This is a genomic window from Rodentibacter ratti (genome assembly GCF_002000485.1).
GTDB lineage: Bacteria > Pseudomonadota > Gammaproteobacteria > Enterobacterales > Pasteurellaceae > Rodentibacter > Rodentibacter ratti.
Genome location: NZ_MLAJ01000005.1, coordinates 1 through 115,343, shown reverse-complemented (window position 1 = coordinate 115,343; position 115,343 = coordinate 1). Strand labels below are relative to the sequence as shown.

Genomic DNA, 115,343 nt, shown 5'->3' with positions numbered 1-115,343 from the left:
TGCGTGAGGTCTATCACATTCCGGATAACTACCGTGTATTATTTTTACAAGGTGGCGCACGTGGTCAATTTGCTGCATTACCGATGAATTTGATTGGCAAAAAAGGGAAAGCACTTTATTTAAACAGCGGGCATTGGTCTGCCACGGCGGCGAAAGAAGCCCGTAATTTTGCAGAAATTGATGAAATTACCATTGTTGAAAATGGTGATAATACACATATTACCCGATTAGATTTTAGCGATATTGCCGATCAATATGATTATGTGCACTACTGCCCTAACGAAACCATTAGCGGTGTAGAAATTTTTGAGATCCCAAAAGTCGGAAATGCCGTCCTCGTAGCGGATATGTCCTCTAATATTCTGTCTCGTGAAATTGATATTAGTAAATTTGGTGTCATTTATGCCGGGGCGCAAAAAAATCTCGGCCCTGCCGGTATCACACTTGTCATTATTCGTGATGATTTAATCGGTCATGCCCGTAAAGAAACCCCTTCTATTTGGAACTATGCGACGCAATCCGATGCAGACTCGATGATCAATACGCCACCAACTTTCGCTTGGTATCTGTGTTCTTTAGTATTTAAACATATCAAAGCAATGGGCGGCTTAAAAACAATTGCCGAACGAAATCAATTAAAGGCTAAAACCCTTTACGATTACATTGATGCCAGCCAGCTTTACCAAAATGTGGTGGCAAAAGAAAATCGTTCGACAATGAATGTCACTTTTGTGACCGGCGATGCGGAATTAGACGCAAAATTCGTTGCACAAGCAACGGCTGCCGGCTTACAAGCTTTAAAAGGTCATAAGGTGCTGGGTGGTATGCGCGCCTCTATCTACAACGCAATGCCTTTAGACGGTGTGGAAGCATTAATCAAATTTATGAAAAAATTTGAAGAGGAAAATCTCCCACAAGCACAATAAATTCAACCCTCAATATGGGCGTCATCATACGCCCATTAATCTTAATGAATGTAACACTATGCAATATATTAATATCGCCAATCCCGGGGTTAAATCACTCGCCCCTTATCAAGCAGGCAAACCCATTGAAGAACTAGAACGTGAACTCGGCATTACCAATATCGTCAAACTGGCGTCTAACGAAAATCCGTTCGGTTTTCCTGAAAGTGCAAAACAAGCCATTATCAACCAATTGAATCAACTCACCCGCTACCCTGATGCTAATGGTTTTGAGCTAAAACAAGCCATTGCCAAAAAGTTTGGCGTTCAGCCCAATCAGATCACGCTCGGTAACGGTTCAAATGATTTGCTTGAACTTTTCGCCCATACTTTTGCCGGTGAAGAGGATGAAGTCATTTATTCACAATATGCGTTTATCGTCTATCCCCTTGTAACAAAAGCCATTAATGCCATCGCAAAAGAAATTCCTGCCCAATACTGGGGACATCATTTAGAGGGATTTTTGACCGCACTTTCCGATAAAACCAAGCTCATTTTTATCGCAAATCCGAATAATCCCACCGGTAATTTCTTAACCGAGCAAGAGATTGATGCGTTCTTAGCCAAAGTACCTGAAAATATCATTGTGGTATTAGATGAAGCCTATACGGAATTCACACTTCCTGAAGAACGGGTCGATTCTTTCGGTTTATTGAAAAAATACCCTAACCTCATTATTTCCCGTTCTCTCTCAAAAGCCTATGGGTTAGCGGGGCTACGCATTGGCTATGCGGTGTCTAATCCTGAGATTGCCGATTTATTAAACCGAGTTCGTCAGCCATTTAACTGCAATAGTTTGGCGCTTACCTCTGCAATCGCAGTGATGAATGATGATGCTTTTATTCAAAAAGTAGCGGAAAATAACCGAACTGAAATGACCCGCTATGAACAATTCTGCCACCAATACGGTTTGGATTATATTCCGTCTAAAGGCAATTTTATTACCATAGATTTTAAACAACCTGCCGCCCCGGTTTATGAAGCGTTACTGAGAGAAGGGGTGATTGTGCGCCCGCTTGCGGGCTATGGTATGCCGAACCATTTACGCATTAGTATCGGATTACCGTGCGAAAACGACAAATTTTTTACCGCACTGATTAAAGTGCTAAATTTAACCCAAGCTAATTAGGAGCTTTTATGACTACTGTAACCATGATGGGAAATCCCATTGAAATTAAAGGTAATTTTCCACAAAAAGGTGAAAAGATTGATAATCTTATCCTAACCGATAAAGATCTGAACGATGTCACCTTAGAAAATTTTTCAGGTAAACGTAAAGTATTAAATATTTTCCCAAGTATTGATACCGGCGTTTGTGCCACATCAGTTCGTGTATTTAACCAACGTGCAGCGAATTTGGAAAATACCGTTGTATTATGTATTTCAGCGGATCTCCCTTTTGCTCAATCCCGTTTTTGTGGTGCTGAAGGTATTGAAAATGTACAGGTTCTTTCCACTTTCCGCCATAAAGATGTTCATGAGAAATTAGGAGTGGATATTGCCACAGGCCCAATTGCCGGTTTAACTGCGCGTTCTGTGATCGTGCTAGATGAAAACAACCAAGTATTACACAGCGAATTGGTGTCTGAAATTAAAAATGAACCGAATTATGATTCGGCAGTAGCTGTGTTATAAGCAACAAAAAAGTGCGGTTAAAATTGACCGCACTTTTTTCATCGTTATCCCTGTATTATTTACCGATAACCTCTAAGCCCCCCATATACGGACGCAATACTTCCGGTACGGTAATTGAGCCGTCAGCATTCTGGTAATTCTCAAGCACCGCAACTAAGGTGCGCCCTACTGCTAGCCCCGAGCCATTTAAAGTATGCACTAAACGGGTTTTCTTATCCCCTTTTGCTTTGCAACGAGCCTGCATACGGCGGGCTTGGAAATCCCACATATTAGAACAAGATGAAATCTCACGATATGTATTTTGTGCCGGAATCCAAACCTCTAAATCATAAGTTTTGCAAGAACCAAAGCCCATATCACCGGTGCAAAGCAATACTTTGCGATAAGGTAAATTCAATAATTGCAACACTTTTTCCGCATGACCGGTTAATTCTTCAAGGGCTTCCATTGATTTGTCCGGATCCACAATTTGCACCATTTCCACTTTATCAAATTGGTGCATACGAATTAAACCTCGAGTATCTCGGCCATAAGAGCCGGCTTCAGAACGGAAACAAGGCGTATGTGCGGTCATTTTAATCGGCAATTCGCTATCATCTAAAATCACATCACGCACTAAATTCGTTACCGGGACTTCCGCTGTTGGAATTAAGGCGTAAGGCTGTTCCCCTTCTAAAGCGTTAGTGTGGAATAAATCCTCACCAAATTTTGGTAATTGTCCTGTGCCGTAAAGGGTCGCATGGTTCACCAAATAAGGTACATAGGTTTCTAAATAACCATGTTGTTCTGTGTGAAGATCCAACATAAATTGCGCTAAAGCACGATGCAATTTTGCAATTTGCCCTTTCATCACAGCAAAACGTGCGCCCGCCAATTTTGCCCCCGCGGCAAAATCTAATCCGTCTTTTTGCTCGCCTAATGTCACATGATCTTTCACTTCAAAATCAAAGGTTCTCGGCGTTCCCCAACGTAAAATTTCAAGATTTTCCGTATCATCTTTGCCAAGTGGCACTTCATCTGCCGGGAGATTTGGAATACTTAAAGCAATTTGATTAATTTCAGCCAACACTGCATCAAGCTGAGTTTTTGCTTCATTTAATTGTTCCCCCATATTATCCACTTCTGCAAGTAATGGGGCGATATCTTCACCACGAGCTTTTGCCGCACCGATAGCTTTCGAACGACTATTACGCTCGGCTTGCAAGGTTTCGGTTTTAACCTGAAGGGCTTTACGCTGTTCTTCCAACGCAACAAGTTTTTCGGTATCAAGAATGAAGTTACGTTTAATTTTTAGTTTTTCTGCAACGTCCGCCAAATTATTACGGATTAAATTCGGATCAATCATGGAACTTCCTCAGTGTTTGTGAAATGAAAATGACCGTATTCTAGCGCGGATTGATAAAATAAACCAGTTAAAAGCCAATAGGTAACCAGGATTTTATAAAATTAGAAAAATTTTAAACCGTACTTTTTTGCTTTTAAACAAAAAATTTTATTTTGATCCAGCTCACACTTTTATGATTCCACACTATTAATTTTTTATAAAAAGAGTAAAGTGAAGAAAGTTTTTATCACCTCTACCAATTATAGGAGCTTTATATGTTTCCCGAATTCAGAGACTTAATCACTAAACTTAAAAATAATGATGCCTATTTTGAGCGTCTATTTCACAAACATAATGAGCTGGATCAAGATATTAAAAATAAAGAAGAAAACATTCAGCTTGCAACCCATACGGAAATTGAAATCTTAAAGAAAGAAAAACTAAGAATTAAAGATGAGCTTTATGCTTACTTGAAAAAGAAAGCAATAGAATAGAAAACAAAAGTGCGGTTAAAATTAACCGCACTTTTTTAACGTTTCACTGAACCTAAATAAATCGCAAACAAGGTCAAACCCGCACCACTCCATTGGCATAGGTTAATTTCTTTGTGCAAATAAAAATAATCGATAATTAATGCGGCAACGGGTTCGGAAAGTAATAATAGCCCGGTTAATCCCAAAGAAAGTAATGGGATCGCATAAGCAATCATCCCCCAAGCGACACACTGCATAACAGCGCCATAAATAATGATCAAACCCCAATCTTGCCAATTCGTAGGATAGAGTTTGTCAGCGTTAAAGAGTAGAGCAGGAACAATCAGCACCAATGCCCCACTCAAGCTGATGATTAACATTAAAGGGAATAAGGCTGTCGGTTCTTCTTGATGGACTTTTTTCACCATGACCATGGAACCTGCCAACATGATGGCAGAAACCAAGCCAATGATGATGCCATAAATGCCTGCAACATTGTGCTGTAATTCCTCCCCAGCGATCAACACCACGCCAACCACCGCCAAAACAAGGCTGAATAACTGCAATTTGCTCTGTCTTTCTGCAAAGAAAAGAAATCCAATCACAGCTAAAAAGAAAATTTGTAAACTATTTAACAAAGTCGAAATGCCCGGCCCCACGGCGTAAATACTTTCATGCCAAAAAGCCAGATCAAAGGCGAGAAAAACACCGGATAGCGCGGCACAATACCGTGCTTTTCTATTTGTTGGGAAATGTTGGCGTTTTAATTTCATCAAAAACCAAAAAATTCCCGAAGCGATAAGCAAACGCCAAAATGCAATAGCATAACCACCGACAGGGACAAATTTAACAATGATGCTGCCTAAACCAAATAAAATACATCCGAGCACCAGCATTCCCGAGGCATAATGAGATGGCATTTGCCTCATACAAACACCATCCATAATGGCAAACAGCCCGCTATAAAGAGCAAAATAAATAACATATTCACACTGAATGTCCATTTCTGAATACTATACGTAGCTAAAACTGCCGCCATCACCAAATGACAAATAAAGTAAATTGCATAGGCGAAAATACTTTCAGAATTAACCGCACTTTCCAAGCCATTCAACACTAAGAAAATGAAAATGACCAAGGCATTTAGAATCAACAACATAATCATCACTAAGGGCAATAATGCAATAAACCCTTGCAAGCGGCTTTTCGCAATAACAAGAGATAGATGAGCAAGAATCACCCCAGCCAAAATTGGCGCAATCGGGTTATATTCGGCAAAAGCAGCCCAAGGAAGCAGGCTAAGCGATATCACATAACCCAGTACGCCCAAACCGCCAACTAATGTAGCCATCAACAAGAAACTGTTGCGAAGTTTTTCTTCCTTAGGCTGTTTCCAAATAAAATACACTACGGATAAACCGCACAGGCTCATTATATTGGTAAGGGTATGATGATAATCGGGTAAAATGCTCACAACCATCCATACGCTCCAATATAATGCAAAGGCTAAATTCACTTTAACCAGTCGCCCTCGTTGTCCGGGGCAAATTTCACCTTTATAAAATACCAGTAAAGAAAGTAATTGTGCCACCAACACCGCTAACCCCAAATGAGGAATCCCTTGTGTTTGAGGTTTTAACGCAAAGATAAAAAGATCAACAGCCAGTACCATACAAATAGTAAGTATAGAAAGTAGCGGTAAGGCAGATTTGGAGGATTGTTCTGACATAATTGAAAAATATAGAAAAATAATGCGTCATTATGCTAAAAATCCGCAATGTTTTAAAGTAGAATGAACGGGATTTTGACCGCACTTTAGGAACTCAAATGTTACTTAGCATCTTATATATTATCGGTATTACAGCCGAAGGCATGACCGGTGCATTGGCTGCCGGTAGAGAAAAAATGGATATTTTCGGGGTGATTATTATTGCCTCAGTAACCGCTATTGGAGGCGGTTCTGTGCGTGATGTGTTATTAGGTCATTATCCATTAGGCTGGGTTAAACACCCGGAATATTTTTTAATTGTTGCAACCGCAGCGGTGATAACTGTTTATGTTGCACCTTTTATTAATCATTTTATGCGCTACTTCCGCACGATTTTCTTGGTGTTAGATGCTATGGGATTAGTCGTATTTTCTATCATCGGCGCACAAATCGCTATGGATATGGGGTACAGTCTCACGATTGTCTGTATCGCAGGTTGTATTACCGGTGCATTTGGTGGTGTATTACGTGATTTACTCTGCAATCGCATCCCTCTTGTTTTCCAAAAAGAACTTTATGCCAGTGTCTCGCTTTTTGCTACCCTCACTTACTACGCACTTAGCACTCTCAAAATAGAACACACTATTGCGGTCTTAATCACTTTAATCACGAGTTTTACATTAAGGGTTTTAGCGATTCGTTTTGAATGGGGACTTCCGGTATTTAACTACCAAGAATTGTCGCAAGAAGAACAAGATAAATTACCAAAGAAAACAAAATAATTACAGCATCTGTAAATTATCTTTCGCAAACGCTTGCTATCCCAAAAACGCTTGGACCTATTGAGAAATAGGTCCAATTTTGTCTCCGTAAAACCGACACAATCATTCTTATCAACTCAACCGGAAATTGAAAAATAAGAATTTTATCCAAATCCCGCTTGCCTCTGGAGTTTATGAACAAAAAATAGGTTATTTTTTACCGCACTTGTCTCTTTTCTATTACGCCACAAACAGCAAATTCAAAAAATCTGTAAGAAATGAAAACTTGCCTCGTCTAAAACAATATAACTTGAATATTGAAGGAGGACCCATGATGAAATTTTCAAAAATCTTTCTACTTTTAACCGCACTTTGTGCCTCAAGCCAATCAATTTTGGCAGTAGAAAAAAACATTCCCATGCAAAATACGGAGCAAAAGAGCATGATTAAACCTCAACAAAATCTACGAGAAATTTATTTAGCCGGTGGCTGTTTTTGGGGTGTAGAAGCCTATATGGAACGCATTTACGGCGTGAAAGATGCGGTTTCAGGCTATGCCAATGGCAATACGGATAAAACCAGCTATCCTCTTTTAAGTGTGACTGATCATGCCGAAGCTGTAAAAGTAACTTACGATGCAAACCAGATTTCATTGGATAAATTGCTGCAATATTATTTCAAAGTGATCGATCCAACCAGTGTGAATAAGCAAGGCAATGACCGAGGGCGACAATATCGCACAGGGATTTACTATCAAGATAGCGCAGACAAAAGCGTAATCGACCGTGCGATTGCCACACTTCAAACGAAATACAAAAATAAAATTCAAATTGAAGTAGAACCCCTTAAAAACTACACGGAAGCGGAAGAATATCACCAAGATTATTTGAAAAAAAATCCGAATGGCTATTGCCATATCGACATTACACAGGCAGACGAACCAATGATTAACGAAAAAGATTACCCAAAACCAAGCGATGAAACCCTCAAGGCAACATTAACCCCATTGCAATATTCAGTGACACAGAATAAACACACGGAGCGTTCCTTCAGCAATGAATATTGGGATAACTTCCAGCCGGGCATTTATGTTGATGTCACTACCGGTGAACCGCTGTTTTCATCCAATGATAAATTTGAATCAGGTTGTGGTTGGCCAAGTTTCACTCACCCAATTGCCAAAGAAGTCGTGCATTATCAAACGGACAACAGTTTTAATATGCAACGCACTGAAGTGCTAAGTCGTAGTGGTAATGCGCATTTAGGCCATGTATTTGATGACGGCCCGAAAGATAAAGGCGGTTTGCGTTATTGTATCAACAGTGCCTCCATTAAATTTATTCCTTTGGCCGAAATGGAAAAAGCCGGATATGGGTATTTAGTGAAAACTATTAAAAAATAATGTTGGCAAGGGTGTGTGAGCACCTTTGCACACCCTACAAATATAGGAAATTAAACAATGTTAGATCAACAACTTCTTATCGGTACGGTATTTTTAGCGGGAATTGCCTCTTTTCTTTCCCCCTGTATTTTTCCGATTATCCCGATTTATTTCGGTATTCTCAGCAAAGGAGGAAAAAAAGTCCTCAATACCTTTTTATTTATTTTAGGGCTTTCACTTACCTTTGTGAGCCTCGGTTTTAGCTTTGGTTTTTTAGGCAATATTTTATTCAGTGATACGACCCGTGTGATTGCCGGTATCATCGTGATTATTCTCGGAATTCATCAACTTGGTATCGTTAAAATCGATATGCTTGAACGCACTAAATTAGTGGAAATCAAAACATCGGGAAAATCCACCGCACTTGAAGCATTTGTGCTTGGCTTAACCTTCAGTCTTGGTTGGACACCTTGCATTGGCCCCATTCTCGCCTCTGTCCTCGCGCTGTCCGGTGATGAAGGATCCGCTCTTTACGGGGCTGCGATGATGCTTGTTTATGTCTTTGGTTTGGCTACCCCCTTTATGCTGTTCTCACTATTCTCAGACAGCTTGCTTAAACGGACTAAAAGCTTAAATAAACATTTAAACAAGTTCAAAATCGCTGGCGGAATTTTGATTATTGTGATGGGATTTTTATTAATCACCAATAACTTAGCCTAGCATTCGCTATGCAGCTTCTTAAACCAAGCCATATCGTCAGTTTTAAAAACCATCAATATGGCTTGAATTGAATAACCCCATACCCTTGGTATGACAAAACAAAAAGGAAAAACAAATGAAAAAACTACTCTCAATCTTATTAATGGCATTCAGCCTTCAGGCTTTCGCAACAACCAACTTAGCAGACATTCCCCTTAAGGATTTAAACGATCGACCTGTTACTCTTGAGCAATACAAAGGCAAACCGGTGTATATCAAAATGTGGGCATCATGGTGTCCCATCTGTTTAGCCGGTTTGGCGGAGATTGATGATTTCAGTGCCGAACAACATCAAAATTTTGAAATCATTACCATCGTTTCACCTTCTCATAAAGGTGAAAAAGCAACGGCTGATTTCATTGAATGGTACAAAGGTTTAGACTACAAAAATATTACGGTATTACTGGATGAAAAAGGGGAAATTATTGATCGTGCCCGTGTTCGTGGTTATCCTTTTAATGTATTTTTAGATGCTGATTTAAATATCAAAAAAACCGTACCGGGACATTTAAATACAGAGAAGATTCGCCAATTTGCCGAGCAATAATAAGGTATAAGTGCGGTTAAAAATTTTTAAAATTTAAGCCTCTCACAATGTTATAAATACCTGTTTCTGAAGTAATGCAAGCCAACAGGTATTTTTATTTGTAGTAAAAGTGCGTCGGTATGAATGAATTATCAATAAATCCGAGACAGATTAATTCTTAGAGGAAAAAAATATAAGCTTTATATTTCATAAAATATGGCAGGAAAAATACTCTATTGCCACAGAGATAAGGAAGAGGATAAGTCAAATACCGTTGTATTTTTAACTATCCTGAGAGTAAAACTGATTTATGATTGATTTTGGTGATCGACTCAGCGATCACCATTAAACCAGAATAGTTGTTTACTACATATTATTTTTCATGTTGCTCTTCATCATATTATCGGATTTCATTTTCATGTCATCTTTCATCATATTGTCGGGCTTCATTTTCATGTCATCTTTCATCATATTGTCGGACTTCATTTTCATGTCATCTTTCATCATATTATCAGATTTCATTTGCATAGATTTTTCACAACCCATTTTGTCTTTTGAACAGTCAGTATGCATTGATGAGGCATAAACACTTGTTGCACCCAATAAAACCGCTATACTGATGATTGTGCTTTTTAATGTGATATTTTTCATTGTTAGTTTCCTTCTATAAGTGATACATTATTTTTTGAATGAACTTTATTCATTCATTGATGTTAGACGAAGAAGCTTTTCATTTCTTACAAAATTTTTTAAAGGAATAGCAAAATGCCTAATCAAATTTCTGAAAAGGAATTGAATGATATTCGACAACAGATGTTGAAATTTGCCGAATTACAGTTACACCACCATGAGCTTGCAGAAGATCTTGTGCAAGAAGCCTTTTTAAGTGCGTTTAAAAATATCGAGCATTTTAAACGTAAGGCGGCATTTAAAACCTGGATGTTTGCCATTCTAAAAAATAAAATTATTGATTATTTGCGCCAAAAAGGACGGTTTGTTTTAGAAAGTGAAATAGAAGAGGAAGATTCGCCGAATACGTTCTTTGATGAAGCCGGTCACTGGAATTTGGCATGTACACCAAGTAATTTAAAAGAACATGAAGAAAAAGTTTATACCGAAGAATTTTGGCTAATTTTTGAAACCTGCCTGACTTGTCTGCCGGCTCAACAAGCACGAATTTTTATGATGCGTGAATTTTTAGAATTATCGTCAGATGAAATTTGTCAGGAAACGCAGCTAAGCACATCGAATTTGCACACCACACTTTATCGTGCACGCTTACAACTGCAACATTGTCTTTCTCGAAAATTATAAGGAGCCTCTATGCGTTGCCGTCAAGCTACAAGAATCATCTCAGATTCCCACGAACGTCCATTAACTTTACAAGAAAAAGTCGGTTTACGTCTTCACTTAGTGACCTGCCCTCATTGCCGTAATTTTAAACAAAACTGTGACGAGCTAAGTCAATTAATGAAAAAATTTGCAAAAAGCTCCCAAAAATAAAAATGCGGAAGTTTTAAGCTTCCGCACAAATATTACTTAGTCAATTCTGTTATCAAAGAAATCACTGCCTGAATATCTGTCTGAGACAATTTTCCTTCTTTCACAAATTTCACTTTACCTTTTTTATCCAAAACAATTATCGCACTGTCTTTGGCATTCAAATGCCAAGCCTTTTTCACCGCACTTTTATCATCCAGCACCACTTGACTATGTGGGTTTTCTATTTTTCCTTTTTCCGCACTGCTTTTCACAAACATACCGGTGCCGACAATGGCATCATCAGCATTGATAATAGTCGTAGTCTGGTAATGGATTGGCGCAAAACGAGCAGCTTTAATAGCATCAATCATCCCTTGATTTTTTTCTTTTGCCGCCGTTCTTCCTGCAAGATGATGAATCACCCGTACTTTCCCCACTAATGAGGAAGATGTCCAAGTTTGGAATTTGGTTTCTTTCCCTGCAAGTATAATTTCGCCATATTCCGCAACTTTTACTGACGGCAATGATTGTTCAAGTTGTAAATTATGTGCAAACGCAAAATGGCTTAGCATTAGTGAACCTAATGCAAAAATTAACATTTGTTTTTTCATTTGTTTTCCTTTAAAAATCATTAAAAAAACGACCGCTCTTTTGGCGAATGCCTCATTCTTTCTAGTTCCAGAAATATAGGTTTTCTCCAAATCCTACGATTAAGCATTTAATCTTCTTAATTTTTCAGATAAGCTACGCATCATTATTTCTACCTTTAGAGAGACATACTATGTTAGAACAAATGGGAAAACAAGCCAAAGCGGCGGCTTTTGTGTTGGCACAATTAAGTACTGTGGAAAAAAACCGTGCTTTAACGATTATTGCCGAGCAGTTGGAACAACAAGCAGCTCGTATTTTAGCCGAGAATGCCAAGGATATTGAACGGGCAAAACAAAACGGGCTGTCGGAAGCCTTGATTGATCGCCTTTTGCTTACCCCTGAGCGTTTACAAAGCATTGCCAATGACGTTCGCCATGTGATTTCCCTTGCTGATCCAGTGGGTAAAATCATTGATGGGGGCACACTGGATAGCGGTTTAAAAATTGAACGTATCCGTACACCAATTGGGGTGATCGGTACGATTTATGAAGCACGCCCGAATGTTACCATTGATGTAGCAAGCCTTTGTTTAAAAACCGGCAATGCGGTGATTCTCCGGGGGGGAAAGGAAACCCAATTCTCTAATAATATCTTAGTGGAAGTGGTGCAAAATGCCCTTGAGCAAGCCGGATTACCTAAATTCGCGGTACAAGCTATTACTGATCCAAATCGGGATCTTGTGATGCAATTATTAAAATTGGATCGCTATGTGGATATGATTATTCCTCGTGGTGGTGCCGGTTTACACGAACTTTGTAAACAGCATTCCACCATTCCTGTGATTGTAGGCGGTGTCGGCGTTTGTCATACCTTTGTGGAAGAAAGTGCAGATCAAAATCAAGCCATTTTGGTCATCGACAATGCGAAAACCCAGCGTCCAAGCACCTGTAATACGCTAGAAACCCTGCTTGTACAAGAGTCCATTGCCGCTGAATTCTTACCTAAACTCGTGGCACAGCTTGCATCGAAAAACGTAAAATATCACGCAAAATCAACCGCACTTGATATCTTAAAACAAGCGGCTGCTGAAGTGAGCGAAGTCACAGAACAGCAACTACGTGAAGAATGGGGCTCTCTTGATCTCAATGTGGTGATCGTCAAGGATATCCAAGCCGCAATCTCTCATATTCAGGAATATGGTACGCAACATTCTGAAAGTATTTTAACCGCCTCCCAATCTCTAGCACGCCAATTTGTAAAGCAAGTGGATGCGTCTGCAGTTTATGTGAATGCCAGTACGCGCTTTACTGATGGTGGACAATTTGGATTAGGGGCGGAAGTTGCCGTCAGCACACAAAAACTCCACGCCCGAGGCCCTATGGGATTAGAAGCCCTCACCACCTATAAATGGGTGTGTGAAGGAAATTACACCACAAGAAAATAATCGTTATTTCAACCGCACTTGCTTTCTCTCCACCAATAAAGTGCGGTGATTTTTAGGAGCATTTTATGAAAAAATTACTTTCATTACTTATTATCATTGTCGCCTTAATCGGCATCGCTGCTGTACAACCTTCTGCAACCGCTGACAATGCTGACGACGGAAAACGAAATTTTGTGGTTTCGCTCGTTGCAAAATATTTTCCTTTTGAAGCGGAAGATCTTGTCGCATGGTACGATAAGAACATTGTTTATGCAGATAATCCAACAAACACAGCCATTACGTTCAAGTTAGATGAAAAAGAGATCACCCTTGCCGCTCATCAAACCCAAAAACTTATTTTAGAACCGGGACAACATCGCCTTGTTCTAGCTGATGGAAAAGTGGTTGAATTGACACAGAAAGAAGGCACCAACCGTTCTATTTTAAACCCGACCGCCTCGCCTTATTTCTTTTGGAAAACCGTTTATGGTTCGGTGAATTTACCCATTGAATACAAAACCGTGGCGATTGCAGGAAAACCTTATGAAGGACCTTTTGAAGTGAGCAATGACTATTTGATTATACGTATAGGCAATCAACCTTGGCGTTTTGGCTTGGACGAGCCAATTCCTGACACCGTCGCCGTCAATAATGATCGGAATACTTACACCTTGATTTTTAGTAAAGCCTATCGCTTACCGGATTTTATCAACGCTTACCCAATGCTGTCGGCGCAATAAATAAAAAAGGTTGATGTCATTTTGACATCAACCTTTTTGCTCATTTTGCTTATTCAGCGCATTATAATAAGCCACCTTGACCTAATGCAGGGTCTGTATCACGAGCTTTCAACGCATCTTCTACGGTTAAACCTAATGCTTTTGCCACACCTTCACCGTATGCAGGATCACACCAGTGACAGTTACGGATATGGCGGTATTTGATGAAATCAGGTGCATCGCCCATTGCCGCTGCGGTATTGTTGAATAACGCTTGTTTTTGCTCTGCGTTCATTAAGTTAAACAATGCACGCGGTTGGCTGAAGTAGTCGTTGTCATCTTGACGATAATCCCAGAATGCTGCATCACCGTTAATGCGAAGTGGTGGTTCAGCAAAGTCCGGTTGTTGTTGCCATTGATTAAAGCTGTTTGGCTCATAATGCGGTAAGCTGCCATAGTTACCATCTACACGACCTAGACCATCACGTTGGTTACTGTGAACCGGGCAACGAGGACGATTTACCGGAATTTGGCGGAAATTCACACCTAAACGGTAACGTTGTGCATCAGCATAGTTGAATAAACGAGCTTGTAACATTCTATCTGGGCTTGCACCGATTCCCGGCACTAAATTGCTTGGTGCGAAGGCAGATTGCTCGACATCTGCAAAGAAGTTTTCAGGGTTACGGTTAAGTTCAAACTCACCCACTTCAATTAATGGATAGTCTTTTTTCGGCCATACTTTAGTTAGATCGAACGGATGGTAAGGCACTTTTTCTGCATCGGCTTCCGGCATCACTTGGATAAACATTGTCCATTTCGGGAAATCACCACGCTCAATCGCTTCATATAAATCACGTTGATGAGTTTCACGATCATTTGCGATTAACTCTGCCGCTTCTTCATTTGTGAAGTTTTTAATACCTTGTTGAGTATGGAAGTGGAATTTAACCCAGAAACGTTCGCCCGCTTCATTCCAGAAGCTATAAGTATGCGAACCGTAACCGTGCATATGACGATAGCTTGCAGGGATACCACGATCACTCATTACGATAGTCACTTGGTGTAATGCTTCAGGTAATAATGTCCAGAAATCCCAGTTATTGGTCGCTGAACGCATATTGGTTCGTGGGTCGCGTTTTACTGCTTTGTTGAGATCCGGGAATTTGCGTGGGTCACGTAAGAAGAACACCGGTGTATTGTTACCCACCATATCCCAGTTACCTTCTTCGGTATAGAATTTTAATGCAAAACCACGAATATCACGCTCTGCATCTGCCGCACCACGTTCACCAGCTACGGTAGTGAAACGTGCGAACATTTCAGTTTTTTTACCCACTTCGCTAAAGATTTTTGCACGGGTATATTTGGTGATGTCGTGTGTTACGGTAAAGGTACCAAATGCACCTGAACCTTTTGCGTGCATGCGACGCTCAGGAATCACTTCACGGACGAAATCCGCTAATTTTTCGTTAAGCCATAAATCTTGTGCAAGCAATGGACCACGAGGACCTGCGGTTAAGCTGTTTTGGTTATCAGCGACAGGTGCGCCATTTCCCATTGTTAAAGGTGTTGAATGAGAAAAAGGACATTTTGAAGTCATAGGATGCTCCTCTATTGTGTAGTTGAAGTAAATTTCCTGCGCATTATATAGAAAGGTTTCAACGATTGAAAACTATTAAATTAATCAAAAAAACCAATTCAAAAAAACTTTTCCATAAAAAACCGCACTTTTAGATTGACTAAATCTATAAAGTGCGGTCTGTTTTCTCGCTATTTTATAATGACGCTTAAACCTGCTCTAAACGGGACGAATACTCTCAACATCCAATTTAGCATCAAATTCTTTTTGTAAGAGAAGAAGTTTTTGATCTTGTTGAAGCTGATCTCGGGCTTGTTCCCTTAAATCTTGGTAAATCTTTTTACGATAAACCATTGGGGTTGTACTATCACGATCATCTAACTGAATATCAACGCTAATCGATTTTTCATAAAATTGGCTAAGCGCTTCAGTCAATAAATGAACGCTACGTTCTTGGCGTAAATGGGCTTTCGAGGAATGAAGCCCTAAATAAATTTTATTTTCAGTTTTCTCAAGTAAAAAGCAATTTAGTGCCAATTCTTTTGAAAAACCGCTTACTCCGGAACTTTCAACAATATTAGCCCATTCATCCTGCTTCTGTGTTATTTCAATAATACGGGCATTTAGCTCCGGTGTAATATCTTTCAGAATAGCTTGTTTAATATCAGAAGGTGCAATGCCCACCGTCTCTTTTGCCAATTCCGGATTACGCCATTCCCAACGATAATTTTCCGCCTCAATAATTTCTTGCTCTTCCTGTTCCAAGTCTGAATTATCTTCCACTGCATTCATCATGGTTTGAACATTTTGGGGAATTTCTTCTACATTTTTTGAAGCTGTCGGCACTACCTGCTTGGGAGGCGTCATTTCACGCACAGGAAGTGCGGTCATTTTTCGTGGTGTTTTTTGTTCATCAAGTATTTGCACTTGATGTATTGCTTCATTCACCGCCTCATTCACTTCCTTTTGGCGGGCTTGTCTTTCACTGGTTTCAATTTGATCAAGTTGTTTTAATGCTTCTAACGCGGCTAATCCGGCAAGATTTGCATCATTGTTCTTTGAAAGGGAAGAAATAGGTTGAGCTGATTTCGTTTTCTTATAATTAGATTTAATATTTTGCGACAACACCGGCATATCAATATAACTGCCTTGATTTTTAACCGCACTTTCCTTCTCGGAAAGTGTCGCGTTGGCAGATAAATTCGCCTTAGGTGTTGCCGTAAGAAACTTTGGGTGAAATGCTAATGCCCTCAACAATATCATTTCTACGCCTGTACGATAATTCGGCGCAGCATTCAATTCTTTTCTGCCTGAAACAATCACTTGGTAGAAAAATTGTACGTCTTCCGGCGAAATATGTTTCGCAAGGAAAGCAAGATGCTCATTTTCATGCAATGAATTTTGCGGTAACAACTGCATTAATGCGATTTGATGCAAATTTTCTGCCACTTCCGCCAATAACTGATTCCAATCACCGGCTTTTTCAGAAACGTTTTGAAGCACTTTCATCAAACGTTCGCCGTTCCCCTGATGTAGAGCATAAATAATATCAATTGCTTGGATATCATCTAACAAGCCCAACATTGCATTTACCACGCTTACTGTAACATTGCGGTCGCCCATTGCAATGGCTTGATCCGTTAAGCTTAAACTATCCCGAATCCCACCTTGTGCTGCTTTCGCCAGCTTGTCTAAAGCTAATGGTTCAAAAGGAATATTTTCTTGGGTGAGAATATTCGCAAGATGCTGCGAAATTTGCTGTTCATCCAAGGCTTTTAGATGAAATTGCATACAGCGGGATAAAATCGTTACCGGGAGTTTTTGCGGATCCGTTGTAGCCAGCAAAAATTTTACATACTCCGGCGGTTCTTCCAACGTTTTAAGTAGAGCATTAAAGGAATGGCGAGACAGCATATGCACTTCATCGATTAAATATACTTTAAAACGCCCAATGACGGGTTTATATTGTACGTTATCGAGTAATTCTCTTGTATCCTCTACTTTTGTCCGTGAAGCTGCATCGATCTCAATCAGATCAATAAATGTTCCCTGCTCAATAGCTTGACAATTTTCACATTCGCCACAAGGGTGATCTGTAATGCCGTTCTTAATGCAGTTCAGACCCTTAGCAAAAAGACGCGCAATAGAAGTCTTTCCTACACCACGCGTACCCGAAAACAGATATGCATGGTGAAGTCGCTGCTCTTTTAATCCATTAGAAAGAGCGGTAATAATATGCCCTTGTCCGACTACTTCCTCGAAAGTTTGAGGTCGCCATTTTCGGGCTAAAACTTGATAACTCATTCGCTTGTTTTGTTAATGACCTTCAAAATTAACTAAAGTATAGCAATCCACGCCTAAATCATTTAAACGTTTCTCACCGCCAAGTTCCGGTAAATTAATCACAAATGCCGCATGATTAACTTTTCCACCTAAACGTTCGACAAGTTTGACTGTCGCTTCTACCGTACCGCCTGTCGCAAGTAAATCATCTATAATCAATACATTATCACCCGCAGAAACCGCATCAGTATGTATTTCTAAGGTATCTTGCCCATATTCCAATTGATAAGATTGAGAAATTGTCTCACGGGGTAATTTCTTAGGTTTTCTCACTAATTCAAAAGGTAAACCTAATGCAATTGCAACCGGCGCACCAAAAATAAAACCGCGAGATTCCGTCCCCAACACTTTAGTAATATTTTTATTACGGTAGTGTTCAGCGATCAATTCAATACTCGCTTTGAATGCAGCCGGAACTTCTAACAACGAGGTGATATCACGAAAGATAATACCCTCTTTTGGATAATTAGGAATGGATTTGATAGACGATTTAATAAGTTCAAGTTGTTTATTCATAAAAAAGCTCAATGATAAAGTGAGATAATGCCAATACTTTTGGACTCAAATTCTATCATAAAATGCTAGAAAAAAATGGAAATTTCAGGATACAAAGCGAGATAAAAATCACCATGAAAAAGAAAGGCTAAATGGAAATTGTCATTCCATTTAGCCTAAAAAATACTTTCAAAAACGACCGCACTTTAACTTTACATAATGCGGCGTGATTGAGTATAAGTTCTTGCCCAATAATTTTCATCTAAGGAGCTGATTGTAACCCCTTGGCTGGAACCGGCATGCATAAATTGGTTGTTACCAATATAAACACCGACATGATTGTTACCACGGAAGAATACGAGATCACCTTTTTGTAATTCATGTTTACTGATTTTACGGCCTAAATGACGTTGTTCCGCTGTGGAACGAGGAAGTTTAATACCATAAGCATTCAAAAAGGTTGTTTGCATAAATGCCGAACAATCAATACCACGTTTGCTGGTACCACCCATTCTATAACGTGTTCCCGCCCACTCATTATAAACACCAGCAAGCGCTTTATCGCCAACTAAACCTGAACGAGGACGGTTCGTTCTTAATGTGTGGTGAATACTACGATCAGCCTTTTCTAATTTACTTATTAATCCGGTGAGTTGAGCATCATCACTTTCTGAAATTTTACTATGATAGGCATTATTATTGCCGCTTGAACATGCGGTGGCGAGTGTAACAAGCCCGCTAATCATTAAAAATCGCTTTAACATACTAGAAAATTTAAAAGAATTAAAAATATATAAAAATAAAATCTTTCTGAGGGTATCAAATATAAAGGTAAATAGCCAGTTAAAATTGAATTTTTATATTAATTTAGTATGTAATTTCTAAAAAAATAAAGGCAATTCATAGGAATTGCCTTTTAATCATTAAGAATTAACTATTTTTTCTTCGCTTTTGCGTTAGGGAGATCGGTAATCGATCCTTCAAAAACTTCAGCGGCTAATCCAACAGACTCGTGTAATGTTGGGTGAGCATGAATAGTTAATGCGATATCTTCCGCATCACATCCCATTTCGATCGCAAGACCGATTTCACCTAACAACTCACCACCGTTTGAACCAACGATAGCTCCACCAAGAATACGATGCGTATCTTTATCAAAGATAAGTTTTGTCATCCCCTCTGAACATTCAGATGCAATCGCACGACCGGATGCAGCCCACGGGAATTTCGCAACTTCGTAATTTAAGCCTTCTTGCTTACATTCTTTCTCTGTTTTACCCACCCAAGCTACTTCCGGCTCAGTATAGGCAATTGATGGAATGACTTTCGGATCAAAATAGTGTTTTTGTCCCGCAATCACTTCCGCTGCAACATGACCTTCGTGAACACCTTTATGCGCTAACATCGGTTGTCCAACAATATCACCGATCGCAAAAATATGCGGTACATTCGTACGCATTTGTTTATCCACATGAATGAAACCACGTTCATCAACTTCAACACCGGCTTTACCTGCATCAATCAATTTACCGTTTGGTACACGACCGATGGCGACCAATACTGCATCATAACGTTTCGTATCGTTGCAGGCTTTACCTTCCATTGAAACATAAATACCATCATCTTTCGCTTCAACTGCCGTGACTTTGGTTTCAAGCATTAGTTTAAATTTCTTCTCAATTTGTTTGGTGTAGATCGCTACCACATCTTTATCCGCAGCAGGGATAACTTGGTCAAACATTTCTACCACTTCAATTTCTGAACCTAATGCGTGGTAAACCGTTCCCATCTCTAAACCGATGATACCACCACCCATGATAAGCAATTTTTTTGGTACTTCTTTTAATTTAAGGGCATCTGTTGAATTCCAAATACGCGGATCTTCGTGTGGAATGAAAGGTAATTCAATTGGGCGAGAACCTGCCGCAATGATTGCGTTATCGAATTTAATCGTGGTTGGATTACCATCACGATCGCGCGCGACAAGCGTGTTCGGATCAGCAAATGTAGCTAACCCCTCAACCACCGTGACTTTACGCTGTTTTGCCATACCCGCAAGACCGCCTGTTAATTTTGCTACAACGGCATCCTTACCGGCACGAACTTGGTCTAGATCAATTTTAGGTTCACTAAAATAAACCCCATTTTTTTCCGCATGTTTTGCTTCTTCAATCACTTTAGCAACGTGTAATAATGCTTTAGACGGGATACAACCTACATTTAAACACACACCACCAAGCGTAGAATAACGTTCAACAAGCACTGTTTCTAAGCCAAGATCCGCACAACGGAATGCTGCGGAATAACCTGCCGGTCCGGCACCAAGTACAACAACTTGGGTTTTAATTTCTTTACTCATTTTTACCTCGTAAAAACGTTGAAATTATTGACCGCTCTTTTGAGCAATCAAGCATAGTTAAAAAAACGCCCCTCAAACTCGAGAGGCGTAATTGATTACATAATCAAGCGACGTAAATCCGCTAATACAGAACCAATATAGCTGATGAAACGTGCACCGTCAGCACCATCAATCACACGGTGATCGAAAGATAATGACATTGGAAGAATTAAGCGAGGCGCAAATTCTTTACCGTTCCATACCGGCTCCATAGAAGATTTAGAAACACCTAAAATTGCCACTTCCGGTGCATTCACAATTGGTGCAAAATGCGTTGTACCGATACCACCAAGGCTTGAAATAGTGAAACAACCGCCTTGCATATCTGATGCTGAAAGTTTACCTTCACGGGCTTTTTTCGATACTTCCATTAACTCACGAGAAAGCTCGATAATACCTTTTTTGTTCACATTTTTGAACACAGGTACCACTAAACCGTTTGGTGTATCCACCGCAACACCGATGTTGATATATTTTTTCAAGATCAAGCGTTGTGCATCTTCAGTAATTGAACTGTTGAAACGCGGATAGGTTTCCAATGCTTTCGCAACGGCTTTCATGATAAATACAACAGGGGTAATTTTCACGCCTAATTTTTGTTTTTCAGCAAGTACGTTTTGTTCCTTGCGGAAAGCTTCTAAATCTGTGATATCCGCTTTGTCAAAATGGGTTACATGTGGAATCATCACCCAGTTACGATGTAAGTTTGCACCAGAAATTTTATTGATACGACTTAATTCCACTTCTTCGATTTCACCAAATTTGCTGAAATCTACTTTCGGCCATGGTAATAAACCAAGACCTGCGCCATTTGCTACACCATTACCGGCCGCAGAAGAAGCAGTTGTTCCGCTTTCATAAGCTTTAACTGCTGTCTTCACATAAGCCTGAATATCTTCTTTAACAATACGTCCTTTACGTCCCGTACCTTTTACTTTGTCTAAGTTTACGCCGAATTCACGAGCTAAACGACGAATTACCGGGGTCGCATGCGCATAACCTGTACTTGCTACAACTTGCTCTTGGCTTAAACCTGATACATTGCTGCTTTCTGTTGTGGAAGATGGAGCCGGAGCCGCAGTTGTTTGTGCTGTAGGCGCAGCCTGTGCGACAGGAGCTGCTACCGGTGCAGCACCTGCAACCTCAAAGCGCATGATTAACGAGCCAGTTGATACTTTGTCACCTGATTTCACTAAAATTTCTTTTACCACACCCGCAAATGGTGCCGGCACTTCCATTGAAGCTTTATCGCCTTCAACCGTAATTAAAGATTGTTCTTCTGAAACAGTATCACCCACAGCAACCATAATTTCGGTAACATTCACTTCATCGCCACCAATATCCGGTACATTTACATCTTTAATTGCAGATGTTGCCGGAGCAGCTGCTGGAGCTGATTCTTGAACCGGTGCAGAAACAGACGATGCGGCGCCCGCTACTTCGAATTTCATAATTAATTTACCGGTGGAAACCTTGTCACCTACATTGATCAAAATTTCTTTTACGACACCGGCAATTGGTGCAGGCACTTCCATTGAAGCTTTGTCACCTTCTACATTGATGATAGATTGATCAACTTCAACTGAATCCCCTACTTTCACCATAATTTCGGTAACATTGACTTCATCAGAACCGATATCCGGCACATTGACTTCCACAATGCTTGCTGCTACAGGTGCTTCAACCGCTTTAACTTCTTGTGCAGGAGCTGATGCCAGAGCTGTCGCCTCTGCGGAATCCAATACTAACATTGGTGTGCCGGTCGTGACTTTATCACCCACTTTCACTAACACTTCTTTTACTACACCTGCTTCCGGTGCAGGCACTTCCATTGAAGCCTTGTCACCTTCTACATTAATAACACTTTGATCTACTGTAATGCTGTCACCAACTTTTACCATTACTTCCGTTACAGTAACTTCATCACTACCAATATCAGGAATTTGAATTTGTTTTGACATTTTTTGTTCCTTATAAAGTGCGGTCAAATTTACAAAGATTTTTGACCGCAGTTCCTATTGATTACGCATAAAGCGGATTGATACGTTCAACATTCAAACCGAATTTCTCAATAGCATCCGCAACAACTTGATTTGTTACAGTACCTTCTTTCGCTAATTGAGAAAGGGCGGCAACAACGATATAACGTTCATCTACTTCAAAATGTTCACGTAAGTTTGCACGGCTGTCCGAACGACCAAAACCATCCGTACCCAATACGTGATAATGTTTAGTTGGTACAAATGCACGAATTTGATCCGCATAACCTTTAACATAGTCTGTTGATGCCACTGTTGGTAAATCAGCCAACACTTGGGCAACATAAGGTACGCGTTGCTCTGCTGTCGGATGTAATAAATTCCAACGAGCCGCATCATTACCTTCACGAGCTAATTCATTGAATGATGGTGCAGAGAACACGTCGGAAGTCACACCATAATCATTTGCAAGGATTTGTGCTGCTTCACGAACATGACGCATAATCGCACCTGAACCTAGCAATTGAACGTGTCCTTTGCCTTTACCTTTCACTGTTTCAAATTTATATAAACCTTTACGGATGCCTTCTTCAGCACCTTCAGGCATGCCCGGTTGTTCTGTCACTTCATTCAATGTGGTGATGTAGTAGAATACATCTTCTTGTTTTTCACCGTACATACGTTGAATACCATCTTGAATGATTACCGCAACTTCGAAAGCAAATGATGGATCATAAGTCACACAATTAGGGATCACACCTGCTTGAACATGGCTATGACCATCTTCGTGCTGTAAACCTTCTCCATTGAGTGTCGTACGACCTGATGTACCACCAATCATAAAACCACGTGCAAGTTGGTCACCTGCCAACCACATCATATCGCCCACACGTTGGAAACCAAACATTGAGTAGTAGATGAAGAAAGGAATCATTGGTTGGTTATTCACTGAGTATGAATTTGCAACAGCCAACCAAGATGCCGTCGCACCTAATTCATTGATACCTTCTTGTAATACTTGACCATCAGTAGCTTCACGATAATAAGCAACCAAATCACGGTCTGAAGGCACATATTTTTGACCATACGGATTATAAATACCAACTTGGCGGAACAACCCTTCCATACCGAAAGTACGTGCTTCATCAGCAATAATCGGAACAATAGTTTTACCAATGTTTTTATCTTTCAATAAAGTATTTAATACACGGGTAAACGCCATAGTGGTTGAGATACCACGAGGTTGTGCATCTAGTAACGCTTTGAAATCATCTAATGCTGGAACTTTATATTCAACATCAAACTTAGGTTTACGTGCAGGCACATATCCATTTAATGCTTTACGATGACCGTGTAAATAGTTGTATTCTTCAGAACCTTCAGGGAATTTAATGTACTCAAGTTTTTCAACTTGTTCATCGGTTAATGGTAATTGGAAGTAGTCACGGAAACCTTTAAGGCTTTCATAAGACATTTTTTTAGATTGGTGGGCAGTATTTTTACTTTCTGCTTCAGGGATTTTATAGCCTTTAACCTGTTGCGCTAAAATAACAACCGGTTTTGTTGCATTTTGCGCTTTTGCATAAGCCGCATACAGTTTTTCTGCATCATGCGCACCACGGCGTAATGCCCAAATTTCATCATCGGTCATATCGGCAACTAATGCTGCAGTTTCCGGATAACGACCAAAGAAATGTTCACGTACGTAAGCACCATCTTTTGATTTGAATGTTAAGTAGTCACCATCTACTACTTCCATCATTAATTGGGTTAATTTACCGGAAGTATCTTTCTCAAACAATTTATCCCAGTTACTACCCCATAAAACTTTAATCACTTCCCAGCCAGCACCGGTGAATAAACCTTCTAACTCTTGAACAATTTTACCGTTACCATTTACCGGTCCGTCTAAGCGTTGAAGGTTACAGCTGATTGTGAAAATTAAATTATCTAAGCCTTCACGTGCGGCAAATGTTAATGCACCTTTAGACTCAATTTCATCCATCTCACCATCACCTAAGAAGGCATAAACTTTTTGATCCTTCGTATCTTTTAAACCACGGTTATCTAAGTATTTTAAGAAACGTGCTTGATAAATCGCATTGACCGGGCCTAATCCCATTGAAACCGTTGAGAATTGCCAGAATTCAGGCATTAATTTCGGATGAGGATATGAAGATAAGCCATCAACAAAGGCTTCTTGGCGGAAATTATCTAATTGCTCTTCCGTTAAACGACCTTCTAAGAAAGCACGCGCATACATACCCGGAGCAGCGTGGCCTTGGAAGAAAATTAAGTCCCCACCATTTTTCTCTGTTGCTGCTTTAAAGAAATGGTTATAGCAAACTTCATACATGGTTGCCGCAGATTGGAAAGTAGAAATATGACCACCTAAGTCGAGATCTTTTTTCTGACTACGTAAAACCATTGCAATCGCATTCCAACGTACTGCAGAACGAATTCGACGTTCAACTTCATGGTTACCCGGGTAAGCCGGTTGCTCGGACACAGGGATAGTATTCACATAATCTGTGGTTACACCTGTTGGTAATGAAACACCGTTAGTACGCGCCTGACCTATTACTTGTTCAATAATATATTGCGCGCGCTCAACACCTTCTTCACGAATCAAAGAATCTAATGATTGTAGCCAATCTTGGGTTTCGATTGGATCTACGTCATTTTTTAAAATCTCAGACATAGGTTTTCCTTATCTGTTAATTAAGTGAAAATTAGTTCAGCTAAAAGCCAAACACGAATATAAGAAATGCTTGCCTCAGCTTTTACAAGCATTTAACAAATTTCATAAATTTTAGAAGATTTTTTGAAATAAAGATAGTAAATTTTCATTGAACTTACTTTTCTCTTCTTCTGTTTTACTCTATTTACCTAAAGTGTGGTACTTTTTCGACTCATTTTAATTCGCTCATCAAAACTATAAGTAAAATCATTGCATCCATATAATCTTTGCGCTAGAGTTTCCTTTACTTTCAAAACAAGGACTTTCTTTATGAAATCAACAACCAGAACACTCCAACAACATAAACGCATCGCCCTCGTAGCCCATGATAATTGTAAACAACATCTTATTCAGTGGGTGAAAAAACACAGTGTCTCATTAAGTGCTCATCAACTTTATGCGACCGGCACAACGGGACATTTACTGGCTCGGGAAACCGGTTTAACCATTAAACCGCTATTGAGCGGCCCGATGGGGGGAGATCAACAATTAGGCGGACTTATTGCTGAAAAGAAAATTGATATGATGATTTTTTTCTGGGACCCAATGAATGCAGCCCCTCACGATCCCGATGTGAAAGCCCTTATGCGCATAGCAACGGTTTGGAATATTCCGGTTGCGATTAATCAAACTACTGCAGATTTTTTACTCACCTCTCCACTTTTTGAGCAAAATATAGAGATTGGAATCCCAGACTACGAAAGTTATTTAAAAGAACGTTTAATATAAAACTCAGAAAAAATTAACCGCACTTAAGATACAAAAAAGGTGATAAAGCATCGGTTAAATCAAAAAGGAAATTATCATGGAAAAAGTGAACAATATCAGACAAGCTGTACAAAAATTAGATAACCCTATTTTATTAAAAGGTATCTATAATAAACCGCAACCTAAAATAGAAAAATGTTTGCAAGTTGCTGAACAAATGTTAAATAAAAGAGACACCTCGCACAAGGATTTATTTTTTAATGAAATGATAGAATCATTCTTTTTATTAGGAAATAAACTATTCTGCAATCGTAAAGATGAACATCAATTTACTCGATTAAAGTCAGGTAATAGCAATAAGGATACGATTGCTACTATGCTTTATACTCTTGCTGTTAAAGCAAGATACACAAATATCATAGGTGTTAATTTAATTGTTCCAGCTTATGCAACATCTTGTGCTCATGTAGCAACTCAACCTGGATTTATCATTAACATTAAAGAAGATTTATGTTAACAAACATAGGTGGGGAGATTTCTCCTCACCCAATCTTCATTTTTATGTTTTACCCTAACATTTCAACCTTCTTAATTCGTTCCGCTTTATGCCAATCTTCTATGTCACTATCGTAAGTAATTCTCACTTTACCCAATGGTTTTATTTTGATATCTGAAGCAACACAGATTTCTTTAGATAAAGAAACCTCTATAGGTGATACTCCAGCTCTGACTAATTCAGGATCTAAAATTCTTGTCTTCCCTTTCTCTGGTAATCCTTCGTAAAGATACAATTCAATAGTTTGAATACCTTTATAATACGTTTTCGGTAAATTAAAAGGAGCACCGAAGCAACAAGCGACTAGATATACAATGCAAACTTAATCTTACCTTAACGCTGCATTGCAGCCCCCATTAACAACATAAAGAGTACGCCTTGCACTTGCTCTTCCGGTACAGACTGACCATTTAGTTTCAATTCCCCATTTTCAAGTAGCAGTTTCATTGTCACGGACTTTTCATTATTTACAGCGATACCTTTGATCGCGGCTTCAGCTGCCATTTCTTCAATTCTAGCCTTAATGCTTGCTTTCTCTTCTTCCGGAGCAAACTTCATCATCAGATTTTCAGCCGTTGCCTTATCTACCTGAATATCGACAGCAAAATCCGTAAATTGTTGATATAAATTACCACGCATAAAATCAAACTTAGGATCTTTGGTTAAGGCAATATTTAAATCCAACGCCACTTTCCCTTGATTATCGGAAATAGAAAGCGGGCTCAATTTAATCTGTGGCTGGTTATTAAAAATCGCCATACCATGTTGTTTTGCCCAATCACCAAAAATTTGATTGACAAATTCATCTAAATTTTCTTGTTCTTCTATTGAATTTACTGCCAATTTAAAAACTGTAACAAAAGATTCAATCAGTGAATTTACCGCATTTGCTTCAATATGATTAAACTCTAAATTATAGGTGATTTTACCCAAATCTTTACCATCAATGATGAGCGAACCGATATCATTTGTGCCTTTAAGACTTAAAAAATCCCCATCCAAGGACACTTCGGATGTTACTTTTACGCCTTTTTCCACAAAAGACATCGCGGTTCCGTTTTGATCCAGATTCGTCATTTCCATACTTTCAATAGAAGACGACCCTTTTCCTGTATAGAGATATGCCCACTTCGTTGGAGCAAAAACCGTACTAGACTTAATGCCTTTCCATTGAAATTTTGCCGATTTAAGATTGTCTTCACCACTAAGATTTTTTGCCTCAAATAACAAGTGCTCAATTGAAGTATCGTAAATGCCCGAAAGATCTTGATTAACATCAAAACCAATAATCATATCCGACCAAGTTAATTTATTTTGGTCTGATTTAGGATCAATAAACTCACCACCTACAACCTTCAATCCCCCTTTTGTGGTTAAGCCATAACTTGTCGAAGATTGATACTGAATAGGCTTGTCCGACTTAATCATATCAAATAATGATTGTGTCGTTTCATTTTTGCCAATGACCCCTTCTAAAGAAAACATTGCCGGCATCAAATTAAATTTAGCCAATTGATTAAGTGGCAATGGCCCATGATACAATGTTGTCGAAAAAGGGATCGTCCATTGCTTTTCCTCTTTCGGCAAAGAAATCACCACTTCATCTTCCACTTGAGAACTGAAAAAGCCTCGTTCAAATTGCTTATTTTTAAACTCAACCTTAAACTCCTCAGACAAACCTAAAGCTTGAAACTTTTGATTTGCCTGATCAATTTGGCGTTGATATTCCGTCTCTGCTTTTTGACCGGTAAACCAACTACCCCCTACCCAAGCAGCCCCAAGTACAGCGATTGCGCCAATAGTAACTTTTGATTTTTTCATAAATATCCTTTTGATAATAAAATACAAAAATTGTGCAAATTCTACCGCACTTTTTCTTCTTATCATATTTTTATCAAAAAATTTATCAATTATCCCTTGAAGTTTTATGCTTCGTTCTTATCTTACAAGGCAAGAACGGGAACGACCGTATTTTGAAATAAGAAAAATAAAATATTTTTAAATTTTCTCTTGAAATACGAAGAAGTATCCACATCTTACAGTTCATAGTGAATTACACTGAATTAAAAAATTTAATTAGGAGAACAAAATGGGAAAAATTATTGGTATTGACTTAGGAACAACCAACTCTTGTGTGGCTGTAATGGATGGCGATAAACCTCGCGTCATTGAAAACGCAGAAGGTGATCGCACTACTCCATCAATTATTGCTTATACAAATGACAACGAAATATTAGTCGGTCAACCGGCAAAACGCCAAGCGGTAACAAATCCAAAAAATACCCTGTTTGCAATTAAACGTTTAATTGGTCGTCGTTTTGAAGATGAAGAAGTAAAACGCGATATTGATATTATGCCGTTTGCTATTACTAAAGCGGATAACGGTGATGCTTGGGTTGAAGTCAAAGGTGAAAAATTAGCCCCTCCGCAAATTTCAGCAGAAGTATTGAAAAAAATGAAAAAAGCGGCCGAAGATTTCTTAGGCGAGTCTGTTACCGAGGCGGTTATCACTGTTCCGGCATACTTTAACGATGCACAGCGTCAAGCGACTAAAGATGCAGGTCGTATTGCCGGATTAGATGTGAAACGTATTATCAACGAACCGACAGCCGCAGCTTTAGCTTACGGCTTAGATAAAGGTCAAGGCAACAAAACTATCGCAGTTTATGACTTAGGTGGTGGTACATTCGACTTATCCATTATTGAAATTGATGAAGTCGGTGGTGAGAAAACTTTCGAAGTATTAGCAACCAACGGTGATACCCACTTAGGTGGTGAAGACTTCGACAACCGTATTATTAACTATTTAGTTGATGAGTTCAAAAAAGAGCAAGGTGTAGATTTACGTAACGACCCGCTTGCAATGCAACGTTTAAAAGAATCGGCTGAAAAAGCAAAAATCGAGCTTTCTTCCGCCCAACAAACTGATGTAAATCTACCTTACATCACAGCGGATGCAACAGGTCCTAAACACTTAAACATTAAATTGACCCGTGCAAAATTAGAATCACTTGTGGAAGATTTAGTGGCTAAATCTCTTGAGCCGGTTCGTATCGCATTAAAAGATGCGGGCAAATCACCGTCTGAAATTGATGATGTGATTTTAGTGGGTGGTCAAACCCGTATGCCGTTGGTTCAACAAGAAGTGGAAAAATTCTTCGGCAAAGCACCACGTAAAGATGTGAACCCTGATGAAGCGGTAGCAGTCGGTGCAGCAGTTCAAGGCGGTGTATTAGCCGGTGATGTGAAAGACGTATTATTGTTAGACGTGACTCCATTATCACTCGGTATCGAAACCATGGGTGGTGTGATGACAACCCTCATTGAGAAAAACACTACGATTCCGACGAAGAAATCACAAGTGTTCTCAACGGCGGAAGATAACCAAAGTGCGGTAACTATTCATGTGTTACAAGGTGAGCGTAAACAAGCATCAGCCAATAAATCTTTAGGTCAATTCAACCTTGAAGGTATTAACCCGGCTCCACGTGGTATGCCACAAATTGAGGTGACTTTCGATATTGATGCGGACGGTATTATCCACGTTTCTGCAAAAGATAAAGGCACAGGTAAAGAACAACAAATTACCATTAAAGCCTCTTCAGGTTTAACTGATGAAGAAATTCAACAAATGGTGCGTGATGCTGAAGCAAATGCGGAATCCGATCGTAAATTTGAAGAATTGGTTCAAGCCCGTAACCAGGCAGATCACCTCATTCACAGTACACGCAAACAACTCGATGAAGCCGGTGATAAAGTCCCGGCAGCAGATCGCGGCGTGATTGAAAGTGCATTAAGTGACTTAGAAACAGCAGCAAAAGGTGAAGATAAAGCGGTGATTGAAGCGAAAATCCAAGCCCTTGCAGAAGTGGCACAAAAACTCGCACAAACCGCCCAACCACAAGGTGAGCAAACTCAAAGCAACAGCAAACCAAACGATGACGTTGTTGATGCTGAGTTTGAAGAAGTGAAAGATAACAAATAATTAATTTGTTAATACTAACAAGGGCGTTGCGAAACGCCCTTTTCGTGTATTTACTTTAGTAAAAAAGTGCGGTTGATTTTCACTACGCTTGAATCTCCCCCTCCCCCCTCTTTATAAAAGGAGGGGGGAACTCGGAGAAAGAATAATAAAATGGGTTCCCTTCTTTTCCGCCTTTGTGGAATTGAATTTGTAGGAAATTTTCGTCTGTTTGAGCCACGAAGTGGCGAGTTCAGAAAATTTCCGTTAAGCAAATTCAATGTAACAAAGGAAACAAGGAAAAGTAGGGTCGCCTTTCTTTTGGTTACTTTTCTTTGGCGAAGCAAAGAAAAGTGACAATAAAATGGAAAAACCTAATGGCAAAACAAGACTATTACGAACTTCTCGGCATCTCAAAAGGTGCAGACGAAAAAGAAATTAAGCGTGCATATAAAAAACTCGCTATGCAATATCATCCTGATAGAACGAAGGGTGATAAAGCCAAAGAAGAAAAATTCAAAGAAATTCAAGAAGCTTATGAAGTTTTAGGTGATAAAGAGAAACGTGCTGCTTACGATCAATACGGCCATGCAGCCTTTGAACAAGGCGGTTTTGGTGGCGGTGGATTCGGTGGCGGTTTTGGCGGTGCCGATTTCGGTGATATGTTTGGCGATATTTTTGGCGATATCTTTGGTGGTGGCGGTCGCAGCCGTCAGCGTGTCGTACGTGGTGAAGATTTACGCTATGATCTTGAAATCAGCTTAGAAGAAGCCGTAAAAGGAACAACCAAAGATATCCAAATTAACACTCTCGTACATTGTGATAATTGTGACGGTACAGGCGCTGAAAAAGGCTCAAAAGTTGAAACCTGTCCAACCTGTCATGGAGCAGGCCGCGTTCGCCGCCAACAAGGTTTCTTTGTATCTGAAAGTATTTGCCCGACCTGTCACGGCTCCGGTAAGAAAATTGAAAAACCTTGTCACGTCTGCCACGGAGACGGTCGCGTTCATAAAAAAGAAAGCCTTTCAGTTAAAATTCCGGCAGGAGTGGATACCGGTAACCAACTTCGCTTAAGCGGTAAAGGGGCAGCCGGTGAAAACGGTGCGCCGGCAGGCGATCTTTATGTTGTTATTCACGTAAAAGAACATCATATCTTTGAACGTGATGGCAACAACCTTTATTGTGAAGTACCAATTAGCTTTGCTACTGCGGCATTAGGCGGTGAGATTGAAGTACCCACTTTAGATGGTCGGGTAAAACTCAAAATCCCTGCTGAAACCCAAACCGGTAAATTATTCCGAATGCGTGGCAAAGGCGTCACTTCTAACCGTAGCAGTTATGCGGGCGATTTAATCTGCCGTATTGTGGTGGAAACGCCAGTGAATTTAAACAGTAAACAAAAAGAATTACTGAAAGAACTTGAAGAAAGTCTGCAAGGCAAAGGATTAAGCAAACATAGTCCTAAATCCTCCGGCTTTTTAGATGGCGTGAAGAAATTCTTTGATAATCTCGGTAAATCCGATAAATAAAAACTTGAGTAAAAAAGCCCGCACTTTGCGGGCTTTTTCATTTTGCTTGTGATAAAAGTGCGGTAGTTTTTGACCGCACTTGATGATTTAAACGGAATGTAAAATCATCTTTGTGTCGTGCTTACCCTATATCGGGCAAATTATTTATTCTTTTAATTTCAACCATTTACTGCTTAATGTTCCTGCTGTCATTGCACCATTTACATTTAATGCGGTACGTCCCATATCAATAAGTGGTTCGATTGAGATCAATAAACCGACTAATTCAAGGGGTAAGCCTAAAGTGGAAAGCACCACGATCGCCGCAAAGGTTGCCCCACCACCGACACCGGCAATACCAAAAGAAGAAATCGCTACCACTAAAACAAGGGTTGCAATATAACTCATGCTAAAAGGATCGATACCGACCGTTGGCGCAATCATCACTGCTAACATCGCAGGATAAATCCCCGCACAACCATTTTGTCCGATTGTCGCACCAAAGGTAGCGGAGAAATTCGCAATAGCCGGATTATTACCCAGTTTGTCTGTTTGCGTTTCGATATTTAATGGGATCGTCGCAGCACTTGAACGAGAGCTAAAGGCGAAAGCGAGGGTTGGCATCACTTTTTTATAATATTGAATCGGGCTGATACCGGACAATAAAAGTAGTACGCCATGCACAATAAACATCAAGAGAATAGCAATATAGGAAGCCACAATGAAACTGCCTAGATTCAGAATATCCGCCCATTTTGAAGTGGCTGCCATTTTTATCATTAAGGCAAACACCCCATAAGGCGTTAAACGAATGACAAAACGCACTAAACGTGCCACTAATTTATTGAGCGTTTCCACACCTTGTGCAATGCGATCACCCAGTTCCTGATTTTCTTTACGCAAACTCAATGCCGCTACGCCTAAAAATGCCGAGAAAATCACCACACTAATAATTGAAGTTGGATTTGCCCCCGTTAATTCGGCAAAAGGATTCTTTGGAATGAAAGAAAGCAGCATTGCCGGCACACTTAATGCATTAATTTGATCTGCACGACCCAATACTCGGGTTTGAGCGGCAAGTTCACGTTCACCGGCAACCAAACCTTCCGCCGTTAAACCGAATAGTTGAACCATAATGATTCCGATAAAAGCGGCAATTGCGGTGGTAACAAGCAATACGGAAAGCACACTGAAGCTGATTTTGCCTAAAGAGCGAGCCTCATTGAGACGCGTAATTGCCGATAAAATTGAAACAAAGACGAGTGGCATCACGATCATTTGTAATAAACGAACATAGCCGCCACCCACAAGATTAATCCAATCTAATGCGGTTTTAATCGTCCCTTCATCACCCACATTTTGGAGCAACGCCCCCAAGCCTAAACCCAGTACTAAACCGACAAAAACCGTTTGACCCAATTTTTGTGTTTTTTTATAAAGATAGCCTAACAGCACAAGAATCAGTGCAAAAATGGCTAAAGTAAGAAATAGCATATTAATCTCCTATAAATTCAGATGGCGATATTAGATAGACTTCCTTATAAAAGATCTAATCGTTTTTTGTTATAGCTTATACTTTTATGGAATATCATTTCAAACAACAGAGACCGCTTTAATTTGTAGATAAACATTCATACCGACCGTAAAGCGTAATTCATTTTGCGCCCATTTGCTGATACTTGCCCAAATTTTATGTCCTTCGATTAATACCGCAATATCCACACGAGAATCCTGTATATCAATTTGTGCAATTTGACCACGTAAAATATTGCGAATACTGGTTTGCTGTGGCTTTTGCAATGCAATTGACACATCCGAACTATAAATACAAATGCGTACAAGCTCCCCTACCGTCGCATTCACTTGATGAATCCAAAGTAATTGTTCTCCCAAGGAAAGTGCGGTCATTTTATAAGGCGGATGATGCAAATGCACGGGTAAGGCTAAAACACTACTCTGCTCACTTTTCTCTTTCCAAGGAGCGAAAATCGTACTGTTCCAAATTCGCTCCAGCGAATCACAGGCTCTGACTTTCCCATTTTCCATTAATACCACCCGATCGGCGAGGCGTAATAATTCATCTAAACTGTGTGTGACATACAAAATAGGAATATTAATTTCTTGAGACAGCCGTTCCAAATAGTGCATTAATTCCCGTTTACGTGGTAAATCTAAGGCTGAAAGGGGTTCATCCATCAATAACATTTCCGGATCGGTGAGTAATGCACGTCCAATGGCAACACGCTGTTTTTCCCCTCCGGAAAGGGTGAGCGAGTAACGTTTCAACAAATGACTAATACCAAGTAATTCGACAATATAATCAAACTCCTCTTTTGCCACATTTTGTGCACCATAACATAAATTGCCTTTCACCGTGTAATGAGGAAATAGTCGGGCATCTTGAAACACATAACCGATTTTACGCAAATGAATAGGGACATTTTGTTGTGTTTCAGTATCAACCAAAGTGCGGTCATTTAATCGGATAAATCCCTCATCAGGTTGAGTGAGTCCGCTCACTAAATTAATTAAAGCGGTTTTCCCCGCACCGGACAACCCGAAAATAGCCGTCACGCCTTGAACGGGAAGCTGCAGATTTGCCTCCAACGCTAATTTTCCTAGTTGTTTTTTTATATTAATTTGCAACATTGCTTTGCCCTAATTGTTTCTGCATACGTTTAGCCAGCCATTCCGAGGCAAGCAATGAAATGAATGAAAGGATAATCGCAAATAGGCATAAACGTGCGGTTTGCGCCTCTGCACCCGGTGTTTGAATGAAAGAGTACATCGCAAGGGGAATAGTTTGGGTTTCTCCGGCAATATTGGAAACAAAAGTAATGGTTGCACCAAACTCCCCTAATGAACGGGCAAAGCCTAATATCAATCCGGCTAATACGCCTGGCAGAGAAAGAGGAAAGGTGATCGTAAAAAACACACGCCATGGCGAAGCACCCAAAGTTTGTGCAGCCTGTTCAAGCCTAATATCAATACTTTCAAGGGAAAGGCGAATCGCCCGCACCACTAAAGGAAAAGCCACCACTGCCGAAGCAAGCACCGCTCCTTTCCAACTAAACCCAAAAGACACGCCAAACCATTGATAGAGATACTCTCCGATAAACCCGTTTCTCCCCATCGCCACCAGCAATAAATAGCCAATCACAACAGGCGGCAATACTAAAGGCAAATGAATAATGCCACTCACCAAGGATTTACCATAAAAATGTTTACGAGCCAAAAGCCACGCCACAAAGATCGCCAAGGGCAAGCTCCAAAGCATGGCATTAAACGCCACACTTAAACTCAGGCGAATGGCATCGCTTTCTAAGGGACTGAGATTAAATAGGGAAAGAAACTGAGTGAGCAAACTGTATTTCCTTATCACATTTTGATATTTTGCTTAAAGATGTATCGGATTTTAACAAAAAGGGCAAAACCTTGCCCTTTCTTTCATTAGATTTATTTCACGGAAAAGCCGTAACTTTCAATCACTTTTTTCGCCTCATCAGAATCAAGATATTTTAAGAAATCACGGGAATCCGCATTATCGTGATCTTTCAAAATCGCTATTGGATAAGCGATAGGTTTATAACTCTCTGCAGGAAATACGCCCACGGTTTTCACTTTTTGGCTCACTTTGGCATCCGTGCTATACACAATACCATAAGGCGTTTCAGCCCGTTCCACCAAAGCTAATGCCCCACGCACATCTTTGGCACGTGCTAAACGATCTTTCACTTTATGCCATAAATTCAGTTTGCTTAAGGCTTCTTCTGCATATTGCCCAGCGGGTACATGAGCCGGATCGCCCACCGATAAATAACCGTCTTTTAAAACATCGATCCACTCACCTTTGGCAATATCCACAGAATCCACCGCACTTTTTACCGGGGCAATTAACACTAATTCATTTCCCGCCAAGGTTTTTTCCGTTTCTTTTACCGTTAAATTTTTCTCAAAAAGATATTTCATCCATTTATTACTGGCTGAAACAAAAATATCCGCCGGTGCGCCCTCTTCCACTTGTTTTGCCAAAGTTGAAGAAGACGCAAAAGAAAACACCACCTTATTTTTAGGATTTTGTTTCGCATAGTCTGTTGCGATCTGCTGTAAAGCATCGGTCATTGAAGCTGCTGCAAACACGGTGACTTTCGCCGAACTCGCCAAAGAGACGCCTAAGCCGACAATAAAAAGTGCGGTTGAAATTTTAGCTAATTTTTTCATCATTTTCTCCTGTGCCGAATAACGTTATTTACTTGATTATATATCGAAATAAAAAATAGCGATACGTCAAAATAGGGTTTTATCATAAAATATATAACGCTCTATTGTGATGAAAGGAATCCCCATGAAAAATACTGAAATTTTACTCAGCATAAAACTTCAACAAATGCTCTTTATTGATCCCAAACGGGTTCGCTTACTCAAAGAAATTGAACAATGCGGTTCGATTAATCAAGCGGCAAAAAATGCCAAAGTTAGCTACAAAAGTGCCTGGGATCACCTCGAAGCGATGAATAAGCTCAGCCCTTGCCCTTTGCTGGAACGCAATACCGGCGGAAAAAATGGGGGCGGTACGATTTTAACCCACTATGCCAAACGCTTACTCCAACTTTATGATCTCTTAGAGAAAACCCAAGATCATGCCTTCAAAATTTTACAAGATGAATCCGTGCCGCTCGATAGCCTGCTTACCGCCACCGCACGCTTTTCGTTACAAAGCAGTGCACGCAATCAATTCTTCGGTAAAGTGGCATGCCAACGAATGATGGATTCCCGTTGTATTGTTGATGTGAACATAGAAGGGTTGCCTATGCCCCTACAAGTCTCCATTACCACAAAAAGTGCCTCACGTTTGAAATTAATGACAGAAAAAGAAGTGATGCTGATGTTTAAAGCACCTTGGGTGAAGATGACGAAACAGCCTTTGGAAAAGCAGACAAATCAATTTCCCGTGAGCATCAAATCAATCAATGAGGAAGAAGCTATTTTAGTTTTTGATGGCACGAAAATAGAATTTTGTGCGGCAATTACCCAACCGGATCAATGGCAAATTAATCAACAAATTTGGTTGCATATCGATCCGGAACAAATTATTTTGGCGACATTAGAATAAATTTTTGATAAGAAAAAACGGCTGAATATCAGCCGTTTGTTTTTTTAGTTTTCTTCATTATCAGGAAGCGAATCAAAATAGGTTCTTAATTCATCCAACGACGTGCCTGCAAGCGAGCTACTCATAATGCCCCCACTTAATTGATAGTATAAATAAAGAAACTTTGGCAAGTTTACAAAGCAAAGCAAAACAAAGCATTTTCAGTGTAATTGAATATTTCTTAAACAATCATTCTTTATTTCGTTTTAATTTCTTACAAAAATAACGCCATAACTTCGGGCAAAGCACATACCATTGAAAATAAAAAGTGATAATGGCGACAATACCCATTAATTCTACTGCAATTGGCTCAAAAAAGTCGGTGAGAAGAAGAGAAAAAATAACAAGGGCGAGATAACCTAATGGAAAAGTCAGCCAAAGAAGTCCGAGAAAATAACCAATATGGGCTTCTGCAGGATTCACTATTTCTTCCGCAAGAATAAAATGAAAATATAAAAATAAAACCGTCAAAGCCATAAGAAAGAGCGGTATAAAAATAAGAAGTTTTTTCCATTTAGCCATTATTACTTTTCCAACTCATTTATCATTGCCGTGAGATCGGGTTAAATATTCCAAAATAAGCTTCGGTAATATGAATAATGTATTATTCACAGATTAATTTTTTCGCATGTGAGACTTTTTATATAATTACCCCAAAAAAAATAGATAAAATGAGGTAAAACATAGCAATAAAGAAAAGAAAATCAAAAATAAAATGATTTTCTTTAAACCATTTTCTTAAAATGATATTTCGTAATTTAGGGTAAAGCACATACCATTGGAAATAAAAAGCACCGATAGCAACAATGCCCATTAGCCCAGCGACAACCGGATTAAAGGAACTGTTGCCACCAAAACCGAAGAGGGAAAAAACAACAAAGACAAAAGAACCAAAGGGAAAAGTCAGGTAAAAAAGCAAAAGAAAATAAGCGATATAGGCTTCCCCGTCATGCTTATCCCCATTTGCAATAACCATATAGAAATATAAAAATAGAACCATTACCGTCCAAAGAAAGAGCGGTATAAAAGCAAAGACTTTTTTCCACTTAGTCATCGTTATTCTTCCAACTCATCCGCCACTGCCGCTAAAATTTCACGGGTTAAATAAGCTAAAGAACGATAAAACGGCAAAGTAGCGTAGGTTTCAACTTGAGTGAGAAATTTTGCAGCGCAAGGTAATAGAAAGGCTTCAAAAAGCGTTCGCTGGGCAGAAATGGAATCAACGTTATCTTCTAGCCAAGAGGCGGTCAGTAAAAGTAACGCAAAATGATCCGCACTTTCCACTTGCGGCATAGCTCGTTCATCACGGAAAGCCATAAAATCCATCAAGTCAATATCATAAGCGGAAATCGCCGTAGCCACTTTACCTTCCTCACCAAACAATTTTTGGTATTCTTCATTTAACAAGGCGAGATCAATTTTTAACTGGAGATTATCTAACGCCGCTTGGCTTTCTTTATCCGCATCTAATGCCCAAACTTGATTTAAGCCTTTTTGTTGCAACCAATCAAAAACACCGGCAAGCACCGGATCGGTTGGGGAACGATAAAATAAATTGCCAAATAAACGACTAATTAAAGAAAAATTATTGAGTGGTTTTTCTGTGCTCATACTCTCTTTCCCTTTAAAAGTGCGGTCAATTTTTCCTGTGTTTTCTGCTCAACGATATCAAGCATTGCATGACGAGCTGCATCATCAATTAAATGAAGATCGCCAAATAGTTCATAGGTCACATTTTCAATACCGCAGTAATTAAACAAACCGTTCACGAGGCAATGATCAAGGGATTTATCAATACCGAATTCTTTATACTTCTCCACATTGCTACCTAGCGTGATGAATTGTTGCATTTGCTTCCCTTTCAGCAAACCAACGGATTCAGCATTTTCGGTTTTATAAGCAAATCCATGGCTTAATACCCGATCCAAATAACCCTTTAAAATCGCCGGGAAACCCATCCACCAAAGGGGATAAACAAGCGTGATTAAATCCGCTTGGCGAATAAGATCATGTTCATATTTCACTTCTTCGGGAATAATGCCGCTATTCACCGCTTGTAGTTCTTCAAAAGAGATGATTGGATCAAAATTCAAAGTATAGAGATCACGAAATTGGGTTTCCACACCAAGGCTTTGGCTGGTTTTCGCCACACAATCTGCCACAGCCCGCCCAAAGCTGCCTTTGGAATTAGGATGGGCAAAAATAATAAGATGATTCATTCTGTTACCTTTTCAACAATTAGCGTGATACCTTCCACTCGCACAACTTTCACAAGATCATTCACAGCGAGATGCTCACCTTGAATACGCCAAGTGCTATCACCAAATGCACCGCGTCCAATCCCATTTACGGCGATTTCCTGTACTGTGCCTTGTTTGCCAAGCATTGCATGATCACGCTGGTTTAGCGACGTTTTAGCCTGATCCTGACTATCTTTATTATGCTGATACTTCCACCAAGCGACCGATAAAATACAGGCTAAAACAGCATAAAAAATCGCTAATCCGACTAACGAAAAAGCAGGAAAAAGAAATTGCACAAGAGCGGTGGCTAAAGCAGCCAAGCCCCACCAAAGCAAAAACACACCGGGAGCGACCACTTCAGCAATCAATAATACAAAACCTAAAACCAACCAATGCCATAATGTCCATGTGGTCAACCATTCTGCCATATTGCTTCCTCTGATGAAAAAAGTGCGGTCACAAAAAACAACGTTTTTTGAACGCTGGCTCTGCCAACGGCTCTGAAGGAGCGAATAAATTACGTTAGTAATTTATGAATAATTTCAACCGCACTTTGAAAAGTGAAATCTTAAGCTTTTTTATCGCCTTTTAATAATTCCGCAATGCCCGCCACAGAACCGATTAAATTCCCTGCTTCTAATGGCATTAATACCACCTTGCTATTTTGCGCACCGCCAATTTCTTTTAAGGCTTCCGTGTATTTTTGCGCAATGAAGTAATTGATCGCTTTGGTATCGCCACTGGCGATAGCTTCAGAAACCATTTGTGTGGCTTTTGCCTCCGCTTCTGCGGCACGTTCGCGGGCTTCCGCTTGCAAGAAGGCTTCTTGACGCTCCCCTTCCGCTTTCAAAATACGGGCTTGTTTTTCCCCTTCTGCCCGTAAAATTTCCGCTTGTCGAATCCCCTCGGCTTCCAACACTTCCGCCCGTTTGTTACGCTCCGCTTTCATTTGCGCATTCATCGAATCGATCAACTCACGGGGTGGACGCACATCACGAATTTCAATACGGGTGACTTTGATCCCCCATGGGTTAGTCGCTTCATCGACAATAGCAAGCAAACGGCTGTTAATGGAATCACGTTGCGATAACATTTCGTCCAATTCCATAGAACCGAGAACGGTACGAATATTCGTCATGGTTAAATTAATAATTGCTTGTTCAAGGTGATTCACTTCATAAGCCGCGCTGCGTGCATCAATCACTTGAACGAAACACACCGCGTCAATGGCAACATTGGCATTATCTTTAGAAATGACTTCTTGTGAAGGAATATCCAACACTTGTTCCATCATATTAATTTTGCGCCCGACACGATCCACAAAAGGCACAACGATATTCAACCCCGGCATTAATGTGCGTGTATATCGCCCAAAACGCTCAATCGTCCAGTTATATCCCTGTGGAACGGTTTTAATCGTTGAAAATAAAATAACAACAATGAGTACAAGAAAGACTAATGTCGCTAAGGTTAATCCATCCATTTTGATTCCCTCTATTTTGTTTTGAAACGAAAAAAGTCTAACAAATTAGACCGCACTTTGTATAGCGAAATCTCAGCCGGAAAAAATAAAGGCGGACTTTCGCCCGCCTTATAAAAGCATTGAATTATGCTTGATTTTTTCGTTCTTCTTCCATGCATACCGCCGCAGTAAACAGCACATCTGTTGAAGAATTTAATGCGGTTTCTGTGGAGTCTTGCAAGATACCGATGACGAAACCCACACCTATCATTTGTGCCGCCACATCATCAGAAATACCAAATAAGCTACATGCTAACGGAATAAGTAATAATGAGCCACCGGCAACACCCGATGCCCCGCAAGCACAAAGTGCTGCAACCACACTTAATAGCAATGCGCTAAAAAAGGAGACTTCTATGCCTAGTGTATGAACTGCCGCTAAAGTTAATACCGTAATAGTAATGGCTGCCCCCGCCATATTGATATTCGCCCCCAATGGAATTGCCACTGAGTAGGTTTCTTCATCAAGATTTAAACGTTTTGCCAAGCCAATATTCACCGGAATATTCGCCGCAGAACTACGGGTGAAAAATGCGGTAACGCCACTTTCGCGTACACAAGTCCAAACCAACGGATACGGATTTTGGCGAATTTTCCAATAAACCAAAATAGGATTAAGCACAAATGCAGTAAAGAGCATTGTGCCGATTAACACCACTAATAAATGAATGTAACCGCCTAAAGCCGCTAAACCTTTATCAGATAAGGTCTCCGCCACTAAGCCAAATACCCCAAAAGGCGCAAATGAAATAATAACGTGTACGATTTTAGAAATACCTTCTGCAAAATCCGCCACCACTTGCTTTGTCGTTTCAGAAGCATAACGAAGTGCGAGCCCCAGACCGATTGACCACGCCAGTACACCAATAAAGTTAGCTTTAAAAATGGCATTTAACGGGTTATCCACCACATTCAGCACTAAAGTTAATAATACTTGGGCAACCGATTGAGGTGCTGAAGCCACATCTTCTTTCACCGATAATGCCACTTCAGAAGGGAAAAGCATACTTGCAATTACGGCGGCTAATGCGGCTAAAAACGTTCCTAAAAGGTAAAGCACAATAATTTCTTTCATATTGCTTTTTGAGCCAACTTTTTTGTTGGCTAATGCCGCCATCACCAAGAAGAAAATTAAGATTGGTGCAACCGCTCTAAGACCTTTAACAAAAATTTGACCTAATATGCCAACGCTTGCTGCAAGATCAAAACCCAATGTTTGTTCAATACTTGAATTAAGCAGTGCGACAAGGATCCCGAGAACAAGACCAAGAGCAATTCGTTTTACTAAATTACCTTGGAAAAGAAAATGAAATAAACGTGATGTATTCATAATAAATTTAAATAAAAGTATGGTTAAACTTCAGATCATGACTGATCCACCTGGGCGAACTAAAGATAGCCTAAATTCTATTTAAAAGAAAATCTTTTCTTACGTTTTTTGTGATGCTTTCATCATTTCTACTTATTCTTGATATTTTTCTAAAATTTTTCTATTCAGTATTGACAACCTGTATGAAACACCAGTATATTAACAACTGTATAAACAACCATATTATTAACTAAGGAAAATAAGATGATGCACTACGCAAGCACCGTTGCCCAAAATGAGATGACGTTTTCTTATCATCCAATGCCATTTTTTAACGATATTGAAAAAAAATCAAAATTCAGTAAAAAACTTGATTTAAATCTTTACTGCATTAAACGTCCACAACAAACCTGTTTTATTCGTGTGACAAATCCCAATATGCTTGCTTGGGGAATTGAACAAGGCGATATGTTAATTGTTGAAAAAAATGATCGTTTGTCTATTGGTGATCTTGTTGTATTAGAAAGCGAAAATGAATTTCATCTCTATGAATTTATCACTCATCACGATGAATTTATCTTTATGGCGTTAGATTCTCAAATGCAAAATATTAAAACGAAAGATTGGACATCCTTACCGATTATTGGAACCGTAACAAATACGATCCACCAAATTCAGCCAAAGCGTAATACGACAAAATTCTCGGCATAAGCAAGGTTGGAGCAATATTTACTCTCAACCGCCTAACCAACCTCCATAAAAAGTGCGGTCAATTTTAACCGCACTTTGATGATAACCCAATATTATGTAGCAGTTGCACAAACAACCCGCCCAATGCCAAATAGGGTTCAACAAAGCTTTTGGGGTATAGCCGACACCTAACCTAGATAATAATGCTCGGTAAAACATTAACGTTATTTTCACAGCAAATGGCAGGCGAGACGCTAACCACTGAGCAGCAAGAAAGAAAGCACAAAATGCAAGCTATCTTGGCTCAGTTTAAATCTTATAAGCGGATTGTGATTGCAATGCCATTACATAACTTCAATATTCCATCTAAATTAAAGGATTATATGGATAACATTTTAATTGCTCGTGAAACATTTCATTATACTTCATCAGGTTCTAAAGGGTTGATGACTGATGGACGTAAGGTATTTCTCTTGCAATCCAGCGGGTCAATTTATACCAATAATGACCGTTATACACCCCTTGAATTTAGTCAAATGTATTTAAAAGAAATGTTTACCAATATTATGGGATTTGATCGCTTTTATATTGCCCGAGCGCAAGGCACCGCTATCCGCTCAGAGAATGAGGTTTTAGCCGAAGGATTTGCCCAAATTGATGCGTTATTACCAGATTTCTGCCAGTAAAACGCTGAAAATGGCTATAAGCTGAATTATGCTCAACCTAGTACGGCGTTACCGTGCTAGGTTATTTGAGAAATGTTTGCGGATTGCAAAATCTTATGAAAATCTGACCGCTCTTTCATCTATTCCAACGGTTTAACAACGCAACAAGCGAGAGCATCACAGGCACTTCAACCAATACACCGACAACAGTAGCTAATGCCGCACCTGAATGTAAACCGAATAGCGAAATAGCCACGGCAACGGCTAATTCAAAAAAGTTGCTGGTACCGATTAAACAAGCTGGGGCGGCAACTTGATGCGGCAGTTTTAACCATTTTGCTAAAAAATGCGCCAAGAAGAAAATGCCGTAGGTTTGAACCAAAAGAGGAATGGCGATGAGTAAAATCACTAACGGCTGTGCCAAAATAGTTTGTGCTTGGAAAGCGAATAACAGCACAACTGTGAGCAATAACCCTAAAATGGAAAAAGGCTTTAACCTTTGGCTTAATCGTTGGATTTTTTCAGCGGATTGCCCCAATACATTTCGAGTGATCCAGCCTGCAAGAAGTGGCAACAATACATATAAAATGGTGCTATAAAGCAAAGTTTGCCACGGGATTTGAATATCGCTAATCCCTAACAAGAAACCCGCAATCGGTGCAAACGCAAAAATCATAATGATGTCGTTGATTGATACTTGTACCAAAGTGTAATTAGCATCGCCACGCACTAATTGTGACCAAACAAACACCATTGCTGTACAAGGCGCAACACCAAGTAAAATCATTCCTGCGATATATTCTGTCGCCGATTGCGCATCGACCCACTCCGCAAAGAAAATACGGAAAAAGAGCCAACCGACCAACGCCATAGTAAAAGGCTTGACCAGCCAATTAATAAATAAGGTTAAAGCTAAACCTTTCGGTTTTTTGCCAACATCTTTAATTGCTGACCAGTCAATTTGGATCATCATCGGATAAATCATCAGCCAAATCAGCACTGCCACAGGTAAATTGATGTGTGCGATTTCTAATTTGGCAATCCCAGCGAATAATTCAGGTTGCCATACACCTAAGCCAACGCCAACCATAATTGCTAATGCAACCCACACTGTTAAAAAGCGTTCAAAAAATCCCATTATTTTGTCTCCGCAGCAATTACGTTCCCATCTTCTTTAATAAAATCCGTTTGCAAAGGACGGGGTGAGATTTGCAAAAAGACTTCCGATGGACGACATAAACGCACGCCTTTTTCGGTGACGACAATCGGACGATTGATTAAAATTGGCTCAGCTAACATAGCGGCAATTAACACATCATCACTCAATGTTAAATTATCTAACCCTTTCTCAAGGTAAGGCGGTACATTGGTTCTGAGCAACTGACGTGGTGTCAATGGCATTTTTTCCAATAATTCACGCAAAACCGTTTCACTCGGAGGCTGTTCTAAATAATGAATAATCGTAGGCTCAATGCCCAAATGACGAATAAGAGCTAAAGTATTGCGAGACGTACCGCACTTTGGATTATGATAAATCGTAACTGAACACATTCTTTTTCCTTATATAATTCAAGAGTTATTGAAATAACAGGCGAAAATTTTTTAACAACAGTCAATGGAACAATGCTCACGGCTATTTTTACAACAATTTTGTGTCAAAAATGCGGTTAAATGTAGCATTAAGGTTAAATTGGCATAATAGCGGATAAATCTTCCTTCTTGAGTGCTATAAACTAGCTCCGCCTGACTTAAGTTTTTTAAATGAAAAGAGAGATGATTTGGGGCAAGGTTAAGTTGTTTCGCCAAATCGCCAGCTGTCATTCCTTCCGTTCCCATTGCGGATAAAGTTTGGAAAATCCCTAAACGAATGGGCGAAGAAAGGCTTTCAAATAAAAAACTGGCTTGTTCGGTATTCATAAAAAATCCCTCAATAATAGAACACAATGATAATAACCCTATTAAAGGGAAGATTTCAAGTATTGTTGAAATATCTATTTTTGAGAAAAATAAGCGGTGGGATTTTCCAACATTTTTGCAATCGCAAAATCTCGTGAAAAACCTACCGCACTTTTTAAGTTACCCAATATTATGTCGCAGTTGCACAACGTTGTTTTTTTGTTTGCCGGTAGGGACACACTGCGTGTGTCCGTGATAAAAATCAATTTATTTCAATAAGTTAAAATTCGGATACACGCAGTATGTCCCTACATTCTGTAAAATATCCGTTTGTGCATTTGCTACACAGCACCTTGATACCCTTCAATAATAAAGATCTTCGCCATCTTTACGCGTTCTTAATAATTGTAAAATCCAAACATATTGTTCTGGGGTTGGCGTGACAAAAGATTCGATTTCTTCATTCATCGCTCGGGCTGACTTTTCAGGTTCATCACTCAGCATCATAGGCGGATGAATTTCCATTTCATATTTTCCACTTTCGGCGTTATAACGAGGAAACATTGGGATCACAACAGCTCTAGCCAGTTTTGCCATTTTATTTAGTCCCGGTAATGTCGCTTTATAAGTCGCAAAAAAATCAACAAATACACTTTGTTCTGCACCAAAATCTTCATCGGGTAAGTAATATCCCATTTCCCCCTGACGAACACTGGTCAAAAAAGGCTTAATGCCATTTTGACGGGCATGCATTTTTCCGCCGAAACGCTGACGGACGATTGTCCATAGCCAATCTACCAAAGGATTGCGATGAGGGTTATACATAGAAGTCATTGGCATCCCGTGGGTATGTAAAATAATACCGGAAGCATCAATTGCCCAACCATGGGGTACCATTAAAATAATGTTATATCCCTCGGCTTTGGCTTTTTGAATATGCTCAATACCGATAAATTCACTGCGTTTTTGGAGATGTTTTTTAGAACGAATGGCAATTTCACCAATACCCAACATCACTTGAGCGACCACGGCAAACATTTCATCAATCACTTGCTCTCGTTGCTGCGTTGTCCACTTTGGAAAACAATGGCTCAAATTAATTTGGGCGCGTTTACGTTGTTTTTTTGCCTTATGCCCAATCCATACGCCCAACTTTGCCGCAAATTTATCACGCAGCCGAAAAGGCACAAATGCCAATAAAAGCAAAAAGAAAATACCAAGCCAAATACCCCAGTATTTTGGTTTTAAATAAGACCACGAAAAATGTGGTTCATAGCCCACTCGTGCCGTTAAACGAATATTTTGTTGAGAATCTGTCATACTAAAAACAGCCACGGAATTAACCGCACTTTAAATACTAAACCAACCTTGATCGTATGCCATTTTTGCGGTCATTAAAAACGACATCACCACGACCATAGGGCGAATTAAGGTTTTACCTTTCGTCATTACCATTTTGGCCCCCCAATTTGCCCCAAGAATACTTCCGATCATCATCACGATGCCTGCAGTCCACAAAATTTGTCCCCCGGCTAAGAAAAGCAAGAAGGAGGCAAAGTTTGAGGTAAAATTCATCACTTTCGCATGGGCTGTCGCTTTGGCAAGATTGAAGCCTAACAATGTAACACAAGCCAAGCTCATAATAGAACCCGTTCCCGGCCCGAAAAAGCCGTCATAGAAACCTAAAAATGGGCTAATGGCAAAACCAAAAACCACATAAGTTAAACGTTGTTTACGATCTTCATCGCCCAATTTAGGGGTAAAGAGAAAATAGAGTCCAATGGTTAAAATTAAGAATGGCAAAATTTTCTTAAACACAGATGAATCAATCAGTTGAATTAAGATTGTGCCTAAGGCCGAACCGAGAAAAACACAAAGTAAAATAAACCAAACTTCCCGTAAATTGACCGCTCTTTTACGTAAAAAATAGAGACTGGCAGAAAATGCGCCACCCATCGCTTGTAATTTATTTGTCCCCAATGCCACAGCCGGTGGAATCCCCGTCATAAGCAAGGCTGGAATGGTAATCAAGCCGCCTCCGCCTGCAATCGCATCAATAAATGCGGCAACAAATGCCACAACAAATAATATTGCTAAAATATCAACGCCCAATTCCATACCATGCACTCTATGATTTGCCTATAAAATTATTCTAACCATTCACTTCGATTTGGCGAAGTCAATATTTGTTGGCATAAAAACGGTTCAGGTGGGACAACTTTTGGCTTATTTGAGCCCGTACTTGGTTTTGCCGGTTCAAACCAAGAATAAAGTTCATCACCACATCCATCACCAGCCGGAACCGGTGCTTGATCTTCACAATGAGCCGCATCAGCAGGACATTTTAAACGAACGTGAAAATGTGAATCATGGCCAAACCAAGGGCGAATTTTGTGTAGCCAGCCCCGATCATTACCAGCTGTCTGACATAGTTTTAGTTTAATTGCCGGATTCACGAAAATACGGGTCACCCCATGATCCTGAGCGGCAAGTTTAATCAATGTGCTGTGATTACTGTTCCATATCCGATCATCAACACGCTGTGCTTTTCTATCAACCACCAATAAGCCTTTTCCATCGGAATTTAATGCGTCCGCATCAGACATTGCCCCCATGCGTAACCAGATATCTGCATCTAATCCCATTTGGTGGCTGGCATGTCCGGTCAGGAAACGCCCTCCGCCCGGCATAGCAATATCGCCCACAAGCATTGTTGGTAATCCCGCTGCTTTGGCTTTTTCTCCCAAACGTTTAAGATACTTAATCATTTCCGGGTGTCCATAATATCGGTTACGATTCATACGGATCACTTGATAACCCTCACCTTTAGCCGGTAACGCTTCAGCACCGATAATACAACCATTAGAATAACTGCCGATTGGCTTTGCTACCCCATCTTCACTTGGAATAGGACGCTTAATTTGCTGCCAGTCTTGTGGGGAAGCTTGCGTACTTAAAGAGAAAAGTGCGGTCAAAATAACCGCCGTTTTTAATGCCATTTTATTCATTTAACACAACCTACTACTTACATTGCGCCTTAAAGCGTAATAAATGATCCAACAACACAATAGCCACCATCGCTTCTGCAATAGGAACTGCACGAATCCCGACACAAGGATCGTGGCGGCCTTTCGTCACCACTTCCACGGCTTCACCAGCAAGATTCACCGAACGCCCCGGAATAGTAATACTCGACGTTGGCTTCAATGCAATGGTAGCAATAATCGGCTGACCGGAACTAATGCCACCCAAAATGCCGCCTGCATGATTGCTTTCAAACCCATTTGGGGTCATTTCATCACGATGTTGGCTACCACGTTGTTCCACCACGGCAAAACCATCGCCAATTTCCACTCCTTTCACGGCATTAATTCCCATCAAGGCATGAGCCAAATCCGCATCCAAACGATCAAATACCGGTTCACCTAAGCCTACCGGGACATTTTCAGCAATGACAGTGAGCTTTGCCCCTATGGAATCCCCTTCTTTTTTGAGTTCTCGGATCAATTCGTCAAATTTTTCAACCGCACTTTCATCCGGGCAAAAGAAAGGATTGCTCTCTACTTTTTCCCAATCGATTTTTCCTACCGTTTGTGGTGCAATTTTCACTTCGCCAATTTGACTTAAAAAACCACGAACTTCAATGCCAAATTGCTCTCGTAGGTATTTTTTGGCAATGGCGCCAGCCGCCACCCGCATAGCTGTTTCACGGGCAGAGGAACGTCCGCCACCTCGATAATCACGAATTCCGTATTTTTGTTGATAAGTAAAATCGGCGTGTCCGGGACGAAAACGATCTTTAATTTCACCATAATCTTGGGAACGTTGATCCGCATTTTTGATTATCATACCGATGCTCGTGCCAGTGGTTTTTCCCTCAAATACGCCAGATAAAATTTGCACTTCATCAGCTTCCCGACGAGCAGTGGTATAACGAGAGGTACCGGGTTTACGGCGATCTAAATCAGGCTGAATATCCGCTTCGGATAATGCCATATTGGGTGGAACACCATCTACAATACAACCGAGCGCAACACCATGAGATTCACCAAAGGTTGTCACGCGAAAAAGTTGTCCTATTGTATTACCTGCCATATTTTACCTCTCATTTTTTCTACGACTTTTTCTTAGATAATGTTGTTGCATTGACATCGACGAAAGGAATTTCTTCACCGGTATCATTATTTTTAATAAAGACATCAAGTTGATTGAATGCAATATCAATATTATTTTCAGCAAATAGTTCATTAATACGACGATTAAGCGCATCTACCGTATTAGTTCGTTCAGAAAGCTGGCCGACATAAACACGTAGCTCGTGATCTAATGTACTCGCTCCAAAAGCCAAGAACAGTGCTCGCGGCTCAGGATCTTTTAACACTGCCGGTTGCTCATTTGCCGCCTGAAGGAGTAATTTTTTCACTAATTCCAAATCTGAACCGTAAGCCACTCCAACGGTAACAACCAAACGGGTCATCGTACTAGAAAGCGCCCAGTTAATCACTTGCCCCGTCACAAAAGATTTATTAGGAACAATAACCTCTTTTCGATCAAAATCAATCAATGTAATCGCACGAATACGAATTTTAGCGACCGTGCCGCTAACTCCATTAATGGTTACCGTATCGCCCACACGAATCGGACGTTCAAACAGCAAGATAATACCGGAAACAAAATTCGCAAAAATTTCTTGCATACCGAAACCCAATCCCACTGAAAGTGCGGCAAATAACCATTGTAATTTTGACCAAGACATCCCCAGTGTAGCAAATCCCCATGCACCACCTACTGCCACAATGACATAGGTCAATAAGGTCGTAATGGTATAAGGTGTTCCCTGAGATAATTTCAAACGAGAGAAAAGTAAAACTTCCAAAATACCTGAAATATTTCTTACAAGAACATAGGTGATACCTACAATAATAAGAGCAACAAGCAAATTAAATAATGAAATACTCTCAGTGACATTTACCCCATTCACCGTAGAAATTTGTTGCCATAACGTAATATCACGTAGGTAACTTGCCACTGTCACAAGATCCGACCAGATAAAATAGAAAATTGCAAATAGTGCCGACCAAATAAACAAGTCTGCAAAGCGTAGCAACTGACTTCTTACTTCATTTAACGCTAACCCTTCTTCTTGGTCGGTAATTACAACCACATCATCTGAAGGCACACCATCATTAAATTCTTCCGATTTTTGACGGCGTTTTTCCATAAGTCGGCGATGCGCTAAGCGACGCGATGACACTGTAATACCACGATAGATGACATTGCGTAGAATAAACCAAATACACCAAGCGATATAAGAATTGATGATATGTTGGATTAAATTCAGTGCGGTATAGTAATAACCAAGAACTATCAGCAGAATTAATCCGATTGGAACCAGCTGTAATAGAATCTGAATGGTTTTTACAATCACATTATTACGTTGCGATTGATTTTCCTCATAAGCTCTAAGGGCGCGATTAAAACGTGGCGCAATAATCACCGTACAGAACATCAAGGCAATAATCGTGTTGAGCTCTCCCAATACATCATTGGCTAAACCATTATCCATCACATTACTAAATACCGATGTATTCAATAATAGAACAACTGCAATAATAATGCGTTTTACCACTCCACGGAATTTTTCCGCATCTTCTTGAGCAAACCCAAAATGGCGAACAAAAATCCCATTCGGACGGTAAATCGCAAACCACACATTGAAGAACCACCAATACCCCGCCATACGGAACGACCAATCCCAAAACTCTTGCGGATTACGGAAAAAGAAAAAACCAATCATTTGGCAGATCGCAAGAAACCAAAGCGTACCGGATAAATTCAGTAATCCCGTTAAAATCAACGCCATCGGTGTATGCCATTGGGTATCCGCACGTAAAGTATTAATTTCCCCGTTAATCATTGCCAAACGATTCTTAATGGCCGGCTTGAATTTAAAAATTGCCCCACCGATCACAATAAGAAAAAATACATAAGTCAACAACGAGGGCAAATTATCATAGGTGGTAGGGAAACCGAGGCGTTTCATCATGCCATCAAATTGTCCCTCTAATGACATTGGCAAAGCCTTCAGCCAATCCAAATTAATCGGATTATTACTTTTTACCCAGAAACTTTGTTGATCGAGCTTTGACTGAATTTGATCACTGATTTGGGTAATTTGTTGCTGCGTTAATTCTAAAGAAATCGCTAAATTTAACTGATTATTTAATGATTTAATTAGATCCGAACCCATTTTGCGACGTTCAGTGAGCAAGGTGGTTAATTGGGCTTTTTCCGCTACCGTAAAAGTTTGGCTTTCATCCGACTCCACTTTTTGAATATAAGCATCCAAATCATATAACTCATTGCGACGTTGTGTGATATCAAAAATCTGTACACGTAAATCCGCAATTTGTTTTGATAATCCCTGAATATTTAAATTTGTCGGTAATTTTTGTTTTTGCTGCTGAATAATACGGGAAAGCACAAGTGTACCCTGTAATGCACTGATCTGTTCATCAATCGTACGTTGGGTTTGTGTTAAATTATCCAACACATTACGCATTTTCAGTTCATCTTGCGTTAACGTATTTGTTTTTTCCGTTTGTTCCAGCAAAAACTTACTGAGTTGTGCATTGCGATCCAATTCCTTTTGAATGTAATCATTTTTAACCGCACTTTGCTGCTGTTGCTGCACTTGCTCAACTTTGTTTTGGCTTTGAGCAAGATTTTTCTGATTAATCGCCTCCTGAATGGCTGAAATCTGTTGTTGCTGAACTTGTTGCTTAACATTGAGTAAGTCATATCGACTTTTGTAAAGTAAGGAAAGTTGATCGCTATTTTTCAGCAAAGTTTGATTATAAGCATTTTTTAGCTCAATCAGTTGCAATTCCAACTGATATTGTTGTTGCAAAGACGTACTTATCGTATGCTCAGAAAGTTGCTGGTTTAAAGTTTGCGTGCGTCTTAGGTTATCCGTTAGTGCAGTTTGGGCGCGTTCTGAAACACCACTTTGCCCCACCATTAAAGTATTTGCCACACTTAATGCCGTTTGGCTTTCTTGTTGTTGATTACTCAGTTTTTCCAGTTCAACTTGCAAATTCTCCAAAGAAACCGATGCGTAATCCTCCACGTTGGTTTGATTCAAGTTTTTCTTAAGATTTTGCAAATCCGTATTATTTTTTTGGATCTCCGCATCCGCACGGCTAAGCGTACTATCTAAATCATCATTATTTTTTTGCTGACTTTGTATTTGTTGTAACAGATCAAGTGAAGTTTGCAATTCACTAACACGTGATTTTTTGGCTTCCGCATCGTCAATTTTTTGTGCTGCTGCCAAATCTGCTTTTAGACTCTGTTCTGTTGGTAATGAGGTTTGCTCAACCGCAATAACAGGCTGTAAAAGCGTAACGCCCATGATACAAGCGATTGAAAGAGCAGTTAAAAAACGAGGTAATTTCATAATTTTCCTATTTATTTTGTTCTTGACACGCCAGCCACTGCGCTAACGCTTTACGTGAAATTTTAATCGCCCCTTTTTGTATTCCTTGAGGCAACGGGTAATAAGCGATCGGGTGTTTAAATCGCGCTAAACGCCCTTGTAAAAAAATACGCAGTTTTTCGACCGCACTTTCCGTGAAGTGTTCATAAAATTCAAGTATTGCGATAGGTCTTGAACCAAACTCTGAGTCCTTCTTGGGTAATACAAACACTTGTTTCACCAAATTAGATTGTAAGATTACGCCTTCAATTTCTTCCGGCTGAATATTTTCTCCACCGGAAATAAACATATTATCTAAACGCCCCACCACTACTAATTCATTATTTTGCCAAACGCCTTTATCTTTTGTTGGCAACCAACCTTGTTCATTGGTGATAGAAAGAATTTCACCCTTTTTCCAATAACCTAATGCCAGCCCGGCACCTTTCAACCAAATTTCTTCATTCACCAGTTGAAATTCACGACCTAACAGCGGTTGCCCTACGCCGGACAAATTATCCGATAATTTCGCAAAGATCGTTGATGCCATTTCCGTCATGCCATATCCGCTATAAGAAGAAATGCCATATTGCTGAATAGCTTGGGTTAATTCCACCGGAATATGCGCTCCCCCCAATAAAATATGCTTCGTTTTAAAACTCGCTTGGGGATGCTGCGCAAGATAATCAAGCAATCGTTGGAGCTGCGTTGGTACTAATGATACATGGGTTGTTTGTAACAACGATTCATAAAAATCACTTTGCGAAAAATGCAATTCTGCACCGCAAAGCAGCCAACGCCACACAATACCCTGTCCGGATACATGGTACAACGGTAATGATAATAGCCATGATTGTGAGGAATCAAAATTCATTAATTGACACACACCACGGGCATTATCCAAATGTGCCTGCATATGATGTACCACCGCTTTAGGCAAGCCGCTTGAGCCGGAAGTCAGCGTCATCGTCGCCGGGCGAAAAAAATCCGCCTCATAAGGCAATACGGCTGATAAAGATCCATTTGAAATGCTTAATAAATCTTTATCAAACAAACATAAATCAATGGCATACTCATGGCATAATTTATGGATTTTTTCTTGTGGAAATGCAGGATTTAAACCTAGAATTTTGGCGCCAATCTGAATTGTCGCAAGATAAAGAAAAAGGATCGATTCAGAATTTTTGCCGCAAAAAGCGACCGCACTTTCCGATGTGATACCTCTATTTTGTAAAAACACAGCGGTTTGATTAATTTTTTGCCCGATCTCCCCCCAAGTAAAAACATCACCTTGCGATGAACGCAAGGCGATTTTCTCACAATATTGAGGATCATTGGCAAAGGCTTGCCAAGGAAAAAGTTTAGTTACTGACAAAATAGGTACGCACTTCATCAATCAGGCTTTCCGGCAAATCCATGGATTGCATCGCCCCTTCCAGCATGAGCATTTTTCTACCGCTATTGGTATTGGTAATAACCCAATAAGGCGTATCCGGAATTTGTTTCGGTTTGGTGTGATTACCTGCCATCAATAACGTGCCTTCATCACGCGCAAAATAAACGCGGGTACGACCTTGTAGAGATTCGGTTGCCTGTGCAAAACTTTCCGGGTTAGTACGATAAAGCACGCGCAAAATAGCTAAAAAACGCACAACTGCTTTTGTTTCTTCTTTAAATTCCGAAGAATTTAATAAAGCACGAACTTTATCTGTCATTTGACTAATCGCCGTCTCAGACTGCTTTCTAGCAGTTTTCAACACGGCCGGTTCAAGGGCTTTTGGTGCCGATTCAGCTTGGATTTGAGAGATATTTTCCGATTTCGTCTCTTTCGGCAAAACGACATCAGATTTGACCGCACTTTTATTCGCCTCATCAAAAGAAACAAAATCTAACGTACTATTCGGGTTAGCGGGTAAATTCAGCAAACGGCGAAGAATATCGGAAGCACTTTCACCAATGGATTGAGTTTGTTTCGCAATGTATTGGTATAATTCTTCATCGACTTCAATGATCTTCATTTTTATTTCTCCCTTTGCTAAAATTTTTGCCCATTATAACGATTTCTCAACTAATTCTCACGCGAAAATTATGCCTGGCTCTCAATTATTAAATTATCAATTTCATCAAACAGAACAAACAATTAATCACCCAACCTTGGTATTTATTCATGGCTTATTTGGCGATATGAATAATCTTGGTGTTATCGCCCGAGCATTCAGTGACGATTACGATATCCTACGTGTTGATTTGCGTAATCACGGGAGAAGTTTTCATGCAGAATTAATGAATTATGAACTCATGGCGGAAGATCTCTTCAGGCTTATCCAACACCTTAACTTGAAAAAAGTCATTTTGATTGGTCACTCCATGGGGGGGAAAACAGCGATGAAATTCACCACACTTCATCCTGAAATTGTTGAAAAATTGATTGTCATTGATATTGCGCCGCTTCCTTACGGCAAGCAAGGTCATCAAGATGTGTTTAGAGGCTTGTTCGCCGTGAAACAGGCTAAACCCCAAACACGTCAACAGGCAAAACAAATTCTAGAACAAGAAATTAATGATCCAAGCGTAATTCAATTTATGTTGAAATCCTTTGAACCCGATTCCCCTGAATTTTTTCGTTTTAATTTGACCGCACTTTTCAATAATTACAACCACTTAATGGATTGGCAAAATGTTAATGTGATGGTGCCAAGTTTATTTATTAAAGGTGGGGATTCCCCTTATATTAAACCAGAAGACGCACAATACATTTTACAGCAATTTCCTAACGCCACATCCTTCACTATAAACGGCTGCGGACATTGGGTTCATGCGGAAAAACCGGACTTTGTTATTCGTGCTATTAATAGGTTTCTAAGTAAGAATTAATCGGTTTAAATGAGAACGGGTTTATGGTATAGTTTGCGCAAATTTTATTTGTTTAAACGTTTAAATTAAAAGGAAAGAAAAATGGCAGTAGTGGGCCTATTTTATGGTAGCGACACAGGCAATACCGAAAATATCGCAAAAATGATTCAAAAACAATTGGGTAATGATTTAGTTGATATTCGTGACATCGCAAAAACCTCAAAAGAAGATATTGAAGCCTACGATTTCTTACTTTTCGGGATTCCGACTTGGTATTACGGTGAATCCCAAGCAGATTGGGACGATTTTTTCCCAACTTTAGAAGAAATTGATTTCACAGATAAATTAGTGGCGATTTTCGGTTGTGGCGACCAAGAAGACTACGCAGATTATTTCTGTGATGCAATTGGTACGATACGCGATATTGTAGAGCCTCGCGGTGCAATCATTGTAGGAAACTGGCCAACTGAAGGCTATACATTTGAAGCCTCAAAAGCCCTATTAGAAGACGGCACTTTTATCGGTTTATGTATTGATGAAGATCGTCAACCTGAACTCACTGCTGAACGCGTTGAAAAATGGTGTAAACAAATTTATGAAGAAATGTGTTTAGCCGAGCTCGCTTAACTATCATAAAAAGGAAACTTTATGTCTGAAGAAAATATTAAATTGCTTAAAAAAGCTGGCTTAAAAATTACTGAGCCTCGTTTGACTATTTTAGCTTTAATGCAAAATCACAAAAACGAACATTTTTCTGCAGAAGATGTATATAAAATTTTGTTAGAACAAAACAGTGAGATTGGTCTTGCCACAGTTTACCGTGTACTTAACCAATTTGACGAAGCGCATATTTTAATTCGTCATAATTTTGAAGGAAATAAATCGGTTTTTGAACTTGCGCCGACAGAACATCATGACCATATTATTTGTGAAGACTGTGGTAAAGTATTCGAATTTTCCGACAACCTTATTGAGCAACGCCAAAAAGAGATTAGCGAACAATACGGCATTAAATTAAAAGCCCATAGCTTGTATCTTTACGGAAAATGCAGTGATATTGAAACATGCGAAGAAATTGTTAAAAAAGATGCAAAATAATCCTTAAAAATTCCCCGCTTAATAATGAAGCGGGGAATTTTTTTGATATGTTATTACTCAGCTTCCACTTTTCTCCATAGATGCTTACTATAGATCGCACTAATAGAATTTTTCTTTACCCCCATTACGGAAGAAGAGATATAAACAGGTGTCGTATATTGAAACAGTGGCAATACTAAATTTTCCTGTTGAATGATTTCACTTAATTTTAAATAAATTTCTGACCGCTCTTTTTCTGATACACTTTTCAATGCCTGTTCAAACAGCTGATCGTAATTTGCATTGCTATAACCACTCTTATTGTCCGGACTTTTTGAATAAAATAAGCCTAAAAATGCCATAGGATGATTAAAATCAGCACACCATCCGGAACGAATTAACTGAAAATCACCTTTGTTCCTTTTTTCCTGTAATTGTGGCCAACTCATCGGCTCACCCTCTACACGCAATAAATCTGACTCTGATAATTGTCTCGCCAAACGATTCGCAATATTTTGATGCAATGAAATATCGTCATAAGCCAATCGTAAAGCCAGCGGTTGCTTTTCTGTAATCTCGCTTTGAGCCAACAACTGCTCTGCCAACACCGGCTCCCAACGTGAATCTTGCCCTTGTAACATGGCTTTTGGTAAAAAATAAGAACTTGGAATTGCATTAGGCATTTCATTATTCGTGATACCGGTAACGGAAATAAGAGAAGCTATCGCTTTCCGAATTAAAGGATTAGTCAACTTCGGATCACGTAAATTAAATTCGTAAAAATAGCCGCATAGTTGAGGAAAATATTGTATGTTTTCCGTTTTTTCCGATGAAGACCAAATAATATCCCATTCAGCAAGAGGTTTAGTATCATAAGGAACATAATCCACTTGTTTAAATGACATGCTATCCTTTTGCCAATAATGCGGATTTTTCACCAGATGAACCCCTTTTTCATCACGCAATGAAAGCATATATGCACCATTTGATACAGATAAATTCAAATCACGATATTGTGGCAATAACGCAATATGCGCCAACATCTCGGGTAAATAAGGGGTAGGTTTATCCAACGTTATGAGCAAAGTGCGGTCATTTTCAGCAGAAATGCCCAAATTTGTTAAGGGCTGCTTTTTTTCCAAAACAGCTTTCGCACCTTTCAAATTTAAATATAGCAAATAAGATTTAAGCGGGCTTTCAGACTGAGAGAGGGCTTGCCAAGAAAGAACAAAATCCTGTGCAGTTAAAGGTGTGCCATTTGACCACTTCAAGCCTTCACGCAAAATAAATGTCCAATTTTTATTATCTTGAGTTTTCCAACTTTCCGCCACTGCAGGAATAATATTACCTTGTGCATCATAAGCCGTTAATCCTTCAAACAAATCTCGAATAAGGGAAAACTGTTCTTCCTCCTTCACTTGCCAAGGATCTAAAACGGCAACCGATTTTATGCTGCGTACAAGTTTCTCTCGATTATTTTGTACCTGCGGTTTTTCTATTGAAATTGTGGGTTCGGGTTGATGTTGAGGTGGTTTTGGATTCTGTGACTGATTGTTATCACACCCATTCAGCGCAAAAATAGCAGAAAAAATAACCGCACTTTTCAAATTTACAGAGAAAAAATTACTCATTACTTATCTCTTCTCTTTGAATAGGATCAACTTCCGATTCTTCCTCAGTTTTAATCCAAAATAAGAAAAACCAATATTTCACAACAATTAATGCGGCAATAATACTTCTGCCAACAATACTTGGAGTAAAGTAAAAACCAATTAATAGCATTGAACTGGCAAATGCCAAAATAACCATTTTTGTTTTTTTACTCATCGCTCGACGTTCATTAAATGATTTCAAATGTTTTTGGTATATAGAAGTGCTAAGAAACCAGATTTCCAAACGTTTTGAACCTTTCGCAAAGAAAAATAGGGTCAATAAAAGAAACGGTGTTGTTGGCAAAAGTGGAAGAAAAATCCCCACAATCCCAAGAGCAAGAGAAATAAAACCCAACAAAATATAAATGTACTTCATCGCATCCCCAAATCATTTAAATACGAGCCATTATTGCTGATTTTTTAGATTTTTCAACCTTGATATTATAGAATTCGCCGTCATATACAGAACAGTTTAAAAAAGGAAATATCTATGTCAAATCCATTACTTCACATTCAAGGCTTACCGCCTTTTTCACAAATCAAACCCGAACATATTCAACCTGCCGTAGAAAAACTCATTCAAGATTGCCGTGATACGATAGAACAGGTCTTAAATCAACCGCACTTTACTTGGGAAAATTTCATTTTACCTTTAACGGAAGCCAGCGATAGTCTAAGCCGTGCTTGGTCGCCGGTTTCCCATTTAAATTCGGTCAAAAACAGCCCTGAGTTACGGGAAGCTTATCAGGCTTGTTTACCTCTACTTTCCGAATACAGCACTTGGGTAGGACAGCACAAAGGACTTTACAATGCCTATTTCGCGCTCAAAAATAGCCCTGAATTTGCCGATTACTCTGTGGCACAAAAAAAATCCATTGAAAATGCCTTACGGGATTTCGATCTTTCCGGTATTGCGTTACCTGAAGAAAAACAAAAACGCTATGGCGAAATTTCATCACGGTTATCCGAACTCAGCTCACAATTCAGCAATAATGTGTTAGATGCCACGATGGGTTGGGAAAAAGTCATTGAAGATGAAGCAGAATTGAAAGGACTTCCCGAATCCGCATTACAAGCGGCAAAACAATCCGCCGAAAGCAAAGGGTTAAAGGGTTATCGTTTTACCCTTGAAATTCCAAGCTATTTGCCGATTATGACTTACTGCGAAAACCAAGCATTACGCGAAGAAATGTACCGTGCTTATGCAACTCGTGCCTCAGAGCAAGGCCCGAATGCCGGCAAATGGGATAACAGTAAAATCATGGAAGAAATTCTCACTTTGCGGATAGAATTGGCAAAATTACTGGGCTTTACCACTTATACCGAACTCTCTCTTGCTACTAAAATGGCAGAAAATCCGCAACAAGTGTTAGATTTCTTAGATAATTTGGCAAAACGTGCAAAACCACAGGGTGAAAAAGAACTGGCGGAACTTAAAGCCTATTGTGAACAAGAATTTGGTGTCACAAATCTTGAGCCTTGGGATATTGCTTTTTACAGCGAAAAACAAAAACAACATCTCTACGCTATCAATGATGAGGAGTTACGCCCTTATTTCCCTGAAGATCGTGTGCTATCCGGTTTATTTGAACTGATTAAGCGCATTTTCAACATTCATGCGGTAGAGCGTTTTGATGTGGATACTTGGCACAAAGATGTGCGTTTCTTTGATCTGATTGATGAAAAAGATCAGTTACGTGGCAGTTTTTATCTCGACCTCTATGTTCGTGAAAACAAACGTGGCGGGGCATGGATGGATGATTGCATCGGTAGAAAACGTAAACTTAACGGTTCTATCCAAACGCCGGTGGCCTATTTAACCTGTAATTTTAATGCCCCAGTCGGTGATAAACCGGCATTATTTACCCATGATGAAGTCACTACCCTTTTCCACGAATTCGGACACGGCATTCATCATATGCTCACACAAATTGATGTATCTGATGTGGCTGGTATTAATGGTGTACCTTGGGATGCCGTGGAATTACCAAGTCAATTTATGGAAAATTGGTGCTGGGAACAAGAGGCATTGGCATTTATTTCCGGTCATTATGAAACAGGTGAACCTTTGCCAAAAGAGAAATTAGCCCAATTACTAAAAGCGAAAAACTTCCAAGCTGCAATGTTTGTTTTACGCCAACTGGAATTTGGCATTTTTGATTTCCGTTTGCATCACACCTTTGATCCGGAAAAACTGAATCAAATTCTTGATACCCTCAAAGCGGTAAAATCACAAGTTGCCGTCATTAAAGGGGTAGATTGGGCAAGAACGCCTCACAGCTTCAGCCATATTTTTGCAGGCGGTTACGCTGCTGGCTATTACAGTTATTTGTGGGCGGAAGTGCTCTCCGCCGACGCCTACTCACGATTTGAGGAAGAAGGTATTTTTAACCCAATCACAGGAAAATCTTTCCTCGATGAAATCTTAACCCGTGGCGGTTCAGAAGAACCAATGGAACTGTTCAAACGCTTCCGTGGGCGTGAACCACAGTTAGATGCCCTGTTAAGACATAAAGGTATCGCCAATTAATCATAACCAAAAGCCCTGAAAATTCAGGGCTTTTTTATAGGTAAAGTGCGGTCATTTTTTAATGTATTTTTTGAATTGTACTTGAGCTATTTCCAAATTCAATACAAAAAATCGCACGATATTGCTACCGTGCGATTTTCCTTTTGATTAGTCCATTTGATTAACCATTGTAACGTTTGAAGATTAACGTCGCATTCGTACCACCAAAACCGAAGCTGTTTGACATCACCGTTTGCAAGCCGGCATTTTCTTTGGTTTCTGTCACGATATTGCAACCTTCCGCTGCTTCATCCAAGGTTTCAATGTTAATGCTTGGTGCGATAAAATCATTATCTAGCATTAATAAAGTATAAATCGCTTCGTGGGCGCCCGCTGCGCCTAAGGAGTGACCGGTCATAGATTTTGTCGATGAAATTGCCGGCACATTGGCACCAAATACATTTTTGATTGCGCCTAATTCTTTCACGTCTCCCACCGGTGTTGAAGTGCCGTGAACATTAATATAATCAATTGGCGTATCCACTGTTGCCATAGCTTGTTTCATACAGCGTTCTGCCCCTTCACCGCTTGGCGCAACCATATCGTAACCATCAGAAGTCGCACCATAACCTACGATTTCCGCATAAATTTTTGCACCGCGAGCAAGGGCGTGTTCTAATTCTTCCACCACCACAACAGCACCGCCACCGGCAATCACGAAACCATCACGGTTCGCATCATAAGCTCGGGAGGCTTTTTCCGGTGTATCATTATATTTTGTGGAAACCGCACCCATCGCATCAAATTCTGTGGCACATTCCCAAGATAATTCTTCCGCACCGCCTGCAAACACAACATCTTGTTTGCCTAATTGGATTAACTCTAAGGCATGACCAATACAATGTGCCGACGTTGCACAAGCGGAACTAATCGAGTAGCTCACACCACGGATTTTGTAAGGTGTGGCAAGACAGGCAGAAACACTGGATGCCATGGTTTTCGTTACAGCATAAGGCCCGATTGCTTTGACGCCACGCGGCCCACGCACCGCATCACAAGCTACTAACTGATTATGCGCAGAGCCTGTACCTGCACCGATAACCAAGCCCGTGCGATCATTGGAAACCTGCTCTTCGGTTAACCCCGCATCTTCAATAGCTTCACGCATAGAAAGGTAAGCATAAGCCGCCGCATCACCCATAAAACGATATACTTTACGATCAATATGCTCACTTGGATCCAATTTAATTGTTCCCGCAACGTGACTACGCATTTTCATTTCAACGAATTCAGGCACCACTTCAATACCCGATTTTCCTGCTTTTAACGATGCAAGCACTTCTTGTTTATTGTTACCGATACTGGAGATAATACCAAAGCCTGTAATGACAGCTCTTTTCATTGCTTCTTCCTTTTTGTTTCATATGTCAAAATAACGGCTCAAAACTACTACGAAATAAAAATATTTCAAGCAATAATTTATTTGTTCGACCAGTTAGAGGCTACCAAACCCTATACCGACAACAAATTTCAATAAGCCGGAAAATTCCGTTATTATAAGTCAATTCGATCATGCAAGAAAGGAATAAAAATGTTCAATGTTCAGTATGCTGACATTCATTTTAATGAAGAAAATACGCCTATTTCCAATAAATTTGACGATGTTTATTTCTCCAATCAGGATGGATTGGCTGAAACGGATTATGTGTTTTTACAAGGTAATCAATTATGGGAACGTTGGCTCACTTATGAAAATGCTCATTTTGTGATTGCGGAAACCGGCTTCGGCACAGGGTTAAACTTTTTTGCCGTCACCACATTATTCCGACAATTTCGTCGGCAATTTCAACATTCACCATTAAAGCGGCTCTATTTTATTTCCTTTGAAAAATATCCGCTAAAACCAACCGCACTTCAGCAAGCGCATTCAGTCTATCCGCAATTTGCTGAACTCAGCGGACAGTTACAAAACTACTGGCAATCACCGATTAAAGGTTGCCAACGCATTCATTTTGATGAAACCACCCTTGATTTATGGTTTGGAGATGTGGCTGAAAATTTACCGCAACTTGGTGATTATATGAACGAACGTATTGACGCTTGGTTTTTAGATGGTTTCGCTCCCAGCAAAAATCCCGATATGTGGAACGAAAACTTATATCAGCAAATGTATCGTTTCACCAAACCCATGGGAACTTTCGCCACGTTTACCGCGGCAAGTGCGGTCAGAAAAGGGCTAGAATTCGTCGGGTTTGAGGTCACCAAACGTAAAGGGTTTGGCAAAAAACGGGAATGCCTAAGCGGGCAAAAAACACAGCCAAAACCGACCGCACTTTTATCCCCTTGGTATTTGCCTCAAGCAGCGAATATGAAAAAACAAGATATTGCGATTATTGGCGGAGGGATTGCCTCACTCTGCACTGCCATTTCATTACTTCAGCGTGGTGCTAACATCACCCTTTATTGTGAGGATGAACAACCTGCACTCAATGCCTCCGGCAATAAACAAGGGGCGTTTTATCCTCAACTGAGCGATGACAATCCCCTCACCATCCATTTTTATCTTCACGCCTTTTCCTATGGCAAACAATTGCTTGATTGGGCGATAAAGCAAGGCATTGAATTTGAACACGAATTTTGTGGTGTGGCGTTATGCGCCTATAACGACAAAAGTGCGACCAAATTGGAAAAAATTTCCCAATTAGGTTTGCCGAATGAAATCTTTGAAATGCTGGATACTGAGGCATTAAGTGAAAAAGTCGGCTTACCCCTTTCTTGCGGAGGGGGATTTATTTCCCAAGGTGCTTGGCTTGCCCCTCGCCAATTTGTACAAAATACCTTTGCTTTGCTTAAAAAATGTGGCGTGAAAATCAAAACTTCGCAAAAAATTACCGCACTTTCCCCCACCCAATTCGGTTGGCAACTGCACCATTCCCCAAAAGATAGCACAGAACATGAGGTGGTGATTCTTGCCAATGGCTATAAAATCACAGAGTTTGTCCAAACGGAAAAATTGCTACTTTACCCGATTCGTGGGCAAGTCAGCCAAATCCCCACTTCTGAAAATTTATTAAAACTGAAATCCGTACTTTGCTACGATGGCTATCTCACACCAGCAGATCAAGCCAAAAGTAGCCACTGTATTGGTGCAAGCCATCTCCGTGATAATACGGATCGAGCTTTTAGTGAACAAGAACAACGGGAAAACCAACAAAAACTCCAACAAAATATTTCACAAAGTTGGACGCAAGAGGTGGATACCTCAGGCAATCTTGCCCGAACAGGTATCCGCTGTTCCGTGCGTGATCTCGCCCCAATGGTGGGAAATGTACCAAACTTTGCCCAACAGAGCGAAGATTACCAGAATCTCTTTAACCTCCGTCGTCGCAAACAACCGATTCCAAGTGCGGTCAATTTCCCCAATCTTTTTCTCTGTGCCGCATTAGGATCTCGTGGGCTCACCTCCGCCCCTTTACTTGGCGAAACTTTGGCTTCATTAATTTATGGCGAACCTTTGCCTTTAGGGGAAAATATTCTACAAAATCTATCCGCCAACCGTTCTTGGGTGAGAAAATGGTTGAAGGGGGCGGAAGTGAAATAAGTCTTTTCTTCCCTTCTAAAAGCCTATCTTCCAAATGAAAATAGGCTTTTTTTAAAATAGGAATGGATAATTATTTATAACTTAACTCATTCCAACGCAACTCATTTTTCAATTGAGAAAGTTCCGTACTATCATTGATATGAATAAATTCAATATCAACATATTCTGCAAACATGCGTAACATATCGGCATCCACATCTAAACTAAATGCACTATGATGTGCACCGCCGGCTAAAATCCAAGCTTGAGTCCCTACATCGAAATTAGGTTTAAGCTTCCAAAAGGCATGTCCAACCGGTAAATTGGGCATTTCTTGTGGTTTTTCTACTACGTCTAAATCTGCGACAACCATACGGAATCGATTTCCCATATCAACAATGGTTGCATTCACAGCACGTCCAGTTTTTGCAGTAAAAATCAAACGGACCGGATCTCCTTTTCCTCCAATACCAAGCGGTTTTATATCTAAAAGAGGTTTATCATCAGTAATAGAAGGACAAACTTCTAGCATATGTGCACCAAGTACTACTTCATTATTTTCAGCCAAATGATAGGTATAATCCTCCATAAAGGAACTTCCTTTTGGCAATCCATACCCCATGACTTTTATTGCCCGAACCAACGCAGCGGTTTTCCAGTCTCCTTCAGCACCAAATCCATAGCCTTGTTGCATTAAACGTTGCACCGGCAATCCCGGTAATTGTTTCATGTTATGTAGATTTTCAAATGTATCCGTAAAGGCTTTAAAACCACCGTTATCTAAAAAACGTTTTAGACCCAACTCAATTTTTGCCGTATCAAAAAGTGCGGTACGTTTCTCACCACTTTTTTGTAATTTAGCACTGATTTGATATTCTTTTTCGTATTCTTTAACCAATCCTTCTGCATCTTCATCAGTGACCGAATTAATACTTTCGGCCAATTGATAAACACCATAACCATTAACGCTGTAACCAAATTTAATCTGGGCTTCAACTTTATCTCCTTCAGTTACAGCAACTTGCCGCATATTGTCACCAAAACGTGCAATACGTAAATTTTTTTGATCATAAATTGCGGCTAAAACACGTTGCCAACGATTAATTTTTTCTAGCACAGCGGCATTTTTCCAGTGTCCTACAACAATGGTTCTGGCTTTACGTAAACGTGATACCAAAAAACCAAATTCACGATCACCATGTGCGGTTTGGTGAAGATTCATGTAATCCATGTCAATCTCATTCCAAGGAATAAATTGGTTAAATTGAGTATGGAGTTGTAGCAATGGTTTGTTTAGTTGAGTCAAACCTGAAATCCACATTTTTGCAGGTGAAAATGTATGCATCCACGCAATAATCCCTACGCAGTTATCTTGGTTATTCGCTGCTTGGCAAATTGATAGAATTTCCTCCGCTGACGTAGCTAATTTTTTTAGCTTAATTTTGATAAATGGATTTTGTTGATTCAAATACTCTGTAATTTGATCAGCGTTTTTCTTCACTTGTTGTAGCGCTTCATCACCATATAAATGTTGGCTACCCACAACAAACCAAACTTCCAGATTTTTGATAAATTCCATGATAATCTCCTATGATACCGTTAAAATTTTTGTATTAATGGCTTCTTGAACAATAGAAAGCCCCTGAGAATAACGTTTAATGAATGCGTTATAACCTTGAACCATCTCAATATCCGGATAAACAATATCTTTACTGCAATCACTAAAAATATCCTCATCTAAGTAGGCTTCAAGAGATTTACGATTATGTGAAAGATAGTTGGCTAATAATGCAATTCCCCACGCGCCCCCTTCTGTTGCCGATTCCGTTACAGCAATAGGGACATTGAGTGCGGAAGCTAAAATTTTTTGAGCCACTCCTTTTGTTTTGAAAATGCCACCATGAGCTAGAATTTGTTGGATTTTGACCTGTTCCTGTTGCAATAAAATATCCATACCAAGCTTCATTGCGCCAAAGGCAGTATAAAGATGAACTCGCATGAAATTGGCTAAATTAAAATTTGCCTTCATCGGATGTAAGAATATAGGGCATCCTTCATTTAAACCGACACTATGTTCCCCGGAATAAAAGCCATAAGCAAGCAAGTTGCCACAGTTATCCTCTCCTTCTAACGCCTTTGTAAATAGCGTTTTATAAAGTTTAGATTGACTGATATTTACACCAAATGTAGCTAGACATTCACCGAATAAACTAACCCAAGCATTAATATCTGATGTACAATTATTGGCGTGTGCCATTGCAACTAATTTACCGTTCGGTGTAGTCACCATATCTAATTGTTCATATACTTTGGATAGCGCTTTTTCCAATACAATCATGGCAAAAGCCGAAGTTCCTGCTGATATATTTCCGCTTTTTTCTTTAATACTATTAGTTGCTACCATACCTGTCCCCGCATCCCCCTCCGGCGGACAAAGTGGGATACCGGCTTGTAATCTCCCACTAGGATCAATCAATTTAGCGCCTGACTCTGTCAGTACACCAGCATATCCTCCAGCATTTACTACTTTGGGCAAAATATGACGAATCGTCCAGGGATAATCTAATTCATCAATAAGCTGCTCAAATTGATCTAGCATCTTTTGATTAAAGTCATGTGTTTGAATATCAATAGGAAACATCCCAGAAGCCTCACCAATTCCCAAGACTTTTTCACCGGTTAATTTCCAATGAATGTAACCTGCTAACGTTGTCAAAAAATCGATATTCGGTACATGATCTTCTTTATTTAAAATAGCTTGATATAAATGGGAAATACTCCAACGTTGTGGAATGTTATATTGAAAAAGTGCGGTTAATTTTTCAGAAGATTTTGACGTAATATTATTACGCCAGCTTCGGAAGAGAGTCAGCTGATTCCCCTTTTTATCGAATGGCATATACCCATGCATCATGCCACTAATACCAATTGCTTTCGCATGACTAATAGCCACATTGTATTGTTTTTTCACGGATTCGGAGAGTTTGGCATAAGCATGCTGTAATCCTTGCCAAATTTCTGCTTGAGGATAGGTCCAAATACCATCAATGAGATGATTTTCCCATTCAAATTCACCTTTGGCTAAAATATTTCCTTTGGTATCAATTAACACAGATTTAATTCTTGTTGAACCAAATTCAATACCGATAGAAATATTGCCCTCTTCAATTATTTGTTTAACCTTTTGCATTATCGGCTCCTTTATTCCTTAAATGGATTAAAGGTAGATTAACGACTTTTTTTATAAATCGTTAGACAATGGTAGGCTACAAATATGGACAAAACAGTCACGTAAGAAAATATGAGAACTAGATCAAGTTTTATCTTGAATCCCGAAAACTAGAGGGGCTTAAACCCGTGTAACGCTTAAAGATTCGTGAAAAATATAGTTGATCATCATAACCTAATTGGCGGGCAATATGATAAATAGGTTCACCAGAAGCATGCAATAAATGTTTGGCTTTAATCATTCTTTGCTCTTCCCGCCACTTTACGATACTTGTACCTATTTGCTGGGCAAATAAATGAGTAAGTCGAGAAGTAGACATACAAGCCTGCTTAGCAATTTCATTAATTGTATAGTTTTTATCAATATTATCGGAAATAAAATGGCAAGTTTCGAGTATTCTTGGATCAAGCATTCTTTGTTTATTTGCCGGATCAAATCTAAAACAACGAATTAATAACTGTTCCAACAAAGACATTGAGATAGCTTCCGAAAGCGGATCGCCGGAATTATATTCATCTTCAATTTGTAAAAACAAAGAGAGAATCTCTTGATAACTTTGTTCATCTGGAATTGTCAACCTTCCCACATTATTAACCGTATCAGTCCATTTTACCCAATCTAACCAAAATGCTCTTGGGCGAAAATAAATCCATTGGTGATGCCAACTTGGTGAATGATTAGCACGATGATAATAATGAACGGCATTCGGCGGAAATAAAAGTAACTCCCTGACCTTACAATTAAATGCTTCTTTCCCTTGAAATATTCTCCCCATTCCTTTTGTTGTTAGATTAATGATATATCCCCTCATGCCATTAGGGCGGTTAATTGTAAAATCCAATTCACTATTTTCTTCAATTGGTGTACAACCAGCCACTAAATATGCATTAAAGTTATAACCTGGCAATAATGGATTCGGTTGGAAACTATTTTTAGTTGTTATATTCATCTTATCTTAAAAATTCACATAATAATTAGAATATTGTTTTACCAAAAAACAAATTAACTCACAAGAATAGAGACAAAATACATAATAAATACGGATACTAAAGTATCCGCATTATTATCTCTTCACATTTTTATTTTATTAGTTTCTGTTTATATCTATCAAATATGACAGCTATCAATAAAATCAATCCTCTTACAACATATTGAGAAAATGGAGAGATATTTAATAAATTCATGGCATTTTCAATCGTACCTAAAATTAATACGCCCGCTATGATAAATGAAATTTTAGCTACGCCACCATTTAAAGATACACCTCCAAGCACACAAGCTGAAATTGCCACCAATTCAAAACCAATAGAAGTCATGGGTTGTCCACTTGTCATTCTAGCCGCAAGAATAACACCGGCGAGCGCAGAAATTGCCCCTGATACAATAAAAATAATTAATTTTGTACGATCAACATTGATCCCCGCTAATCGAGCCGCTTCTTCATTACCTCCAATCGCCAAGGTATTACGTCCGTAAGTGGTTTTACTTAATAAAAAGCCAAAGATAGCAATACAGATAATAGTAAATAAAATTGGTAAAGGAATACCAAATACGCTTTGATAGCCTAGCTCAAAAAACTCTTCTTTTGTAATACCTACTGCTTTACCATCAGAAATAATATAGCCTAAACCACGCGCAATCTGCATACTAGCTAATGTTGTAATTAAGGAATTAATTTTCAGTTTTGCAATAACAAAACCATTTATCAGACCAATTAAAGCACCTAATGAAACACCAGATAACACTCCTAGCGCTACACTTTGAGTCAGATTAATCACCGTTGCGGTAACAACTCCCGCACATGCAATTACGGAAGCTACTGATAAATCAATTTCACCAGCAGCAAGACAAAATAACATACCACAAGCAACCATACCGCTCATTGAAATAGCCAGCCCTAAGCCTTTCATATTAATAACGGTCGCAAAATTGGGAATAAATAAACAGGCAGAAATAAAAATAACAGCAAAAATTAACAGCATGCCATAAGCATTCCAAATTTTATTAAATCTGCTCATATTGTGGGTTTGGGAAGTTGCTGGAATCATAAAAATTCTCCTTAATATTACGCTGTTTTGGTTTCAACAGTGTTGGTTTCTACCATAGCAAGTTTTAAAATACGCTCTTCCGTTGCATCTTCACGTTCTACAACGCCTGTAATTTGTTGATTTCTCATTACCATAATACGATCGGATAGACCAATAACTTCTGGCAAATCACTCGAAATCACAATGATTGCAATCTTTTTATCAGCTAACTTAAAAATCAGATCATAAATTTCGGATTTTGCCCCTACATCAATACCACGTGTTGGTTCATCCAATAAAAGTACCTTAATATCTTCGGATAGCCATCGCCCTAAAATGACTTTCTGTTGATTCCCACCGGATAAATTCATAATAAGTTGCTCAATGGATGGCGTTTTCACATTCATTTGCCGGCGTTGTTTCTCTGCATTTTGTTTCTCCCAAGATTCATTAATAATGAATTTAAAGAAATTATGGGATCGTCTTGCGCTTAAATTAATATTTTCTTCCACACTCGCTAAAGGAATAATTCCTTCCTTTTTGCGATCCTCAGGACACAATACTATGCCTTGTTCAATAGCATCTTTAGGACATTTTATATTGATGTTTTTCCCGTCCAACTCAATATTTCCTTGAACCATTGGATCTGCACCAAAAATAATTTTAAATAGCTCAGAACGACCGGAACCGACCAATCCAAATAAGCCAAGAATCTCTCCTGCTTTCACTTCAAGATTAAAATTTCCTGATAACTTTTTGCTTGAAAGTGCGGTCAGTTTTAATCGTGTTTTCCCGATTTCTCTTGAACGATAATGATAAATATCGCCTAAATTACGTCCAACCATACTACGCACGAGCGTGTCATGATTAATCTTTGATAAATCCGAAAATGTTTCAATAAATTGACCGTCTTTCAATACGGTGATTTCATCACTAATACGGAAAATTTCCTCCATTCGATGAGAAACATAAAGAATAACTTTCCCTTCAGCCTTCAATTCTTCAATCACTGAGAACAACTTTTCAATTTCGGGAGCAGACAGGCTACTCGTTGGTTCATCAAATGCTATAATTTTCGCTCCGCGACTCAATGCTTTTGCAATTTCAATCATCTGCCACTGACCAATGGAAAGCTCTCTTAAAGGAGTATTTGGTGAAATATTTAAGGATAATTTATCCAAGTATTTTTGCGTACGGATTAATAATTCTTTCTGATTAACCAATCCAAAAGAATGGGGCAATTGTCCCAAACAAAGATTTTCTGCAACCGTCATATCTGGCACTATATTTAATTCTTGATAAATAATAGCCACTCCAGCCAGTAGAGCATCTTTTGTAGTACGAAACGTAAGGGTTCGCCCCCCAATATGTATTTTTCCTTCCGTAGGTAAATAATTACCACTTAAAATTTTCAGTAAGGTGGATTTACCCGCTCCATTTTCTCCCATAAGAGCATGTACTTTTCTTTCATAACATTTGAATGAAACATTTTGTAATGCTTTAACACCAGGAAAAGATTTGCTAATTTGATCGAATTCTAAATAGGGAATTTGCATAGATATTTCCTCCTTACTGATATTTTAATCGCATTCAATTAAAGTCCTTTTTTCTCTAACTCCGCTTTAAAGTTTTCTCGGGTCAATAATACAGGATCACCGATTGGTGTATATTTTGGCGGCTCAATCCCTTCTTTAACCCATTTATAAAGCATTTCTGTGCTACGATAGCCGTGCACATCAGGGCTTGGAAGTAACGATCCGACAAAACCCGTCATTTTAGGCTTTGAAAGTTCACTCACTGCGTCCGTGCCATTAATGCCGATACCGACAACATTCTCAGGTTTAAAACCCTGCCCTTCTGTGGCTCGAATGCCCCCTAACACAGTATTATCATTCATCCCAACGATTAACCAATTTTTCACCTCAGGATGCTGTACCAACATAGCATTAGCAGCATCTAATGCCCCTGGAATATCATTACTTTTTGTTGGTGATTTATAAATTTGTTTTTCAGGGAAACCTGATTTAATTAACGCAGAAATAGATCCTTCTGTACGGCGACGGGCAGTATCCAATTCGTCTGCAGTGATAGCCAATACCGCAGTTTCATTAACATTCCAACCACGTTTTTGCATTTCCTTATATAATTCTAATCCCTGACGCTCACCAATTTCTGTTGCAGCCATCATGATAAGAGGGACATTAGTCATAGGTTCTCCGGCAGCATTCAAGAATTGATCATCAACCGTAATCACTTTCAAATCATAAGAACGTGCCTTTGCCATAATCGCTGGCCCCAATTTAGGATCAGGTGTACAAATAACAAAACCTTTTGCACCACTTGCTGCTAAATTATCTATAGCATTTAATGTTTTTTCACCATCAGGAATCGCCATTTTAATAATCTGAACATCACCTAGGTCTTTGGCAGCTTTATCCGCAAATGCCCATTCTGTTTGGAACCATGGTTCTTCCGGCTGCTTAACCAAAAAGCCTAATTTAATTGGTTCCGCAGCTTGGATAGAAATAGATATAGAGCCAGTCGTAACCAATACTGAAACAGCCATTAATGACTTTAAGAAATTTCGTTTATTCATTGCGAGATCCTCAATATAAATACATCAATAAATGAACATTACCGCCTTCGAAACAGCTTACTTAATGAGCTCACCGTTCGATGACTGCATAATACTGTATTTATTAATGACTAAACTGAGATCTTGATCACAGTATGAATTTATAGCAAAATAGTCCATATTTTCAGCAAATCCCTCCTGACAAGCTAATAAATTTAAGTATAAATACCTCAACTTTTTATACGAAATTCAGCTTAACGTTTTGATATCACCCCATTTCGTTCCACAAGAAAAAATAGTGTAAAAACAAAAATAACGCACTATGAAAAATAGTGCGTTATTTTTGTCATGCTAAAATTTATTAAAAGTAATACAACAATTTTCTGAATAGAATCTTACCCAACCAATCCCCTCACCAAATCCGTCACAAATTCCAACCGCACTTTATTCTCAGAAAGATCTTTCATAAACTTGAATTTTAATGGGCCGTCAAAGCGGTACACAATGGGCTCTTTTTGGATGAGTTGGATGAATTTTTCCGGATCAATTTGGCTATTGGGTGAAAATTCAATAAAACCGCCTTGTGTGCCGGCATCAATTCGTAGCACTTGCAAGGGTTCAACCAATAAACGGAGTTCGGCAATTTGCAGTAAATTTTTCGTTGCTTCAGGTAGCAGGCCAAAACGGTCAATTAATTCGACTTTTAATTCGTCCAATTCTTGCTTGGTTTGTGCTGCGGCGATGCGTTTATAGAAGGACAAGCGCATATTCACATCGCCCAAATATTCATCCGGTAACAATGCCGGGACTCGCAGTTCAATTTCAGCGTGCTGTCGGGTTAATTCTTCTAAGGACGGCTCTCGCCCTTCTTTTAGGGCTTTCACTGCCGCATCGAGCAATTCCATATAAAGGGAAAAACCGATAGTTTCAATTTGTCCGCTTTGTTCATTCCCCAACAGTTCCCCAGCACCACGAATTTCTAAATCATGGGTGGCAAGAATAAAGCCCGCCCCAAGATTATCTAAACTCTCCAACGCTTCCAAGCGACGTTGCGCATCTTTTGTCATCATTTTCGGTGGCGGAGTAAGCAAGTAAGCATAGGCTTGATGATGAGAGCGTCCTACCCGACCACGCAATTGGTGTAATTGTGCCAAACCAAAATGATCCGCCCGTTCGATAATAATGGTGTTGGCGGTGGGCACATCAATCCCCGTTTCAATGATAGTTGAACAAACCAAGACATTGTAACGTTGATGATAAAAATCACTCATCACCCGTTCCAACTCACGTTCACGCATTTGTCCATGCCCCACAATCACCCTTGCTTCCGGCACAAGTGCGGTCAATTTTTCTGCTGCATTTTCAATACTTGCCACATCGTTGTGCAAATAATAGACCTGTCCGCCACGCAAAATTTCACGCAAGATGGCTTCACGTACCACTAAATCATCTTTTTGGCGCACGAAGGTTTTAATACTTAACCGACGGGCCGGTGGGGTGGAAATAATGGAAAGATCACGAATGCCGTTCATTGCCATATTCAGAGTGCGGGGAATCGGGGTTGCCGTGAGAGTGAGAATATCAATATTGGCTCGTAACTGTTTAATTTTTTCTTTTTGCCCCACGCCAAAACGGTGTTCTTCGTCAATAATCAACAGACCGAGATCGTGAAACTTCACATCGGATTGAATGAGTTTATGGGTGCCGATCAAAATATCCACTTTGCCTTCTGCCAGATTTTGCAGAATTTGTTTTTGTTCTTTCGCCGTTTTAAAACGAGACAGCACTTCCACATTCACCGGTAAATTCGCAAAACGATCTTTAAAGTTTTCATAATGTTGTTGTGCAAGCAAGGTTGTTGGCACTAAAACGGCGACTTGTTTGTGATTCATTACCGCCAAAAATGCCGCTCGCATTGCCACTTCGGTTTTACCAAAACCTACATCGCCACAAACTAACCGATCCATCGCTTTTGGCTGACACATATCGGAAATCACGGCATTAATCGCCATTTCTTGATCATAGGTTTCTTCAAAAGGGAAAGTTGCGGCAAATTGTTGAAATTCTTCACGATCATATTTAAAAGCAAAGCCTTTTTTCGCTTCACGTTGTGCATAAACATCTAACAGATCGGCTGCCACATCACGAATTTTTTCTGCGGCTTTTTGGCGTGATTTTACCCAAGCCTCGTTACCCAATTTGTGTAATGGTGCACTTTCATCAGAACCGCCTACATAACGGCTAATCAAATACAACGAGGTCACCGGCACATAAAGTTTAGAGTCGTTGGCATAATTTAGGAGCAAATATTCTGCTTTAATTCCCCCGGCATCAAGGCTCACCAAACCGCCGTAACGCCCCACCCCATGATCCAGATGTACTACCGGTTGCCCGATTTTGAGCTCTGCCAGATTCCGCACAAGGGTATCCGGATTAATGGTTTTACGCTTATCACGCTGACGCTGTTGTACCCGTTCGCCCAGTAAATTGGCTTCACCAATAATGGCTAAAGGGGAAGATTGCTCAATCATAAAGCCTTGCTCAAAAGCACTGACAAGCAAACTGAATTTTTCTTGATCCGCTTGAGCGAGAGATTGAATTTGTTTCGGTTTGATTTTTAATGGTTGCAACAAGTCAAGCAGAGTTTCCCGACGACCTTCCGTTTCCACGGAAAACAAGATGTTGCCATTAAAATGTTCAATAAATTGACGAAGTTGCCCGAGTGGTTCTTTTTGTTGTGATTGAATAGTGATCGTCGGCAATGCGCTGATCGGTAAATTTTTCTGACGCACTGATGACCGCACTTTTTCATTTTTCAGTGTAATACGAGGGTAGGATTTCAATTGACGATTCACTTCCTCTATCGTCAACCATAAGCGTTCCGGCGGCAATAAAGGACGCATCGGGTCTGCTTTGCGTTGTTCATAACGCTGTGTGGCATCTTGATAAAAACGCACGCCCTGTGCTTGATTTGCTTCCATATCCACAAACAGGGTTTGAGGTGGAAGATAATCAAATAAGGTTGCCATTTCTGCAAAAAACAATGGCTGCCAATATTCAATACCAGAAATTAACGTACCTTTACTGATTTGTTGATAAATGTGTTCCGGATCACGGCGGATTTCGCCAAAGGTTTCACGAAATTGTGTACGGAAAAATTCAATGCCTTTGTCATCCGTTGGAAATTCCTGCGCCGGTAGAAGATTAATAGATTGAATTTCATCGAGAGTGCGTTGGGTATCCACATCAAAAGTGCGGATAGAATCAATTTCATCATCAAAAAAATCTAGGCGGAAAGGCACCGCACTTCCCATAGGAAAGAGATCAAGTAATGAACCCCTCAGCGCATATTCACCGTGTTCCAATACTTGCTCCACCGCACGATAACCTGCCGATTCCAATTGCAAACGCATTTTATCAATCACAATGCGATCACCTTTTTTGATTAATAAAACATGATGTTGCAAATACTGTGGCGGGCAAAGACGCTGCATTAACGTCGCAACGGGCAATAAAAAAATACCCTTTTTGGCATTTTGGAGATGAAAAAGCGCACTCAGACGGGAGGAAATAATATCTTGATGGGGAGAAAAGGTATCATAAGGTAAGGTTTCCCAATCAGGAAAGACTTTCACTTCTTGTCCGCTTAACTGCGATAAAATACCGGATAAACGCACCGCACTTCGGGTATCGGGTGTCACCACAACGGTTAAATGCGGGTGCTGCTGCGCAATTTCACTAATCGCTAGCGCATCAGCGCCTTGCAATACATTACCTAAAATTTTGTGGTCGTTTGGGGTGGAAGGAATATCCAGTTGGAAAAAAGCGGCTTTCATGAATAATGCGTCAATTTCTGATAAAAATTGACGCATAGTTTACTGAATTAAAAAAGGGGATTCAAGCTGAAATCTGTATAAAAAAACAGGTTATTTTTTAAAGAGAGAATCTTCTTTGCATAAATTGCCGTTTTCATCTTCACGCATTTTTGGCACACCACAACAGCTTGGTGAATCAAGATCGTAGGTTTTGAGAAAATTATCATATTTTTCCAAAGCCTGTTTAAACCACCCTTTTGGTTTTTCTGTTTTTTCTGTTGTCGTCATAAAAGTTCCTCTAAGCATTGTTTAATTTCTAAACGAAAACATTCTACGCTTTTTTTCTTGTTAAAGGGAAGTTGTTTTTTCGTTAAATAGCCAAAAAGTTGTGGACAATGACTTTCGCCTTGCGCTTTCAACAAACGGCGAATAGCAGGTATTGAAGCAAATAACGTGCGATGAAAATAAGCAAAAGTTTTTAAACTTTGCCAATCCTCCTCATTCAGCGACCAATCAATTTCGCCTTGCTTCATTGTTTCAGCCAAAGGATGAGCCGATAACCCTAGATTACGTTGAAATTGTCGCTGTGCAGTTTTTACAAAAGCGGCACCGTCTCCCGATATTCCTTTCAACGCAATGGCGGAATAACAACCGCTACTAGCTTCCAAATGTTCTCCTAAATGCACCAAAACAAAACCGCACTTTTGCCAGAAATTTGCCAATTCTTCCGTATAACCAAAACTGACAGAAAGAAAATCCGGCACGGAGCTTTGCATCGCCTTCACTAATGCCTGTCCAATGCCCTGTTGTTGCCAATGAGGCTGCACAGCGATGCGGGAAATTCGCTGTGAACGCAATCGGCACGCCTGAGGGAAATTAGCATGAAAACAAAGTGCTTGAGGCACGAGGTTTCCTTTGGGACGGCGAATTCCTTGCTGAATTTGTTCAATAAGCGCCTCATCATTCATTCCCCCCTCTTCCAATGCCCAAATTGCACCAATCAGATGATGTTGCTCTGAGGCGAGGTAAAAACGTTGCCCTCGACCATCAAACAAGCGGCGTAAATCTATAGGTGAAGTGCGATAATGCGCCAATGTCATCAAACCATAAAAAGATTCCGGCGAGCGGATAAGTTGAGACTGTGGAACTTCATAAATTTGAAGATTGCTCCGTGGGTTATACGCAATTTGCTCAAATTGATCTTCTGCCTCCAGCAACAAAAGATCTTCAATAAAATGTTCCAGTGGATCATTTTCCTCCCAACGCAGGGGGTGATAGAGTTCAAACTGTTGAAAAGTACGGTGGATTTTTTGTTTAAATTTTAATTCAAACCCTCGCCCTGTTCCCTCATAGCTGTGAATGGTTGTACTAAACACAATGTGGCGAAAATATTGAGAAAATTGGATCAACAAAGGCAAAGGGATCATCGCCGCTTCATCCACGAAAAGCCAAGCATTTTCAGTGAATGCCGCATCTTGCTGTAATCGTTGGCTTAATTCATCCGGTGCGAGAAACTCAAGGGTTTCTTTTGCAAAATCATACAAAGAATTGACCGCACTTTTGCTGGGAGCAGTGAGATAAATCGGTGTATCAATTCGATCGGCAAGCATACCTAATAAGGCGGATTTTCCTCGCCCACGTTTTGCCGTCAGGAAATAAAGCTCACTCTTGCGTTGTAAAATTTCCTCAATAATTTTTTGCTGTTCATCCGTCGCCTGCTTTTGCTTTTCTGCATAATGAAAAACAGGGGGAAATCTGACCGCACTTGCTTTTGGTAAAATCGGGAAATGATATCGTTCCACGCATTGTTTGAAATGATGAATAAAATGGGGTGTGCAAATAGCAGCCTGATTTCCATTCCAACGAAGGCTGTCAAAATCGGGATGTTCTTCTAAATCCGCCCAAGTCGAAAGCAACAAACAAAAGGTTCCCCCCACTTTTAGTGTACCGGCGGCAATGGCAAGGGCTTCTAAATGAATGCCATGCCTGGCATCAAAGAGAATATGCTCAAATTCTTGCCCCAGTAAATTTACCGCTTTAGCAAAAGGAATCCCCTGCTCTCCAAGGATTAACACTTGTGGAGGCAAAAATTCAGGAAATACATCAGAAATCAGCACTTGGCATTGGCGAGTTGGCATAAGGAATCCTTAGTATAATTTCGGTGCATTTTAGCGAAATTTTGATGTTCTACAAAACCTGTAAAATTTTGACCGCACTTTCCTTTCAAAAATGCTCCATTATTTTCTGTCTATTTCGCTATCATTATGAAGAAAGTTTGATCTAGCTCACACTTTTTCCCTAAATCCTTTCATACCGATATTGAGTTAGGCAATCCTTTACATTATGCTTGCCACGTTTTTTATAACGTTAGGAGTATCCAATGATTCAAGTAATCGTTGCAGCTCACGGCAAGCTTGCCGCTGAGTTAGTGAACTCTTCTGAAATGGTATTTGGCGAAGTGGAAGGACTCCACGGCGTCACATTCGTTCCGGGAGAGGGGCAAGACACCTTGGTGGAAAAATATGAAGCGATTATCGCAGAATGTGATCCTGCCGATTCGGTGTTGTTTTTGGTCGATTTATTCGGTGGCAGCCCGTATAACGCGGCAGCTCGTGTGGCGGCAAAACGCCCACAAGATGACATTGTCACCGGAGTGAGTTTGCCTATGTTATTGGAAGTGTTGGATGCAAAAGACGATGCAAAATCAGCAGAAAATCTTGCCGCCACCGCAAAAGAAGTGGGTGTGCTGGCAGTGAAAAGCTATCGCCAACCCGATGAAACGGCTTCCTTTAGCCAAACTGCAGAAACAACAGGCGAATCATCGGAAGAACAGGAAACGGAAGAAGACAACACACAATATGATCCGAATGGTCGTATGAGTGTCAACTTGTTACGTATTGATGACCGCCTAATTCATGGTCAAGTGGCGACATCTTGGGCAAAAGCGGTGAAATGTGAAGCAATTTTTGCTATCAGTGATGAAGTGGCAAATGATGAGCTTCGTAAAGAATTGTTACTCCAAATTGCCCCACCACATTTAAAAGCCTACGTAATTTCAGTGGATAAAGCGATTAAGGTGTATAACAATCCTAAATACGCCAGTCGCCATATCTTAATGCTCGTCACAAAACCGGAAGATGCGGTGCGTTTAATTGAGGGTGGATTGCGTATTGACACGATCAATGTCGGAGGCATGACGCACAAAGAAGGGAATAAACAACTTTCCGATGCTGTTACCGTCAATCCGTCTAATGTGGAAGCATTTAAAAAATTACTCGATATGGGTGTCAAACTCTCACTGCAAAAAGTGGCGGCGAATAAGCCTGTTGAGCTGACCCGTGAAAAATTAGATTCAATTAAATTTTAGGAGAGCCTTTTATGTCAACAATGGAACTCATTTTAGTCGTACTGGTTGCGGCAATCTGCGGTATGGGAAGTGTGTTGGATGAACGTCAAACCCACCGTCCACTTTTTGCTTGTACCATGATTGGTTTAGTCTTGGGTGATATTGAGACCGGTATCATTCTGGGCGGCACATTAGAAATGATCGCATTAGGTTGGATGAATGTGGGGGCTGCAATGGCACCGGATGCGGCACTGGCGAGTGTAATCTCTGCAATCTTGGTAATCAAAGGTGGGCAATCCGTGGGTACAGCCATTGCCATTGCGGTACCTGTTGCAGCGGCAGGTCAAGTATTAACCATCTTTGTTCGTACTTTAACTATTTTCTTACAACACAAAGCCGATAAATTCGCAGAGCAAGCCAATTTCCGAGGAATTGAGCTCTGTCACTTTGCCGGGCTTTCTTTACAAGCCTTACGTGTTGCGATCCCTGCCCTCGCTGTTGGTTTAGTCGCAGGTACTGATACTGTAACCAGTGCATTAGACGCAATTCCTGAAGTGATTACCCGTGGTTTACAAATTGCCGGTGGTTTCATCGTGGTTGTAGGTTATGCCATGGTTATCAACATGATGCGTGCAGGGGCGTTAATGCCGTTCTTCTTCCTTGGTTTCGTCATTGCCTCATTCACTAACTATAACTTAGTCGGTTTAGGTATTTTAGGGACTTGTTTGGCAATGCTTTATATCCAATTAAATCCTCGCTTTAACCAAGCAGCGATGCCGGTAGCAAGCAAAAGAAAATTAGCCGATAACGAATTAGAAGGTCTATAAGGAGCGCATTATGTCAGATCAAAAAGTAACACTTACTAAAGGTGATATTTTAAAAACCTACTTCCGTTCAACGTTCCTTTTAGGTTCATTTAACTTTGAACGTATGCAATCAATGGGATTTTGTGTGTCAATGATCCCAACCATTAAGCGTTTATACAGTAAAAAAGAAGATCAAGCCGCAGCATTAAAACGTCACCTTGAGTTCTTCAACACCCAACCTTGGGTGGGTTCCGCCATTATGGGCGTTACCGCTGCCATGGAACAGGAACGTGCAAACGGTGCAAAAGATGTGGACGATGCGGCAATCAGTGGGGTGAAAGTGGGCTTAATGGGGCCACTTGCCGGTGTGGGTGACCCAATTTTCTGGGGAACATTACGCCCTGTTTTAGCTGCATTAGGTGCGGGTATTGCCCTAACCGGTAGCATTTTAGGTCCATTATTGTTCTTTGTTCTAATTAATGTTATCCGCGCCTTAACCCGTTGGTACGGTTTCAAATACGGCTATGAAAAAGGCACGGAAATTGTTTCTGATATGGGCGGTGGCCGCTTACAAAAGATTACACAAGGAGCGTCTATTCTTGGTCTTTTTGTGATGGGTTCTCTCGTCTCAAAATGGACCAGTATCAATGTTCCGTTAGAACTCACCCGTTATAAAAATCAGCTTGGTGAAGAAGTCGTTGTCACCCTTCAGGGCGTATTAAACGATCTTCTTCCCGGTTTACTCGCCTTATTGCTCACCTTCTTATGTATGTATTTATTGCGTAAAAAAGTGAATGCCATGGTGATTATCTTTGCCCTATTTGGGGTGGGAATCTTAGGTTACTGGGCAGGTATTCTTGCCTAATACTTGAAATAGTAAATCATAAGGGCGTATGATAACGCCCTTATTTTTTAGGGTAAAAATGATGAAACTCAAAGAATTAATACAAGCGCCTCCGAGTGAAACCTATATAAAAAACAGTTCCCGATTGGTTTCCGCTCTATTTATTATTGGCGGATTACTTTATTATCCGACAAAGGGTTATGGTACGCTCATCGCCTTAGCACTGGCTCTCATCGTGTTATTCGGTCAAAAAATGTTGCTCACTCAAGCGAATAAAGACTTCTCCGATATGTATCAGGCAAAACAATTTTTTGAACAAACTAAAAATGCCGATTATTTACGTTTTATTATGGCGCGTTCAGAGCAAATGCTGAAAGATAATAAAGTGTTATCTGATAAAGCAAAACGTGAGATTCGCCAAGTACGGGAATATTCAGAAGAAAAATTGGAGAATGAAAATTCATAAAAAAATGACCGCACTTTGAGTTAAAAGTGCGGTCATTTTTTTATAACTTTAAATAATCTTCCAATTCTTTGACATTCGTCTGCCAATGAGTATTGAGCTCATTAAGCCAATTTTCTATATTATCTTTCCAATCCGGTTCCTGATTACATTGCATTTTTTCCGCAAGTTGCTGCAATGTCACTAAACCGATGGAACCGGCAGCGCCTTTAATTTTATGTGCCACATTAGCAACATTTTGAGCGGTAGAATTATCCAAGGAATAAACCTTAAAGGCTTCGTTCAGTTCTTGAAGATATTCAGGCATCATTTGTTTAAACAAGATTAAGTTTTGTTCAGTTTGAGTTTTACCTAATAATTCTATCTGCTCTAAATTCAAAGAGGGGTGGGATGACTGTTTTTCTACGACGTTAAACTCTATGTTCTCTTCGCCAAAAAAATGGTAAAAACAGCGTTTTAGATCTTCCAATACAAGAGGTTTACGTAACACCGTATCCATTCCCTTACTCTGATATTCTTCTTCACTTTGCATCACATTAGCAGTGAAAGCCACAAGAGGAGGAAGAAAATCATAAACGCCGTCCTCATATTTTTTACGTAAATGAGAGGCTATATCAAATCCGGACATATCCGGCAACTTAATATCAAGCAATATAATGTCGTAGGTATTACGTTCAAAAAGCGTAATGGCATCTTTTCCATTCATTGCAACATCAACATGATGTCCGAGTTTTTCTAATACGTTTTTTGCTACAAGAACATTTAATTCAATATCTTCAACCAGCAAAACCGACAGATTCAGCGGTTGGGTTGGTTCATAATTATGAATCGGTTGGGCTTCTTCGGCGTAGATAGTAAGATCGAATGTCGAACCTATTCCAAGTTGACTTTCGACTTTAATATCTCCCTTCATCAGTAAAGCAAGATTTTTTGATATTGCAAGTCCTATTCCGCTGCCGGAAGATCTATTGGTATTTTCTTTCACGCGGTAGTACATTTTGAAAATGTTATCCAGTTCACACTCTGCAATTCCCCTACCGGTATCAGAAACACGAAAACGATAAATATTTTTTTCTAAAGCCTGAACAGAGAGTTTAACTGTCCCTTTTTCAGTAAATTTCGCCGCATTACCAATCAAATTTAACAGAATTTGGCTCAAGCGAGCCCGATCCAAATAAAGTAAATCCGGTAAATTAGGTTCAATTTCTAAAACAAACTTAAGATTTTTAGGCTCGACCATTAAAATGGCAAAATTTTGAATATCATTTAATAATTCATTCAAATTGATAGGTTCAAAGTTCAATTCTAAACGCTGTGTATCAAACTTATCTAAATCAATAATATCGCTAAAAATATATCCCAAATTGACCGCACTTAAATTAATTGTTTTTAAATAATTACGCTGTTGTTCTGAAAGCTGGTCATCTAGCAAAATATGGCTCAAGCCAATAATACCATTAAGCGGTGTACGCAATTCATGACTAATGGTCGCCAGTAAACTACTTTTTTCTCGGTTATGTTTTTCTAAATTATCTAAGGCAATAGAAAGTTTCTTTTCCGCAATGGTTCTTTCCGATACTTCATTTCGTAAACGTAATACTGTTTTAGAGAGATCCCGTCTTGATCGCTCTAATTGTTCAACCAACAAAGTAAGAAAATAAATCACAAAAGGCGCGGTGAAAAGCCCAAAGATAATGGAACGAACAAGAACCATCCAATCAATTTGATTGGTAATAAAGAGGCTAAGTAAAGTCTGTGCCCCCAAAGCCAAAACGGCAAGAATAAATAATCCAAGTAGGGAAAAGCGAACTCGTCCGAGTTTTATCACCCAATCAACATATCGCTGAGCAAAATGTTTAAAATTTTTCATTATTAATTACATGTTGGAAAAGATACCAGAGAAATATTTTAACACCGAAAGGTGAATAATAAAAAACGCTGAACCAGTCAGCGTTTTTTCAAAATTATAGCGCTTCAATCGCCTTATACTGCTCACGGATTTTTTCCAATCCTGATTGATACTCGGCCATTTTCTCACGTTCTTTGGCAATCACCGCTTCCGGTGCTTTGGCAACAAAGGCTTCGTTGCTGAGTTTGCTTTCAATGCGTTTAACTTCGTTTTGATATTTTTCGATCTCTTTGGTTAAACGGGCAAGCTCGGTTTCTTTGTTGATAAAACCTGCCATTGGCACAAGAAGTTCCGTATTGCCTACCAGTTTTGCCACTGCAAGCGGGGCATTTTCCCCTTCCGTTAACACACGAGCCTCACCCAATTTTGCCATTGCACATAAAAGTGCGGTCTGTTTTTCAAGAATTTTTTGCTCTGTCACATCAATATTACGGAACAATAAATCTAATTCTTTACTTGGGGCAATATTGCATTCTGCTCGAATGTTACGCACTGCCACAATCACATCTTTTAACCAATTGATTTCACGCTCTGCTTCACCGTCAAAGGTACTTTCATTCACCGTTGGGAATGGTTGTAACATAATGCTATCCGCTTCAATGCCGACAAAACCTTTTACTTTTTGCCAGATTTCTTCCGTAATAAACGGAATCAATGGGTGTGCCAAACGCAATAATTGCTCTAACACACGCACCAGGGTTTGGCTTGCCGCACGAATTTGTGCCGGCGTACCGTTTGCAAATACCGGTTTGGTTAATTCTAAATACCAGTCGCAGAATTGGTTCCAAGTAAATTCGTAAATCGCATTGGCGGCTAAATCAAAACGATATTGGCTTAATGCTTCACGGAAATCACTCACAGTGCGGTTAAAACAAGATTCAATCCAACGATCCGCCACGGAAAATTCAATTTCGCCTTCACTTAAATCCAATTTTTCATTGGTTAATACAAAACGGCTGGCATTCCACAATTTATTGCAGAAATTACGGTAACCTTCAAGGCGTTTCATATCCCAGTTAATATCACGACCATTGCTGGCAAGCGCCGCAAGGGTGAAACGCAACGCATCCGTACCATGTGCCGCAATGCCTTCGGCAAATTCTTTACGGGTGGCTTTAGCAATTTTTTCCGCTAATTGCGGTTGCATCATATTGCCTGTGCGTTTTTCCAGTAAATCTTCAAGGCTGATACCGTCAATCATATCAATCGGGTCAAGTACATTACCTTTCGATTTCGACATTTTTTGCCCTTGTTCATCACGGATCAAGCCCGTAACGTAAACGGTTTTGAACGGTACTTGCGGTTTGCCATTTTCATCTTTAATGAAGTGCATGGTGAACATAATCATCCGAGCCACCCAGAAGAAAATGATGTCAAATCCGGTGATTAATACATCCGTCGGGTGGAACATTTTCAATTCTTTGGTTTGTTCCGGCCAACCCAGCGTAGAGAACGTCCACAGCCCCGATGAGAACCAAGTATCTAATACATCTTCATCTTGTTTTAAAGCTAAATCCGCAGGTAAGTTGTATTTTGTGCGAACCTCTTGCTCGTTGCGTGCAACGTAGATATTGCCCTCTGCGTCATACCATGCCGGAATACGATGACCCCACCAAAGTTGGCGTGAAATACACCAGTCTTGAATATCCCGCATCCAAGAGAAATACAAGTTTTCGTACTGTTTCGGTACAAATTGGATTTCACCGTCTTCTACTGCTTTGGTTGCCACTTCAGCAAGCGGTTTCACGCTCACATACCATTGATCCGTGAGCATTGGTTCAATCGGCACACCACCACGGTCGCCGTAAGGCACTTTGAGATCGTGCGGTTTGATTTCGTCCAACAGCCCCATTGCTTCAAAATCCGCAACGATTTTCTTACGAGCAGCAAAACGCTCTAAGCCACGGTAACTCATAGGAATAACATAATGATGCTCATTAGTTTTTTTATAAAAACTTGGTGAACTATAGATTTTCTCCCCACTTTGACTAAATATAGTGTTTGATTCAGGACATTCTTGATATATTAATACCTCAGCTTCTTCACGAATATCCGCATTCAAAGTAAAGATATTTACCATATCTAATTTATGACGATTTCCGACTTCATAGTCGTTAAAATCGTGGGCAGGGGTGATTTTCACGACCCCAGTCCCAAATTCACGATCCACATAATCATCAGCAACTATCGGAATTTCACGGTTGGCGAGTGGGAGCATCACGGTTTTGCCAATCAATGATTGGTAACGTTCATCTTCCGGGTGAACCGCCACCGCTGTATCGCCCAACATCGTTTCAGGACGCGTGGTCGCCACCACTAAATAATCTTTTCCATCCGCTGTTTTTACGCCATTGGCGAGTGGATAACGGAAATGCCAAAGTGATCCTTTGCTTTCTTTATTTTCAACTTCGAGATCGGAAATTGCCGTGTGTAATTTAGGATCCCAGTTCACCAAGCGTTTGCCACGATAAATTAAGCCTTCTTCGTGTAATCGAACGAACACTTCTTTTACTGCATTGGATAGCCCCTCATCCATGGTGAAACGCTCACGCTCCCAGTCTATTGAGTTCCCTAAACGGCGCATTTGTTGGCTAATCGTACCGCCTGAATAGGCTTTCCAATCCCAAATTTTGCTAATAAAGGCTTCACGTCCGTAATCATGACGGGTTTTGCCCTCTTCCGCCGCAATTTTACGTTCCACCACCATTTGGGTGGCAATACCTGCGTGGTCGGTGCCCGCTTGCCATAGGGTGTTATGCCCTTCCATACGATGAAAACGAATCAGCGTATCCATCAGGGTTTGCTGGAACGCATGCCCCATATGCAACGAACCCGTTACATTCGGTGGCGGAATGGCGATGCAATAACTCGGTACATTCGGATTTTCATTCGGTTTAAAATACCCTTTCTCTTCCCAGTGTTGGTAAAGGGCTTGTTCTACCGCAGACGGATTAAAACGGTCTGCCATTTGGAGGTTTTGTGTCATTGGGTTTTCTCTTCACTTAAAATTGATCTACAATCATCTGCTATAAGACCTTCTTTAGCTTCTTCTTCAATAATTTTAGTTATTTTTCTTTCATCTGCATTTTCAGTTACAGCAATTAAATCCATGAAAAGTTTCTGAATTTTACGTCTATATTCTTCAGGCTTTTCAAATTTGCTATCGTATATAGAATCGCTAATAGTCATTAATCTACAAAGATAATGTTCATAAAACTTTTCTTTACTGCTAATATAGCTATAAATAGGTTTTTCCATTAATTTGCTTTTAAGATCGGTTAAACGAACTTCAAGTTTATCTAATATCTCTTTTTTATTATTATTTTTGTTTGAAAAATCGAAGTCATTGAACCCTTTAGAAGCAATGCTATGTATATCAGAATTTCTTTTTTCATAATTTTCATATACTTCAAAAGCATAAAAAACACAAGCAACAAGAGTACCACCAATACTAAATCTCTTTAGAGATTTTATTATTCTACAACCAGATTTTTTATTTTCACTATTAGGTGTTTCTTTATTCATCATATCTGACTGTTTATTTTCGTTATTAGATGTATCTTTGTTTATCATGTCTGACTGTTTATTTTCACTATTAGATGATTCTTTATTTATTTTTTTAGGTGGTTCATTTTTATTACTATTATTATGTGTTCTGTTCTTATGTTTAGATTTTTTTGACATATTAATTTTCAACCATTCACTTACATTTAATTAACTTCTATCTGAATTATATTTCTATCAGCTTCAATTATGTAGATTTATGATTCCGAGAGTCAATCTGTATTGCAATATGATCCGAATCAATCACAATTTGCACGGAATCTTCATTAAAACCACGCAATGTTGTTTTTCCAGCACCATTTGTACCACAGTAGAAAATGGCTAAATTATTTTGCATATTCAATCACTTCTTCGTGTCCATCAGGATAATGGCGCACAATATTGCCATTAGGGCGGCGGAAAGTCAGCACTTCACGCTTTTTCTTATCTTCCATCCATGCTTTGAACACAATATGTAACTGGCGTTGTCGTTCTAAAACTTCCTCTTTCGTCATTTTTCCCCTACCGATTCAACCGAATTTCACCTTTCACCCGCTCAATTTCTAAAAACAAACGGCGTTCTTCTTGGCGGCAGAAGCTGTTTTCGCCTAATTTGGCGGCTTCTGCGGTGCAACGAATTTGTTGATATTGGGATTCAAGCACTTTCAATAAGGCTTTTTGTTCTTTTAAATAGCTGTTTGTTGCCGTTTTACGTGGTTTTTCTGAATGACGTACCACTTTTTTCGCTATTTCATCTTTCTTAACATTAAAAACTACGGTTGGTTTTTCAACGGCGGTTTTCACTTCTTCAACAGTTTTTTGCTCTACTTTTTCAACTTCAGTAATATTTTTAACTTCAGCAATATTTTTAGCTTCCTCATTTTTAACAACCGATGAAACCGTTTCATCTTTAGAGGTATCCGAAACCGGCGCTTTCTCAGGCATTGACTCAACCTTACTTTCAGAAAGTGCGGTCACTTTTTCAGGTGCTTTTGCTTCTTGATTATCACAAGCGGCTAAAGTTAAAACGCTTAATCCTATAAAAATTGGCAAAGAAAGTTTCATATTAGATCCTTAGGGTTTTAGTAACATTAAGTATTTTCGGTGGAAAGTTGCCAGCCTTGCACACGGAGTTGCTTATAACGCTCCCGAGCTTGTGCTTTTTGGGTTTCTTCCACAGGAACAAAATCAATTAACTGCGTAAAGCTATGGCTAAATTCCGGGACGTCTTGTTGCAGGTTGATAAGCAAATCACGTCGTTGTGCATTGCGTTTTCCACGCCATGAAATTTCAATGGGTGTAGGATATTGAGTCGCTTCGCCCGATAAATTATGCGGTACGAATTCATTGGGATCCCGTTGCCAAAGTGCCTCATCAATATCCAGTGCTTGTTGTTCCGTTTCACAAGCGATCAAAATCCGTTTTCCTAAACGCCAAGCTGATGCAGCTAAATTACACGCAAGTTGTTCAACAGTGAATGGGCTTTGTTCTGTCAGAATGTAAAACTGTGCATTTTTCGTCATTTTTGCCTCAAATTCACTAGACTATAAACCGAGGAATTTTACCGAAAAATTGAGAAAAAATAAACGGGTAACCTGTTTTTCTTTCTATCATTTTCATTTACTTTAACCAAGCAAAAAGTAAGTTATTGCGGATGAAATTCAATGCAAAATATTTGAGAAATAAAAACCTTAATAAAACCGACCGCACTTTTATGATCTACATCACAAAACTGATTTTTAGCATTTCTATCACATTCCAATCATAATTCCGAGGTGTTAGAATCAAGCCGATCTTTATTTTCATTTTATATTCTATGAGGAGTATCACGATGGCATTTCGTATTGAAAAAGACACAATGGGTGAAGTTCAGGTTCCTGCCGATAAATATTGGGCGGCACAGACTGAACGCTCACGCAATAACTTTAAAATTGGGCCTGAAGCCTCAATGCCGGCTGAAATTATTGAGGCCTTTGGTTATTTGAAAAAAGCCGCCGCCTTTGCGAACCACGATTTAGGAGTATTACCTGCTGAAAAACGCGATTTAATCGCCCAAGCCTGCGATGAAATCCTTGCTCACAAATTAGACGATCAGTTCCCACTTGTAATTTGGCAAACCGGCTCCGGTACGCAATCCAATATGAATGTGAATGAAGTGGTCGCAAATCGTGCCCATGTTTTACATGGTGGTAAATTAGGGGAAAAATCCATCATTCATCCAAATGATGATGTGAATAAATCCCAATCCTCCAATGATACTTTCCCAACGGCAATGCACATTGCGGCATACAAAAAAGTGGTTGAACACACCATCCCTTGCATTGAGCGTTTACAAAAAACCTTTGCGGCAAAATCTGAAGCCTTCAAAGATGTGGTGAAAATTGGTCGTACCCATTTAATGGATGCGACACCATTAACCTTAGGCCAAGAATTTTCTGCCTATGCCACACAATTAACTTTCGGCTTACGCGCATTAAAAAATACCCTGCCTCATTTAAGCCAATTAGCCCTTGGCGGTACGGCAGTAGGGACAGGGTTAAATACGCCAAAAGGCTATGATGTAAAAGTGGCAGACTACATTGCTAAATTCACCGGGCTTCCATTTGTTACCGCTGATAATAAATTTGAAGCATTAGCGGCACACGATGCCATCGTGGAAACCCACGGCGCATTACGCCAACTTGCCATGAGTTTATTCAAAATCGCAAACGACATTCGCTTATTAGCCTCCGGCCCTCGTTCCGGTATCGGTGAAATTTTAATCCCGGAAAATGAACCGGGCTCTTCCATTATGCCGGGCAAAGTGAACCCAACTCAATGTGAAGCGCTGACAATGGTTTGCGCCCAAGTGTTCGGTAACGATACCGCTATTGCCTTTGTGGGCTCACAGGGTCATTTCCAATTAAATGTGTTTAACCCGGTGATGATTGCTAACTTCTTGCAATCCGCCCAATTATTAGGCGATGCTTGCGTCTCCTTTGACGAACATTGTGCGGTAGGCATTGAGCCAAATTATCCACGCATTAAACAACAACTTGAAAATTCATTGATGTTAGTGACCGCACTAAACACCCATATCGGTTACGAAAATGCGGCGAAAATTGCTAAAACTGCACACAAAAACGGCACAACCCTACGTGAAGAAGCGATTAATCTCGGCTTAGTTTCAGCGGAAGATTTCGATAAATGGGTGCGCCCTGAAGATATGGTAGGCAGTTTAAAATAAACTTACCGATGAAATAACGGTCAAAGGCGGGGAAACTCCCGCCTTTTTATTTGTGGTTTTAAAGGTGCTTTTGTTATAATCCGTGCGATATCGAACCGTGAAAGAACAATATGAAAATTAAATATCTTTTCGTGACAATTTTAGCTTTTTTTTCAAGCGCACTTTCCGCTCATTGGCAGTTAGTGGGCAATGCTGAATATACTTGGGGACCGTTCCATGTGTATAGTGTCGGGCTTTTTTCTGAAAACGGTTCATACCAAGAAAATCAATATCCGCTGATGTTTTCTATCAAGTATGAAAAACCTATTGAAGGCAAAAATTTCGCTATCACCCTAATAAAAGAAATGGAAGCACAGCAATTCGATACAGATGACACCACCGCTTGGTTAAAAAAAATGCAGGAAATTTTTCCTGATTTTTCACCCAATGACATTTTAAATTTCGTGGCGTTGGAAAATAAAGGCTATTTTATCGCTAACGATACGGTGTTAGATCATGAATTTGATGCAAAATTTACTCAAGCCTTTATCAATATCTGGCTTTCACCAAAAAGTAGCTTTGTAAAATTACAACCACAATTGTTGGGTCAAGAAAAGAGCGGTCAAAATGAACAAGAATTTCAATATCAACCGGCGAGTGAGCCCTTTGACGAAGAAAATTCAATGCCGGAGCTACCGCCCAATTACGATCCTCAAAAGAATTTGAAAGGATAATAAGATAATAAACAGGCGAATAAACTATTCGCCGTTTATTTTTGTGGAACCGCTTTCTCTAAATATAAAATCATCTGTAACGCAATATCCACACCGCTGGTTTTCTCAATCATTTCCAAGCCCGGACTTGCGTTGACTTCTAACACTAATAAACCTGATTTAGCACGGATAAGATCCACGCCCGAAACTTCGAGTCCTAGGGCTTTTGTGGCGCTTACCGCCAATCGCTTTTCCTCATCGGTTAAAATGATTTTTTGCGCTGTTCCGCCACGATGGAAATTAGCACGAAACTCCCCTTCCCGTCCGATGCGCTGCATACTCGCCACAACTTTATTGCCAATTACAAAACAACGAATATCCTCGCCCTTCGCTTCATCAATAAAATCTTGCAACAATACCGGCACATTCGCTTGCTTTAAAGTTTCTAAAATACTGACCGCACTTTGTGAGGTTTCCATCAACATCACACCAACCCCTTGAGAACCATTTAAGGTTTTGATAATTAAAGGAAAATTCATTTCCTGTATAACCGTTTTAGGTTCAGTCTCAACTCCCGATAATTGACTATTGGGTACCGCAATACCTTGTTCTCGCAAGATTTGTAAGCTTTGCCATTTATCACGCGCCATTAAAAATGCCCTTTCCTTATTCAAACAATAGATTCCTTTTGCTTGAAAATGGCGTAATACAGCACAGCCCATTTTTGTACTTGCCGTGCCGAAACGGGGTAACACCGCATCATAATCGGGCAAAAGATAGATATCTCCTTCCTTTGGCTGATAATAAATGTCAAAGTGCGGTGAGTTTTCCGTGAGTTTTAGAATACAGCGATTCGGATCTAAAATGTCCATTTCATGTCCGCATTGTATTGCGGCTTCTTTCAAACGTTGGCAGCTATATAAACGTGGTTCACGACAAAGCATTAACAATTTCATAGGGAAATTCCAAATTAAAAATAGCAATACATTATACCAATCATAACAATCCTGAAAAACGGTTTATGACAAATCAAAAAAAGAGTAAAATGACGAAAATTTAACATGAATAGGAGAAAATTATGTTTGTTGTTATTTTTGGTCGCCCCGGTTGCCCTTATTGTGTCCGAGCCAAAAATCTTGCTGAAAAATTAAAAGGTGAAGTTGCGGATTTCGATTACCGCTATGTTGATATTCACGCTGAAGGCATTACGAAAGAAGATTTATCCAAATCAGTGGGAAAACCGGTTGAAACCGTGCCACAAATCTTCATTGACGAAAAACCTATTGGCGGCTGCACCGATTTTGAAGCATTAATGAAACAACAATTTGGTGTGGTGGCGTAATTAACCAATCATATTTAAATATTCGTAAAAGTGCGGTCAGTTTTTGTAGCGTTTAAAACCTAAAGTTGATCTACACTTCAAAAAAAGTTTGACTTCACTTCATTTGGAGGCTAAGTTCTAACCATACAGAGCTTAGCCTTTTTATTTTCACTTGAAGAGAACAGGCAATATCATAAAGTTTCCCTTCAATTTAGAAACGCATCAGCATTAAATCTGTCTTTCATATTCTAAATAATATCAAACTGGAAATTATTTAGTGCTAGTTATATTTTTGTAAAAATATTGTTATTCAATGTGTATAAGGATTATACTAGCTCCAGTTGAAGAAAATTTTTCCTCAACTCATCCCTAACTCAAATCTGTGAGGTGAAACTATGCAACACAAAGTAGCAACAGCTAACGGTCAAGCAATTACACTCAATCAAGATGGCTCCCTCAATGTCCCAAACAACCCTATTATTCCATTTATCGAAGGCGATGGTATCGGTGTAGATGTTACACCTGCAATGCGTTTGGTCATTGATGCCGCAGTATCGAAAGCCTATGGTACGGCACGTAAAATTGATTGGTTAGAAATTTATGCCGGCGAAAAAGCCAATCAAATTTATGGTGAAAATACTTGGTTGCCGGCAGAAACATTAAACGCCATCAAACAATATCATATTGCGATTAAAGGTCCATTGATGACACCGGTGGGAGGCGGTATTCGTTCATTGAATGTCACAATGCGACAAGAATTGGATTTGTATAACTGTTTGCGTCCTGTTCGTTATTATGATGGCACACCAAGCCCGGTGAAACACCCTGAATTTGTTGATATGGTCATTTTCCGTGAAAATTCGGAAGATATTTATGCCGGCGTGGAATGGCAAGCAGGCTCGGCTGAGGCAGATAAAGTCCTGGCATTTTTACGTAATGAAATGGGCGTGAAAAAAATTCGTTTCACTGAACAGTGTGGGATTGGCATTAAACCGGTATCAAAAGAAGGGACACAGCGCCTAGTACGTTCCGCATTGCAATATGTGATTGATAATGACCGTCGCTCACTCACTTTAGTGCATAAAGGCAATATTATGAAATTTACTGAGGGGGCATTTAAGGAATGGGGTTATCAAGTGGCACAAGAATTTGGTGCTGAAATGATTGATAACGGCCCTTGGCACAAATTGAAAAACCCAAAAACCGGACGGGAAATTATCATAAAAGACTGTATTGCCGACGCATTTTTGCAGGAAGTGCTGTTACACCCTAAGGATTACGATGTGATTGCAACCTTGAATCTGAACGGTGACTATATCTCCGATGCTCTGGCGGCTCAAGTTGGCGGTATCGGTATTTCACCCGGTGCAAATATTGGCGTGGAGACAGCTATTTTTGAAGCCACTCACGGCACCGCACCTAAAATCGCAGGGCAAAATAAAGCGAATCCGAGTTCAATTATTTTAAGCGGTGAAATGATGCTACGCCATTTGGGCTGGACGGAAGCGGCAGATTTAGTCGTAAAAGCCGTGGCGAAAACCATTGCCAATAAAACCGTAACCTTGGATTTAGCCGAAACGTTGGAGAATGCAAAATTGCGTTCTACCATGGAATACGCCCAAGACATTGTGAGTAATATGTAAATAATTTACTTTTTATAGTTGTATTCTTTTTCCATGATAAATTTACTGAATCTTTACTCACGACCTTCTATTATTTTTCATTCAGACGGAGATCGCATATGTCGTTTTTAACTGAATACCAAACCCACGTTAATCAACGGGCTGCTCAAGGTGTCGTCCCTCTTCCACTCAATGCCCAACAAACTGCTGAATTAGTCGAGCTACTAAAAAACCCACCGCCGGAAAATCAAAATCTATTAGTTGAATTATTTGAAAGCCGTATTCCCACAGGCGTTGATGAAGCTGCCTATGTGAAAGCGGCTTTTTTAGCCGATTTAATCAAGGGAAACACGCAATCACCCTTAATTTCACCACAAAAAGCGGTGCAATTATTAGGCACCATGCAGGGCGGTTACAATATCGAACCACTCATTGATACGCTAGAAATTGACGAACTCGCACCATTAGCAGTAAAAGCGTTATCTCATACCTTATTAATGTTTGATAACTTTTATGATGTTGCTCAAAAAGCCAAACAGGGCAATCCTTATGCCAAACAGATTTTACAATCTTGGGCGAATGCCGAATGGTTTTTATCCCGCCCTCAATTAGCTGAAAAATTAACCTATACCGTATTTAAAGTCTCTGGTGAAACCAATACGGATGATCTGTCACCGGCACAAGATGCCTGGTCACGTCCTGATATCCCCTTACATGCTTTGGCGATGTTAAAAAATCCAAGAGAAGGGATCGAACCTGATGAAGCGGGTGTTATTGGACCAATGAGACAAATTGAATCATTAAAACAAAAAGGTTTTCCATTGGTTTATGTCGGCGATGTAGTTGGAACAGGTTCTTCCCGAAAATCTGCCACGAATTCAGTGCTATGGTTAATGGGCGAAGATATGCCTTATATTCCAAATAAACGCACCGGCGGCATTGTGCTTGGCGGAAAAATTGCACCGATTTTCTTTAATACAATGGAAGATGCCGGAGCACTCCCTATTGAGCTTGATGTAAGCCGGCTTAATATGGGGGATGTGATCGATATTTACCCTTATGCCGGTAAAGTGTGCAAACACAATACAGACGAAGTTCTGTCAACCTTTAAACTTAAAACGGATGTATTACTTGATGAAGTGAGAGCGGGTGGGCGCATTCCATTGATCATCGGGCGAGGCTTAACTCACAAAGCACGAGTAGAGCTCGGACTACCGGAAAGCGATGTATTTGCCAAACCGCAAGTCTCCAATGAAAATAATAAGGGCTTTACCCTTGCTCAAAAAATCGTAGGGAGAGCCTGCGGAGTAACAGGTATTCGAGCGGGACAGTATTGCGAACCGAGAATGACCAGTGTCGGCTCACAAGATACCACTGGGCCAATGACCCGTGATGAATTAAAAGATTTAGCCTGCTTGGGTTTCTCTGCCGATTTAGTCATGCAATCATTTTGCCATACAGCGGCCTATCCAAAACCGGTAGATGTGGTAACCCACCATTCCTTACCGGATTTCATTATGAATCGAGGCGGCGTTTCATTACGTCCCGGCGATGGCGTAATCCATTCTTGGTTAAACCGTATGTTATTGCCGGATACCGTAGGTACCGGGGGAGATTCTCATACCCGTTTCCCAATTGGCATTTCTTTCCCAGCCGGCTCAGGATTAGTGGCATTTGCCGCAGCAACAGGCGTTATGCCATTGGATATGCCTGAATCTGTCTTAATTCGCTTTAGCGGAGAAATGCAACCCGGTATTACACTACGAGATTTAGTCCACGCCATTCCTTACTATGCAATTCAACAAGGGCTACTCACCGTGGAAAAAGCCGGAAAGAAAAATGTTTTCTCGGGAAAAATCCTTGAAATTGAAGGGCTGGAACATCTAAAAGTAGAACAGGCTTTTGAAATTTCCGATGCATCTGCCGAACGATCAGCGGCTGCTTGTAGTATCAAACTCAATAAAGAACCTATCATCGAATACCTCAATTCTAATATTGTGCTACTCAAGTGGATGATCGCTGAAGGTTATGGCGATAAAACGACACTTGAACGCCGAATTAAAGCAATGCAGGGTTGGCTTGCTAATCCGCAATTGTTAGAAGCGGATAAAGATGCAGAATATGCGGCCGTCATTGAAATTAATCTCAACGACATCAAAGAACCAATTGTATGTGCCCCAAATGATCCCGATGATGCCCGCCTATTATCTGAGGTACAAGGTGATAAAGTCGATGAAGTCTTTATTGGCTCTTGTATGACGAATATCGGACATTTCCGTGCTGCCGGTAAATTACTCAATCAACACCAAGGAATGATCCCAACCCGTCTGTGGATTGTGCCACCAACTAAAATGGATGCACATCTATTAAGCGATGAGGGTTATTATAGTATTTACGGCAAGAGCGGCGCACGTATTGAAGTACCGGGTTGTTCACTTTGTATGGGCAATCAGGCACGGGTGGCAGACGGTGCAACCGTCGTTTCCACCTCAACCCGCAACTTCCCAAATCGAATGGGTAAAGGCGCATTCGTTTATCTCGCTTCAGCAGAACTTTCCGCTGTCTGTGCCTTACTGGGTCGCATTCCAACACCGGAAGAATATTTGCAATATGTGCAAAGTCTTGATGCGGATAAAGACGATACCTATCGCTATATGAATTTCGATCAAATCGACCACTATTCTAACAAAGTTAACGGTTTAATTTTCCAAACAGCAGTATAACGCAAACACAAACATATAAATAAGGAGACTTAACATGCCAAACTTACATCCAACTTTAACCGCAGAACTTCATTTAAGTGATGGTCGGAAAATTGCTTTACCGGTTTACCAAGGCACTTTAGGCTATGATGCTATCGGCGTAGAAGCGCTGCAAAAACAAGGTTTATTTACCTACGATCAAGGGTTAACCTCCACCGCACTTTGTGAATCCAGCATTACTTACATTGACGGCGATCAAGGTATTTTATTACACCGAGGCTATCCAATAGATGAATTAGCCTTCAATAAAACTTATCTTGATACCGCATATTTATTGTTAGAAGGCGAAATGCCGACAGAAGAACAACTCACCGAGTTCAAAAAGGAAATTTGCTCACACTATATGGTAAACGATCAATTTACTCGCCTATTTCAAGGTTTCCGTCGCGATTCCCATCCAATGGCAGTGATGTGTGCGGCAAGTAGTGCGTTAGCCGCATTCTACAATAATGATTTCCAAACAGAAAAAAACATTGATCGTACGGCGATTCGTTTATTGGCAAAAATGCCGACCTTAGCAGCAATGTGTTATAAATATAGCATTGGTCGCCCATTTATGTACCCACAGTATCACCTCTCCTATGCAGGTAACTTCTTATATATGATGTTCGCCACACCTTGTGAACCTTATGTCGTGAACCCAGTGTTAGAACGCGCAATGGATAGAATTTTTACTCTACACGCCGATCACGAGCAAAATGCCTCTACTTCATCAGTGCGTAGTGTCGCCTCATCAGGCTCGAATCCATTTGCCTGTATCGCAGCAGGAATTGCTTCTTTATGGGGAGCCTCACATGGCGGAGCCAACGAAGCTTGCGTAAGAATGTTAGAGGAAATCGGCACGGTAGATCGGATTCCGGAATTTATCGCTAGGGCAAAAGATAAAAACGATCCGTTCCGCTTAATGGGTTTCGGACATCGTGTGTACAAAAATTACGATCCTCGTGCCAAAGTTATGCGTGAAACCTGCCACGAAGTGTTACAAGAGCTTGGTGTCAACACCCCATTATTAGAAGTCGCGATGGAGCTTGAACGCATTGCCCTAAGCGACCCATATTTTATTGAACGTAAACTCTATCCGAATGTGGATTTCTATTCCGGCATTATTTTAAAAGCCATTGGCATTCCGGTGTCAATGTTCACCGTCATCTTCGCGCTAGGTCGAACAGTCGGTTGGATCGCTAACTGGAAAGAAATGAACGAAGAGAACCTAAAAATTGTCCGCCCAAGACAAATTTATACCGGTCATCAAGAGCGTCATTTAAAATAGGCAAGAAGCCTTTACTTCCTCAAAGTGCGGTTAAAATCAACCGCACTTTTTTTAGTTATAACGGTGAAAATCTTATTTCCCAATCCCATTGGGTTTCATTTAAGCGATATTTTTCTTTTAAACTTGGCCCACAAGAATTTGAGCCAATACCGCTCATTTTATAGTCCACGCACAATATCGTGCTACCGCTTTCTTCCAATTCATCCTGATGTTTTTTCGATCCTAATTCTTCTTGCATATAAGGTGAAAGATTAAAACTGAACGCCTTATCACAATGGATAGAAAACCCCTCTCGCTCTCCTTTAATAGCAAAATATTGGCAACCCACATGGCTTCCATTCTCTTGCGGTTTTAAATAGGGAACATGATTAGCTTTTGGTCTTGTTTGATACCAACCCAATTGCGTTGCATGATGTTTATCAAGGTAACTTTCCGTCTCGCCATAGCCGATATATTCGGCTTGTTGGAAGTGCTCTTTTAAGAAAAAACGAACACCAAAGCGAGATAAAAACGGTAAGTGCGGTGTTTTTTTAGCATGAATTTTAATGGATAAATTGCCCTGAGCGTCAATTCGATAAGTCACATCAAGGGTTAAAATGCGTTCTCGTGACACGGCATTCACCCCACATTTCACTCGAATTTCCACCGCACTTTCTTGCTTAGACATCGCAAAATCATAAGCTCGAGTGATGGCTTGATGATAACCGGCCGCCAACCAATGGGCTTTAATCAGGCTATCATTATCCAACGGTGCCCGCCAAATATTAAAATCCAAAGGGGCGTTAAGCCAAGAGCGTCCCTTACAGGAAATTTGTGTGATAATGCCTCGGTGTTTATCCAATTCATAACCCATTTTCCCTACTGAAATCAAAACCTGATGCGTATTTTCCTCAACAGAAATCGTCTTTTCTGCTTTCTTCATTTGAGGAACAGGCAACATTTTTTGGGCAGAAAAACAAAGCTGATCGAAACCTAAACAATGATTTTTTGTCACTAAGCCACGATCAATTTTTTGATAATAAGTGAGTGTGATATGCCACACGTCCTTATCGGTTTCCGGCAAACTAAGGGGTAAAAGTGCGGTGGCTTTTGGCGCAATTTTTATTCCATCAAAATAGCCTTCACTGATAACATGCAAATTTTCGGTAATTTGATAATGAATGGCGATCAATTCTTCTGCATCGGTGAAATCCAAATAATTTTTTAACCACACTTTACCTTTATCTAAAAAAGCTCGAATTGGGCGTTGTACATTTTTTAACTCCAGCAAATTGCTTTGAATTTGGCGATCTGCCGTCACCAAACCGTCAGCACAAAAATTGCCATCATTAGGCTCATCACCGAAATCCCCCCCATATCCCATCCGCTCGGAATGAGGCAAATAAGGGGAATGATTACACCATTCCCACACAAAGCCACCCGCCGCACCACGATAACGTTCCATTGCTTGGAAATAATCTTCCGCATCGCCACAAGAATTTCCCATTGCGTGCAAATATTCGCAGAATAAATAGGGTTTCCTATTGTGGGGATCCGCAAAATAGGCATCTAATTCCTCTGTACCGGTGTACATTTCGCTGTGAAAATCAAGATGAGAGAGGTCATTTTGATGAGCAGAATGTTGGAAAATGGCATTTTCATAATGCACCAATCGGCTAGGATCACGGCCTTTCACCCAAGCGGCGGCTTGCTCAAAATTCTCCCCGTAGCCACTTTCATTACCAAGCGACCAAATCACTACGGAAGAACGATTTTTATCACGCTCAATATTGGCATAAGTGCGGTCTAAAATGGCAGCGTTAAATTCGGGGCTACGCGCCATATAACAATAATTATCAATGGTTTGTTGACGAATTGCCTCATGATTAATTTCTGTTTTCACTCCCAACAAAATACTGGTTTCAGGCGATTTCACATAGACCGCATTCGTTCCGTGAGATTCAATATCGCTTTCGGCAATAACATAAAAACCATATTCATCACAAAGCTCGGTGAACCAAGGCGCATTGGGATAATGAGCAGTGCGAATGGCATTGAAATTATGTTCTTTCATTAACCGCAAATCCTGCAAAGCCTGCTCACGGCTGATGACATAACCAGTTTTCGGGTCACTGTCGTGACGGTTCACCCCTTTAAATTTAATCGCCTCTCCATTAAATAACATCACGCCATCTTTGACTTCAATTTTTCGCAAGCCGATTTTTTGACAGATCACCTCGCTTCCATAACGAAAGATCAGCGTATAAAGTTGAGGGTTTTCCGCATTCCATAAGGTGATTTCATTCAACGTGAAATGGAAACCCTTTTCCGTTACCGCAGAAAGCAAAATTTCACCTAGTGGATCACTCATCTGCCATGCGATTTCACGACACTGCGCAGGTTTCCCTTTTTCCATAAAAGAAACCTCCACATAAATGACCGCACTTTTTAGATCCTCCGCCAGTTCGGTGCGAATGAAAAAATCCTGTAAATAATGGCTTTCCCGTTCCAGCAAATACAGATCACGGAAAATACCCGACATACGGAATTTATCCTGATCTTCCAAATAGCTGCCGTCACACCATTTTAATACCACAATATGAAGATGATTTTCGCCCTCCTTTAGAAAATCTGTCACGTCAAATTCACTGGTGCAATGACTAATTTGGCTGTAACCCACAAACTGACGATTCACATACACAAATAAACAACTGTCCACTCCCTCAAAATTCAGTAAATAACGTTTCTTTTCATTGGGTAATAAGCTAAAAATGCGGTGATAAAGCCCACAGGGATTGTCAATCGGCACATAAGGCGGATCAAAGGGGAAAGGATAATTCACATTGGTATAGTGATGATGAGCATAGCCATGATTTTGCCAATTGGCGGGAACGGGGATTTTTTCTGAAAAAGAGAAATGCAGAAAATCTTCCGGCAAATCCACATAGCGATCAAAATAGGCAAAATCCCACTCGCCATTCAGCAACGTGAAAAAAGCGGAACATTCTCGCTGATTTTTAACCGCACTTTCCACCGAATCAAAGGGAATAAAATAAGCATGATACGGAGTGGTGTTTATATGAAGAATTTGAGGATCTTGGAAATAATTCGGTAATGGCATAACAACTCCGAAAGAGGAAAGATGCCCTTACTATAACTGAATTTGACTTTCCATTCAGAAAGGATATTGGATTTTGTGAGGGTGATCACAAATCCAATTATCCTTCATTACATTCACTCATTAAGGTAGCTTGGCAACAACGGCATAGCCTTCCGATAATCCTTCAATTTCATAAGAAGAACCCGACGTGATAAAGGCAGATTCTCCCTGTTTCAGAGAAAGGGCGGTCGTATCCGAGCGTAAATTGATTTGCCCTTTCATCACCATGAAAATGCCTGCACTTTGGATTTTAAGGCGATGGGTTTCACCACATTCATATTGAATATTTTGTAGGGCGAAATCTTTTGATGGGGTGGAATAGGTAAAGACACGCACATCATGGGGCGCAGCTGGGATAATCTGTGGCTCGACTTCACGGCAATCCACCACTTTTAATAATTCCGGAATATCCACATATTTTGGTGTTAAACCGCCACGAATGACGTTATCAGAACATGCCATCAATTCAATATTTTGCCCACGCAAATAAGCGTGTGGAATACCTGCCTCTTGGTAAATCCCCTCGCCTTTTTTAAGGTGAACAATGTTGAAAAGATAAAAGCACACCAAACCCGCATCTAATTTTTCCGCTGAAATATCCATGGCGTCCATAGAATAAAGCAGCCAGTAATCAGGATTATCTAAGCTGAGTTCATTTGCACCATAGGCTTCACAGTTTTGTTCAATAATCGGGGCAAGCCATTGAAATAACCGGGCTTGCTCCGCTTGCATAACCTCTGCATAAAAAGTATGCAAATCTTGCGTGCCTAATTTTTCCGCCAAAGGCGCAAGGGAAGGGCGTTCCGCCAAGGTAGCAAAAATTTTTTCTTTCTTTTTAAAACCGTGCAACAACCAAAAATCAGACAAGGCAATCATCATTTCGGGTTTGTGATTATTATCTTTATAGGTGCGTTTCGGATCTGTTAAATCAATGCCTTTCTCATTTTCTTCGGCAAATCCTATTTCCGCCTGTTGTTTGGTGGGATGGAGTTGGATCGAAAGCGGCTTTGCCACATCAAGAATCTTCAATAAATAAGGTAATTGTTCACCAAAGATTTCTCGACTTTTCTCACCAAGTGCGGTCGGATTTTGTTGTAAAAATGTGGTCAACGGTAAATGTTTACCATCCACTTCAATGGTGGAAGGAGCAGAAGTATGCGCCCCTAGCCACCATTCGGCATAATGTTGATTTTCTTCTGCAGCAAGATTTAACAGTTGCGGAATATAATGCTCTCCGCCCCAAACATACTGTTGTAAAGCACCGGTTAATTTATAAATCATGTTTTCCCTCTAAACAAAAAATCCGCACAATGGCGGACTTTTTATTTGCTATAAAATTATTTTTTAAGGCTTAATACCACAGATTCTCCGGCAACCACTTCACCTGCTTTTTTCTCAATGCTTGAGATTTCATCCATATTAGAAATCACAACCGGTGTTAATACAGATTTTGCTTTCGCTTCAAGTAATTCAAGATCGAATTCAATGACTGTATCACCACGTTTTACAGATTGCCCTTCTTGCGCAACACGAGTAAAACCTTCACCTTTTAATTCAACGGTATCAATACCAAAGTGAACGAATAATTCAACACCTTCTTTTGATTCCATTGAAAAAGCGTGGTTGGTTTCAAAAATCTTACCAATAACACCATCAACCGGTGCAACAATTTTATTGCCTGTCGGACGAATCGCAACACCATCACCCACAATTTTTTCAGAAAATACAACATCCGGTACATCTTCGATATTTACAATTTCACCGGAAAGTGGTGCATAAATCTCAACTTCGACCGATTTGTTCTCTTTGGAACCGAATAATTTGTCAAATAAACCCATTTTCATCTCCTATCCATTAAATATGGTTGATATTCTAGCTTAAAACACTAATTTTGTATCTAGTTCAGTGCTTTTTCTGATAAAAATTCTTCAATTAATTGCTCAATTTCCAGCGCAGTTGGTTTCTGTAATGCGTTGTCTGCAAGCTCTTTAACTTCTTGGAAATTCACGCTACGGATGAGTTTTTTAATACGAGGTACAGAAATGGCACTCATACTAAATTCATCTAATCCCATCCCCAATAAAAGCAAGGTTGCACGTTCATCACCGGCTAATTCGCCACACATCCCTGTCCATTTCCCTTCTGCGTGAGAAGCATCAATAACCTGTTTAATTAAGCCAAGTACCGATGGTTGCATTGGGTTGTAAAGATGAGAAATTAATTCATTACCGCGATCAACCGCTAAGGTATATTGCGTTAAATCATTCGTACCGATACTAAAGAAATCCACTTCTTTCGCCAAGAATTTTGCATTTACTGCAGCAGATGGGGTTTCTACCATTACACCGATTTGAATATTTTCATCAAAGGCCTTACCTTCTGCACGTAATTCTGCTTTCAAGGTTTCAATCACGGATTTTAATTCACGAATTTCTTCCACCGAAATAATCATTGGGAACATCACGGCTAATTTGCCAAATGCGGAAGCACGTAATACGGCACGTAACTGGGCATGCAGAATTTCACGACGATCAAGTGCAATACGAATCGCACGCCACCCTAAGAACGGGTTCATTTCTTTTGGCAGATCTAAATACGGTAAATCTTTATCACCGCCGATATCCATCGTACGAAGCACAACCAAACGTCCCGCCATTGCTTCTACCACTTCTTTATAAGCAATAAATTGTTCTTCTTCAGTTGGGAGTTGATCACGATCCATAAAGAGGAATTCGGTGCGGTATAAACCCACACCTTCCGCACCGTTACGGTTTGCACCATCACAATCGCGAATGGTACCAATATTGGCTACCACTTCCACTTTATGCCCATCTAATGTCACTGCCGGAAGATCTTTTAATTTTGCCAATTCCGCTTTTTCTTCCGCTAATTTTGCTTCTAAGGCTTTTAATTCATCGATTTGGGTTTGGGTTGGATTAATATAGACTTTATTATTGACGGCATCAAGAATTAGGAAATCACCGGTATTCACTTTTTCAGTCACATTGTTGGTACCAACAATCGCCGGTAATTCCAAGGAACGGGCCATAATAGAAGTATGAGAAGTGCGGCCACCAATATCGGTAATAAAACCAAGGACTTTATCAAGATTAAGTTGTGCGGTTTCCGATGGCGTTAAATCGTAAGCAACAAGAATAGATTCTTCGTTAATATCGCCTAAATCAACAATAGGCATACCGAGAATATTTTTAACCAAACGATTACCGATATCACGAATATCACCGGCACGTTCTTTCAAATATTCATCGTCAATTTCAGACAACATGGCCACTTGTTGATCAATGATTTTACTTGCCGCCACACCGGCATTCACTTTATGTGAACGCAAATAATCAATAATTTCTTCTTCAAGTTCTTCATCCTCAAGAATCATTAAATGACCTTCAAAGATTGCCGCTTTTTCTTCACCTAATGAAGCAAATGCACGATCTCTAATCGAATTTAACTGTTCAACGGCAGCACTACGACCCTCATAAAAACGTGCAATCTCAGCATCAATTTGCTCATCGGTAATTTTTGTTGTATCGAGAACGATTTTTTCTTCTTTAAGAACTAACGCCTTACCAAAAACAATACCTGGGGACGCTGGAATACCTGAAATCATGTTAACCTTCCGAGATTATCTAATAGGGTTAAATAGAACAATAGCCATAAAACACCTGTTTACAAACGTAAACCAATACGGATTTTATGGCTATATTATACTCAAAATTATTCTAAAGTAGGGATTAATGCAACTAAATGTTCAACGGCTTGTTGCTCATCTTCACCCTCAGCAGAAATGGTGATAGTCGTTCCTTGCGTTAAACCCAAAGTTTGTAATTTAAACAAACTTTTTGCACTCGCACTTTTCCCTGAGGATGTCACAGTAATGTCTGAAGCAAAGCCTTTTGCTTCTTTTACGAATTGCGCAGCAGGACGAGTGTGCAAACCGTTAGGCGCTGTGATTTCTACATCTTTTGAGAACATAATGTTACCTCTATTAATAATAGTTTAATTGTAAAACTGTCAGATTCCAAAATCCGCCATAGTATCCTTGTTAAAAGTAAAATAATCAAGGAAAAAGGCAAAAAAAGTTAAGTTAGCTTGGCAAAGATCAAATATCCTCTCTAATTAGCTAAATATTATTCTGAATTTTCTCTAACTTGTTGAAAAATGTCGTTGCGATTTTATTTCCGACAAACTTTCGATAAGTTTGTGGTAATTCTCATAACGTATCGGAGAGATTTTCCCCTCCTCCACCGCTTTTCGCAAAGCACAACCGGGATCATGCAAATGCTTACAATCGCGGAATTTGCACGTGCCTAAAACATACTGAAACTCTCGATATCCTTTGGTAATTTGATCGGCATCTAAGTGCCATAAGCCAAATTCCCGAATGCCCGGTGAATCAATTAAACTCCCACCTTGTGGCAAATGATAAAGACGTGAGGAGGTTGTGGTATGCTGCCCCAGCCCTGAGGTTTCACTCACCTCGCCCACTTGAGCCTTCACTGAGGGGAAAATATGATTAATCAGGCTTGATTTTCCCACACCGGATTGCCCCACAAAAATGGACGTTCCCTCACTTAAAAGTGCGGTCAATTTTTCCATATTTTTTCCATTTTGAGCGGAAATTATGAGGGTTTGATAACCAATATCACGGTAAATTTGCAACTGCTCCTCTAGCTCTTTTTCTTGCACCGATGTCAGCAGATCACCTTTATTCACCACAATAATCGGCTCAATGCCTGCGGTTTCACACACCACAAGATAGCGATCAATAATATTGAGTGAAAGCGTTGGTAATATGGCTGACACAATAATGATCCGATCAATATTCGCCGCAATCGGTTTCAAACCATCATAATAATCAGGACGTGTTATCTCATTCACTCTCGGATGAATCGCCTCAATCACGCCGCTGACACCTTGTAATTGTTCGTTTCCTTTGCGCCAAATCACACGATCACCCACCACCAAGCTTGAAAGGGTACGGCGTAAATTACAGCGACAAATTTCCCCCTGTGCATTTTCCACATCCGCATGCACGGAATAACGGGTGACAACAATTCCTTCTTGCGACTCCCCTAACATCTCATCTTGCCATTCAATGTCTTTTTTCTTATGGCGATGAAGAGTGCGGGCATGATTGGATTCAATTCGGCGGGCTTGGTTTCGGGTCAGTTTAGGTTTTGCCATAAAAGTGCGATCGTTTTTTACTGTGATTTTGATAAAATGGAAAAAATTTTCACATAGGATACCTCATATTATGCCATTAGATAAACAAAATCTGATTTGGATTGATTTGGAAATGACAGGATTAGATCCTGAAAAAGAGCGAATTATTGAAATCGCCACCATTGTCACCGATAAAAACTTGAATATTTTGGCTGAAGGCCCTGTTCTAGCCATTCATCAAAGCGATGAATTATTGGGGAAAATGTCCGAATGGTGCGTGAAAACCCATACGGCAAACGGTTTAGTGGATCGGGTAAAAGCCAGCAAACTCACCGAACGTGCCGCAGAATTACAAACCATTGATTTCTTAAAACGTTGGGTTCCCAAAGGGGCATCACCTATTTGCGGTAATAGTGTTGCACAGGATAAACGCTTTCTTTACCAATATATGCCGGAATTGGCCGATTATTTCCATTACCGTCATTTAGATGTCAGCACCTTAAAAGAATTGGCGGCACGCTGGAAACCTGAAATTTTGGAAGGTTTCAAAAAAGCGAATACCCATTTAGCCTTGGACGATATTCGTGAATCCATTAAAGAACTCGCCTATTATCGTGATCATTTCATTCAATTAGATTTAGATTGACGAAAACTTAGTCAGGCGAGCCATTTTGACAAATTTGACCTTGCAAGCGATCAAAATATTCGTATAATGCCACCCTATTCACAGATGTGAACTGCGGGAATAGCTCAGTTGGTAGAGCACGACCTTGCCAAGGTCGGGGTCGCGAGTTCGAGCCTCGTTTCCCGCTCCAATTTCACATTCTCTGCGGGAATAGCTCAGTTGGTAGAGCACAACCTTGCCAAGGTTGGGGTCGCGAGTTCGAGCCTCGTTTCCCGCTCCAAATCTCAATCCATTGCCGAAAGGCGATGGATTTTTTGTTTCTAAATCCTTGGAACATTTTTCATAAAACAATCTCTAATAGGGATAAAATCCCCTTAGCGAAAAACGCAAAAGTGCGGTAGAATTTCAGCCTGTTTTTGACTTCAAGAATCATAGCCCATGAATGAGTTAACCCGATATATTCCTGATGAATCCACCATGTTACGTTTTGGCAAAAAACTTGCCGACACGATTTTAAGCTGTCATGCCAAACGTGCCGTGATTTTATATTTAAACGGTGATTTAGGTGCGGGAAAAACCACGTTAACACGAGGAATGGTGCAAGGTTTAGGTTTCCAAGGCAAAGTAAAAAGCCCGACTTACACGCTTGTGGAAGAATACGATATTGCCGGGAAAATGATTTATCATTTTGATTTATATCGCCTTGCCGACCCGGAGGAATTAGAATTTATGGGCATTCGGGATTACTTTGCCAAAGATGCAATCTGCCTTATCGAATGGGCTGAAAAAGGGAAAGGCATCCTTCCACCGGCTGATTTACTGGTGAATATTGATTACTATGATGATGCAAGAAATATGACATTAGTCGCACAAAATGCCTTAGGCGAACAAATTCTTCAACAACTCTAATTTTTTATTTATTTACAATGAAAACAAAATTTTTATTTTTTTTAGGAATAATACTCTCTCTTTTTACTTCCAGCATTTTTGCCGCACAATGGACCATCGCCATTGATCCCGGTCATGGCGGAAAAGACCCCGGTGCAATCGGGCGTAATCTTGGCATTTATGAAAAAAATGTGACCCTTTCCATCGCCCGTGAACTCAAGGCTTTACTGGATAAAGATCCTAATTTCCGTGGCGTTCTCACCCGTAACGGCGATTATTACATCTCCGTGCCGGAACGCTCGGAAATCGCCCGCAAATTTAAAGCCAATTATCTGGTTTCCATTCATGCGGATTCTTCGCTTAATCCAAACCAACGAGGCGCTTCCGTTTGGGTGCTGTCAAATCGTCGGGCAAATGATGAAATGGGACAATGGTTGGAAGATGATGAAAAACGCTCCGAATTATTAGGGGGAGCCGGAAAGGTTCTCTCTCATAATAACGACAAATATTTAGATCAAACCGTACTCGATCTGCAATTCGGACACAGCCAGCGTACCGGTTATGAAATCGGCAGAAACATTTTACGTCGCTTTTCAAAAATTACGACATTAAGCCGCAATACGCCACAGCACGCCAGCCTTGGTGTATTACGCTCACCGGATATTCCTTCCGTTTTAGTGGAAACCGGCTTTCTTTCTAATGCGGAGGAGGAACAAAAACTTAATTCCCCACTCTACCGCCGCCGTATCGCTTATATGATCTATGAGGGATTAGTCGCCTATCGCAACGGCAACTTGAAATCCATTGTGGCTTTTGAAGGTGATGATGATAAAGAAAACGGCAGCAAAACCAGCCGCACTTTATTAACCAAAGACAGTTTAATTCGCCATAAGGTGAAAAATGGGGAAAGCCTTGGTAGTCTTGCCAATAAATATGAGGTGAAAGCGGCTGACATTGTGGCGCTCAATAATTTAAAACGAAAAGAATTATGGGTGGGCGAAACCATCAAAATTCCTGATAATGGAAAAAACAAGAAATCCCAAGAAACCGCCTCTGCCGATAAAAAAGTACAGGAAAAAAACACAGAAAAAACCGACCGCACTTCATCCATAAAAGGAGAAATCAAAGACAGCGGCATTCGCCATAAAGTGAAAAATGGCGAAAGTATGGGTAGCCTTGCCAATAAATATGAAGTGAAAGTGGCGGATATTGTTGCCCTTAACAAATTGAAACGAAAAGAATTGTGGATTGGCGAAACCATAAAAATTCCGGATAACGGTAAAAATCAAAAAATGGTAGAAACCAAAAAAACGGAAAAAACAACCAAATCAACGGATAAAAAAACCGAGAAAGAGAACAAGAAAAACAGTAAAACTGATGGAAAAAAAGCGGATATTCCGCACTATCACACCATCAAAAAAGATCAGACAATTTATGCGGTTTCACGGGAATATAATATCCCCGTGAACCAAATTTTGAAACTCAACCCGACGTTAAAAAACGGTAAAGTGGTTACCGGTCAAAAAATTAAATTAAGGGAAAAATAATGGCGATTAGAATTCTTTCACCCCAACTTGCCAACCAAATTGCCGCCGGTGAGGTGGTGGAACGCCCTGCCTCGGTGGTGAAAGAATTAGTCGAAAACAGCTTGGATGCCGGCGCCAATAAAATTCAAATTGATATTGAGAACGGCGGTGCAACGCTTATCCGTATCCGTGACAACGGCAGCGGTATTCCCAAAGAAGAATTAAGCCTTGCCCTTGCCCGCCATGCCACCAGTAAAATTGCGGATTTGGAAGATCTTGAATCCATTTTAAGCTTAGGTTTTCGTGGCGAAGCATTGGCAAGTATCAGCTCCGTTTCCCGTTTAACCCTCACCTCACGCACCGCCGAACAAAACGAGGCTTGGCAAGTGTATGCCCAAGGGCGTGAGATGGAAACTACGATCAAACCCGCATCACATCCTGTGGGGACTACGGTGGAGGTGGCGAACTTGTTTTTCAACACCCCTGCCCGCCGTAAATTCTTGCGAACCGATAAAACCGAATTTGCCCATATTGATGAAGTCATTCGTCGCATTGCATTAGCAAAATTTAATATCGCCTTTACTCTCACTCACAATGGTAAAGTGATTCGTCAATATCGTCCGGCAGTCGATCTTCCCCAACAACTCAAACGGGTGGCGGCGATTTGCGGAGAGGAATTTGTCAAACATGCCCTGCGTATTGATTGGAAACATAATGATCTCCACCTTTCCGGCTGGATTGCCACACCCAATTTTAGCCGCTCACAAAATGATCTGAGCTATTGCTATATCAATGGGCGAATGGTGCGTGATAAAGTCATTACTCATGCGATTCGCCAAGCCTACGCAGAGCATTTAGCCAACGAAAGCTACCCGGCGTTTGTACTGTTTATTGATCTCAATCCTCATGAGGTGGATGTGAACGTTCACCCCACCAAACACGAGGTGCGTTTTCATCAACAACGCCTCATTCACGATTTCATTTATGAAGGCATCAGCCATGCATTGGAGAGCCAACACGCCGTTCCGCTTACCTATACAAAAGAAAATGCGGTTGAAAATCCGCCAGAAAATGCCGTGCGAGAGCCTATTCCCACTTATCACAAGGATTGGAGTCCTAAACCCAATCGTGCGGCAGCCGGACAAAATATCTTCGCACCAAATTTTTCTACGGAAAAAACCGTGCAAAATCCACCGCACTTTTCCACCCAATCCATTCCTTCACCAAGCCAAGGATACCGTGATTATCGGGAAAATTATCGTGCCGAACAGCCGAGCAAAACTGAACAAAAACTCTATGGTGAACTACTGGGTGGCACGCAACATCATGAAAAAACGGCAAAACCTACACCGCCATCAATCATTGCGCCAACGGAGATAAGTGAAAATCCGTCACATTTGCGAGCCTTATCCCTCATTGAAAACTGTGCGCTTTTGCTCCAACAAAACCAAGATTATTTTTTGCTTTCATTGGAAAAATTACAACATTTGCAATGGAAACTGGCTTTACAACAGCCACAGATTGAACAACAACCCTTGCTGATTCCCATTGTATTTCGTCTAACGGAAAAGCAATTTAGCCAATGGGAGAAAAAGGCTGGGGATTTTGCCCAAGTCGGTTTTGAATTTATCGAAAACAAAGCACAATTACGCCTAACCCTCAACCGAGTCCCCGTGATTTTACGTACACAAAATTTGCAAAAATGCGTAATGGGGCTTTTGAACGACACGGAAAATTCAACGCCATTTTTAACCACACTTTGCTCACAATTAGAAAGTAAAGTCTTCACCGTCTTTGCCGATGCGGTCAAATTATTAAGCGATTCGGAGCGCTTGCTTAATCTCACCAATCGGGACGAATTTAATCTATTACTTAAGCCGATTAATTGGCAACCTTTATTAGACGAACTCTAAATGAAACCAACCGCAATTTTTTTAATGGGCCCTACCGCTTCCGGTAAAACAGATTTAGCCATTCAACTGCGTCAACAATTACCGGTAGAGGTGATTAGCGTGGATTCCGCATTAATTTACAAAGGAATGGATATTGGCACGGCAAAGCCTTCTAAAGAAGAATTGGCTTTAGCCCCTCACCGCCTCATTGACATTTTAGATCCGGCGGAAAGCTATTCAGCCATGAATTTTCGTGAAGATGCCCTAAGTGAAATGGCAGAGATTACCGCACAAGGGAAAATCCCTCTTCTTGTGGGCGGAACCATGCTCTATTACAAAGCCTTACTTGAAGGGCTTTCCCCTTTACCCTCTGCTGATGAAACCATCCGTGCCGACATCGAGCAAAAAGCCGCACAATACGGTTGGGCAATGTTACATAATGAACTGGCAAAAATCGATCCCATTTCTGCACAGCGAATTAATCCCAATGATTCTCAGCGAATCAATCGTGCCTTGGAAGTGTTCTATATTACGGGAAAATCCCTCACGGAGCTGACTGAACAAAAAGGCGAAGCCCTACCCTATGAGATTATGCAATTTGCCATTGCCCCTGAAGATCGCCATGTTTTGCATAATCGTATCGAACAACGTTTCCACAAAATGATTGAATTGGGTTTTCAAGAGGAAGTGGAGAAACTCTATTCACGCGGCGACCTCACGCCTGATTTACCCTCAATTCGCTGCGTGGGCTATCGCCAAATGTGGGACTATTTGCAAGGCGATTACGACCATGATGAAATGATCTTCCGTGGTATCTGTGCCACCCGCCAGCTCGCCAAGCGCCAAATTACTTGGCTGCGGGGCTGGAAAACCCCTGTTCAGTGGTTGGATAGTTTACAGCCCGACCAAGCCAAAGAAACGGTATTACGCCAAATTGAAGCACATATAAAAGGTGAGTAAAATGACCGCACTTTCCACTCTCATCGCCCCCAAACTTACCGCACTTGGCACAATTTTATGCCAATCTTTTCCTGACATGGATAGCCATGATATTGCTCAACAAATTCAGCAATATCAACAAGATAAAAACCACCCAATCGGAAAATTAGGTTATGCGGTGGCGATGTCGGATTTTGTGGAAAAAGTCTTGCAAAAACAACCGCACTTACTTGCACAATGGTGGGAAAAAAGCCCGACTTTTGCCGATTCTGAGCAATACTCGGCACGTTTGAACAATCAATTATCGGGCATTTCCCATGAAGCTGAATTTTATAAAGCCTTGCGTGTTTTTCGTAACACAGAAATGGCGAAGTTAAGTTTTTGCCAAAGTCTCAATCTTGCCACTGTCGAGGAAATTTTTATCCGTCTTTCACAGCTGGCTGAAAGCCTCATTATTGCTGCGCGTGATTGGCTTTATCGCCAGGCCTGTGCAGAAATGGGTACACCATTAGACGAACAAGGGAAGCCACAACCACTTTATATTCTAGGGATGGGAAAACTAGGGGGATTTGAACTCAATTTTTCTTCCGACATTGATTTGATTTTTACTTATCCTGCTCAGGGAGAAACCCACATTGAGGGGAGCAATGCGAGAAAACCGGTGGATCATGCCAAATTTTTCACTCGACTCGGGCAACGCTTAATCAGTGCATTGGATGATTTTACTGCTGATGGTTTTGTTTATCGCACGGATATGCGCCTACGCCCTTTTGGTGAAAGTGGTGCGTTAGCCTTAAGTTTTGCCGCAATGGAACAATATTATCAGGATCAAGGACGGGATTGGGAACGCTATGCCATGATTAAAGGGCGTATTTTGGGTGCACAAATTGATGATCCGAATATCTCCTACTTGGAAAAAATGCTCCGTCCTTTTGTTTACCGCCGCTATATCGACTTTAGTGTAATTCAATCACTGCGTGAAATGAAAGGAAAAATTGAACGGGAAGTTCGCCGCCGTGGGCTTGAAGATAATATTAAGCTTGGAGCGGGGGGGATTCGTGAAGTGGAATTTATCGCCCAAGTTTTTCAATTAATTCGTGGGGGGCGGGAAATTGCCTTACAACAACATAGCTTGCTTAAAATTTTGCCTGAAATTGCCAGACAGGGGCTTATCACTCAAACGCAATATCAGCATTTGCGGGAAAGTTATATTTTTTTACGCCGGGTCGAAAATAGCTTACAAGCCATCAATGATCAACAAACCCAAACCTTGCCAACCCATGAAACAGACCAACTTCGGTTAATTGCAGCTTGCCGACATTTCACTTGCTTAGATGAACACAATCATCAAATTGAATGCAGCTATGCGATAGAAAACTGGCAAGATTTCTACCGCACTTTGCAGCAAATGCAAGAAAAGGTACGTGCGGTTTTTAACCAACTTATCGGTGAGGAAACGGATGAAAAGGCAGAAACAGAAAATCAATGGCAGGATTTTCTCGAGGCGGATTTTGATGAAATCGTGCAAATGCTGGAAGAAAGCCGTGTTCAATCGGAATACATTGATGAAATCTTCGATAAATTAGCGCAATTTAAAGAAAGCCTGAAACGCCGTATTGTTGGAAACCGTGGACGGGAAGTGCTCACCCAATTAATGCCAACGGTATTTTCGCTCATTTTTAAACAAGAAAGCTACCGCACGTTGTTGCCACGTATGTTGCACCTGATTGAGAAAATTTCCAGCCGCACTACTTATTTAGAACTCTTACTCGAAAATCCCCAGGCATTACGCCAAGTGATCGAGCTTTGTGCAAAATCTCAACTGATTGCCGATCAGCTGGCACAACATCCTATTCTGCTTGATGAGCTTCTCAACACGGAAAGCTTACGCCACCCTCTGCCATTCACACAATATGCCGATGAACTCCAACAATACCTGTTACGATTACCCCAAGATGATGAGGAAGAATTTATTAATGCGCTACGCCAATTTAAGCAAGCCACCTTATTGAGAGTTGCTGCCGCCGATATTTTAGGCGCATTGCCGGTGATGAAAGTGAGCGATCATCTCACTTATTTGGCAGAAGCCATTATTCAATCGGTAGTGAATTTAGCGTGGAAACAGGTTTCCGCTCGTTTTGGAGTTCCTCAACATTTACAAAATGGCGAAAAAAACTTCTTGGTAGTAGGCTATGGAAAACTCGGAGGGATCGAATTAGGTTATAAATCCGATCTCGATTTGGTTTTTCTTTATGAGGCGGTGGAAGGGCAAACCGTAGGTGGGAAAAAAATCATTGATAGCAACCAATTTTACCTCAAACTCGCCCAAAAAATCGTCAGCATTTTTAGCCTGAATACCAGTGCCGGCGTGCTTTATGACATTGATATGCGATTACGCCCATCCGGTGATGCCGGCTTGCTTGGCTGCTCGCTATCCGCTTTTGAAAACTATCAATTAAATGAGGCTTGGACGTGGGAAAAACAAGCGTTAGTGCGGGCTCGCCCTGTTTTCGGCGAACCAACATTACGGGAAAAATTTGAAACTATTCGCCAACGGGTACTTTCTACCCCAAGGGATATAACAACATTAAAACAAGATGTATCAGCAATGCGTGAGAAAATGTTTAGTCATTTATCCCACTCTAAAGAAAATGAATTTAACATTAAAACTGATCGTGGCGGTATAACAGATATTGAATTTATTGCACAATATTTAATGCTTGCTTATGCCCCTCAGAACCCCGAATTAACCAAATGGTCTGACAATGTCAGAATTTTTGAATCAATGGCTAATATGGGCATTATTCATCAGGCAGATTCGGCACGATTAAAGCAATGCTATACTAATTTAAGAAATAAAATCCATCATCTTAATTTAGTAGGAAACCCCTCTATCGTCTCTAAAAATGATTTTGTAGAAGAAAGGAAATTTATTGAAAATTTCTGGAAAAGCTTATTTGGTTAGATTTAAAAAAGAGTCATAGTTTTGAAATAATCCTTTATTTACATCAACCAAAAAGCAAAATCCCCCGAACCTTTGGTTCAGGGGATGACTTTATGT

At 40.2% G+C, this 115,343-nt stretch carries 100 protein-coding genes and 2 tRNA genes (1 of these 102 running past the window's edge); 42 read left to right on the top strand and 60 right to left on the bottom strand.

Annotated features, from left to right (window positions below; genetic code table 11):
• The 3 genes in view from serC to tpx are tightly spaced (at most 58 nt apart) and all read left to right on the top strand, a layout consistent with a single transcriptional unit that may run on beyond the window.
• Positions 1 to 926 carry the 3' portion of a 3-phosphoserine/phosphohydroxythreonine transaminase gene (serC, locus tag BKG94_RS05555; RefSeq protein WP_077435040.1) on the top strand. 169 nt of this gene lie to the left of the window's left edge, so 926 of the gene's 1,095 nt are visible here — the last part of the coding sequence; its start codon lies beyond the left edge, outside the window; it ends in the stop codon at positions 924 to 926.
• Positions 927 to 984: 58 nt separating this feature from the next.
• Complete coding sequence (gene hisC / locus BKG94_RS05550) at positions 985 to 2,094, top strand: histidinol-phosphate transaminase (RefSeq protein ID WP_077435038.1); 1,110 nt, start codon at positions 985 to 987, stop codon at positions 2,092 to 2,094.
• 8 nt (positions 2,095 to 2,102) lie between these two features.
• Complete coding sequence (gene tpx, locus BKG94_RS05545; RefSeq protein ID WP_077435036.1) at positions 2,103 to 2,600, top strand: thiol peroxidase; 498 nt, start codon at positions 2,103 to 2,105, stop codon at positions 2,598 to 2,600.
• A 55-nt stretch (positions 2,601 to 2,655) separates the two neighbouring features.
• Here tpx and serS read toward each other — a convergent pair whose 3' ends face one another.
• Positions 2,656 to 3,945, bottom strand: coding sequence for a serine--tRNA ligase (serS, locus tag BKG94_RS05540; protein WP_077435034.1), 1,290 nt, complete (start codon positions 3,943 to 3,945; stop codon positions 2,656 to 2,658).
• Positions 3,946 to 4,199: 254 nt separating this feature from the next.
• Here serS and BKG94_RS05535 point away from each other — a divergent pair, with 254 nt between their 5' ends.
• On the top strand, positions 4,200 to 4,418 hold the full coding sequence (locus BKG94_RS05535; RefSeq protein ID WP_077435032.1) for an HP1242/YdcH family protein: 219 nt from the start codon (positions 4,200 to 4,202) through the stop codon (positions 4,416 to 4,418).
• A 35-nt stretch (positions 4,419 to 4,453) separates the two neighbouring features.
• On the opposite strand, the gene BKG94_RS05530 is transcribed toward BKG94_RS05535, so the two are convergent.
• On the bottom strand, positions 4,454 to 5,326 hold the full coding sequence (locus BKG94_RS05530; protein ID WP_077435030.1) for a DMT family transporter: 873 nt from the start codon (positions 5,324 to 5,326) through the stop codon (positions 4,454 to 4,456).
• The gene (locus tag BKG94_RS05525; protein ID WP_077435028.1) at positions 5,323 to 6,126 is read right to left on the bottom strand and encodes a hypothetical protein; all 804 of its coding nucleotides are present in this window, start codon (positions 6,124 to 6,126) and stop codon (positions 5,323 to 5,325) included. The genes BKG94_RS05530 and BKG94_RS05525 overlap by 4 nt, the downstream gene beginning before the upstream one ends.
• A gap of 98 nt (positions 6,127 to 6,224) precedes the next feature.
• Here BKG94_RS05525 and BKG94_RS05520 point away from each other — a divergent pair, with 98 nt between their 5' ends.
• The 4 genes from BKG94_RS05520 to BKG94_RS05505 all read left to right on the top strand — a co-directional run bounded on the left by BKG94_RS05520 (position 6,225) and on the right by BKG94_RS05505 (position 9,553).
• Positions 6,225 to 6,887, top strand: a complete 663-nt coding sequence (locus tag BKG94_RS05520; RefSeq protein WP_077435026.1) for a trimeric intracellular cation channel family protein — start codon at positions 6,225 to 6,227, stop codon at positions 6,885 to 6,887.
• Between the two features lie 313 nt (positions 6,888 to 7,200).
• Positions 7,201 to 8,268 (top strand): bifunctional peptide-methionine (S)-S-oxide reductase MsrA/peptide-methionine (R)-S-oxide reductase MsrB, encoded by a 1,068-nt coding sequence (gene msrAB / locus BKG94_RS05515; protein WP_077435411.1) that lies wholly within the window; start codon positions 7,201 to 7,203, stop codon positions 8,266 to 8,268.
• Between the two features lie 57 nt (positions 8,269 to 8,325).
• Positions 8,326 to 8,967 carry a cytochrome c biogenesis protein CcdA gene (locus tag BKG94_RS05510; protein ID WP_077435024.1) on the top strand — a complete coding sequence of 214 codons (642 nt, stop codon included), beginning with the start codon at positions 8,326 to 8,328 and terminating at the stop codon, positions 8,965 to 8,967.
• A gap of 115 nt (positions 8,968 to 9,082) precedes the next feature.
• Positions 9,083 to 9,553, top strand: coding sequence for a redoxin domain-containing protein (locus tag BKG94_RS05505; RefSeq protein ID WP_077435022.1), 471 nt, complete (start codon positions 9,083 to 9,085; stop codon positions 9,551 to 9,553).
• A gap of 345 nt (positions 9,554 to 9,898) precedes the next feature.
• Here the strand turns inward: BKG94_RS05505 and BKG94_RS05500 are convergent, their stop codons facing one another.
• Positions 9,899 to 10,183 (bottom strand): hypothetical protein, encoded by a 285-nt coding sequence (locus BKG94_RS05500; protein ID WP_077435020.1) that lies wholly within the window; start codon positions 10,181 to 10,183, stop codon positions 9,899 to 9,901.
• Between the two features lie 114 nt (positions 10,184 to 10,297).
• Between BKG94_RS05500 and BKG94_RS05495 the strand changes: the two genes are divergently transcribed.
• Positions 10,298 to 10,846: a sigma-70 family RNA polymerase sigma factor gene (locus tag BKG94_RS05495; protein ID WP_077435018.1), complete on the top strand. Its 549-nt coding sequence runs from the start codon at positions 10,298 to 10,300 to the stop codon at positions 10,844 to 10,846.
• A 9-nt stretch (positions 10,847 to 10,855) separates the two neighbouring features.
• Positions 10,856 to 11,035 carry a zf-HC2 domain-containing protein gene (locus tag BKG94_RS05490; RefSeq protein WP_077435016.1) on the top strand — a complete coding sequence of 60 codons (180 nt, stop codon included), beginning with the start codon at positions 10,856 to 10,858 and terminating at the stop codon, positions 11,033 to 11,035.
• 32 nt (positions 11,036 to 11,067) lie between these two features.
• Here BKG94_RS05490 and BKG94_RS05485 read toward each other — a convergent pair whose 3' ends face one another.
• Complete coding sequence (locus BKG94_RS05485) at positions 11,068 to 11,625, bottom strand: YtfJ family protein (RefSeq protein ID WP_077435014.1); 558 nt, start codon at positions 11,623 to 11,625, stop codon at positions 11,068 to 11,070.
• A 170-nt stretch (positions 11,626 to 11,795) separates the two neighbouring features.
• On the opposite strand from BKG94_RS05485, the gene proA reads away from it, so the two are divergent.
• A complete protein-coding gene (proA, locus tag BKG94_RS05480; RefSeq protein ID WP_077435012.1) occupies positions 11,796 to 13,049 on the top strand; it encodes a glutamate-5-semialdehyde dehydrogenase in 1,254 nt (417 codons plus the stop codon).
• A gap of 65 nt (positions 13,050 to 13,114) precedes the next feature.
• A complete protein-coding gene (locus BKG94_RS05475) occupies positions 13,115 to 13,768 on the top strand; it encodes a hypothetical protein (RefSeq protein WP_077435010.1) in 654 nt (217 codons plus the stop codon).
• A gap of 61 nt (positions 13,769 to 13,829) precedes the next feature.
• Here the strand turns inward: BKG94_RS05475 and BKG94_RS05470 are convergent, their stop codons facing one another.
• From BKG94_RS05470 to aceE, 7 genes are all read right to left on the bottom strand, one after another.
• A complete protein-coding gene (locus BKG94_RS05470; RefSeq protein WP_077435008.1) occupies positions 13,830 to 15,350 on the bottom strand; it encodes a catalase in 1,521 nt (506 codons plus the stop codon).
• A gap of 198 nt (positions 15,351 to 15,548) precedes the next feature.
• Complete coding sequence (dnaX, locus tag BKG94_RS05465) at positions 15,549 to 17,633, bottom strand: DNA polymerase III subunit gamma/tau (protein WP_077435006.1); 2,085 nt, start codon at positions 17,631 to 17,633, stop codon at positions 15,549 to 15,551.
• Positions 17,634 to 17,645: 12 nt separating this feature from the next.
• Complete coding sequence (gene apt / locus BKG94_RS05460; protein WP_077435004.1) at positions 17,646 to 18,188, bottom strand: adenine phosphoribosyltransferase; 543 nt, start codon at positions 18,186 to 18,188, stop codon at positions 17,646 to 17,648.
• A 191-nt stretch (positions 18,189 to 18,379) separates the two neighbouring features.
• A complete protein-coding gene (locus BKG94_RS05455; protein ID WP_077435002.1) occupies positions 18,380 to 18,931 on the bottom strand; it encodes an NlpC/P60 family protein in 552 nt (183 codons plus the stop codon).
• Positions 18,932 to 19,101: 170 nt separating this feature from the next.
• Positions 19,102 to 20,526 carry a dihydrolipoyl dehydrogenase gene (gene lpdA / locus BKG94_RS05450; RefSeq protein WP_077435000.1) on the bottom strand — a complete coding sequence of 475 codons (1,425 nt, stop codon included), beginning with the start codon at positions 20,524 to 20,526 and terminating at the stop codon, positions 19,102 to 19,104.
• Positions 20,527 to 20,621: 95 nt separating this feature from the next.
• A complete protein-coding gene (gene aceF / locus BKG94_RS05445) occupies positions 20,622 to 22,526 on the bottom strand; it encodes a pyruvate dehydrogenase complex dihydrolipoyllysine-residue acetyltransferase (protein WP_077434998.1) in 1,905 nt (634 codons plus the stop codon).
• Between the two features lie 61 nt (positions 22,527 to 22,587).
• On the bottom strand, positions 22,588 to 25,245 hold the full coding sequence (aceE, locus tag BKG94_RS05440) for a pyruvate dehydrogenase (acetyl-transferring), homodimeric type (RefSeq protein ID WP_077434996.1): 2,658 nt from the start codon (positions 25,243 to 25,245) through the stop codon (positions 22,588 to 22,590).
• A 309-nt stretch (positions 25,246 to 25,554) separates the two neighbouring features.
• Here aceE and mgsA point away from each other — a divergent pair, with 309 nt between their 5' ends.
• Together mgsA and BKG94_RS05430 are read left to right on the top strand one after the other, a co-directional pair.
• Entirely contained in the window at positions 25,555 to 26,013 is a 459-nt protein-coding gene (mgsA, locus tag BKG94_RS05435; RefSeq protein WP_077434994.1) for a methylglyoxal synthase, read from the top strand.
• Positions 26,014 to 26,089: 76 nt separating this feature from the next.
• Positions 26,090 to 26,509, top strand: a complete 420-nt coding sequence (locus tag BKG94_RS05430) for a hypothetical protein (RefSeq protein ID WP_077434992.1) — start codon at positions 26,090 to 26,092, stop codon at positions 26,507 to 26,509.
• 49 nt (positions 26,510 to 26,558) lie between these two features.
• Here BKG94_RS05430 and BKG94_RS05425 read toward each other — a convergent pair whose 3' ends face one another.
• Together BKG94_RS05425 and BKG94_RS05420 are read right to left on the bottom strand one after the other, a co-directional pair.
• The gene (locus tag BKG94_RS05425) at positions 26,559 to 26,783 is read right to left on the bottom strand and encodes a hypothetical protein (protein WP_077434990.1); all 225 of its coding nucleotides are present in this window, start codon (positions 26,781 to 26,783) and stop codon (positions 26,559 to 26,561) included.
• A 98-nt stretch (positions 26,784 to 26,881) separates the two neighbouring features.
• The gene (locus BKG94_RS05420) at positions 26,882 to 28,369 is read right to left on the bottom strand and encodes a YdgA family protein (RefSeq protein ID WP_077434988.1); all 1,488 of its coding nucleotides are present in this window, start codon (positions 28,367 to 28,369) and stop codon (positions 26,882 to 26,884) included.
• A gap of 268 nt (positions 28,370 to 28,637) precedes the next feature.
• On the opposite strand from BKG94_RS05420, the gene dnaK reads away from it, so the two are divergent.
• Positions 28,638 to 30,533, top strand: coding sequence for a molecular chaperone DnaK (dnaK, locus tag BKG94_RS05415; RefSeq protein ID WP_077434986.1), 1,896 nt, complete (start codon positions 28,638 to 28,640; stop codon positions 30,531 to 30,533).
• 353 nt (positions 30,534 to 30,886) lie between these two features.
• The gene (gene dnaJ, locus BKG94_RS05405; protein ID WP_077434984.1) at positions 30,887 to 32,038 is read left to right on the top strand and encodes a molecular chaperone DnaJ; all 1,152 of its coding nucleotides are present in this window, start codon (positions 30,887 to 30,889) and stop codon (positions 32,036 to 32,038) included.
• A 144-nt stretch (positions 32,039 to 32,182) separates the two neighbouring features.
• Here the strand turns inward: dnaJ and BKG94_RS05400 are convergent, their stop codons facing one another.
• The 4 genes from BKG94_RS05400 to modA all read right to left on the bottom strand — a co-directional run bounded on the left by BKG94_RS05400 (position 32,183) and on the right by modA (position 36,238).
• A complete protein-coding gene (locus tag BKG94_RS05400; RefSeq protein WP_077434982.1) occupies positions 32,183 to 33,511 on the bottom strand; it encodes an L-cystine transporter in 1,329 nt (442 codons plus the stop codon).
• A gap of 99 nt (positions 33,512 to 33,610) precedes the next feature.
• Positions 33,611 to 34,666, bottom strand: coding sequence for a molybdenum ABC transporter ATP-binding protein ModC (modC, locus tag BKG94_RS05395; RefSeq protein WP_077434980.1), 1,056 nt, complete (start codon positions 34,664 to 34,666; stop codon positions 33,611 to 33,613).
• On the bottom strand, positions 34,653 to 35,381 hold the full coding sequence (gene modB / locus BKG94_RS05390) for a molybdate ABC transporter permease subunit (RefSeq protein WP_077434978.1): 729 nt from the start codon (positions 35,379 to 35,381) through the stop codon (positions 34,653 to 34,655). Before modB ends, modC begins: the two co-directional genes overlap by 14 nt.
• 92 nt (positions 35,382 to 35,473) lie before the next feature.
• Positions 35,474 to 36,238, bottom strand: coding sequence for a molybdate ABC transporter substrate-binding protein (gene modA, locus BKG94_RS05385; protein WP_077434976.1), 765 nt, complete (start codon positions 36,236 to 36,238; stop codon positions 35,474 to 35,476).
• 124 nt (positions 36,239 to 36,362) lie between these two features.
• On the opposite strand from modA, the gene BKG94_RS05380 reads away from it, so the two are divergent.
• Positions 36,363 to 37,130, top strand: a complete 768-nt coding sequence (locus BKG94_RS05380) for a TOBE domain-containing protein (RefSeq protein WP_077434974.1) — start codon at positions 36,363 to 36,365, stop codon at positions 37,128 to 37,130.
• 228 nt (positions 37,131 to 37,358) lie between these two features.
• On the opposite strand, the gene BKG94_RS05375 is transcribed toward BKG94_RS05380, so the two are convergent.
• From BKG94_RS05375 to sstT, 7 genes are all read right to left on the bottom strand, one after another.
• Entirely contained in the window at positions 37,359 to 37,592 is a 234-nt protein-coding gene (locus tag BKG94_RS05375; protein WP_143538907.1) for a hypothetical protein, read from the bottom strand.
• 217 nt (positions 37,593 to 37,809) lie between these two features.
• Entirely contained in the window at positions 37,810 to 38,223 is a 414-nt protein-coding gene (locus tag BKG94_RS05370; protein ID WP_077434970.1) for a hypothetical protein, read from the bottom strand.
• 2 nt (positions 38,224 to 38,225) lie between these two features.
• Positions 38,226 to 38,780 (bottom strand): TorD/DmsD family molecular chaperone, encoded by a 555-nt coding sequence (locus BKG94_RS05365; RefSeq protein ID WP_077434968.1) that lies wholly within the window; start codon positions 38,778 to 38,780, stop codon positions 38,226 to 38,228.
• On the bottom strand, positions 38,777 to 39,388 hold the full coding sequence (locus BKG94_RS05360) for an NAD(P)H-dependent oxidoreductase (RefSeq protein WP_077434966.1): 612 nt from the start codon (positions 39,386 to 39,388) through the stop codon (positions 38,777 to 38,779). The genes BKG94_RS05365 and BKG94_RS05360 overlap by 4 nt, the downstream gene beginning before the upstream one ends.
• The gene (locus BKG94_RS05355) at positions 39,385 to 39,840 is read right to left on the bottom strand and encodes an NfeD family protein (RefSeq protein ID WP_077434964.1); all 456 of its coding nucleotides are present in this window, start codon (positions 39,838 to 39,840) and stop codon (positions 39,385 to 39,387) included. The genes BKG94_RS05360 and BKG94_RS05355 overlap by 4 nt, the downstream gene beginning before the upstream one ends.
• A 140-nt stretch (positions 39,841 to 39,980) precedes the next feature.
• Positions 39,981 to 40,895, bottom strand: a complete 915-nt coding sequence (locus BKG94_RS05350) for an SPFH domain-containing protein (protein WP_077434962.1) — start codon at positions 40,893 to 40,895, stop codon at positions 39,981 to 39,983.
• Positions 40,896 to 41,019: 124 nt separating this feature from the next.
• Positions 41,020 to 42,264 carry a serine/threonine transporter SstT gene (gene sstT / locus BKG94_RS05345; protein WP_077434960.1) on the bottom strand — a complete coding sequence of 415 codons (1,245 nt, stop codon included), beginning with the start codon at positions 42,262 to 42,264 and terminating at the stop codon, positions 41,020 to 41,022.
• Positions 42,265 to 42,510: 246 nt separating this feature from the next.
• Between sstT and BKG94_RS05340 the strand changes: the two genes are divergently transcribed.
• Both BKG94_RS05340 and BKG94_RS05335 read left to right on the top strand, forming a co-directional pair.
• Positions 42,511 to 42,954 carry a LexA family protein gene (locus tag BKG94_RS05340; RefSeq protein WP_077435409.1) on the top strand — a complete coding sequence of 148 codons (444 nt, stop codon included), beginning with the start codon at positions 42,511 to 42,513 and terminating at the stop codon, positions 42,952 to 42,954.
• Positions 42,955 to 43,136: 182 nt separating this feature from the next.
• A complete protein-coding gene (locus tag BKG94_RS05335; protein WP_077434958.1) occupies positions 43,137 to 43,619 on the top strand; it encodes an FMN-dependent NADH-azoreductase in 483 nt (160 codons plus the stop codon).
• Positions 43,620 to 43,734: 115 nt separating this feature from the next.
• On the opposite strand, the gene arsB is transcribed toward BKG94_RS05335, so the two are convergent.
• The 10 genes from arsB to seqA form a co-directional block, all read right to left on the bottom strand.
• Positions 43,735 to 44,736: an ACR3 family arsenite efflux transporter gene (arsB, locus tag BKG94_RS05330; RefSeq protein WP_077434956.1), complete on the bottom strand. Its 1,002-nt coding sequence runs from the start codon at positions 44,734 to 44,736 to the stop codon at positions 43,735 to 43,737.
• Positions 44,736 to 45,149 carry an arsenate reductase (glutaredoxin) gene (arsC, locus tag BKG94_RS05325; RefSeq protein ID WP_077434954.1) on the bottom strand — a complete coding sequence of 138 codons (414 nt, stop codon included), beginning with the start codon at positions 45,147 to 45,149 and terminating at the stop codon, positions 44,736 to 44,738. The genes arsB and arsC overlap by 1 nt, the downstream gene beginning before the upstream one ends.
• A gap of 51 nt (positions 45,150 to 45,200) precedes the next feature.
• Positions 45,201 to 45,515, bottom strand: a complete 315-nt coding sequence (locus BKG94_RS05320; RefSeq protein WP_077434952.1) for an ArsR/SmtB family transcription factor — start codon at positions 45,513 to 45,515, stop codon at positions 45,201 to 45,203.
• Between the two features lie 342 nt (positions 45,516 to 45,857).
• Positions 45,858 to 46,814, bottom strand: coding sequence for a lauroyl-Kdo(2)-lipid IV(A) myristoyltransferase (lpxM, locus tag BKG94_RS05315; protein ID WP_077434950.1), 957 nt, complete (start codon positions 46,812 to 46,814; stop codon positions 45,858 to 45,860).
• A 30-nt stretch (positions 46,815 to 46,844) separates the two neighbouring features.
• Entirely contained in the window at positions 46,845 to 47,612 is a 768-nt protein-coding gene (locus BKG94_RS05310) for a TSUP family transporter (protein ID WP_077434948.1), read from the bottom strand.
• A 29-nt stretch (positions 47,613 to 47,641) separates the two neighbouring features.
• On the bottom strand, positions 47,642 to 48,502 hold the full coding sequence (gene mepA, locus BKG94_RS05305) for a penicillin-insensitive murein endopeptidase (protein WP_077434946.1): 861 nt from the start codon (positions 48,500 to 48,502) through the stop codon (positions 47,642 to 47,644).
• 13 nt (positions 48,503 to 48,515) lie between these two features.
• The gene (aroC, locus tag BKG94_RS05300) at positions 48,516 to 49,589 is read right to left on the bottom strand and encodes a chorismate synthase (RefSeq protein WP_077434944.1); all 1,074 of its coding nucleotides are present in this window, start codon (positions 49,587 to 49,589) and stop codon (positions 48,516 to 48,518) included.
• Positions 49,590 to 49,608: 19 nt separating this feature from the next.
• Positions 49,609 to 52,953, bottom strand: a complete 3,345-nt coding sequence (gene mscK / locus BKG94_RS05295) for a mechanosensitive channel MscK (RefSeq protein WP_077434942.1) — start codon at positions 52,951 to 52,953, stop codon at positions 49,609 to 49,611.
• A gap of 7 nt (positions 52,954 to 52,960) precedes the next feature.
• Positions 52,961 to 54,364, bottom strand: a complete 1,404-nt coding sequence (menE, locus tag BKG94_RS05290) for an o-succinylbenzoate--CoA ligase (protein WP_077434940.1) — start codon at positions 54,362 to 54,364, stop codon at positions 52,961 to 52,963.
• The gene (gene seqA / locus BKG94_RS05285; protein ID WP_077434938.1) at positions 54,333 to 54,989 is read right to left on the bottom strand and encodes a replication initiation negative regulator SeqA; all 657 of its coding nucleotides are present in this window, start codon (positions 54,987 to 54,989) and stop codon (positions 54,333 to 54,335) included. Before seqA ends, menE begins: the two co-directional genes overlap by 32 nt.
• A 70-nt stretch (positions 54,990 to 55,059) precedes the next feature.
• Here seqA and BKG94_RS05280 point away from each other — a divergent pair, with 70 nt between their 5' ends.
• From BKG94_RS05280 to fur, 3 genes are all read left to right on the top strand, one after another.
• Positions 55,060 to 55,845: an alpha/beta fold hydrolase gene (locus BKG94_RS05280; RefSeq protein ID WP_077435407.1), complete on the top strand. Its 786-nt coding sequence runs from the start codon at positions 55,060 to 55,062 to the stop codon at positions 55,843 to 55,845.
• 81 nt (positions 55,846 to 55,926) lie between these two features.
• Entirely contained in the window at positions 55,927 to 56,451 is a 525-nt protein-coding gene (gene fldA / locus BKG94_RS05275) for a flavodoxin FldA (RefSeq protein WP_077434936.1), read from the top strand.
• A gap of 21 nt (positions 56,452 to 56,472) precedes the next feature.
• Complete coding sequence (gene fur, locus BKG94_RS05270) at positions 56,473 to 56,922, top strand: ferric iron uptake transcriptional regulator (RefSeq protein WP_077434934.1); 450 nt, start codon at positions 56,473 to 56,475, stop codon at positions 56,920 to 56,922.
• A gap of 53 nt (positions 56,923 to 56,975) precedes the next feature.
• Here the strand turns inward: fur and BKG94_RS05265 are convergent, their stop codons facing one another.
• A complete protein-coding gene (locus BKG94_RS05265) occupies positions 56,976 to 58,532 on the bottom strand; it encodes a peptide ABC transporter substrate-binding protein (protein ID WP_077434932.1) in 1,557 nt (518 codons plus the stop codon).
• A complete protein-coding gene (locus BKG94_RS05260) occupies positions 58,525 to 58,929 on the bottom strand; it encodes a YbaN family protein (protein ID WP_077434930.1) in 405 nt (134 codons plus the stop codon). The genes BKG94_RS05265 and BKG94_RS05260 overlap by 8 nt, the downstream gene beginning before the upstream one ends.
• Before the next feature lie 114 nt (positions 58,930 to 59,043).
• On the opposite strand from BKG94_RS05260, the gene prlC reads away from it, so the two are divergent.
• On the top strand, positions 59,044 to 61,083 hold the full coding sequence (prlC, locus tag BKG94_RS05255) for an oligopeptidase A (RefSeq protein WP_077434928.1): 2,040 nt from the start codon (positions 59,044 to 59,046) through the stop codon (positions 61,081 to 61,083).
• Positions 61,084 to 61,243: 160 nt separating this feature from the next.
• On the opposite strand, the gene fabB is transcribed toward prlC, so the two are convergent.
• Positions 61,244 to 62,464 (bottom strand): beta-ketoacyl-ACP synthase I, encoded by a 1,221-nt coding sequence (fabB, locus tag BKG94_RS05250; RefSeq protein WP_077434926.1) that lies wholly within the window; start codon positions 62,462 to 62,464, stop codon positions 61,244 to 61,246.
• A 189-nt stretch (positions 62,465 to 62,653) separates the two neighbouring features.
• On the opposite strand from fabB, the gene mnmC reads away from it, so the two are divergent.
• On the top strand, positions 62,654 to 64,663 hold the full coding sequence (mnmC, locus tag BKG94_RS05245; RefSeq protein ID WP_077434924.1) for a bifunctional tRNA (5-methylaminomethyl-2-thiouridine)(34)-methyltransferase MnmC2/FAD-dependent 5-carboxymethylaminomethyl-2-thiouridine(34) oxidoreductase MnmC1: 2,010 nt from the start codon (positions 62,654 to 62,656) through the stop codon (positions 64,661 to 64,663).
• Positions 64,664 to 64,733: 70 nt separating this feature from the next.
• Here mnmC and araA read toward each other — a convergent pair whose 3' ends face one another.
• The 9 genes from araA to BKG94_RS05205 all read right to left on the bottom strand — a co-directional run bounded on the left by araA (position 64,734) and on the right by BKG94_RS05205 (position 78,426).
• A complete protein-coding gene (gene araA, locus BKG94_RS05240; protein WP_077434922.1) occupies positions 64,734 to 66,221 on the bottom strand; it encodes an L-arabinose isomerase in 1,488 nt (495 codons plus the stop codon).
• A gap of 9 nt (positions 66,222 to 66,230) precedes the next feature.
• On the bottom strand, positions 66,231 to 67,832 hold the full coding sequence (locus tag BKG94_RS05235; protein WP_077434920.1) for a xylulokinase: 1,602 nt from the start codon (positions 67,830 to 67,832) through the stop codon (positions 66,231 to 66,233).
• 130 nt (positions 67,833 to 67,962) lie between these two features.
• Entirely contained in the window at positions 67,963 to 68,820 is an 858-nt protein-coding gene (gene araC, locus BKG94_RS05230) for an arabinose operon transcriptional regulator AraC (protein ID WP_077434918.1), read from the bottom strand.
• 130 nt (positions 68,821 to 68,950) lie between these two features.
• Positions 68,951 to 69,919: an L-arabinose ABC transporter permease AraH gene (gene araH, locus BKG94_RS05225; protein ID WP_077434916.1), complete on the bottom strand. Its 969-nt coding sequence runs from the start codon at positions 69,917 to 69,919 to the stop codon at positions 68,951 to 68,953.
• 17 nt (positions 69,920 to 69,936) lie between these two features.
• The gene (gene araG / locus BKG94_RS05220; RefSeq protein WP_167377235.1) at positions 69,937 to 71,454 is read right to left on the bottom strand and encodes an L-arabinose ABC transporter ATP-binding protein AraG; all 1,518 of its coding nucleotides are present in this window, start codon (positions 71,452 to 71,454) and stop codon (positions 69,937 to 69,939) included.
• A gap of 38 nt (positions 71,455 to 71,492) precedes the next feature.
• Positions 71,493 to 72,494: an arabinose ABC transporter substrate-binding protein gene (locus BKG94_RS05215; protein WP_279626250.1), complete on the bottom strand. Its 1,002-nt coding sequence runs from the start codon at positions 72,492 to 72,494 to the stop codon at positions 71,493 to 71,495.
• Between the two features lie 374 nt (positions 72,495 to 72,868).
• A complete protein-coding gene (gene mfd / locus BKG94_RS05210; protein ID WP_077435403.1) occupies positions 72,869 to 76,309 on the bottom strand; it encodes a transcription-repair coupling factor in 3,441 nt (1,146 codons plus the stop codon).
• A gap of 90 nt (positions 76,310 to 76,399) precedes the next feature.
• Positions 76,400 to 76,576 (bottom strand): DUF5363 family protein, encoded by a 177-nt coding sequence (locus BKG94_RS09970; protein WP_158074640.1) that lies wholly within the window; start codon positions 76,574 to 76,576, stop codon positions 76,400 to 76,402.
• Positions 76,573 to 78,426, bottom strand: a complete 1,854-nt coding sequence (locus BKG94_RS05205; RefSeq protein WP_077434912.1) for a tRNA(Met) cytidine acetyltransferase TmcA — start codon at positions 78,424 to 78,426, stop codon at positions 76,573 to 76,575. Before BKG94_RS05205 ends, BKG94_RS09970 begins: the two co-directional genes overlap by 4 nt.
• Positions 78,427 to 78,668: 242 nt before the next feature.
• On the opposite strand from BKG94_RS05205, the gene BKG94_RS05200 reads away from it, so the two are divergent.
• From BKG94_RS05200 to BKG94_RS05185, 4 genes are all read left to right on the top strand, one after another.
• Complete coding sequence (locus BKG94_RS05200; RefSeq protein WP_077434910.1) at positions 78,669 to 79,655, top strand: mannose/fructose/sorbose PTS transporter subunit IIA; 987 nt, start codon at positions 78,669 to 78,671, stop codon at positions 79,653 to 79,655.
• A gap of 11 nt (positions 79,656 to 79,666) precedes the next feature.
• Entirely contained in the window at positions 79,667 to 80,461 is a 795-nt protein-coding gene (locus BKG94_RS05195; protein WP_077434908.1) for a PTS mannose/fructose/sorbose transporter subunit IIC, read from the top strand.
• Between the two features lie 10 nt (positions 80,462 to 80,471).
• Positions 80,472 to 81,305 carry a PTS system mannose/fructose/sorbose family transporter subunit IID gene (locus BKG94_RS05190; protein WP_077434906.1) on the top strand — a complete coding sequence of 278 codons (834 nt, stop codon included), beginning with the start codon at positions 80,472 to 80,474 and terminating at the stop codon, positions 81,303 to 81,305.
• A 61-nt stretch (positions 81,306 to 81,366) separates the two neighbouring features.
• Positions 81,367 to 81,750 (top strand): hypothetical protein, encoded by a 384-nt coding sequence (locus tag BKG94_RS05185; RefSeq protein WP_077434904.1) that lies wholly within the window; start codon positions 81,367 to 81,369, stop codon positions 81,748 to 81,750.
• A 40-nt stretch (positions 81,751 to 81,790) separates the two neighbouring features.
• Here the strand turns inward: BKG94_RS05185 and BKG94_RS05180 are convergent, their stop codons facing one another.
• The 6 genes from BKG94_RS05180 to BKG94_RS05160 all read right to left on the bottom strand — a co-directional run bounded on the left by BKG94_RS05180 (position 81,791) and on the right by BKG94_RS05160 (position 88,722).
• Positions 81,791 to 83,617: an ATP-binding protein gene (locus tag BKG94_RS05180; RefSeq protein ID WP_077434902.1), complete on the bottom strand. Its 1,827-nt coding sequence runs from the start codon at positions 83,615 to 83,617 to the stop codon at positions 81,791 to 81,793.
• A 94-nt stretch (positions 83,618 to 83,711) separates the two neighbouring features.
• On the bottom strand, positions 83,712 to 86,642 hold the full coding sequence (locus BKG94_RS05175; protein ID WP_077434900.1) for a valine--tRNA ligase: 2,931 nt from the start codon (positions 86,640 to 86,642) through the stop codon (positions 83,712 to 83,714).
• Positions 86,639 to 87,340 carry a hypothetical protein gene (locus tag BKG94_RS05170; protein ID WP_077434898.1) on the bottom strand — a complete coding sequence of 234 codons (702 nt, stop codon included), beginning with the start codon at positions 87,338 to 87,340 and terminating at the stop codon, positions 86,639 to 86,641. The genes BKG94_RS05175 and BKG94_RS05170 overlap by 4 nt, the downstream gene beginning before the upstream one ends.
• A gap of 206 nt (positions 87,341 to 87,546) precedes the next feature.
• Entirely contained in the window at positions 87,547 to 87,714 is a 168-nt protein-coding gene (locus BKG94_RS09995) for a hypothetical protein (RefSeq protein ID WP_167377234.1), read from the bottom strand.
• A gap of 7 nt (positions 87,715 to 87,721) precedes the next feature.
• Entirely contained in the window at positions 87,722 to 88,264 is a 543-nt protein-coding gene (locus tag BKG94_RS05165) for a hypothetical protein (protein WP_077434896.1), read from the bottom strand.
• 26 nt (positions 88,265 to 88,290) lie between these two features.
• Positions 88,291 to 88,722, bottom strand: coding sequence for a DNA polymerase III subunit chi (locus BKG94_RS05160; protein ID WP_077434894.1), 432 nt, complete (start codon positions 88,720 to 88,722; stop codon positions 88,291 to 88,293).
• A gap of 308 nt (positions 88,723 to 89,030) precedes the next feature.
• Between BKG94_RS05160 and fumC the strand changes: the two genes are divergently transcribed.
• Together fumC and BKG94_RS05150 are read left to right on the top strand one after the other, a co-directional pair.
• Complete coding sequence (gene fumC / locus BKG94_RS05155) at positions 89,031 to 90,425, top strand: class II fumarate hydratase (RefSeq protein WP_077434892.1); 1,395 nt, start codon at positions 89,031 to 89,033, stop codon at positions 90,423 to 90,425.
• Positions 90,426 to 90,535: 110 nt separating this feature from the next.
• The gene (locus BKG94_RS05150; RefSeq protein WP_077434890.1) at positions 90,536 to 91,138 is read left to right on the top strand and encodes a chalcone isomerase family protein; all 603 of its coding nucleotides are present in this window, start codon (positions 90,536 to 90,538) and stop codon (positions 91,136 to 91,138) included.
• Between the two features lie 35 nt (positions 91,139 to 91,173).
• Here the strand turns inward: BKG94_RS05150 and BKG94_RS05145 are convergent, their stop codons facing one another.
• Positions 91,174 to 92,073, bottom strand: a complete 900-nt coding sequence (locus BKG94_RS05145; RefSeq protein ID WP_077434888.1) for a RimK family alpha-L-glutamate ligase — start codon at positions 92,071 to 92,073, stop codon at positions 91,174 to 91,176.
• A gap of 122 nt (positions 92,074 to 92,195) precedes the next feature.
• Here BKG94_RS05145 and BKG94_RS05140 point away from each other — a divergent pair, with 122 nt between their 5' ends.
• The 4 genes from BKG94_RS05140 (at position 92,196) to BKG94_RS05125 (ending at position 98,092) form a co-directional block, all read left to right on the top strand.
• Positions 92,196 to 92,459: a GrxA family glutaredoxin gene (locus BKG94_RS05140; protein ID WP_077434886.1), complete on the top strand. Its 264-nt coding sequence runs from the start codon at positions 92,196 to 92,198 to the stop codon at positions 92,457 to 92,459.
• Between the two features lie 374 nt (positions 92,460 to 92,833).
• On the top strand, positions 92,834 to 94,081 hold the full coding sequence (gene icd / locus BKG94_RS05135) for an NADP-dependent isocitrate dehydrogenase (RefSeq protein ID WP_077434884.1): 1,248 nt from the start codon (positions 92,834 to 92,836) through the stop codon (positions 94,079 to 94,081).
• A 98-nt stretch (positions 94,082 to 94,179) separates the two neighbouring features.
• Complete coding sequence (gene acnB, locus BKG94_RS05130) at positions 94,180 to 96,783, top strand: bifunctional aconitate hydratase 2/2-methylisocitrate dehydratase (RefSeq protein WP_077434882.1); 2,604 nt, start codon at positions 94,180 to 94,182, stop codon at positions 96,781 to 96,783.
• 34 nt (positions 96,784 to 96,817) lie between these two features.
• Positions 96,818 to 98,092 (top strand): citrate synthase, encoded by a 1,275-nt coding sequence (locus tag BKG94_RS05125; RefSeq protein ID WP_077434880.1) that lies wholly within the window; start codon positions 96,818 to 96,820, stop codon positions 98,090 to 98,092.
• 55 nt (positions 98,093 to 98,147) lie between these two features.
• Here the strand turns inward: BKG94_RS05125 and BKG94_RS05120 are convergent, their stop codons facing one another.
• From BKG94_RS05120 to rsgA, 6 genes are all read right to left on the bottom strand, one after another.
• The gene (locus BKG94_RS05120) at positions 98,148 to 101,192 is read right to left on the bottom strand and encodes a glycoside hydrolase family 2 TIM barrel-domain containing protein (RefSeq protein ID WP_077434878.1); all 3,045 of its coding nucleotides are present in this window, start codon (positions 101,190 to 101,192) and stop codon (positions 98,148 to 98,150) included.
• Between the two features lie 120 nt (positions 101,193 to 101,312).
• On the bottom strand, positions 101,313 to 102,512 hold the full coding sequence (gene manA, locus BKG94_RS05115; protein ID WP_077434876.1) for a mannose-6-phosphate isomerase, class I: 1,200 nt from the start codon (positions 102,510 to 102,512) through the stop codon (positions 101,313 to 101,315).
• 56 nt (positions 102,513 to 102,568) lie between these two features.
• Positions 102,569 to 103,069: a PTS glucose transporter subunit IIA gene (crr, locus tag BKG94_RS05110; protein WP_077434874.1), complete on the bottom strand. Its 501-nt coding sequence runs from the start codon at positions 103,067 to 103,069 to the stop codon at positions 102,569 to 102,571.
• 59 nt (positions 103,070 to 103,128) lie between these two features.
• Positions 103,129 to 104,856: a phosphoenolpyruvate-protein phosphotransferase PtsI gene (ptsI, locus tag BKG94_RS05105; protein ID WP_077434872.1), complete on the bottom strand. Its 1,728-nt coding sequence runs from the start codon at positions 104,854 to 104,856 to the stop codon at positions 103,129 to 103,131.
• Positions 104,857 to 104,963: 107 nt separating this feature from the next.
• Positions 104,964 to 105,221 carry a phosphocarrier protein Hpr gene (ptsH, locus tag BKG94_RS05100; protein ID WP_077434870.1) on the bottom strand — a complete coding sequence of 86 codons (258 nt, stop codon included), beginning with the start codon at positions 105,219 to 105,221 and terminating at the stop codon, positions 104,964 to 104,966.
• 171 nt (positions 105,222 to 105,392) lie between these two features.
• On the bottom strand, positions 105,393 to 106,433 hold the full coding sequence (rsgA, locus tag BKG94_RS05095) for a small ribosomal subunit biogenesis GTPase RsgA (protein ID WP_077434868.1): 1,041 nt from the start codon (positions 106,431 to 106,433) through the stop codon (positions 105,393 to 105,395).
• A 70-nt stretch (positions 106,434 to 106,503) separates the two neighbouring features.
• On the opposite strand from rsgA, the gene orn reads away from it, so the two are divergent.
• From orn to glnE, 8 genes are all read left to right on the top strand, one after another.
• Positions 106,504 to 107,058 carry an oligoribonuclease gene (orn, locus tag BKG94_RS05090; protein ID WP_077434866.1) on the top strand — a complete coding sequence of 185 codons (555 nt, stop codon included), beginning with the start codon at positions 106,504 to 106,506 and terminating at the stop codon, positions 107,056 to 107,058.
• A gap of 93 nt (positions 107,059 to 107,151) precedes the next feature.
• Positions 107,152 to 107,227: transfer RNA gene (locus BKG94_RS05085), tRNA-Gly, on the top strand.
• A 14-nt stretch (positions 107,228 to 107,241) separates the two neighbouring features.
• Positions 107,242 to 107,317, top strand: a tRNA-Gly gene (locus BKG94_RS05080).
• Positions 107,318 to 107,475: 158 nt separating this feature from the next.
• Entirely contained in the window at positions 107,476 to 107,946 is a 471-nt protein-coding gene (gene tsaE, locus BKG94_RS05075) for a tRNA (adenosine(37)-N6)-threonylcarbamoyltransferase complex ATPase subunit type 1 TsaE (protein WP_077434864.1), read from the top strand.
• Between the two features lie 17 nt (positions 107,947 to 107,963).
• A complete protein-coding gene (locus tag BKG94_RS05070; protein WP_077434862.1) occupies positions 107,964 to 109,472 on the top strand; it encodes an N-acetylmuramoyl-L-alanine amidase in 1,509 nt (502 codons plus the stop codon).
• Positions 109,472 to 111,364, top strand: a complete 1,893-nt coding sequence (gene mutL / locus BKG94_RS05065) for a DNA mismatch repair endonuclease MutL (protein WP_077434860.1) — start codon at positions 109,472 to 109,474, stop codon at positions 111,362 to 111,364. The genes BKG94_RS05070 and mutL overlap by 1 nt, the downstream gene beginning before the upstream one ends.
• The gene (gene miaA, locus BKG94_RS05060; protein ID WP_077434858.1) at positions 111,365 to 112,303 is read left to right on the top strand and encodes a tRNA (adenosine(37)-N6)-dimethylallyltransferase MiaA; all 939 of its coding nucleotides are present in this window, start codon (positions 111,365 to 111,367) and stop codon (positions 112,301 to 112,303) included.
• A 1-nt stretch (position 112,304) separates the two neighbouring features.
• Positions 112,305 to 115,247, top strand: a complete 2,943-nt coding sequence (gene glnE, locus BKG94_RS05055) for a bifunctional [glutamate--ammonia ligase]-adenylyl-L-tyrosine phosphorylase/[glutamate--ammonia-ligase] adenylyltransferase (RefSeq protein WP_077434856.1) — start codon at positions 112,305 to 112,307, stop codon at positions 115,245 to 115,247.
• Positions 115,248 to 115,343: the final 96 nt, after the last annotated feature.

What these genes read in the sequence shown, in the direction of transcription:
- hisC (WP_077435038.1), top strand. Translation starts at nt 985, where the DNA reads ATGCAATATATTAATATCGCCAATCCCGGGGTTAAATCACTCGCCCCT.
- tpx (WP_077435036.1), top strand. Translation starts at nt 2,103, where the DNA reads ATGACTACTGTAACCATGATGGGAAATCCCATTGAAATTAAAGGTAAT.
- serS (WP_077435034.1), bottom strand. Translation starts at nt 3,945, where the DNA reads ATGATTGATCCGAATTTAATCCGTAATAATTTGGCGGACGTTGCAGAA.
- BKG94_RS05535 (WP_077435032.1), top strand. Translation starts at nt 4,200, where the DNA reads ATGTTTCCCGAATTCAGAGACTTAATCACTAAACTTAAAAATAATGAT.
- BKG94_RS05530 (WP_077435030.1), bottom strand. Translation starts at nt 5,326, where the DNA reads ATGAGGCAAATGCCATCTCATTATGCCTCGGGAATGCTGGTGCTCGGA.
- BKG94_RS05525 (WP_077435028.1), bottom strand. Translation starts at nt 6,126, where the DNA reads ATGTCAGAACAATCCTCCAAATCTGCCTTACCGCTACTTTCTATACTT.
- BKG94_RS05520 (WP_077435026.1), top strand. Translation starts at nt 6,225, where the DNA reads ATGTTACTTAGCATCTTATATATTATCGGTATTACAGCCGAAGGCATG.
- msrAB (WP_077435411.1), top strand. Translation starts at nt 7,201, where the DNA reads ATGAAATTTTCAAAAATCTTTCTACTTTTAACCGCACTTTGTGCCTCA.
- BKG94_RS05510 (WP_077435024.1), top strand. Translation starts at nt 8,326, where the DNA reads ATGTTAGATCAACAACTTCTTATCGGTACGGTATTTTTAGCGGGAATT.
- BKG94_RS05505 (WP_077435022.1), top strand. Translation starts at nt 9,083, where the DNA reads ATGAAAAAACTACTCTCAATCTTATTAATGGCATTCAGCCTTCAGGCT.
- BKG94_RS05500 (WP_077435020.1), bottom strand. Translation starts at nt 10,183, where the DNA reads ATGAAAAATATCACATTAAAAAGCACAATCATCAGTATAGCGGTTTTA.
- BKG94_RS05495 (WP_077435018.1), top strand. Translation starts at nt 10,298, where the DNA reads ATGCCTAATCAAATTTCTGAAAAGGAATTGAATGATATTCGACAACAG.
- BKG94_RS05490 (WP_077435016.1), top strand. Translation starts at nt 10,856, where the DNA reads ATGCGTTGCCGTCAAGCTACAAGAATCATCTCAGATTCCCACGAACGT.
- BKG94_RS05485 (WP_077435014.1), bottom strand. Translation starts at nt 11,625, where the DNA reads ATGAAAAAACAAATGTTAATTTTTGCATTAGGTTCACTAATGCTAAGC.
- proA (WP_077435012.1), top strand. Translation starts at nt 11,796, where the DNA reads ATGTTAGAACAAATGGGAAAACAAGCCAAAGCGGCGGCTTTTGTGTTG.
- BKG94_RS05475 (WP_077435010.1), top strand. Translation starts at nt 13,115, where the DNA reads ATGAAAAAATTACTTTCATTACTTATTATCATTGTCGCCTTAATCGGC.
- BKG94_RS05470 (WP_077435008.1), bottom strand. Translation starts at nt 15,350, where the DNA reads ATGACTTCAAAATGTCCTTTTTCTCATTCAACACCTTTAACAATGGGA.
- dnaX (WP_077435006.1), bottom strand. Translation starts at nt 17,633, where the DNA reads ATGAGTTATCAAGTTTTAGCCCGAAAATGGCGACCTCAAACTTTCGAG.
- apt (WP_077435004.1), bottom strand. Translation starts at nt 18,188, where the DNA reads ATGAATAAACAACTTGAACTTATTAAATCGTCTATCAAATCCATTCCT.
- BKG94_RS05455 (WP_077435002.1), bottom strand. Translation starts at nt 18,931, where the DNA reads ATGTTAAAGCGATTTTTAATGATTAGCGGGCTTGTTACACTCGCCACC.
- lpdA (WP_077435000.1), bottom strand. Translation starts at nt 20,526, where the DNA reads ATGAGTAAAGAAATTAAAACCCAAGTTGTTGTACTTGGTGCCGGACCG.
- aceF (WP_077434998.1), bottom strand. Translation starts at nt 22,526, where the DNA reads ATGTCAAAACAAATTCAAATTCCTGATATTGGTAGTGATGAAGTTACT.
- aceE (WP_077434996.1), bottom strand. Translation starts at nt 25,245, where the DNA reads ATGTCTGAGATTTTAAAAAATGACGTAGATCCAATCGAAACCCAAGAT.
- mgsA (WP_077434994.1), top strand. Translation starts at nt 25,555, where the DNA reads ATGAAATCAACAACCAGAACACTCCAACAACATAAACGCATCGCCCTC.
- BKG94_RS05430 (WP_077434992.1), top strand. Translation starts at nt 26,090, where the DNA reads ATGGAAAAAGTGAACAATATCAGACAAGCTGTACAAAAATTAGATAAC.
- BKG94_RS05420 (WP_077434988.1), bottom strand. Translation starts at nt 28,369, where the DNA reads ATGAAAAAATCAAAAGTTACTATTGGCGCAATCGCTGTACTTGGGGCT.
- dnaK (WP_077434986.1), top strand. Translation starts at nt 28,638, where the DNA reads ATGGGAAAAATTATTGGTATTGACTTAGGAACAACCAACTCTTGTGTG.
- dnaJ (WP_077434984.1), top strand. Translation starts at nt 30,887, where the DNA reads ATGGCAAAACAAGACTATTACGAACTTCTCGGCATCTCAAAAGGTGCA.
- BKG94_RS05400 (WP_077434982.1), bottom strand. Translation starts at nt 33,511, where the DNA reads ATGCTATTTCTTACTTTAGCCATTTTTGCACTGATTCTTGTGCTGTTA.
- modC (WP_077434980.1), bottom strand. Translation starts at nt 34,666, where the DNA reads ATGTTGCAAATTAATATAAAAAAACAACTAGGAAAATTAGCGTTGGAG.
- modA (WP_077434976.1), bottom strand. Translation starts at nt 36,238, where the DNA reads ATGAAAAAATTAGCTAAAATTTCAACCGCACTTTTTATTGTCGGCTTA.
- BKG94_RS05380 (WP_077434974.1), top strand. Translation starts at nt 36,363, where the DNA reads ATGAAAAATACTGAAATTTTACTCAGCATAAAACTTCAACAAATGCTC.
- BKG94_RS05370 (WP_077434970.1), bottom strand. Translation starts at nt 38,223, where the DNA reads ATGACTAAGTGGAAAAAAGTCTTTGCTTTTATACCGCTCTTTCTTTGG.
- BKG94_RS05365 (WP_077434968.1), bottom strand. Translation starts at nt 38,780, where the DNA reads ATGAGCACAGAAAAACCACTCAATAATTTTTCTTTAATTAGTCGTTTA.
- BKG94_RS05360 (WP_077434966.1), bottom strand. Translation starts at nt 39,388, where the DNA reads ATGAATCATCTTATTATTTTTGCCCATCCTAATTCCAAAGGCAGCTTT.
- BKG94_RS05355 (WP_077434964.1), bottom strand. Translation starts at nt 39,840, where the DNA reads ATGGCAGAATGGTTGACCACATGGACATTATGGCATTGGTTGGTTTTA.
- BKG94_RS05350 (WP_077434962.1), bottom strand. Translation starts at nt 40,895, where the DNA reads ATGGATGGATTAACCTTAGCGACATTAGTCTTTCTTGTACTCATTGTT.
- sstT (WP_077434960.1), bottom strand. Translation starts at nt 42,264, where the DNA reads ATGAATACATCACGTTTATTTCATTTTCTTTTCCAAGGTAATTTAGTA.
- BKG94_RS05340 (WP_077435409.1), top strand. Translation starts at nt 42,511, where the DNA reads ATGCACTACGCAAGCACCGTTGCCCAAAATGAGATGACGTTTTCTTAT.
- BKG94_RS05335 (WP_077434958.1), top strand. Translation starts at nt 43,137, where the DNA reads ATGCTCGGTAAAACATTAACGTTATTTTCACAGCAAATGGCAGGCGAG.
- arsB (WP_077434956.1), bottom strand. Translation starts at nt 44,736, where the DNA reads ATGGGATTTTTTGAACGCTTTTTAACAGTGTGGGTTGCATTAGCAATT.
- arsC (WP_077434954.1), bottom strand. Translation starts at nt 45,149, where the DNA reads ATGTGTTCAGTTACGATTTATCATAATCCAAAGTGCGGTACGTCTCGC.
- BKG94_RS05320 (WP_077434952.1), bottom strand. Translation starts at nt 45,515, where the DNA reads ATGAATACCGAACAAGCCAGTTTTTTATTTGAAAGCCTTTCTTCGCCC.
- lpxM (WP_077434950.1), bottom strand. Translation starts at nt 46,814, where the DNA reads ATGACAGATTCTCAACAAAATATTCGTTTAACGGCACGAGTGGGCTAT.
- BKG94_RS05310 (WP_077434948.1), bottom strand. Translation starts at nt 47,612, where the DNA reads ATGGAATTGGGCGTTGATATTTTAGCAATATTATTTGTTGTGGCATTT.
- mepA (WP_077434946.1), bottom strand. Translation starts at nt 48,502, where the DNA reads ATGAATAAAATGGCATTAAAAACGGCGGTTATTTTGACCGCACTTTTC.
- aroC (WP_077434944.1), bottom strand. Translation starts at nt 49,589, where the DNA reads ATGGCAGGTAATACAATAGGACAACTTTTTCGCGTGACAACCTTTGGT.
- mscK (WP_077434942.1), bottom strand. Translation starts at nt 52,953, where the DNA reads ATGAAATTACCTCGTTTTTTAACTGCTCTTTCAATCGCTTGTATCATG.
- menE (WP_077434940.1), bottom strand. Translation starts at nt 54,364, where the DNA reads ATGAAGTGCGTACCTATTTTGTCAGTAACTAAACTTTTTCCTTGGCAA.
- seqA (WP_077434938.1), bottom strand. Translation starts at nt 54,989, where the DNA reads ATGAAGATCATTGAAGTCGATGAAGAATTATACCAATACATTGCGAAA.
- BKG94_RS05280 (WP_077435407.1), top strand. Translation starts at nt 55,060, where the DNA reads ATGCCTGGCTCTCAATTATTAAATTATCAATTTCATCAAACAGAACAA.
- fldA (WP_077434936.1), top strand. Translation starts at nt 55,927, where the DNA reads ATGGCAGTAGTGGGCCTATTTTATGGTAGCGACACAGGCAATACCGAA.
- fur (WP_077434934.1), top strand. Translation starts at nt 56,473, where the DNA reads ATGTCTGAAGAAAATATTAAATTGCTTAAAAAAGCTGGCTTAAAAATT.
- BKG94_RS05265 (WP_077434932.1), bottom strand. Translation starts at nt 58,532, where the DNA reads ATGAGTAATTTTTTCTCTGTAAATTTGAAAAGTGCGGTTATTTTTTCT.
- BKG94_RS05260 (WP_077434930.1), bottom strand. Translation starts at nt 58,929, where the DNA reads ATGAAGTACATTTATATTTTGTTGGGTTTTATTTCTCTTGCTCTTGGG.
- prlC (WP_077434928.1), top strand. Translation starts at nt 59,044, where the DNA reads ATGTCAAATCCATTACTTCACATTCAAGGCTTACCGCCTTTTTCACAA.
- fabB (WP_077434926.1), bottom strand. Translation starts at nt 62,464, where the DNA reads ATGAAAAGAGCTGTCATTACAGGCTTTGGTATTATCTCCAGTATCGGT.
- mnmC (WP_077434924.1), top strand. Translation starts at nt 62,654, where the DNA reads ATGTTCAATGTTCAGTATGCTGACATTCATTTTAATGAAGAAAATACG.
- araA (WP_077434922.1), bottom strand. Translation starts at nt 66,221, where the DNA reads ATGGAATTTATCAAAAATCTGGAAGTTTGGTTTGTTGTGGGTAGCCAA.
- BKG94_RS05235 (WP_077434920.1), bottom strand. Translation starts at nt 67,832, where the DNA reads ATGCAAAAGGTTAAACAAATAATTGAAGAGGGCAATATTTCTATCGGT.
- araC (WP_077434918.1), bottom strand. Translation starts at nt 68,820, where the DNA reads ATGAATATAACAACTAAAAATAGTTTCCAACCGAATCCATTATTGCCA.
- araH (WP_077434916.1), bottom strand. Translation starts at nt 69,919, where the DNA reads ATGATTCCAGCAACTTCCCAAACCCACAATATGAGCAGATTTAATAAA.
- araG (WP_167377235.1), bottom strand. Translation starts at nt 71,454, where the DNA reads ATGCAAATTCCCTATTTAGAATTCGATCAAATTAGCAAATCTTTTCCT.
- BKG94_RS05215 (WP_279626250.1), bottom strand. Translation starts at nt 72,494, where the DNA reads ATGAATAAACGAAATTTCTTAAAGTCATTAATGGCTGTTTCAGTATTG.
- mfd (WP_077435403.1), bottom strand. Translation starts at nt 76,309, where the DNA reads ATGAAAGCCGCTTTTTTCCAACTGGATATTCCTTCCACCCCAAACGAC.
- BKG94_RS09970 (WP_158074640.1), bottom strand. Translation starts at nt 76,576, where the DNA reads ATGACGACAACAGAAAAAACAGAAAAACCAAAAGGGTGGTTTAAACAG.
- BKG94_RS05205 (WP_077434912.1), bottom strand. Translation starts at nt 78,426, where the DNA reads ATGCCAACTCGCCAATGCCAAGTGCTGATTTCTGATGTATTTCCTGAA.
- BKG94_RS05200 (WP_077434910.1), top strand. Translation starts at nt 78,669, where the DNA reads ATGATTCAAGTAATCGTTGCAGCTCACGGCAAGCTTGCCGCTGAGTTA.
- BKG94_RS05195 (WP_077434908.1), top strand. Translation starts at nt 79,667, where the DNA reads ATGTCAACAATGGAACTCATTTTAGTCGTACTGGTTGCGGCAATCTGC.
- BKG94_RS05190 (WP_077434906.1), top strand. Translation starts at nt 80,472, where the DNA reads ATGTCAGATCAAAAAGTAACACTTACTAAAGGTGATATTTTAAAAACC.
- BKG94_RS05185 (WP_077434904.1), top strand. Translation starts at nt 81,367, where the DNA reads ATGAAACTCAAAGAATTAATACAAGCGCCTCCGAGTGAAACCTATATA.
- BKG94_RS05180 (WP_077434902.1), bottom strand. Translation starts at nt 83,617, where the DNA reads ATGAAAAATTTTAAACATTTTGCTCAGCGATATGTTGATTGGGTGATA.
- BKG94_RS05175 (WP_077434900.1), bottom strand. Translation starts at nt 86,642, where the DNA reads ATGACACAAAACCTCCAAATGGCAGACCGTTTTAATCCGTCTGCGGTA.
- BKG94_RS05170 (WP_077434898.1), bottom strand. Translation starts at nt 87,340, where the DNA reads ATGTCAAAAAAATCTAAACATAAGAACAGAACACATAATAATAGTAAT.
- BKG94_RS09995 (WP_167377234.1), bottom strand. Translation starts at nt 87,714, where the DNA reads ATGACGAAAGAGGAAGTTTTAGAACGACAACGCCAGTTACATATTGTG.
- BKG94_RS05165 (WP_077434896.1), bottom strand. Translation starts at nt 88,264, where the DNA reads ATGAAACTTTCTTTGCCAATTTTTATAGGATTAAGCGTTTTAACTTTA.
- BKG94_RS05160 (WP_077434894.1), bottom strand. Translation starts at nt 88,722, where the DNA reads ATGACGAAAAATGCACAGTTTTACATTCTGACAGAACAAAGCCCATTC.
- fumC (WP_077434892.1), top strand. Translation starts at nt 89,031, where the DNA reads ATGGCATTTCGTATTGAAAAAGACACAATGGGTGAAGTTCAGGTTCCT.
- BKG94_RS05150 (WP_077434890.1), top strand. Translation starts at nt 90,536, where the DNA reads ATGAAAATTAAATATCTTTTCGTGACAATTTTAGCTTTTTTTTCAAGC.
- BKG94_RS05145 (WP_077434888.1), bottom strand. Translation starts at nt 92,073, where the DNA reads ATGAAATTGTTAATGCTTTGTCGTGAACCACGTTTATATAGCTGCCAA.
- BKG94_RS05140 (WP_077434886.1), top strand. Translation starts at nt 92,196, where the DNA reads ATGTTTGTTGTTATTTTTGGTCGCCCCGGTTGCCCTTATTGTGTCCGA.
- icd (WP_077434884.1), top strand. Translation starts at nt 92,834, where the DNA reads ATGCAACACAAAGTAGCAACAGCTAACGGTCAAGCAATTACACTCAAT.
- acnB (WP_077434882.1), top strand. Translation starts at nt 94,180, where the DNA reads ATGTCGTTTTTAACTGAATACCAAACCCACGTTAATCAACGGGCTGCT.
- BKG94_RS05125 (WP_077434880.1), top strand. Translation starts at nt 96,818, where the DNA reads ATGCCAAACTTACATCCAACTTTAACCGCAGAACTTCATTTAAGTGAT.
- BKG94_RS05120 (WP_077434878.1), bottom strand. Translation starts at nt 101,192, where the DNA reads ATGCCATTACCGAATTATTTCCAAGATCCTCAAATTCTTCATATAAAC.
- manA (WP_077434876.1), bottom strand. Translation starts at nt 102,512, where the DNA reads ATGATTTATAAATTAACCGGTGCTTTACAACAGTATGTTTGGGGCGGA.
- crr (WP_077434874.1), bottom strand. Translation starts at nt 103,069, where the DNA reads ATGGGTTTATTTGACAAATTATTCGGTTCCAAAGAGAACAAATCGGTC.
- ptsI (WP_077434872.1), bottom strand. Translation starts at nt 104,856, where the DNA reads ATGATTTCAGGTATTCCAGCGTCCCCAGGTATTGTTTTTGGTAAGGCG.
- ptsH (WP_077434870.1), bottom strand. Translation starts at nt 105,221, where the DNA reads ATGTTCTCAAAAGATGTAGAAATCACAGCGCCTAACGGTTTGCACACT.
- rsgA (WP_077434868.1), bottom strand. Translation starts at nt 106,433, where the DNA reads ATGGCAAAACCTAAACTGACCCGAAACCAAGCCCGCCGAATTGAATCC.
- orn (WP_077434866.1), top strand. Translation starts at nt 106,504, where the DNA reads ATGCCATTAGATAAACAAAATCTGATTTGGATTGATTTGGAAATGACA.
- tsaE (WP_077434864.1), top strand. Translation starts at nt 107,476, where the DNA reads ATGAATGAGTTAACCCGATATATTCCTGATGAATCCACCATGTTACGT.
- BKG94_RS05070 (WP_077434862.1), top strand. Translation starts at nt 107,964, where the DNA reads ATGAAAACAAAATTTTTATTTTTTTTAGGAATAATACTCTCTCTTTTT.
- mutL (WP_077434860.1), top strand. Translation starts at nt 109,472, where the DNA reads ATGGCGATTAGAATTCTTTCACCCCAACTTGCCAACCAAATTGCCGCC.
- miaA (WP_077434858.1), top strand. Translation starts at nt 111,365, where the DNA reads ATGAAACCAACCGCAATTTTTTTAATGGGCCCTACCGCTTCCGGTAAA.
- glnE (WP_077434856.1), top strand. Translation starts at nt 112,305, where the DNA reads ATGACCGCACTTTCCACTCTCATCGCCCCCAAACTTACCGCACTTGGC.